This is a genomic window from Streptomyces sp. NPDC001348, assembly GCF_053597535.1.
On the sequence record NZ_JBSFIK010000017.1, the window covers coordinates 40,846 to 154,769 of the forward strand.

General features: G+C 71.9%; 96 protein-coding genes and 5 pseudogenes (1 of these 101 running past the window's edge). 69 read left to right on the forward strand and 32 right to left on the reverse strand.

The window, feature by feature from the left end:
* The 3 genes from ACWC21_RS19445 to ACWC21_RS19455 all read left to right on the forward strand — a co-directional run.
* The coding region (locus ACWC21_RS19445) for an IPT/TIG domain-containing protein (RefSeq protein WP_450883355.1) at nt 1-723 on the forward strand (723 nt) is incomplete at its 5' end.
* A gap of 449 nt (nt 724-1,172) precedes the next feature.
* Nucleotides 1,173-2,252: a right-handed parallel beta-helix repeat-containing protein gene (locus ACWC21_RS19450; protein WP_450883357.1), complete on the forward strand. Its 1,080-nt coding sequence runs from the start codon at nt 1,173-1,175 to the stop codon at nt 2,250-2,252.
* 86 nt (nt 2,253-2,338) lie between these two features.
* A complete protein-coding gene (locus ACWC21_RS19455) occupies nt 2,339-3,385 on the forward strand; it encodes a YihY/virulence factor BrkB family protein (protein ID WP_450883359.1) in 1,047 nt (348 codons plus the stop codon).
* Between the two features lie 19 nt (nt 3,386-3,404).
* On the opposite strand, the gene ACWC21_RS19460 is transcribed toward ACWC21_RS19455, so the two are convergent.
* On the reverse strand, nt 3,405-4,856 hold the full coding sequence (locus tag ACWC21_RS19460) for a purine-cytosine permease family protein (RefSeq protein ID WP_450883361.1): 1,452 nt from the start codon (nt 4,854-4,856) through the stop codon (nt 3,405-3,407).
* A gap of 207 nt (nt 4,857-5,063) precedes the next feature.
* On the opposite strand from ACWC21_RS19460, the gene ACWC21_RS19465 reads away from it, so the two are divergent.
* The 4 genes from ACWC21_RS19465 (at nt 5,064) to ACWC21_RS19480 (ending at nt 7,439) form a co-directional block, all read left to right on the forward strand.
* Complete coding sequence (locus ACWC21_RS19465) at nt 5,064-5,759, forward strand: hypothetical protein (protein ID WP_450883363.1); 696 nt, start codon at nt 5,064-5,066, stop codon at nt 5,757-5,759.
* Entirely contained in the window at nt 5,756-6,052 is a 297-nt protein-coding gene (locus tag ACWC21_RS19470) for a BON domain-containing protein (RefSeq protein WP_450883365.1), read from the forward strand. Before ACWC21_RS19465 ends, ACWC21_RS19470 begins: the two co-directional genes overlap by 4 nt.
* Nucleotides 6,049-6,798, forward strand: a complete 750-nt coding sequence (locus ACWC21_RS19475) for a metallophosphoesterase family protein (protein ID WP_450883367.1) — start codon at nt 6,049-6,051, stop codon at nt 6,796-6,798. Before ACWC21_RS19470 ends, ACWC21_RS19475 begins: the two co-directional genes overlap by 4 nt.
* A gap of 113 nt (nt 6,799-6,911) precedes the next feature.
* Nucleotides 6,912-7,439, forward strand: a complete 528-nt coding sequence (locus ACWC21_RS19480; RefSeq protein ID WP_450883369.1) for a hypothetical protein — start codon at nt 6,912-6,914, stop codon at nt 7,437-7,439.
* A gap of 77 nt (nt 7,440-7,516) precedes the next feature.
* Here the strand turns inward: ACWC21_RS19480 and ACWC21_RS19485 are convergent, their stop codons facing one another.
* On the reverse strand, nt 7,517-8,797 hold the full coding sequence (locus ACWC21_RS19485) for an MFS transporter (RefSeq protein WP_450883371.1): 1,281 nt from the start codon (nt 8,795-8,797) through the stop codon (nt 7,517-7,519).
* 441 nt (nt 8,798-9,238) lie between these two features.
* The gene (locus ACWC21_RS19490; RefSeq protein ID WP_450883373.1) at nt 9,239-9,802 is read right to left on the reverse strand and encodes a hemerythrin domain-containing protein; all 564 of its coding nucleotides are present in this window, start codon (nt 9,800-9,802) and stop codon (nt 9,239-9,241) included.
* A 302-nt stretch (nt 9,803-10,104) separates the two neighbouring features.
* Between ACWC21_RS19490 and ACWC21_RS19495 the strand changes: the two genes are divergently transcribed.
* The 12 genes and pseudogenes from ACWC21_RS19495 to ACWC21_RS19550 all read left to right on the forward strand — a co-directional run bounded on the left by ACWC21_RS19495 (nt 10,105) and on the right by ACWC21_RS19550 (nt 23,351).
* Complete coding sequence (locus ACWC21_RS19495) at nt 10,105-11,100, forward strand: NAD-dependent epimerase/dehydratase family protein (RefSeq protein WP_450883375.1); 996 nt, start codon at nt 10,105-10,107, stop codon at nt 11,098-11,100.
* Between the two features lie 53 nt (nt 11,101-11,153).
* Nucleotides 11,154-12,788, forward strand: coding sequence for a carbamoyltransferase family protein (locus tag ACWC21_RS19500; protein WP_450883377.1), 1,635 nt, complete (start codon nt 11,154-11,156; stop codon nt 12,786-12,788).
* Nucleotides 12,785-13,828 carry a glycosyltransferase family 2 protein gene (locus tag ACWC21_RS19505; protein WP_450883379.1) on the forward strand — a complete coding sequence of 348 codons (1,044 nt, stop codon included), beginning with the start codon at nt 12,785-12,787 and terminating at the stop codon, nt 13,826-13,828. Before ACWC21_RS19500 ends, ACWC21_RS19505 begins: the two co-directional genes overlap by 4 nt.
* Nucleotides 13,825-14,466, forward strand: a complete 642-nt coding sequence (locus ACWC21_RS19510) for a D-glycero-alpha-D-manno-heptose-1,7-bisphosphate 7-phosphatase (protein ID WP_450883381.1) — start codon at nt 13,825-13,827, stop codon at nt 14,464-14,466. The genes ACWC21_RS19505 and ACWC21_RS19510 overlap by 4 nt, the downstream gene beginning before the upstream one ends.
* Nucleotides 14,467-14,696: 230 nt before the next feature.
* Nucleotides 14,697-15,704 (forward strand): glycosyltransferase family 9 protein, encoded by a 1,008-nt coding sequence (locus ACWC21_RS19515; protein WP_450883383.1) that lies wholly within the window; start codon nt 14,697-14,699, stop codon nt 15,702-15,704.
* Between the two features lie 13 nt (nt 15,705-15,717).
* On the forward strand, nt 15,718-16,680 hold the full coding sequence (locus ACWC21_RS19520) for a glycosyltransferase (protein WP_450883385.1): 963 nt from the start codon (nt 15,718-15,720) through the stop codon (nt 16,678-16,680).
* Nucleotides 16,677-17,927 carry a glycosyltransferase gene (locus ACWC21_RS19525; RefSeq protein WP_450883387.1) on the forward strand — a complete coding sequence of 417 codons (1,251 nt, stop codon included), beginning with the start codon at nt 16,677-16,679 and terminating at the stop codon, nt 17,925-17,927. The genes ACWC21_RS19520 and ACWC21_RS19525 overlap by 4 nt, the downstream gene beginning before the upstream one ends.
* Nucleotides 17,924-18,595 (forward strand): D-sedoheptulose-7-phosphate isomerase, encoded by a 672-nt coding sequence (locus ACWC21_RS19530; RefSeq protein ID WP_450883389.1) that lies wholly within the window; start codon nt 17,924-17,926, stop codon nt 18,593-18,595. Before ACWC21_RS19525 ends, ACWC21_RS19530 begins: the two co-directional genes overlap by 4 nt.
* Nucleotides 18,592-20,088, forward strand: a complete 1,497-nt coding sequence (rfaE2, locus tag ACWC21_RS19535; RefSeq protein ID WP_450883391.1) for a D-glycero-beta-D-manno-heptose 1-phosphate adenylyltransferase — start codon at nt 18,592-18,594, stop codon at nt 20,086-20,088. The genes ACWC21_RS19530 and rfaE2 overlap by 4 nt, the downstream gene beginning before the upstream one ends.
* 2 nt (nt 20,089-20,090) lie before the next feature.
* Nucleotides 20,091-21,119: a glycosyltransferase family 9 protein gene (locus ACWC21_RS19540; protein WP_450883393.1), complete on the forward strand. Its 1,029-nt coding sequence runs from the start codon at nt 20,091-20,093 to the stop codon at nt 21,117-21,119.
* Nucleotides 21,120-21,167: 48 nt separating this feature from the next.
* A pseudogene (locus ACWC21_RS19545) lies at nt 21,168-22,013 on the forward strand (glycosyltransferase family 2 protein); the annotation flags it as partial.
* 422 nt (nt 22,014-22,435) lie between these two features.
* Nucleotides 22,436-23,351: pseudogene (locus tag ACWC21_RS19550) on the forward strand (glycosyltransferase family 2 protein).
* Between the two features lie 78 nt (nt 23,352-23,429).
* On the opposite strand, the gene ACWC21_RS19555 reads toward ACWC21_RS19550, so the two are convergent.
* Entirely contained in the window at nt 23,430-23,642 is a 213-nt protein-coding gene (locus ACWC21_RS19555) for a hypothetical protein (protein ID WP_450883395.1), read from the reverse strand.
* On the reverse strand, nt 23,639-24,130 hold the full coding sequence (locus ACWC21_RS19560; RefSeq protein ID WP_450883397.1) for a DUF1360 domain-containing protein: 492 nt from the start codon (nt 24,128-24,130) through the stop codon (nt 23,639-23,641). The genes ACWC21_RS19555 and ACWC21_RS19560 overlap by 4 nt, the downstream gene beginning before the upstream one ends.
* Before the next feature lie 219 nt (nt 24,131-24,349).
* On the opposite strand from ACWC21_RS19560, the gene ACWC21_RS19565 reads away from it, so the two are divergent.
* The 5 genes from ACWC21_RS19565 (at nt 24,350) to ACWC21_RS19585 (ending at nt 30,113) form a co-directional block, all read left to right on the forward strand.
* Entirely contained in the window at nt 24,350-25,576 is a 1,227-nt protein-coding gene (locus ACWC21_RS19565; RefSeq protein ID WP_450883399.1) for a polysaccharide pyruvyl transferase family protein, read from the forward strand.
* A gap of 10 nt (nt 25,577-25,586) precedes the next feature.
* Nucleotides 25,587-27,041, forward strand: coding sequence for an FAD-dependent oxidoreductase (locus ACWC21_RS19570; RefSeq protein WP_450883401.1), 1,455 nt, complete (start codon nt 25,587-25,589; stop codon nt 27,039-27,041).
* A gap of 376 nt (nt 27,042-27,417) precedes the next feature.
* Nucleotides 27,418-27,915, forward strand: a complete 498-nt coding sequence (locus tag ACWC21_RS19575; protein WP_450883543.1) for an N-acetyltransferase family protein — start codon at nt 27,418-27,420, stop codon at nt 27,913-27,915.
* A 70-nt stretch (nt 27,916-27,985) separates the two neighbouring features.
* Entirely contained in the window at nt 27,986-28,744 is a 759-nt protein-coding gene (locus ACWC21_RS19580; RefSeq protein ID WP_450883403.1) for an IclR family transcriptional regulator, read from the forward strand.
* Between the two features lie 103 nt (nt 28,745-28,847).
* Nucleotides 28,848-30,113: a PP2C family protein-serine/threonine phosphatase gene (locus tag ACWC21_RS19585; RefSeq protein ID WP_450883405.1), complete on the forward strand. Its 1,266-nt coding sequence runs from the start codon at nt 28,848-28,850 to the stop codon at nt 30,111-30,113.
* Between the two features lie 19 nt (nt 30,114-30,132).
* Here ACWC21_RS19585 and ACWC21_RS19590 read toward each other — a convergent pair whose 3' ends face one another.
* Nucleotides 30,133-30,564: an ATP-binding protein gene (locus ACWC21_RS19590; RefSeq protein WP_450883407.1), complete on the reverse strand. Its 432-nt coding sequence runs from the start codon at nt 30,562-30,564 to the stop codon at nt 30,133-30,135.
* A gap of 197 nt (nt 30,565-30,761) precedes the next feature.
* Between ACWC21_RS19590 and ACWC21_RS19595 the strand changes: the two genes are divergently transcribed.
* From ACWC21_RS19595 to ACWC21_RS19605, 3 genes are read left to right on the forward strand one after another with little or no spacing between them, the layout of a single operon-like run.
* The gene (locus tag ACWC21_RS19595; RefSeq protein ID WP_450883409.1) at nt 30,762-31,529 is read left to right on the forward strand and encodes an IclR family transcriptional regulator; all 768 of its coding nucleotides are present in this window, start codon (nt 30,762-30,764) and stop codon (nt 31,527-31,529) included.
* Between the two features lie 50 nt (nt 31,530-31,579).
* Nucleotides 31,580-33,103, forward strand: a complete 1,524-nt coding sequence (gene glpK / locus ACWC21_RS19600; RefSeq protein ID WP_450883411.1) for a glycerol kinase GlpK — start codon at nt 31,580-31,582, stop codon at nt 33,101-33,103.
* A gap of 7 nt (nt 33,104-33,110) precedes the next feature.
* The gene (locus ACWC21_RS19605; RefSeq protein ID WP_450883413.1) at nt 33,111-33,503 is read left to right on the forward strand and encodes a DUF2267 domain-containing protein; all 393 of its coding nucleotides are present in this window, start codon (nt 33,111-33,113) and stop codon (nt 33,501-33,503) included.
* 37 nt (nt 33,504-33,540) lie between these two features.
* Here ACWC21_RS19605 and ACWC21_RS19610 read toward each other — a convergent pair whose 3' ends face one another.
* From ACWC21_RS19610 to ACWC21_RS19625, 4 genes are read right to left on the reverse strand one after another with little or no spacing between them, the layout of a single operon-like run.
* On the reverse strand, nt 33,541-34,281 hold the full coding sequence (locus tag ACWC21_RS19610) for a YoaK family protein (RefSeq protein WP_450883415.1): 741 nt from the start codon (nt 34,279-34,281) through the stop codon (nt 33,541-33,543).
* Nucleotides 34,262-34,786: a DoxX family protein gene (locus tag ACWC21_RS19615; protein ID WP_450883417.1), complete on the reverse strand. Its 525-nt coding sequence runs from the start codon at nt 34,784-34,786 to the stop codon at nt 34,262-34,264. Before ACWC21_RS19615 ends, ACWC21_RS19610 begins: the two co-directional genes overlap by 20 nt.
* 19 nt (nt 34,787-34,805) lie before the next feature.
* Nucleotides 34,806-35,468 carry a hydrolase gene (locus tag ACWC21_RS19620; protein WP_450883419.1) on the reverse strand — a complete coding sequence of 221 codons (663 nt, stop codon included), beginning with the start codon at nt 35,466-35,468 and terminating at the stop codon, nt 34,806-34,808.
* A gap of 54 nt (nt 35,469-35,522) precedes the next feature.
* Nucleotides 35,523-37,403, reverse strand: coding sequence for an amidohydrolase (locus ACWC21_RS19625; protein ID WP_450883421.1), 1,881 nt, complete (start codon nt 37,401-37,403; stop codon nt 35,523-35,525).
* A gap of 246 nt (nt 37,404-37,649) precedes the next feature.
* Between ACWC21_RS19625 and ACWC21_RS19630 the strand changes: the two genes are divergently transcribed.
* Both ACWC21_RS19630 and ACWC21_RS19635 read left to right on the forward strand, forming a co-directional pair.
* The gene (locus ACWC21_RS19630) at nt 37,650-38,621 is read left to right on the forward strand and encodes an alpha/beta hydrolase (protein ID WP_450883422.1); all 972 of its coding nucleotides are present in this window, start codon (nt 37,650-37,652) and stop codon (nt 38,619-38,621) included.
* A 20-nt stretch (nt 38,622-38,641) separates the two neighbouring features.
* On the forward strand, nt 38,642-39,361 hold the full coding sequence (locus ACWC21_RS19635; RefSeq protein ID WP_450883424.1) for an alpha/beta fold hydrolase: 720 nt from the start codon (nt 38,642-38,644) through the stop codon (nt 39,359-39,361).
* 102 nt (nt 39,362-39,463) lie between these two features.
* On the opposite strand, the gene ACWC21_RS19640 is transcribed toward ACWC21_RS19635, so the two are convergent.
* The 3 genes and pseudogenes from ACWC21_RS19640 to ACWC21_RS19650 all read right to left on the reverse strand — a co-directional run bounded on the left by ACWC21_RS19640 (nt 39,464) and on the right by ACWC21_RS19650 (nt 43,810).
* The gene (locus ACWC21_RS19640; RefSeq protein ID WP_450883426.1) at nt 39,464-42,433 is read right to left on the reverse strand and encodes a GH59 galactosidase; all 2,970 of its coding nucleotides are present in this window, start codon (nt 42,431-42,433) and stop codon (nt 39,464-39,466) included.
* Between the two features lie 229 nt (nt 42,434-42,662).
* Nucleotides 42,663-42,815, reverse strand: a pseudogene (locus ACWC21_RS19645) (GNAT family N-acetyltransferase); the annotation flags it as partial.
* Nucleotides 42,812-43,810, reverse strand: a complete 999-nt coding sequence (locus ACWC21_RS19650; protein WP_450883545.1) for an NADP-dependent oxidoreductase — start codon at nt 43,808-43,810, stop codon at nt 42,812-42,814. The gene ACWC21_RS19650 and the pseudogene ACWC21_RS19645, both read right to left, overlap by 4 nt.
* Nucleotides 43,811-43,932: 122 nt before the next feature.
* Here ACWC21_RS19650 and ACWC21_RS19655 point away from each other — a divergent pair, with 122 nt between their 5' ends.
* Complete coding sequence (locus ACWC21_RS19655) at nt 43,933-44,847, forward strand: LysR family transcriptional regulator (protein ID WP_450883428.1); 915 nt, start codon at nt 43,933-43,935, stop codon at nt 44,845-44,847.
* Nucleotides 44,848-45,133: 286 nt separating this feature from the next.
* Nucleotides 45,134-46,012: an LLM class F420-dependent oxidoreductase gene (locus ACWC21_RS19660; RefSeq protein ID WP_450883429.1), complete on the forward strand. Its 879-nt coding sequence runs from the start codon at nt 45,134-45,136 to the stop codon at nt 46,010-46,012.
* Nucleotides 46,013-46,071: 59 nt separating this feature from the next.
* On the opposite strand, the gene ACWC21_RS19665 is transcribed toward ACWC21_RS19660, so the two are convergent.
* The gene (locus ACWC21_RS19665) at nt 46,072-46,629 is read right to left on the reverse strand and encodes an NAD(P)H-dependent oxidoreductase (RefSeq protein WP_450883431.1); all 558 of its coding nucleotides are present in this window, start codon (nt 46,627-46,629) and stop codon (nt 46,072-46,074) included.
* A gap of 101 nt (nt 46,630-46,730) precedes the next feature.
* Here ACWC21_RS19665 and ACWC21_RS19670 point away from each other — a divergent pair, with 101 nt between their 5' ends.
* From ACWC21_RS19670 to ACWC21_RS19680, 3 genes are all read left to right on the forward strand, one after another.
* Nucleotides 46,731-47,411, forward strand: coding sequence for a TetR/AcrR family transcriptional regulator (locus ACWC21_RS19670; protein WP_450883433.1), 681 nt, complete (start codon nt 46,731-46,733; stop codon nt 47,409-47,411).
* Between the two features lie 69 nt (nt 47,412-47,480).
* The gene (locus ACWC21_RS19675; RefSeq protein ID WP_450883547.1) at nt 47,481-48,527 is read left to right on the forward strand and encodes a LacI family DNA-binding transcriptional regulator; all 1,047 of its coding nucleotides are present in this window, start codon (nt 47,481-47,483) and stop codon (nt 48,525-48,527) included.
* Between the two features lie 90 nt (nt 48,528-48,617).
* Complete coding sequence (locus tag ACWC21_RS19680) at nt 48,618-50,063, forward strand: benzaldehyde dehydrogenase (RefSeq protein ID WP_450883435.1); 1,446 nt, start codon at nt 48,618-48,620, stop codon at nt 50,061-50,063.
* A 23-nt stretch (nt 50,064-50,086) separates the two neighbouring features.
* Here the strand turns inward: ACWC21_RS19680 and trxA are convergent, their stop codons facing one another.
* On the reverse strand, nt 50,087-50,467 hold the full coding sequence (gene trxA, locus ACWC21_RS19685) for a thioredoxin (RefSeq protein ID WP_450883437.1): 381 nt from the start codon (nt 50,465-50,467) through the stop codon (nt 50,087-50,089).
* 118 nt (nt 50,468-50,585) lie between these two features.
* Between trxA and ACWC21_RS19690 the strand changes: the two genes are divergently transcribed.
* On the forward strand, nt 50,586-52,016 hold the full coding sequence (locus ACWC21_RS19690; protein WP_450883439.1) for a dihydrolipoyl dehydrogenase family protein: 1,431 nt from the start codon (nt 50,586-50,588) through the stop codon (nt 52,014-52,016).
* 524 nt (nt 52,017-52,540) lie between these two features.
* Here the strand turns inward: ACWC21_RS19690 and ACWC21_RS19695 are convergent.
* On the reverse strand, nt 52,541-53,185 hold the full coding sequence (locus ACWC21_RS19695) for a peptide deformylase (RefSeq protein ID WP_450883441.1): 645 nt from the start codon (nt 53,183-53,185) through the stop codon (nt 52,541-52,543).
* Nucleotides 53,186-53,317: 132 nt separating this feature from the next.
* Here ACWC21_RS19695 and ACWC21_RS19700 point away from each other — a divergent pair, with 132 nt between their 5' ends.
* Nucleotides 53,318-54,721 carry a PepSY-associated TM helix domain-containing protein gene (locus ACWC21_RS19700; protein WP_450883443.1) on the forward strand — a complete coding sequence of 468 codons (1,404 nt, stop codon included), beginning with the start codon at nt 53,318-53,320 and terminating at the stop codon, nt 54,719-54,721.
* A gap of 28 nt (nt 54,722-54,749) precedes the next feature.
* Entirely contained in the window at nt 54,750-55,358 is a 609-nt protein-coding gene (locus ACWC21_RS19705; protein WP_450883445.1) for a GNAT family N-acetyltransferase, read from the forward strand.
* Nucleotides 55,359-55,362: 4 nt separating this feature from the next.
* Here the strand turns inward: ACWC21_RS19705 and ACWC21_RS19710 are convergent, their stop codons facing one another.
* Nucleotides 55,363-55,809, reverse strand: a complete 447-nt coding sequence (locus tag ACWC21_RS19710) for a MarR family winged helix-turn-helix transcriptional regulator (protein WP_450883447.1) — start codon at nt 55,807-55,809, stop codon at nt 55,363-55,365.
* The gene (locus ACWC21_RS19715; protein ID WP_450883449.1) at nt 55,806-56,294 is read right to left on the reverse strand and encodes a MarR family winged helix-turn-helix transcriptional regulator; all 489 of its coding nucleotides are present in this window, start codon (nt 56,292-56,294) and stop codon (nt 55,806-55,808) included. Before ACWC21_RS19715 ends, ACWC21_RS19710 begins: the two co-directional genes overlap by 4 nt.
* A 123-nt stretch (nt 56,295-56,417) precedes the next feature.
* On the opposite strand from ACWC21_RS19715, the gene ACWC21_RS19720 reads away from it, so the two are divergent.
* Nucleotides 56,418-56,738: an ArsR/SmtB family transcription factor gene (locus ACWC21_RS19720; protein WP_450883451.1), complete on the forward strand. Its 321-nt coding sequence runs from the start codon at nt 56,418-56,420 to the stop codon at nt 56,736-56,738.
* A 68-nt stretch (nt 56,739-56,806) separates the two neighbouring features.
* Here ACWC21_RS19720 and ACWC21_RS19725 read toward each other — a convergent pair whose 3' ends face one another.
* The gene (locus ACWC21_RS19725; RefSeq protein ID WP_450883453.1) at nt 56,807-57,295 is read right to left on the reverse strand and encodes a hypothetical protein; all 489 of its coding nucleotides are present in this window, start codon (nt 57,293-57,295) and stop codon (nt 56,807-56,809) included.
* 285 nt (nt 57,296-57,580) lie between these two features.
* On the opposite strand from ACWC21_RS19725, the gene ACWC21_RS19730 reads away from it, so the two are divergent.
* From ACWC21_RS19730 to ACWC21_RS19745, 4 genes are all read left to right on the forward strand, one after another.
* Nucleotides 57,581-59,296 (forward strand): LCP family protein, encoded by a 1,716-nt coding sequence (locus ACWC21_RS19730; RefSeq protein ID WP_450883455.1) that lies wholly within the window; start codon nt 57,581-57,583, stop codon nt 59,294-59,296.
* 125 nt (nt 59,297-59,421) lie between these two features.
* Nucleotides 59,422-59,637, forward strand: coding sequence for a Sec-independent protein translocase subunit TatA (tatA, locus tag ACWC21_RS19735; protein ID WP_450883457.1), 216 nt, complete (start codon nt 59,422-59,424; stop codon nt 59,635-59,637).
* Between the two features lie 280 nt (nt 59,638-59,917).
* Nucleotides 59,918-61,291, forward strand: a complete 1,374-nt coding sequence (locus tag ACWC21_RS19740; protein WP_450883459.1) for a phosphatase PAP2 family protein — start codon at nt 59,918-59,920, stop codon at nt 61,289-61,291.
* Between the two features lie 193 nt (nt 61,292-61,484).
* On the forward strand, nt 61,485-62,909 hold the full coding sequence (locus ACWC21_RS19745; RefSeq protein ID WP_450883461.1) for a glycosyltransferase family 39 protein: 1,425 nt from the start codon (nt 61,485-61,487) through the stop codon (nt 62,907-62,909).
* On the opposite strand, the gene ACWC21_RS19750 is transcribed toward ACWC21_RS19745, so the two are convergent.
* Both ACWC21_RS19750 and ACWC21_RS19755 read right to left on the reverse strand, forming a co-directional pair.
* Entirely contained in the window at nt 62,888-64,600 is a 1,713-nt protein-coding gene (locus ACWC21_RS19750) for a DEAD/DEAH box helicase (protein ID WP_450883463.1), read from the reverse strand. The two genes, ACWC21_RS19745 and ACWC21_RS19750, sit on opposite strands and share 22 nt — an antisense overlap.
* Nucleotides 64,601-64,686: 86 nt before the next feature.
* Entirely contained in the window at nt 64,687-64,890 is a 204-nt protein-coding gene (locus ACWC21_RS19755; RefSeq protein ID WP_450883465.1) for a cold-shock protein, read from the reverse strand.
* A 232-nt stretch (nt 64,891-65,122) separates the two neighbouring features.
* Here ACWC21_RS19755 and ACWC21_RS19760 point away from each other — a divergent pair, with 232 nt between their 5' ends.
* On the forward strand, nt 65,123-65,896 hold the full coding sequence (locus tag ACWC21_RS19760; protein WP_450883467.1) for a phosphotransferase: 774 nt from the start codon (nt 65,123-65,125) through the stop codon (nt 65,894-65,896).
* 176 nt (nt 65,897-66,072) lie between these two features.
* On the opposite strand, the gene ACWC21_RS19765 is transcribed toward ACWC21_RS19760, so the two are convergent.
* On the reverse strand, nt 66,073-66,348 hold the full coding sequence (locus tag ACWC21_RS19765) for a DUF5808 domain-containing protein (RefSeq protein ID WP_450883469.1): 276 nt from the start codon (nt 66,346-66,348) through the stop codon (nt 66,073-66,075).
* A 157-nt stretch (nt 66,349-66,505) separates the two neighbouring features.
* On the opposite strand from ACWC21_RS19765, the gene ACWC21_RS19770 reads away from it, so the two are divergent.
* From ACWC21_RS19770 to ACWC21_RS19785, 4 genes are all read left to right on the forward strand, one after another.
* Nucleotides 66,506-69,199: a bifunctional acetate--CoA ligase family protein/GNAT family N-acetyltransferase gene (locus ACWC21_RS19770; RefSeq protein ID WP_450883471.1), complete on the forward strand. Its 2,694-nt coding sequence runs from the start codon at nt 66,506-66,508 to the stop codon at nt 69,197-69,199.
* Between the two features lie 14 nt (nt 69,200-69,213).
* Complete coding sequence (locus ACWC21_RS19775) at nt 69,214-69,945, forward strand: CBS domain-containing protein (RefSeq protein WP_450883473.1); 732 nt, start codon at nt 69,214-69,216, stop codon at nt 69,943-69,945.
* A gap of 222 nt (nt 69,946-70,167) precedes the next feature.
* On the forward strand, nt 70,168-71,070 hold the full coding sequence (locus tag ACWC21_RS19780; RefSeq protein WP_450883475.1) for a universal stress protein: 903 nt from the start codon (nt 70,168-70,170) through the stop codon (nt 71,068-71,070).
* 65 nt (nt 71,071-71,135) lie between these two features.
* On the forward strand, nt 71,136-71,654 hold the full coding sequence (locus tag ACWC21_RS19785; RefSeq protein WP_450883477.1) for a DUF1203 domain-containing protein: 519 nt from the start codon (nt 71,136-71,138) through the stop codon (nt 71,652-71,654).
* 56 nt (nt 71,655-71,710) lie between these two features.
* Here ACWC21_RS19785 and ACWC21_RS19790 read toward each other — a convergent pair.
* Nucleotides 71,711-72,238: pseudogene (locus tag ACWC21_RS19790) on the reverse strand (MmyB family transcriptional regulator); the annotation flags it as partial.
* Between the two features lie 466 nt (nt 72,239-72,704).
* Between ACWC21_RS19790 and ACWC21_RS19795 the strand changes: the two are divergent.
* Complete coding sequence (locus ACWC21_RS19795; RefSeq protein WP_450883479.1) at nt 72,705-73,379, forward strand: hemerythrin domain-containing protein; 675 nt, start codon at nt 72,705-72,707, stop codon at nt 73,377-73,379.
* A 116-nt stretch (nt 73,380-73,495) separates the two neighbouring features.
* On the opposite strand, the gene ACWC21_RS19800 is transcribed toward ACWC21_RS19795, so the two are convergent.
* Entirely contained in the window at nt 73,496-74,806 is a 1,311-nt protein-coding gene (locus tag ACWC21_RS19800; protein WP_450883481.1) for an SUKH-4 family immunity protein, read from the reverse strand.
* Nucleotides 74,807-74,852: 46 nt separating this feature from the next.
* Between ACWC21_RS19800 and ACWC21_RS19805 the strand changes: the two genes are divergently transcribed.
* From ACWC21_RS19805 to ACWC21_RS19850, 10 genes are all read left to right on the forward strand, one after another.
* Nucleotides 74,853-75,185 (forward strand): hypothetical protein, encoded by a 333-nt coding sequence (locus ACWC21_RS19805; protein ID WP_450883483.1) that lies wholly within the window; start codon nt 74,853-74,855, stop codon nt 75,183-75,185.
* Between the two features lie 247 nt (nt 75,186-75,432).
* Nucleotides 75,433-75,693: an acyl carrier protein gene (locus tag ACWC21_RS19810; protein WP_450883485.1), complete on the forward strand. Its 261-nt coding sequence runs from the start codon at nt 75,433-75,435 to the stop codon at nt 75,691-75,693.
* Nucleotides 75,694-75,712: 19 nt separating this feature from the next.
* On the forward strand, nt 75,713-76,849 hold the full coding sequence (locus tag ACWC21_RS19815) for a 3-oxoacyl-[acyl-carrier-protein] synthase III C-terminal domain-containing protein (protein ID WP_450883487.1): 1,137 nt from the start codon (nt 75,713-75,715) through the stop codon (nt 76,847-76,849).
* Between the two features lie 4 nt (nt 76,850-76,853).
* Entirely contained in the window at nt 76,854-77,864 is a 1,011-nt protein-coding gene (locus tag ACWC21_RS19820) for a hypothetical protein (protein WP_450883489.1), read from the forward strand.
* Nucleotides 77,861-79,552 carry an FAD-dependent oxidoreductase gene (locus ACWC21_RS19825; protein ID WP_450883491.1) on the forward strand — a complete coding sequence of 564 codons (1,692 nt, stop codon included), beginning with the start codon at nt 77,861-77,863 and terminating at the stop codon, nt 79,550-79,552. The genes ACWC21_RS19820 and ACWC21_RS19825 overlap by 4 nt, the downstream gene beginning before the upstream one ends.
* Nucleotides 79,549-80,028: an SCP2 sterol-binding domain-containing protein gene (locus ACWC21_RS19830; protein WP_450883493.1), complete on the forward strand. Its 480-nt coding sequence runs from the start codon at nt 79,549-79,551 to the stop codon at nt 80,026-80,028. The genes ACWC21_RS19825 and ACWC21_RS19830 overlap by 4 nt, the downstream gene beginning before the upstream one ends.
* The gene (gene fabF / locus ACWC21_RS19835; RefSeq protein ID WP_450883495.1) at nt 80,025-81,275 is read left to right on the forward strand and encodes a beta-ketoacyl-ACP synthase II; all 1,251 of its coding nucleotides are present in this window, start codon (nt 80,025-80,027) and stop codon (nt 81,273-81,275) included. The genes ACWC21_RS19830 and fabF overlap by 4 nt, the downstream gene beginning before the upstream one ends.
* Before the next feature lie 94 nt (nt 81,276-81,369).
* Entirely contained in the window at nt 81,370-82,785 is a 1,416-nt protein-coding gene (locus tag ACWC21_RS19840) for a cytochrome P450 (protein WP_450883497.1), read from the forward strand.
* A 306-nt stretch (nt 82,786-83,091) separates the two neighbouring features.
* Complete coding sequence (locus ACWC21_RS19845) at nt 83,092-83,925, forward strand: PIG-L family deacetylase (RefSeq protein ID WP_450883499.1); 834 nt, start codon at nt 83,092-83,094, stop codon at nt 83,923-83,925.
* Between the two features lie 307 nt (nt 83,926-84,232).
* Nucleotides 84,233-85,453, forward strand: a complete 1,221-nt coding sequence (locus tag ACWC21_RS19850) for an acyl-CoA dehydrogenase family protein (RefSeq protein ID WP_450883501.1) — start codon at nt 84,233-84,235, stop codon at nt 85,451-85,453.
* 28 nt (nt 85,454-85,481) lie between these two features.
* Here the strand turns inward: ACWC21_RS19850 and ACWC21_RS19855 are convergent, their stop codons facing one another.
* Nucleotides 85,482-86,714, reverse strand: coding sequence for an Ig-like domain-containing protein (locus ACWC21_RS19855; RefSeq protein ID WP_450883503.1), 1,233 nt, complete (start codon nt 86,712-86,714; stop codon nt 85,482-85,484).
* Nucleotides 86,715-87,030: 316 nt separating this feature from the next.
* Between ACWC21_RS19855 and ACWC21_RS19860 the strand changes: the two genes are divergently transcribed.
* Nucleotides 87,031-87,777, forward strand: coding sequence for a polysaccharide deacetylase family protein (locus tag ACWC21_RS19860; RefSeq protein ID WP_450883505.1), 747 nt, complete (start codon nt 87,031-87,033; stop codon nt 87,775-87,777).
* Nucleotides 87,778-87,798: 21 nt separating this feature from the next.
* Here the strand turns inward: ACWC21_RS19860 and ACWC21_RS19865 are convergent, their stop codons facing one another.
* The 3 genes from ACWC21_RS19865 to ACWC21_RS19875 form a co-directional block, all read right to left on the reverse strand.
* Complete coding sequence (locus ACWC21_RS19865; protein ID WP_450883507.1) at nt 87,799-88,791, reverse strand: HpcH/HpaI aldolase/citrate lyase family protein; 993 nt, start codon at nt 88,789-88,791, stop codon at nt 87,799-87,801.
* Nucleotides 88,781-89,998 (reverse strand): CaiB/BaiF CoA transferase family protein, encoded by a 1,218-nt coding sequence (locus ACWC21_RS19870; protein WP_450883509.1) that lies wholly within the window; start codon nt 89,996-89,998, stop codon nt 88,781-88,783. The genes ACWC21_RS19865 and ACWC21_RS19870 overlap by 11 nt, the downstream gene beginning before the upstream one ends.
* Before the next feature lie 229 nt (nt 89,999-90,227).
* Nucleotides 90,228-91,154, reverse strand: coding sequence for a LysR family transcriptional regulator (locus ACWC21_RS19875; RefSeq protein ID WP_450883511.1), 927 nt, complete (start codon nt 91,152-91,154; stop codon nt 90,228-90,230).
* A gap of 180 nt (nt 91,155-91,334) precedes the next feature.
* Between ACWC21_RS19875 and ACWC21_RS19880 the strand changes: the two genes are divergently transcribed.
* The 4 genes and pseudogenes from ACWC21_RS19880 (at nt 91,335) to ACWC21_RS19895 (ending at nt 97,518) form a co-directional block, all read left to right on the forward strand.
* A complete protein-coding gene (locus ACWC21_RS19880) occupies nt 91,335-92,786 on the forward strand; it encodes a CitMHS family transporter (protein ID WP_450883513.1) in 1,452 nt (483 codons plus the stop codon).
* Nucleotides 92,787-92,849: 63 nt separating this feature from the next.
* Nucleotides 92,850-93,167: pseudogene (locus ACWC21_RS19885) on the forward strand (phospholipase); the annotation flags it as partial.
* A gap of 199 nt (nt 93,168-93,366) precedes the next feature.
* Nucleotides 93,367-95,775, forward strand: a complete 2,409-nt coding sequence (locus ACWC21_RS19890; RefSeq protein ID WP_450883515.1) for a glycoside hydrolase family 3 C-terminal domain-containing protein — start codon at nt 93,367-93,369, stop codon at nt 95,773-95,775.
* A 138-nt stretch (nt 95,776-95,913) separates the two neighbouring features.
* Nucleotides 95,914-97,518: a carboxylesterase/lipase family protein gene (locus ACWC21_RS19895; protein WP_450883517.1), complete on the forward strand. Its 1,605-nt coding sequence runs from the start codon at nt 95,914-95,916 to the stop codon at nt 97,516-97,518.
* A gap of 105 nt (nt 97,519-97,623) precedes the next feature.
* Here ACWC21_RS19895 and ACWC21_RS19900 read toward each other — a convergent pair whose 3' ends face one another.
* Complete coding sequence (locus tag ACWC21_RS19900) at nt 97,624-99,141, reverse strand: APC family permease (RefSeq protein ID WP_450883519.1); 1,518 nt, start codon at nt 99,139-99,141, stop codon at nt 97,624-97,626.
* 252 nt (nt 99,142-99,393) lie between these two features.
* Here ACWC21_RS19900 and ACWC21_RS19905 point away from each other — a divergent pair, with 252 nt between their 5' ends.
* From ACWC21_RS19905 to lysA, 4 genes are all read left to right on the forward strand, one after another.
* Nucleotides 99,394-100,971, forward strand: a complete 1,578-nt coding sequence (locus tag ACWC21_RS19905) for a B12-binding domain-containing radical SAM protein (RefSeq protein WP_450883521.1) — start codon at nt 99,394-99,396, stop codon at nt 100,969-100,971.
* A 5-nt stretch (nt 100,972-100,976) separates the two neighbouring features.
* Complete coding sequence (locus ACWC21_RS19910; protein ID WP_450883523.1) at nt 100,977-102,542, forward strand: B12-binding domain-containing radical SAM protein; 1,566 nt, start codon at nt 100,977-100,979, stop codon at nt 102,540-102,542.
* Between the two features lie 17 nt (nt 102,543-102,559).
* Entirely contained in the window at nt 102,560-103,828 is a 1,269-nt protein-coding gene (locus tag ACWC21_RS19915; RefSeq protein WP_450883525.1) for an MFS transporter, read from the forward strand.
* A gap of 75 nt (nt 103,829-103,903) precedes the next feature.
* Nucleotides 103,904-105,214, forward strand: a complete 1,311-nt coding sequence (lysA, locus tag ACWC21_RS19920) for a diaminopimelate decarboxylase (protein ID WP_450883527.1) — start codon at nt 103,904-103,906, stop codon at nt 105,212-105,214.
* Nucleotides 105,215-105,311: 97 nt separating this feature from the next.
* Here the strand turns inward: lysA and ACWC21_RS19925 are convergent, their stop codons facing one another.
* From ACWC21_RS19925 to ACWC21_RS19935, 3 genes are read right to left on the reverse strand one after another with little or no spacing between them, the layout of a single operon-like run.
* Entirely contained in the window at nt 105,312-106,439 is a 1,128-nt protein-coding gene (locus tag ACWC21_RS19925) for a GNAT family N-acetyltransferase (protein WP_450883529.1), read from the reverse strand.
* Complete coding sequence (locus tag ACWC21_RS19930; RefSeq protein ID WP_450883531.1) at nt 106,436-107,692, reverse strand: ATP-grasp domain-containing protein; 1,257 nt, start codon at nt 107,690-107,692, stop codon at nt 106,436-106,438. The genes ACWC21_RS19925 and ACWC21_RS19930 overlap by 4 nt, the downstream gene beginning before the upstream one ends.
* Complete coding sequence (locus ACWC21_RS19935; RefSeq protein ID WP_450883533.1) at nt 107,689-108,672, reverse strand: aldo/keto reductase; 984 nt, start codon at nt 108,670-108,672, stop codon at nt 107,689-107,691. Before ACWC21_RS19935 ends, ACWC21_RS19930 begins: the two co-directional genes overlap by 4 nt.
* Before the next feature lie 81 nt (nt 108,673-108,753).
* Here ACWC21_RS19935 and ACWC21_RS19940 point away from each other — a divergent pair, with 81 nt between their 5' ends.
* Together ACWC21_RS19940 and ACWC21_RS19945 are read left to right on the forward strand one after the other, a co-directional pair.
* Nucleotides 108,754-111,720 (forward strand): non-ribosomal peptide synthetase, encoded by a 2,967-nt coding sequence (locus tag ACWC21_RS19940; protein WP_450883535.1) that lies wholly within the window; start codon nt 108,754-108,756, stop codon nt 111,718-111,720.
* A 239-nt stretch (nt 111,721-111,959) separates the two neighbouring features.
* Nucleotides 111,960-113,924: the 5' portion of a LamG-like jellyroll fold domain-containing protein gene (locus tag ACWC21_RS19945; RefSeq protein WP_450883537.1), read on the forward strand. 654 nt of this gene lie beyond the right edge of the window; only the first 1,965 of its 2,619 coding nucleotides appear in the window; it begins with the start codon at nt 111,960-111,962; the stop codon falls past the right edge of the window.

The window sequence follows — 113,924 nt, forward strand, 5'->3', positions numbered from 1 at the left end:
GGTACGTCGGTGACCCTGACGGGGACGAACCTGACCGGGGCCACGGCGGTGCGTTTCGACGGGGTGGCCGCGTCGTCGTTCACCGTGGACTCGGCGACGCAGATCACCGCGGTCGCCCCCGCCCATGCGGCCGGCGCCGCGGCGGTGACCGTCACGACGCCGGGCGGCACCAGCAATCCCGACAACCCCCAGGCCTACTTCTTCTACGCCGCCGTGCCCTCGCTGACCGCCGTCACGCCGCCCTCCGGGACCACGGCGGGCGGCACCACGGTGACCCTGACCGGCACCGGTCTGCTCGGCGCGACGGCGGTGCGCTTCGACACCGTGGCGGCGACGTCGTTCACCGTGAACTCGGCCACCCAGATCACCGCGGTCGCACCCGTTCATGCGGCGGGCACCGCGGCGGTGACCGTCACGACCCCGGGCGGCACCAGCAACCCCGTCGCCTACGTGTATCTCGCGTCCGCCGTACTGGCCTCCCTCGTCCCCGACAAGGGGCCCACCCAGCCCGGCACCGTCGTGACCGTGACCGGCACCAATCTCACCGACACCACCGGCGTCCAGTTCGGGTCCACCCCGGTGCCGTTCACGGTGGTCTCACCCACCCAGCTCACCGCCGCGGCCCCCGCGGGAACGGCAGGGCCGGTCACCGTCACCGTCACCACTCCGGCCGGCAGCAGCAACAGCCTCACCTACACCCGGATCGCGTCCCCGGGCATCTGAGGGAAGTGGTGGAACCGCGACAGCCGGTGCCGCGAACGGCACCGGCTGCACGGATCCAACTTCCCACCAGGGGTGCCCATCGCGGTATGCCGGCACGATCACACGTGCTCTTCCGGAAAAGCAGCGAGTGGTCCGACTGCCGCATCCCCCGGCGAGAATGGGCGGCCCACCGGTTGGATCCATTCCAGTAATCCATTCCGGCGAAGACCGCGGCAAGTGCCTCGTGACTATGTCACACGAACGGACCAGCGCGCTGATCGTGTCCGCCTTTCTTCGAAAGAACCATTTCCAAAAGAAAACAGCCCGTGGTGGGGCCCTCTCACCCATCCGGGTCCCACTGGATGCAGAGCACCCACCGTCACGATCAAGTTGGACTGTCGAGGCGGCAGTTCCCCCGACTCAGCCGGTTCAGGAGACCGCCGTCCAGCAGACGAACAGAGGGAGTACCGGTGCTGACCGTGAAGAAGACCCGCGCCCTGGCCCTGGCCGCACTGCTGAGCGCGTCCGGGGTGGGCGTCGCCGCGTCGGCCGCCGCGGAGAACCTGTCGGCACGAGCGGTGGTGCCGTGCGGCGACGTCGACGAACTGATCAGACAGATCAACAACGCCAACACCCTCGGCGTCGGGTCCATCACGCTCTCGGCGGGCTGCGCATACAAGATCACCGCACCGGCGGTGGCCGGCGGGCCCTACGGGGCCGACGGGCTTCCCGTGATCACCGCGAACGTGACCATCAGCGCCGACTCCGCCACCATCTCCCGTACGGCGACCACGGCCTTCCGCATCGCCGAGGTGGCTCCCCAGGGCTCCCTCACCCTCAACGGGATCACCGTGTCGGGCGGCAGTGCCGCATCGGACACCGGCACCGTCGGCGGCGGCATCCTGACCCGGGGACGTCTCACGTTGAGCAACAGCCGGGTCACCGGCAACACCGCCGCGGGCACGGGCGGCGGCATCGAGGTGGCCCCCGGCGGCAGCGCGGACCTGTCCGGCGGCGTCGTCACGCTCAACACCGCCTCCGACGGCGGGGGCATCCACGTCGACAACTCCGGCCGGCTGACCGTCAGCAGCGCGTCCGTCAACGGCAACACCGCGACCTTCACCGGCGGAGGGCTGGCCACCAACGGGACCACGGTCCTCAACAGCGTGACCGTCCACGGCAACCGGACCGACACCTTCGAGGGCGGTGGCATCTACACCGCCACCGGCCCCCTGACCGTCAACGGCGGGACCGTCGCCGGGAACACGGCCGCCTCCTACGGGGGAGGCATCGCCAACTTCGGCAGCACCGTGCTCCTCCAGCGCGCGTCGCTGGACCGCAACACCGCCGCACTCGACGGTGGCGGCCTGTACAACCAGACCGGCAGCGCCCAGCTGATCGCCGGCGAGGTCACCGGGAACGGGGCCGGCGGCCACGGCGGCGGAATCTTCCGGTCCGGCGGCTCGGTAGCCGTCACGGGCACCACGGTCACCGGCAACACGCCCGACAACTGCGCCCCGACGGGCAGCATCCCCGGCTGCCCCCAGTGACGCGCGACCGGCCTTGCCACCCAAGGCAGTTGACTGTTCGCGAACGCGAAAAGATTTGACGGTGCAGGACGGGTTACCCCGGAGACATGGCACCGACAACGGAATCCGAGCAGCCGGACGAACCCGCGCAGCTGTCGAAGCGGTCGTGGTGGGCGGCGTTGAAAGGCACGGTGAAGGAGTTCCAGGACGACGAACTCACCGACCGCGCCGCGGCACTCACCTACTACGGCGTGCTGTCGATGTTCCCGGCCCTGCTGGTACTGGTCTCCCTGCTGGGCGTCGCCGGTGAGTCGGCGACCCAGGAGGTACTGGACAACATCCAGCGACTGGCCCCCGGGTCGGCCCGGGACATCATCGGCAACGCCGTGCAGGAGCTGCGCGGCCGGGGCGGTATCGGCTCGGTCATGGCCGTCGTGGGCATCCTGCTGGCGGTGTGGGCCGCCTCCGGCTACATCGCGGCGTTCATCCGCTCGGCCAACGCGGTGTACGACGTCCCCGAGGGGCGGCCGGTATGGAAGATCCTCCCGGTCCGGGTGGGCGTGACGGTGCTGCTGCTGGTGCTGGCGGTGATCAGCGCGCTGATCGTGGTCTTCACCGGCGGGGTGGCCCGCCAGGCCGGTGCGGCCCTCGGGTTCGGCGACGCGGCCCTGACGGTGTGGTCGGTCGTGAAGTGGCCCGTGCTGGTCGTCCTGGTCACGATCATGATCGCGCTGCTGTACTGGGCGACACCCAACGTCAAGGGCCGCGGTTTCCGGTGGGTCACGCCGGGCAGCGTGCTGGCACTGGTGATCTGGCTGGCCTCCTCGGCGGGTTTCGCCTTCTACGTGTCGAACTTCGCCTCGTACAACAAGACCTACGGCACCCTCGCCGGTGTGATCGTCTTCCTGGTGTGGTTGTGGATCAGCAACATCGCCATCCTGCTGGGCTTGGAGTTCGACGCGGAACTGGCCCGTCGCCGCGCTGTCGCCGGTGGCCTTCCGGAGGACGCGGAACCCTATCTGCCGCCCCGTGACACCCAGGCCTGGAGCGAGGAGGACCAGCGCCGCGTGGAGCGGGAGACGGAGCGGGCGACCACGCCGGAGACCGGACGGGAAGAGGAAGCGGCAGAGGAGGAACGGCACCGCTCCTCGTGACGGGCCGGGAAGCGGCCGTTCACGGTTCGCGGTGTTCGTGCGCCGCGCGCTCCAGCGTCTCGGCCTCGGCCTCGGCGAGCCGGGTCTCCGCCGCCACGTCGATCGACCGGGTCAGCAGCCAGTAGAGCACCGCCGACACCGGCAGGCCGACGAAGAGGGAGATGTCGCCACCGTCGAGCGCCTTGGCGACCGGGCCGACGTACAGGGTGCCCACGGAGAAGAACGGCACCATCGCGGCGAACCCCACCAGGTAGGCGATGATGCCGTGCCAGCCCCAGCGCCCGTAGATGCCGTGCGGGTTGAAGATCTCGGCGACGGCGTAGTGCCCGCGGCGCACGACGTAGTAGTCCATCAGGTTCACCGCGGTCCACGGGATGAACAGGTAGAGGACCAGCAGCAGGAAGTTCTCGAAGTTGTTCAGGAAGTTCGAGGTGGCGGCCAGCGCACCGATCACGGAGAGGACCGCGGTGAACCCGATGGTCACCAGCCGGACGGCCAGGGTCGGTGCCACCCGCCGGAAGGAGTCGATGGCGCTGATGAGGGTCAGCGACCCGCCGTACATGTTCAGCGCGGTGACGGACACCAGGCCGAGCGTCGCGAAGAGCAGCACGATCGCGCCGAATCCGTCGAACACCTTGTCGCCGGCCGCGTTGATCGAGGCGATGGTGTCGAAGCCCTTGCCCGCCCAGGCGGCCAGCAGTGTCCCGAGGACCATCAGCCAGATGCCGCCGAGCGCCGAGCCGAAGTACGTCCAGTAGAAGGTCTTGCGGACGGTGACGTCCGGCGGGAGGTAGCGCGAGTAGTCGGAGACGTAGATGGCCCAGCTGATCTGGTAGCCGGCGACCACGCCGAACTGGGCGAGGAACGGCGTCCACGCGAAGTGGCCGAGGTCGAAGGAGCCCGCCGGGTAGTGCAGGGTGGCCAGCACGCCCACCGTGAAGACGCCGAAGACCACCAGGAAGGTGTACGTCAGTATGCGCTCGGCCTTGTGGATGATGTCGTAGCCCACCAGCGCGATGACGAAGGCGACGGCGGTCACCACGACCACCCACAGCTTCACGCCCCCGTGCAGCGTGCTGTGCAGGGACTCTCCGGCGAGGATGGTGTTGAAGACGTTGAACCCCGCGTACTGCACATAGGCGAAGATCCAGACCAGCAGGGCACCGACGTAGCCGAACTGGGGCCGCGACTGGATCATCTGGGGAAGCCCGAGCTGCGGCCCCTGGGCCGAGTGGAAGGCCATGAAGAAGGTGCCGATGACGGTGCCGGCCACGATCGCGATCAGCGACCAGATGAGGTTGCCGCCCGCCGTGATGCTGACCAGTCCCACCGCCAGCGTCGCGATCTGCGCGTTGGACATGAACCACAGGGGGCCCAGGTGCCACAGCTTGCCGTGCCGCTCGTCCAGTGGGACGTAGTCGATCGACCGAATCTCCAGGCCCGTCACCCCGGGAGCCGATGCGGTGGTCATGGTGCCTCCCGAGTGCTGTTCCGCCACTGTGGCCATGTTCTTCCCCCGTCCGTGGAAGTGCCAGCCAGCGAACGGTCAAGTCGTCGCCCCGGAGCCGGTTTGTTCCGCGTGTCGACCCCGAGGGGTCGGGTACTAGGAGAACCCGGCCGACGCCCGGGGCCGAACGGGGACGTCCGGGGCAGGGCCGGCGCGGAGATGGGAGTGGTCATGACGCAGAACGGGGAGGACGTGACGCTCGCCCGGCGACGGGCGGAACTCCACTTGGCGGCGGACGACCCCGGGGGGACACCGGTGACCGGCGAACCGGTACCGCACCCGCAGGCACGGGAACTCCCCCAGGACCGCAGCCAGGCGATCCTCGAGGCGGCCAAGCGGGTGGGTGCCGTCCTCAAGCGGAAGGGACACGCCTTCGCACTGGCCGGGAGCGTGGCGGTGTACGCGCACGGCGGCAGCCGGCATCTGCAGCACGACGCCGACTTCTGCATCCAGCCCGAGGACGCCGAGGCGGTCGCGCAGACACTGCGCGAGGCCGGGCTGGGCGTCCGGATGCCGCCCGAGGACTGGCTGCTGAAGACGACCTGCTTCGAGCAGGACGTCGACATCATCTTCGAGCTGGCGCGCCGGCCCGTCACGCCGGACCTGCTGGAACGGGCGCAGTATCTGCCGGTCGACTCGGTGCACATGCCCGTCCTGGCACCGACCGACCTCATGCGCAGCCTCGTCACCGCCTTCTCCGAGCACCACTGCGACTTCGGGTCCGTGCTGCCCGTCGCCCGGGCGTTGCGGGAGAAGGTCGACTGGGAGGAGGTACGGAAGTCCTGCGGGGACGAGCCGATGCCCGCGGCCTTCCTCTTCCTCCTCGAACGCCTGCATGTCATCGAACCGCAAGAGGAGCAGCCATGACCGACCAGGGCGCCGTCCACGCGCCTGGTGCTCCGGTGGCCGAACACGCCGAACATCTGGACTACCGCGTCGCCCACCTCGCCGAACGCCTGGCCGCGGGGCCACTCGGCGAGCTGGGGGTGCGCGCCGAGGTCCGGGGCGAGGCCGTCCTGCTGACCGGCACGGTGCCGTCCGCGCAGTGCCGCGACGACATCCTCCGCCAGGCCCGCGAGGCACTTCAGGGGCATCCGGTCCACTCGGACATCCGTGTCGCGGGGACCTCCTCGCCCGGCGAGGCGGAGGAACTGGCATGATCCGGGTCGCGGCCGTGGGGGACATCCACATGGGGCCCGAGAGCCAGGGGGTGCTCCGGCCCTCGTTCGAGACACTGCCCGAGTGCGCCGACGTACTGCTGCTGGCCGGGGACCTCACCCGGCACGGCACGCCCGAGGAGGCCCAGGTCGTCGCTCGGGAGATCAAGGACCTCGGGGTCCCGGTGGTCGCCGTGCTGGGCAACCACGACCACCACGACGACCGGCCCGAGGAGGTCACCGCCATCCTCCGGGACGCCGGCGCGCATGTGCTCGAAGGACAGGCCGTGGTCGTGACCGGCGACGACGGGCCCCGGATCGGCGTGGCCGGCACCAAGGGGTTCGGCGGGGGCTTCGTCGGACGCTGCGCCGGGGAGTTCGGCGAGCCGATCATGAAGGAGTTCGTCCGGTACTCCCGGCGGTGCGCCGACTCGCTGTGCGACTCGTTGCGGGAGCTGGACGAGTGGGGGTGCGACGTACGGATCGCCCTGACGCACTTCTCACCCGTGCCGGAAACCCTCGCCGGGGAGCCGCTGGAGATCTATCCCTTCCTCGGCAGTTATCTGCTGGCCGAGGCCATCGACACGGCGGGCGCCGACCTCGCGGTGCACGGGCACGCGCACGCCGGCACGGAGCACGGGATGACCGGGGCGGGCGTCAAGGTGCGCAACGTGGCCCAGCCGGTCATCGGGCGGGCCTTCCACGTCTACCACCTGCCGGAACGCGGGGCGTCGGCGGACAGTCCCTGAGTCGTACCGGAGTGTGGCCGACGACACGTCATCGGCCGGGGTCCGGCCGGGCTACCGTTTTACCGAGTCCCCCTTCTCGGAAGTTTCCCGGTACCAGCTCGGACGGCCCCGTAGTGCTCACAGACCTCTCCCCGCTGATAGCGGCGACCGCTCAATGGCTGACGTGCGCCTACCCGCCCGGTGGCGGGGCACTGGACCGCGCCCTGTGCGAGGTGCAGGCGCGGCAGGCCGTCACCGTCGCCGCCTGGCTTCGGTACCCCACCGCCATGGACGCCGCCCTGGTCGGCATGGCGGGCCCGGGCGGCTCCGCCGCGCTGGACTGGATCAGCGGCGCCGCCGTCTGCGAGGACGACGAGCCGGAGACGTGGGCCTGGCGCACCTGGGTGGACGAGGTCGTCGCCAGCTGGGCGGCCGGCCTGCTCACCGACCCCGAGCTGGCCGCCCTGGCGGTGGCCGCGCTCGCCGGCGGCGAGCACACCACCGGGGCGCCGGTCGAGTTCCGGCGCCTGACCGACCCCGACGAGGCGGACCGCCGGGCCGCCGCGCTGCTGCGCCACCCCGACCTTCTCGCGCCCATCGCCGGACTCCACCACGCCCAGCTCCTGGACCGTCTCGACCCGGGCCGGGCCCTGGCGGCCTGAGAGCCCCGGGAAGCCCCCCGGTCCCGCGGGCCCGGCCCCTCGCCCGGGCGTGCCCTCGTCCGCCCGGGGCGGCTTTCTCAGGCCGCCGTGTCCAGCGCCGCCCGGCCCGTGACGTCGCCTTCCCGGGCGGCCAGGGTGACCGGGACCGGGGTGCGGCGGACGCGCAGGAGGAGGGCGGTGGCGACGGGGGCCGCGATGAGGAGGCCGCCCGTGACCAGGGCGCCCCGGGCACCGGCGTACTCCATGAGGAGGCCCAGCGCCGGCGGACCGCCGAGGCTCCACACCGTGCCGATGCCGCTCCACACGCCGAGGACGCGGCCGCGCAGGTGGGCGGGCGGGTCGGTCTGCAGGACGGCCGTGCCCGCGGTGTCGGAGACGGACTCGACCACGGCCATGGGAAGGACCAGCACCAGCAGCACCGCCAGTGACGGGGAGAGCCCGGCCGCCACCTGCAGCAGGGCACCCGAGGCGGCCAGCGTGCCCACCAGCCGGACGGAGGGCCGACGCATCCGCGCGCCGAGCACCGCGCCGAGGATGCCGCCGACCGCGAGGACGGTCGACACCGTGCCGAACGCGCCCGCGCCGCCCGCGAGCGGACCGGTGACGAGCACGGCCAGTGTCAGTCCGTAGTTGCGGCCGAAGACCGAGCTGAGCCCGGTGACGGCGGCGAGCGCCACCAGGCGGGGCCGGCGCACGAAGAACAGCAGGCCCTCCCGCACGGTCATGTCGCCGGCGGACACGGTGGGACGGGTGGTGGTGACCGCGCCGGGCGCGGGAACGGCCGCCGTGGCCGCTCCCGCGCCCGCCGCGGCCCGCGCAGGCCGCAGGAACGGCACGACCGAGGCCACGAACAGGAACGACAGCCCGTTGGCCGCGTACGCGGCGGCCGTGCCGAGGAAGGCGACCGTCAGCCCCGCCAGGCCGGTGCCGACCAGCCGGCCCGCGCTGTGCACCAGCGCGCCCACCCCGATCGCGGAGGGCAGGTCCTCGGCCGGCACCAGGTCGTTGCCCAGCAGGGCGCACGCCGGCGCGTCGACGGTGGCGATGACGCCGGTCAGGGCGGCCAGTACCAGCAGGGCGGTCATGTCGAGCCGGTGCAGTGCCACCAGGAGGGCCGTCGCGAAGGCCACCGCACCGAGCAGTGCCTGGCTCACGGCGACCGTCGTCTTCCGCGGCCAGCGGTCGACGGCGGCCCCGCCCAGCAGGCTCATGAACAGCGCGGGAGCGGCCTGCACGGACATCGACAGACCGGTCGCCGCCGCGGAGCCGGTGATCTGCAGCACGAGCAGGTTCTGCACCGTCAGCTGCATCCACGTACCGGCGTTGGACACGAGGTTGGCGGCCGACCACCAGCGCATGCCCCGGTGCCGCAGAGACCGCCACGGGGAGCGCGAGGGCTTCCGGGGCGGCCCGGGCACGGGTTTCGGCGCAGGGGAGGGCAGGGCGGGGGCGGTAGACACAGTGCGGTTCTCGGCAGACGTCAGTCAGGGGAGACCGGCGGAAACCAAGGACGCCGGCTGCGCTGCACGGCCGCTCCACCGAGTCGGTCACGGCGCCGACCATGTTGACAGAGGCGACGGCCGAGTCGATGACACCGCCCGCGGGGCGGGGCACACGCAAGGGCCAACTGCGAACGGGCTTCGAGTATGTGGCCTGCCGAGTGGGTTTGCTCACAGGGATCGCAGCTGGGTTCAAGGGCTGAAGCCGACTGCGCCCCGCACCACAGCGCGCGACGAAAAGCCCGCCGCCGCGGCGACGGGCTTCTCCCGGCATCTGCCGGCAGTCCGGCCGAAAGGACCTCAGTCCATCTTGCCGCGCCCCGACAGCGCATCCCGCAGCCGGTCCACCAGTCCGGCGCCCGGCGCCAGCATCTTGTTGGCCGGGGGCTTGTCCGGGGCGGTCGGGTGGGGTCGCGTCGGTGCCGTCTTCTTCGCCTGGCGGACCTTGTCCCCCAGCTCGTTCAACGCGTCCGCGGGGCACGCCGCCCGCAGCCTGGGGAAGAGGTTCTCCTCCTCGTCCGTCACGTGCTCGCGGATCTCGCTCATCAGCGAGGTGATCAGCCGGTCGAAGTCCGGGGCGCCGGCCTCGCAGCTCTCGAGGTCCTTCATGATCTGCTCGGCCTTGGCGTGGTCCTCGAGCTCCTTGTCCGCCAGAGCTGCGCCACCGTCCAGGTGCTCACGCACGGCCGGGTACAGATAGGCCTCCTCGGCCACCGAGTGCCGCACCAGCTCCATCGTGGCCTGGTCGGCGTACACCTTGCGCTTCTTGTCACCGGAGGGCAGCGCCTCGATCTTGCCGAAGAGCTCCTCGACCTCGCGGTGATCGGTCACCAGCTCGTCGATGACGTTTCCGCCGTGTCCCATGTCCTTCACCTCCAGCCCCCGAGTGCCCGACCCCGGCCGACTCACACGAATCGCGCGTACAGCCCGGGTTTCGCACCATAGGCATCAACGTGTGAAAACTACTGAGACGGGAACCCCGTGTCAGTGCCGTCGAGACCACGGCGGCCACCGGAGTCGCACAGCGCTCCCCATGCCCCCACGACCGGTTCTTTCACTCCCTCCACACTCTTCTCTTCCCGCGCCGGGCGGGTTCGCGCCCGGCTGCCGGGCTCTCCTGCGCCCGATCGCGCCCAGGGGACCGTGACGTGGACGAAGGACCTTCCATGACTGATGCGACTACGCGCGTCCCCTGGGGACGGGCCGTGGTCACCGGCGGTGCCGGTTTCCTCGGCAGCCACCTGTGCGAGCACCTGCTGAATGCGGGTGTCGAAGTCGACTGCGTCGACAACCTGCTGTCCGGATCACCCCGCAACGTCGCCCACCTCGACGGCCGCCCCGGCTTCCGGTACGTCCAGGGCGACGTCTGCGCCCGCGACGTGCTGCGGCGACTGACGGGACCGTACGACCTGGTCCTGCACTTCGCCTGCTGCGCCTCGCCCGCCGACTACCTCCGGCTGCCCCTGGAGACGCTGGACGCCGGCAGCCTGGGCACCCGCAACATGCTGGCCCTCGCCGAGCGCGACGGGGCACGTCTCCTGCTCGCCTCGACCTCCGAGGTGTACGGCGATCCGCTCGTGCACCCGCAGCGCGAGGACTACTGGGGCAACGTCAACCCGGTCGGCCCGCGCAGCGTCTACGACGAGTCCAAGCGGTTCGCGGAGGCGCTGGTCACCGCCCATGTGCGCACCAAGGACGCCGACGCCGGGATCGTCCGTCTGTTCAACACCTACGGGCCCCGGATGCGCGCCCACGACGGCCGCGCCGTGCCCACCTTCGTCTGCCAGGCCCTGGCCGGCGAGTCGCTGACGGTGGCGGGCGACGGCAGCCAGACCCGCTCCCTGTGCTACGTCGACGACACCGTCGAGGGCATCCTGCTGGTCGCGGCGAGCCGCTCGGTGAGGCCCGTCAACATCGGCGGCAGCGACGAGGTCCCCGTCCGGGACATCGCCCGCCGCATCGTGGAGCTGACCGGCTCCTCCTCCCGCATCGAATACGTCGAGCGCCCCGTCGACGACCCGCAGCGCCGGCGCCCGGACACCACGCTCGCCCGCGAACTGCTCGGCTGGGCGCCCCGCGTGCCCTGGGAGGAGGGCATCAAGCAGACCATCGCCCACTTCGCCGCGGCGCCGCCGGTACCCGAACCGGCCCGGCAGCCGTAGAGAAGCCACCCGCACCCGCAGGGAGCCGACCACCACCCCGCCACGGAGGCAGCATGCGCGTCCTGGGAATCAACGCACTCTTCCACGACCCCGCCGCGGCCCTGGTCGTGGACGGCCGGATCGTGGCAGCCGCGGAGGAGGAGCGCTTCAGCCGGCGCAAGCACGGCAAGCGGCCCGTTCCCTTCTCTGCCTGGGAGCTGCCCGAACTGTCCGCCCGATGGTGCCTGGACCGGGCCGGGCTGACCCCGTCCGACCTCGACGCCGTCGCCTACTCCTACGACCCCGAACTGGCGCGCCCCGCCGAGCAGCTGGGCCTGCACGACCCCTGGGACCACCTGCGCCAGGAATACGCCCGCCGGGCACCGGAGTTCCTCGCCGAAGCACTGCCCGGTCTGGACCCGCAGAAGGTGCGGCTCGTCGCCCACCACGTCGCCCACGCCGCGTCGGCCGGCCAGGCCTCCCCGTACCCGGACTGCGCCGTGCTGGTGCTGGACGGCCGCGGCGAATGCGGCTCGCACCTCGCCGGACGCTACGTCAACCGCGAACTGATTGTGCTGGGTTCGCAGTCGCTGCCCGACTCCATGGGCCTGTTCTACGAGGACCTCACCCAGCACCTGGGATTCCTGCGCAGCAGCGACGAGTTCAAGGTGATGGCACTCGCCTCCTACGGCAAGCCGCGCTTCCTCGACCGGTTGCGCGCCCACGTGAGCCTCGACGACGGGGGCGGCTTCCGGGCACGGCCGGTGCCCTGGGCGTCGCTGGTCCCGCCACGCCCGGCGGGCGCACCCTGGACGCAGGACCACGCCGACCTGGCGGCCAGCGCCCAGGCCTGTCTGGAGGAGGTCCTGCTCGGCCTGGTGCGGTGGCTGCACGACCGTACCGGCGAGAACGTGCTGACGCTGGCCGGCGGTGTGGCGCTCAACTGCGTGGCGAACACCCGCATGCACCGCGAAGGACCCTTCGAACAGATCTGGGTGCAGCCCGCCGCCGGGGACGCGGGCACCGCGCTGGGCGCCGCCCTGCACATCGCCCACCAGAAGGAGACGGTGGAGGCGATGCCGACCGCCGCCCTCGGCCGCGGCTGGAGCGACGACGAACTGCGCGCCTGGCTGGAGCGGGCGGCCGTCACCTACGAGCAGCCCGACGACATCGCCGAGACGGTCGCCGAGGAACTCGCCCGGGACGGCGTCGTCGCCTGGTTCCAGGGCCGCAGCGAGTACGGCCCCCGCGCCCTCGGCCACCGCTCGCTGCTCGCCCACCCCGGGCGCGCCGAGAACCTGGAACGCCTGAACGCCGTGAAGGGACGCGAGGAGTTCCGGCCCGTCGCCCCGATGGTGCTGACCGAACGGGCGGGTGAGCTGTTCGACGGGCCGCTGCCCAGCCCGTACATGCTGTTCGTGCACGACGTCGCCGAGGCGTGGCGGGAACGGATCCCGGCCGTCGTCCACGTGGACGGCACGGCCCGCATCCAGACCGTGGACCGCGCGGACGAACCGCTGGTGGCCCGGATGATCGACGGGTTCGAACGCCGGACCGGGCTGCCCCTGGTGGTCAACACCAGCCTCAACACGGCGGGCCGGCCCATGGTCGACGACCCGCGCGACGCTCTGGAGTGCTTCGGCTCCGCGCCCGTGGACCTGCTCGCCCTCGGCCCGTTCGCGATCCGGCGGAAGAAGGTGTCCGCATGACGAAGACTCGTACGGCGGGCGCGCCCGCCTACAGCGTCGTCATCCCGACGATCGGGCGCGACTGCCTCGCAGACTGCCTGCGCGCGCTGGCCGCCGCCACGACCCGCCATCCGCCCGAGGAGGTCGTGGTCGTGGACGACCGCCCCGAGCCGGACGGGCCGCTGCCCGTGCAGGCGGCCGGGATGCTGCTCGACCGGGTACGCACGCCGCGCAGCGGCGGACGCGGCCCGGCCGCCGCCCGCAACACCGGCTGGCGCACGCTCACCGCTCCCTGGACCGTCTTCCTCGACGACGACGTGCAGGTGCTGCCCGACTGGTCCGACCGCCTCGCGGAGGACCTCGCCCAGGCGTCCGCCGACACGGGCGGCATCCAGGGCCGCCTGACCGTGCCGCTGCCCGGGGACCGCCGCCCGACCGACTGGGAACGCGGCACCGCCGGGCTGGCGGAGGCGGCCTGGGCCACCGCCGACATGGCCTACCGGACGTCGGCGCTGATCCACGTGCACGGATTCGACGAACGCTTCCCCCGCGCCTTCCGGGAGGACGCCGACCTGGCCCTGCGGGTACTGGACGCGGGATGGTCGCTGCACCGCGGGCGGCGCCTGACCCGCCACCCGGTGCGCACGGCCGACCGGTGGGTGTCGGTACGGGCCCAGCGCGGGAACGCCGACGACGCGCTGATGCGGTACCTCCACGGCCCCGACTGGTGGGACCGGGCCCGCGCCCCCCGCGGCAGGCTGCCCCGGCACGCCGTCGTCACCTCCCTCGCCTTCGCGGCACCCCTGCTCGCCCTGACCGGACGCCGCCGCGCCGCCTCGGCCGCCGGCCTGCTGTGGGCGCTGGGCACCGCCGAGTTCGCCCTGGCCCGTATCCTGCCCGGCCCCCGGACCGCGTCGGAGGTCGTCACCATGGCCGCGACCAGCGTGGCCATCCCCCCGCTGGCGGTCCGGCACTGGCTCACCGGACTGGTACGCCACCGCGGGGCCGCACCGCTCGGTGCCACACCGCCGGGTGTCGCACCGCTGAGGAGCGCGACATGAGCGCCACGACGGCGCGCGGCGCCGCGCCCGCCCGGCCCGTGGACCCCGCCGTCAGGGACGACCCCGCCGCAGTGGAGGACCCCGTGCACCCGCCCGCGGCACCCGCCCGCGTGACCGCCGTCCTCTTCGACCGCGACGGCACGCTCGTGGAGGACGTGCCCTACAACGGCGACCCGGACCGGGTGCGACTGCTGCCCGGCGCCGAGGAGTCCGTGGCACTGCTGCGGGCGGCCGGCATCCCCACCGCGGTGGTCAGCAACCAGTCCGGCGTAGGGCGCGGGCTGCTCACCCACGCCGACGTGCGCCGGGTCAACGACCGGGTGGACGCCCTGCTCGGCGGGATCGGCACCTGGGTGTACTGCCCGCACCTGCCCGAGGCCGGCTGCGCCTGCCGCAAACCCCGCCCGGGCCTGGTCCTGGAGGCCGCCCGCCGCCTGGGCGTGGACCCGCGGACCTGCGTGGTGATCGGCGACATCGGGGCCGACGTGCTGGCCGCTCGGGCCGCGGGCGCCCGGGCGGTGCTGGTGCCCAACGCGGTGACCCGGCCCGAAGAGGTCGCGTCGGCGCCGGAGACCGCCGACGACCTGCTCACGGCCGTACGGCGGATCCTCACCGAGGAGCGAGGGGAGCGCCCGTGAGGGCCCTGGCCCTACGTCCCGACAGCCTCGGCCACGTGCCGTCCGCCGGGCCGGCCGTGCAGCCGGGCCGGCCGTGCAGCCGGGCCGGCCGTGCAGCCGGGCCGGCCGTGCAGAGGGGCGGGGCTCGCTGCTCACCCGGCGGGTCCTGGTGCGGGCCGAGCGCCGTGTTCGCGGCCCGTTCCGCCGTCGGCGCTCCGCCGTGGCCTCGACCCGCCGGGAGGTGACCGCTCGTGAAAGCCCTGGTGGTACGCCTCGACAGCTTCGGTGACGTGCTGCTCGCCGGCCCCGCCGTACGCGCGGTCGCCGCGCACGCCTCGCACCTCACGATGCTGTGCGGGCCACGTGGCGAGCCCGCCGCCCGGCTGCTCCCCGGCGTGGACGACGTGATCGTGTGGGAGGCGCCCTGGGAGGGTTTCGATGCGCCCGCCGTGCACGAGGCGGACGTCGACGGCCTCGTCGGGCGGCTGAGGGAGGCCGCCTGCGAGACCGCCCTCGTGCTGACCTCCTTCCACCAGAGTCCGCTGCCCACGGCCCTGCTGCTCAGGCTGGCCGGAGTCACCCGGATCGGTGCCGACAGCGTCGACCACCCCGGCCGCCTCCTCGACGTACGCCACCGGCGGCTGCCCGGCCGGCACGAGGCGGAGGCCGCGCTCGACACCGCCGTCGCGATGGGCTTCCCGCCCCGCCCGGGGGACGACGGCCGGCTGCACGTCGTGCCCCCGCCCGACACCTTCGCCCTCACCGGTGACGGCCCGTACGTCGTCCTGCACCCCGGCGCGAGCGCGCCCGCCCGCGCCTGGAGCCCCGGGCGCTGCGCCGAGGCCGTCGCCCTGCTCACCGACGCCGGTCACCGGGTCGTGGTCACCGGAGGGCCCGGGGAGCGGGACCTCACCCGACGGGTCAGCGGCGACACCGGGGTGGACCTCGGCGGCCGCACCGACCCGCGCACCCTGGCCGGTGTGCTGCGCACGGCCGACGCCGTGGTGTGCGGCAACACCGGCCCCGCCCATCTGGCGGCGGCCGTCGGGACGCCGGTGGTGTCCCTGTTCGCGCCGGTGGTCCCGGCCGGGCGGTGGGCACCGTACGGGGTGCCGTGCGTGCTCCTCGGCGACCAGCGGGCGCCGTGCGCCGACAGCAGGTCCCGGCACTGTCCCGTACCCGGCCATCCGTGCCTGGAGGAGGTCACGGCGCAGGACGTGGTGAGCGCGGTGCAGAAGCTGATCAAGGAGCACCCATGACCGAGGAGAGCCCATGAACGTCCTTGTCTGGCATGTGCACGGCTCGTGGCTGACCTCGTTCGTGCAGGGGCCGTACACCTTCCTCGTGCCGGTGCTGCCCGACCGGGGGCCGGACGGGCTCGGCCGGGCGCGCACCTGGCAGTGGCCCGCGTCCGTACGGGAGCTGAGCCCCGCCGGGCTGCGGGACGCCGACATCGACCTGATGGTGCTCCAGCGGCCGCACGAGCTCGGACTGGCCCACGAGTGGACGGGCCGCCGCCCCGGCGTCGACGTGCCCGCCGTGTACGTCGAGCACAACGCCCCGCACGGGACGGGCGACGGCACCCGGCACCCGCTCGCCGGCCGCACCGACATCCCCGTCGTGCACGTCACCCACTTCAACCGCCTGATGTGGGACAACGGCCGGGCCCCGACCGAGGTGATCGAGCACGGCGTCATCGACCCGGGCCACCTGTGGACCGGCGCGGAACCCAGCGCGGCGGTCGTCGTCAACGAGCCGGTGCGCCGGGGCCGCACCACCGGTACCGACCTGCTGCCGCGGTTCGCGCGCTGGGCGCCGCTGGACGTCTTCGGCATGCGAACGGAGGGCCTCGCGGACCACCTGGGGCTCCCGCCCGGCCGCTGCCGCAGCCGGGACCTGCCCCAGGGCGAACTGCACCCGGCGATGGCCCGGTGCCGTCTCTACCTCCACCCGATCCGCTGGACCTCGCTCGGACTGTCCCTGCTGGAGGCGATGTTCCTCGGCATGCCGGTGGTGGCCCTGGACACCACGGAGGTGCGTGAGGCGGTCCCCGAGGGAGCGGGGGTGGTCTCCAACCGGTTCGACGTGCTCGAGGACGCGGTCCGGGGATTCCTCGCCGATCCCGCGCACGCACGGCTGACAGGGGAGGCCGCCAGGGCCGCGGCACAGGCCCGCTACGGGGAGCGGCGCTTCCGGGACGACTGGGAGCGCCTGATCAAGGAGGTCACCCGATGAGCCACAGACACCCCTCGGCCGGCCGCGTCGCCATGGTGTCCGAGCACGCCAGCCCGCTGGCCGAGCTCGGCGGACCGGACGCGGGCGGCCAGAACGTGTACGTGGCCCAGGTCGCCCGGCAGCTGGCCCGCCGCGGCCACGAGGTCGTGGTCTACACGCGGCGGGACGACCCCCGGCTGCCGGACCGGGTCACCACGCCGGACGGCGTGAAGGTGGCACACGTGCCCGCCGGCCCGGCGGCCCCGATACCCAAGGACGAACTCCTGCCCTGCATGGCGGAGTTCGGCGCCTGGCTGGCCCGGGAGTGGGCCTCGGAGCCGCCCGACGTGGTGCACGCCCACTTCTGGATGTCCGGCACGGCCGCCCTGGCCGGCGCACGCGACCTGGGCGTTCCCGTGGTGCAGACGTACCACGCCCTGGGCACCGTGAAGAAGCGCTACCAGGGTCCCGCCGACACCAGCCCGGCCGACCGGATCGCGATCGAGACCGCCGTGGGCCGCGAGGCCGGTGCGATCATCGCCACCTGCCGGGACGAGGTGACCGAACTGGAGGCCATGGGGCTGGCCCGCCGGAACATCTCGGTCGTGCCCTGCGGGGTCGACCCCGAGGAGTTCTCCCCGGTCGCGGGATCCGAACGCGAACGACGCCCGCCCCGGCGTCTGCTGACGGTCGGCCGGCTCGTTCCCCGCAAGGGCTTCGACCGCGCCATCCGTGCCCTCGCCGACGTCCCCGACGCGGAACTCCTCGTCGCCGGCGGTCCCGAACAGGCGCTGCTCGCCGCCGAACCGGAGGCCGAGCGGCTCTGGGCGATCGCCGAGGAGTACGGCGTCGCCGACCGGGTGACACTGCTGGGCGGGGTGAGCCGCGAGGCGATGCCCCGGCTGATGTCCAGCGCGGACCTCGTGCTCTCGCTGCCCCGCTACGAGCCGTTCGGCATCGTCCCGGTCGAGGCGATGGCCTGCCGGGCCCCCGTGGTCGCCACCGCCGTCGGCGGCCAGCTCGACACCGTCGTGGACGGCCGCACCGGCGTCCTGGTCCCCGCCGACGGCGCCTCGCCGGACGCGGACCACGCCGTCGGCGCCGTCGTCCGCCGCCTGCTCGACGACCCGGGCCTGCTCGCCCGCTACGGGGACCGGGGGCGGCAGCGGGTCCTCGACCGCTACACCTGGGACCGCGTGGCCGACGGCGTGGCCCGGGTCTACAGCGCCGTCTCCTCCGTCCCCTCGCTCTCGGGAGTCGTCCGATGAAGCTCGTCACCGACGTCACGCACTGCGACGACCTGATGAAGGCCCTCGAAGTATTCCGCGAGGACGCCCCGCTCATCCGGCGCTGGGGCACCGCGCTCGCCGGCCGGCTCGGCGGCGGCGCCCGGCTGCTGGTCGCGGGCAACGGCGGCAGCGCGGCCCAGGCCCAGCACCTGACCGCCGAACTGGTCGGCCGCTACCGCGACGACCGGCCCGCGTTCTCCGCGCTCGCCCTGCACGCCGACACCTCCTCCACCACCGCCATCGCCAACGACTACGGGGTCGGTGAGATCTTCGCGCGGCAGGTCGCCGCCCACGGCCGCGACGGCGACCTGCTGATGCTGCTGTCCACCAGCGGCGCCAGCGCCAACCTGCTGGTCGCGGCGGAGGAGGCACACCGGCTCGGCCTGTCCGTCTGGGCCCTGACCGGCCCCGCGCCCAACCCGCTGCAGGCCGCCGCCGACGAGGCCCTGTGCGTGGACGCGGCGACCGGCGCCACCGTCCAGGAGCTGCACCTGGTGGCCGTGCACATGGTGTGCGAGGCCTTCGACCAGGCCGTCGCCCAGCGGGACGGGGACCAACGGGACAGAGGACAGCGGGACAGGGGACAGCGGGCCGCAGGCCAGGAACGGCGACGGCACTGGGCGGCGGCGGGGGAGGACGCCGTATGACCGCCCCCGCACCGCTGCTCGTCGTCGGGGACGCGCTGCTCGACCACGACCTGACCGGCCGCGCCGAGCGCCTCGCCCCCGACGCGCCCGTGCCGGTCGTCGTCGGGGTCCGGCGAGCCACCCGCCCGGGCGGCGCCGCCCTCGCCGCGCGGCTGGCCGCCGCCGACGGCCGGGAGGTCACCCTGGTCACCGCGCTGGGCGACGACCCGGCCAGCGACCACCTGCGCGAGCTGCTGGCCGGCCGGGTCCGCCTGGTCGAACTCCCCCTGACCGACGCCCTGTCCAGCAAGACCCGCGTCCTGGCCGAGGGCAGGCCCCTGCTGCGCCTGGACGACGGCGACGGGCGGGCCCGGGACGCCACCGACGAGGCCCGTGCGGCGGTCGCCGAAGCCGCGGCCGTCCTCGTCGCCGACTACGGCCGCGGCACCGCTGCCGTGCTGCGCGAGGCACTGACCCGCGCGGCTGCGCAGGCACCCGTCGTCTGGGACCCGCACCCGCGCGGTGAACCGCCGGTGCCCGGCGTCCGCGTGGCGACCCCGTCGGCGAGCGAGGCCCGCGCCTTCGCGAGCCGCCTCGGCGGCGCGGACGAGCAGGAGCACGGCAGTGCGCTGCAGACCGCCGCCCGGGACGCCGACACCCTGGTCCGCGCCTGGCGGGCGGCCTCCGTCACCGTCACGCTCGGCGGCCGGGGCGCGCTGCTGTCGCACGGCGGAACCCCGCTGATGGTGCCCTCGCCGGTCACCGCCGAGGGCGACGCCTGCGGGGCCGGGGACCGGTTCGCCGCGACGGCCGCCGGACTCCTGGGGGACGGCGAACTCACCGAGAACGCCGTCCGCGGAGCAGTGCACGCCGCCACCCGCTACGTCGCCGAAGGCGGTGTCCGCTCCCTCGACACCCTCGACGCCCTCGACGATCGCGGCACCGGCACCGGCACCGGCACCGGCACCGGCACCGGCACCGACGACGAGCCCCGCCCGTCCGCGGTGGCCGACCCCACCGAGGACGCCCTGCGCACGGCCGCCCGGGTCCGCACCGCCGGCGGCACCGTCGTCGCCGCCGGCGGCTGCTTCGACCTGCTGCACGCCGGACACGTCGCCCTGCTCCAGGCCGCCCGCCGCACCGGAGACTGTCTGGTCGTCTGCGTCAACTCGGACGCGTCCGTGCGCCGACGCAAGGGCGACGGCCGCCCGCTCGTGCCCCAGGCCGACCGGATCCGGGTGCTGCGCGCCCTGGAGTGCGTCGACGCGGTCGCCGTGTTCGACGAGGACACCCCCGAGCGGCTGCTCGGCGAGCTGCGCCCGCACATCTGGGCCAAGGGCGGCGACTACGCCCTGGCCGAGTTGCCGGAGGCGTCCCTCGTGGCGAGCTGGGGCGGCCAGGTCGTCCTCCTCCCCTACCTGGACGGCCGGTCCACCACCGGCATCGCCGAGCGTGCGGCGCTCGGCCCGCGACCGGTGCACCTCACCCGGACCGGCCCCGGCGGACGGAGGTGACGGTGACCGCCGCACCGGCGAAGCCCCGCCTGCTGGTGCTGCGCGCGCTCGGCCTCGGCGACCTTCTCGCCGGGGTGCCGGCGCTGCGCGGCGTCCGCCGGGCCCACCCCGGGCACCACATCGTCCTCGCGGTGCCCCCCGCGCTCACCGAGGCCGCCCTGGCCACCGGGACCGTCGACGAGGTGCTGCCCGCCGAGGCGCCGGACCGCGGCGTGCCCTCGCTGGAACACTGGCCGGGACCGCCCCCCGACCTCGCGATCGACCTGCACGGCAACGGCCCCGAGAGCCGCGACGCCCTCGCCGCGCTCCACCCCGGACGCCTGCTCGCCTTCGCCCACCCGGAGCAGGCCCCACGCCGCCCCGCCGACTGGCGGCCGGACGAGCACGAGCGCGAGCGGTGGTGCCGCTTCCTGCGGGCGTACGGCATCCCCGCCGACCCCAGCGAGGTGCGCCTGCCCGCGCCGGACGCACCCTCCCCGGCACCCGGCGCGGTCGTCGTGCACCCCGGCGCGGAGGCCGCCGCCCGCCGCTGGCCCGCCGAACGCTACGCCGAGACCGTGCGGCGGCTGCGCTGCGCCGGCCGGCGGGTCGTCCTCACCGGCGGCCCGAACGAGGACGGCCTGGTACTGGACGTCGCCGCCCGTGCCGCCCTGTCCGCTCGCGACGTACTGCGCGGCGGACTGCCCTTCGCAGCCCTGTCGGCGCTCGTCGCCCACGCCGCTCTGGTCGTCAGCGGGGACACCGGCCCCGCGCACCTGGCGGTGGCGCACGGCACGCCGTCCGTCACCCTCTTCGGTCCGGTACCGCCCCACCTGTGGGGTCCACCACCCTCCCCGCGGCACCGCGCCCTGTGGCACCCGGGCCCGCCCGGGGACCCGCACGGCACCGCCCCCGACCCCCAGCTGCTGCGGATCACGGCCGACGAGGTGACCGGCGCCGCGCTGGCCCTGCTGCGGGCCGGCCCGACGAGTGCCCCGACCGGAAAGGGAGACGACGGCCGTGTGCCCCCAGTCTCCTCGGCCCGTCCCTGACACGGCCCCGCCCGCACCGCCGTCCCGGACGGCCGGGTCACCGTCGCCATGATCACCCGGAACCGCCGCACCAGCGTGCTGCGCACCCTCGACGCCCTGGCCGCGCTGCCCGAGCGCCCGCCCGTCATCGTCGTGGACAACGGCAGCGACGACCGCACCCTGCGGGCGGTACGCCGCCACCCGGTGGCCGCCCGGGTCCTCAGGCCCGGCCGGAACACCGGCGCCCTCGGCCGCAGCCTCGCCGTACGGCACGCCCGCACGTCGTACGTCGCCTTCAGCGACGACGACTCCTGGTGGGAGCCGGGAAGCCTCGGCCGGGCCGCCGACGTGCTCGAGGCCCAGCCCCGGCTCGGCCTGGTGGCCGCCCGCACCCTCGTCGGCCCCGACGGCACCGACGACCCGCTCAACGACGTGCTCGCCGCCTCCCCTCTGCCACCGGAGCCCGACCCGCCGGGCCGTCCGGTCCTCGGCTTCCTCGGCTGCGCCTGCGTGGTGCGCCGGGACGCCTTCCTCGCCGCGGGCGGATACCACCCGGTGCTCTTCTTCGGCGGCGAGGAGACCCTGCTCGCCTACGACCTCGCGGCCTGCGGCTGGGGTGTCGCCTACGAGCCCTCCCTGACCGCCCGCCACCACCCCGAGCCCTCCCACCGCGCCGACCGCGGCCACGTTCAGCTCCGCAACGAGATCCTCACCCTGTGGCTGCGCCGCCCGGTACCGGTCGCCCTCAGGGCCAGCGTCCGGCTGACCGCGGCCGCCCTCACCGGCCGGTCCGCCGCCCGCCCGGCCCTGCGCGGGGTGCTCACCCGCCTTCCGGCCGCCCTCGCCCGGCGCCGCAGGCTGCCCCCGCACGTCGAGCGGGTGGCCCGGCTGCTCGATGGACCCGCGCCCGCCACGACCCGGGGAGGCCGCCCGGTACCGGTCGCCCTCAGGGCCAGCGTCCGCCTGACCGCGGCCGCCCTCACCGGCCGGTCCGCCGCCCGCCCGGCCCTGCGCGGGGTGCTCACCCGCCTTCCGGCCGCCCTCGCCCGGCGCCGCAGGCTGCCCCCGCACGTCGAGCGGGTGGCCCGGCTGCTCGATGGACCCGCGCCCGCCACGACCCGGGGAGGCCGCCCGGTACCGGTCGCCCTCAGGGCCAGCGTCCGCCTGACCGCGGCCGCCCTCACCGGCCGGTCCGCCGCCCGCCCGGCCCTGCGCGGGGTGCTCACCCGCCTTCCGGCCGCCCTCGCCCGGCCCCGCAGGCTGCCCCCGCACGTCGAGCGGGTGTCCCGGCTGCTCGATGGACCCGCGCCCGCCACGACCCGGGGAACCGCATCGGCATGAACGCACGCACCACCGAACGCGACGACCGCACGACCGTCGTGGTGATCACCCACAACCGGCGCGTCGAACTGCTGCGCGCCCTCCGGCTGCTGCGCGAGCTGCCCGAGCGGCCCCCGGTGGCCGTCACCGACAACGGCTCCACCGACGGCACGGCCGAAGCGGTCCGGCGCGGCTTCCCCGAGGTGCGGCTGCTGACTGCCGGCCACAACCTGGGCGCCGTCGGCCGCGACCTGGCGGTCCGCGGGGCGCGCACGCCCTACGTGGCCTTCTGCGACGACGACTCCTGGTGGGAGCCGGGCAGTCTGCGGCGTGCCGCGGACATCCTCGACGCACGACCGCGGCTCGCGGGTGTCACGGCACTGCATCCTCGTCGAGCCCGCCGGCACGGAGGACCCGGTCGTACGGGAGCTGCGGGAATCCCCGCTGACCGGACCCGACTGGCTGCCGGGGCCGCCGCTGGGCTCCCTCCTCGCGGCGGCCACCGTGCTGCGCACCGACGCCTTCCGCGACGCGGGCGGCTTCCACCCCGGCCGCTGGCTGGGCGGCGAGGAGGAGCTGCCGGCCACCGACCTGCAGCGGCAGGGCTGGTGGCTGAGCTACGCCGAGGAACTGGCGGTGCACCACGAGGCGTCCGTACTGCGGGACAGCACGGCCCGCCGGGTCCTCGGACTGCGCAACACGCTGTGGTTCACCTGGCTGCGCCGCCCGCTCGGGCCGGCGCTGCGCCGCACCGCCCAACTGATGGCCACCGTCCCCCGGGACGCCGCCTCGGCCCGCGCCTTCGCCCACGCGGCGGCCGGGCTGCCCTGGGTGCTGCGGCAGCGCGATCCCGTACCGCCGGAGCTCGAGCGGCGGCTGACCGAGCTGCAACGCGCCCGCCGCGACTCACCCGCCCGGCGGTACGTGGGCTGAGCGCCCGGGACATGCGAGGGCCCCGGGCGAACTGCCCGGGCCCGGACGCGGTGGGCCGGTACGGGTGCGGTCGGGGTGTCAGGAACCGGTGCCCTCGGGGTCCTCGGGCACGTCCGTGTCGTCCCGGTCGCCCTCCGCCTGCGACGGCGTCGGGTGCTCCGGGGAGTCCGCGGCGGTCGTGGTGGTGTCCGGCTCTTCCGGCTCGCCCTCGGCCTGGGCAGGGGTGTGGTCGCTCGTGCTCTCTCCTGTGCTCGGGCCGGCGGCCGGCCGGTCCGGGGAACGGCCGGTCATTCCTCGGTCGCCTGCTGTGTCCAGGTCCAGGCGTACTGCAGCCAGTCCGCCACGGTGAGCGCGCCCAGCCCGCCGCAGACCAGGCGGGTGGCCCGGGGTGCCGACGCGTAGGCGCACACCAGAACGCCGGCCAGCCACGCCGAGGTGCAGAACGGGCAGGACACGAGCTCGCCCACGGCGCGCCGCACCCCATGGCCGCGGGGCGTGTCCGTGACCTCGCCCGCCTCGTCCTCGGACTCGCGGCGGGTGAACGGGGCCCGGACGAAACTGGTCACCTTGTCCCTGGTCAGCAGCCTGGACCCCTTGTACGCGGCGGCGCCCATGAGGGCGACGTCCCAGGGTGGCACCGTCCGCGGCAGCCGTACACCGCGGCGGCGGGCGACCGCCGCGAACACGGCGGCACCCGCCGTGAACGTGCCGGCGAGCAGGGCGTAACCCCCGATGGGCTCCTCGCCCTCGCCCTGGTACCGCTCGGTGTCCGTCGTCATGGCACCTCCCTGCCGTCCACATGCCCGCCCTCGCCGCCGGACCCGGCACCGAGTTCCCCGGGGCGGCACCACCACACGTCGGCGGGCGGCCGTGGTCCTGAGGCGGGGCGGGACCCGACCGCCCATACTGTTGCTACGTACGGATGTGCGTACGGAGCCCTTCCCGGAGACGGACCCGCCGCCGAGCGGCGCGTCACCTCCCACGACAAGGAGTTCCGGATGACCCAGACCCAGCGTCCGTCTCCGTCGGATCTGCGGATCGGCCTGCTCGGTTCGTACGGCGGGTGCAACATGGGCGACGAGGCGATCCTGCAGTGCGTGCTCGGCTGCCTGCGCGCCCACCGGCCCCACGCCCGCCTCGTCGTCCTCAGCCGGCACGCCGACCACACCCGGCTCCACCAGCCGCAGGCCGACGAGGCGGTGCCCTGGGAGGGCGTCCCGCAAAAACCCGTGCTCGACGCACTGACGAGCCTGGACCTGCTGGTGCTGGGCGGCGGCGGAATCCTCTACGACGGGGAGGCCCGGCGCTATCTGCGGCTGGTCCGGGCCGCCCAGGACCGCGGAGTGCGCACCTTCGCCTACGCCGTCGGCGCGGGCCCCCTGCGGGAGCCGGAGGACCGGGAGGCGGTGCGCACCGTGCTGCCCGCGATGGACGACGTGGTGGTCCGCGACGAGGAGTCCCGTCTGGTCCTCGAGGAGGTCGGCGTGGAGCGGGAGCTCACCGTCACCGCCGACCCGGCGCTGCTGCTCCCGGCGCAGCCCTTCACCGAGCGGATGACGCGCCAGGAGGGCCTCCCGGCCGGCGGCCGTCTGGTCGGCGTGTCCGTGCGGGAGCCGGGCCGGGCCGCGGAGAACCTCGACGAGGCGAGCTACCACGCCCTCCTCGCCGACGTGGCCGACTTCCTGACCCGGCGCCTGGACGCGCACGTCGTCTTCGTACCGATGGAACGCCAGGACGTCCACCACGCGCACGGCGTCCTGTCCCGGATGAGCGCCCCGGACCTGGGCCGGGTCCTGCACAACTCCTACAGCCCGGGCCAGTTGCTGGGCTTCATGCGCCACCTCGACCTGGTCGTCGGCATGCGCCTGCACTTCGTGATCTTCGCAGCGCTCACCGGCCTGCCCTTCCTGCCGCTGCCCTACGCCGGCAAGGTCTTCGACTTCGCCCGCCGCACCGGCGCGCCGGCGCTGGTCGGCGTCGCCCGGGAACAGGCGGGACTGCTGCTCGCCGAGGTGGACCGGCTGTGGGACGAGTTCCCCGAGCGGCGCGCCGACCTGGGCGCCCGGGTGGCCGGGCTGCGGGCCCTGGCCGGCCGGACCTGCGTCCGCTGCGGCGACCTCCTCGACTCCGTCGACGGCGGCCCGCGGGGCGCCGTACGAAACCGCGAGTCCGATCTGTGCCTGTTCGCTCCGGGTGCGGCGCCGGTGCGGGCCGACGGCGGGTAGCGAGGCGGAGATGCCAGTTCTGGAAGAACCGCCCCGGCTCCGGACCGTCACCCTCCCGCCGCGGCCGGCCCGGCACGGCGGGCGGACGGACGTCCTGGTGGTCGGCGGCGGGCCGGCCGGCACCGCGGCGGCGTACGCGGCCGCCGACGCCGGCGCCGGCGTGGTCCTGGTGGAGCGCTACGGCTTCCTCGGCGGCAACGCCACGGTGGCCCTCGTGATGCCGTTGATGTCCTTCCACAACGAGCACAAGCAGGCCGTGTTCGACGACCCGGGGGAGCAGGGCGACCGGTTGCTGCCCAAAGACCACGGCGAGGGGGAGGCGGTGGTCGCCGGCTTCCTGCGGCGGCTGCTGGACCGGCTCACCCAACGCGGCGGCTGCATCCCGCCCTCCCTGGAGACCGGCTACACCGTGCCGTTCGACCCGGAGGTGTACAAGTCCGTCCTGCTGGACCTGCTCGACGGGGCGGGCGTCCGTCTGCTGCTGCACGCCTTCGCCTCCACCGCGCTTCCCCTGGACGACGGCTGGCGGGTGGTGTTCGAGACGAAGTCCGGGCCGGTGGTGATCGACGCCGGGGTCGTGGTCGACGCGACCGGCGACGGGGACGTGGCCGCCGCGGGCGGGGCGCCCTACGAGGTGGGACGCCCCGAGGACGGGCTCGTACAGCCGATGACGCTGATGTTCCGCGTCGTGGACTTCGCCCGGCCCCGGTTCGCCGAGTACGTGCGTTCCCATCCCGACCAGTGGCGCGGAGTGCACGGGCTGTGGGACCTGGTCGAGGAGGCCACGGCGGCCGGCGAACTGCGGCTGCCCCGCGAGGACGTCCTGCTCTTCGGCACGCCGCACCCCCACGAGGTCGCCGTGAACAGCACCCGGGTCACCGGGGCGCTCGGCATCGACGTGTGGGACCTGACCCGGGCCGAGTACACCGCCCGCCGCCAGATGGCCGAGATCGACCGCTTCCTGCGCACCCGGGTCCCGGGCTTCGAGGACGCCTACGCGGTGCAGAGCGGCACCCAGATCGGTGTCCGGGAGACCCGCCGCGTCCTCGGCGACCACCGGCTGACCGGAGACGACATCCTGCAGGCCCGCGCCTTCCCGGACGTCGTCGCGCACGGCGCCTACCCGATCGACATCCACAACCCGGAGGGCACCGGAACCGTCCTCAAGCGCGTGCCACGGGGGCGTTTCTACGACATCCCGCTGCGCGCCCTGCTGCCCCGGGGCGTCGAACGGCTGCTGGTCGCCGGCCGCTGCATCTCCGGCACCCATGTGGCGCACTCCTCGTACCGGGTGATGCCCATCGCGATGGCGACCGGCCAGGCCGCCGGCGTCTGCGCGGCGCTCGCCGTCCGCCTCGGCCGGCGCCCCCGCGAGGTGCCCCACCGGATCGTCCAGCAGGAGCTCCTGCGCCAGGGCGCCCGCCTGCGCTGCGAGGCCGCCGATCTCGCGGCGACCCCTCAGTGACCGGGCACGGCCCCCGCCGGGGCCGGTTCCGGTACGGGTCCGGGCTCGGGCGGCGCCGGGTCGGGGTGAGGAACGGGCGACGGGCCGGGCGGCGGCTCGGGCACCGGCTTCGGCAGGGGTGGACCCGGCGCCGGGTCGGGACGGCCCGGAACCGGCGGGGCCGGGGCCGGCTCCGGCGGGACGGGGATGGGGGGCTGGACCATGTTCTCCTCCTTCGTCCTCATGCGTACGGGGTGCTGCGTGTTCCCCGTATGCCACGCGTCACGCCCCGCGACGGTCCGTTCGCCCCGCCTCCCGCTCGTCACGCTCCGACGGGCCTCGGGTACGGCGGATCCCGTGGCGGCGCTGGTCCCGTACCTGGGAGACTGCCGCCGTGATGGACTCCCTTCCGGAGGGCCTGACGGCCCGGCATCCCGTCGCCGACGACCACCCGAGGGTGCTCGCCGTGCTCGAGTCCTGGTGGGGTGGTCTCAAGGGCCGGTCCGGAGCCCGGGAGCGGGCCCTGCTGCTGCCCCGCCTTTACTTCCAGCACTTCACGACCACCAGCCGTCTGGTCGAGCGCGGAAACGGGGAGCTCGCCGCCTTCCTCGTCGGGTTCCTGTCGCAGACCGACCCCGAGACCGCCTATGTGCACTTCGTCGGAGTCGACCCGGCACTCCACGGCCAGGGTGTCGGCCGGGCCCTCTACCAGTCCTTCTTCGAACTCGCCAGGACACACGGCCGCCGCTTCGTGCGCTGCGTCACCAGCCCGGAGAACACCGCCTCCCAGGCCTTCCACACCCGCCTCGGCTTCACCGTCTCCCCGGTGCGGCAGGACTACGACGGCCCCGGCCTCGACCGCGTGACCTTCACCCGGGACCTGACCGGCGGCTGATCCGGGCGGTGCGCGCCGATCCGGGCACACAGCCCTTGCCCGGGGCGGGTGCCCGGCGCAGGCTGTTCGTATGGCTGCGCAAGACGGCCCCACCCTGATCGGCTCCGTGCAACGCGCCTTCCGCCTGCTGGAAGCGGTGAGCGCGCACGCGAACGGCGCGCCGGCCAAGCAACTGGCCCGTGAGACGGGGCTCCCGCTGGCCACCGCCTATCACCTGCTGCGCACACTCGTGTACGACGGGTACGTGCGAAAGCTCGACGACGGTGGGTTCGTCCTCGGCGACAAGCTGCAGACGCTGCACGTCAGGGGCGGCGGGCAGGCACTGCTCAGCCGCGTCCGGCCCACGCTGGCGGCGCTGCGGGACGAACTCGCGACCGCGGCCTACCTGACGTTCTACGAGGAGGGCGAGATCCGGGTCGCGGAGATAGTCGACGGCCCCCGCACGCCCCGGGTCGACCTCTGGGTGGGGTTCGAGGACGCGGGACACGCCACCGCACTGGGCAAGACCGTGCTGCGGGAGCTCGACGACGACGCTCGCCGGGACTACCTCTCCCGCCACCACCTCGCCGACCTGACACCGCGCACCATCACCAGCGCTCCCGAACTGCTGCGGCGGCTCGACGCCTCGCCGGTGGCCCCGGCCGTCACCGACCTCGAGGAGTACTGCCTCGGCACGGTCTGCATCGCCGTGCCCGTCTACAGCGGGGACACGCTCGGCTCGCTCGGCGTCTCCCTGCCGGCGGACCGGATCTCCCGGCTGGAGGAGATCCGCGACCGGCTGCTCCAGACGGCGAGCCGCGTCACCAGGGGTCTGTCGCTCACTATCTGAAATTCCGGTCCTTGTCACGCCGGGGGCCGTACCCGTTTCCTGGATTAAAAGGACTTATGGGAAGTATCTCCCCGGCTTAGAGACTGAGGACTGCGCACCGGACATGAGTCAGGCCCGAGACCACCGCGGCGACCACCGGCCGACACGACCGTTCAGGAGGCGAGTGGCCGCTCCCGAGGCCTCCGCCCGCAGACGCGCCGCCGCGCGGCTGGCCGTCGGTACCCCCGTACTGCCCGTACTCGTCGTCTGCCTGGTCGTCCTCGCGGACCTCGCCGGCGGAGCGGGGCGGATCTGGCTGCCGCTGCTCGCCGCCGGGCCCGCGCTGGCCGCCACCACCAACGGGCCGCGCGGAGTCCTGTGCGTCGGTCTTCTCGCCGCGGTGCCGAGTGCGACGCTGGGCGTCTGGAACGGTGTTCCCGGCCACGAACTGGCGGCGGTGCTCGCCGCCCTGATGGCCGTCACCCTGGCGAGCGGACTCACCAGCGCGATGCGCGGGCGCCGCGAACGGGTGCTCGCGGCCGTCCGTTCCGTCGCGGAGGCCGCTCAGCACGCCCTGCTCAGGCCGGTGCCCGCGATGGTCGGCCCCTTCCAGGTGGCCGTCCGCTACAGCGCCGCGGCGGCGGAGGCCCGTATCGGCGGGGACCTCTACGCCCTGCTGCCCACCCCCTACGGGGTCCGGCTGATCGTCGGCGACGTGCGCGGCAAGGGGCTGCCCGCCGTGGGAACCGCCGCCCTGGTGCTCGGTGTCTTCCGGGAGGCCGCCTACGACGAACCCGACCTCCTCGCGGTGGTCGACCGGATCGAGCGGAGCCTGGCCCGCAACCTCGGGGACGACGACTTCGTCACCGCCGTCGTCGCCGGATACCCCTCGGCCGGGCGGCTCGAGGTGGTCAACTGCGGCCACGCGCCGCCCCTGCTGGTGCGGGCGTCCGGGCACGTGGAGGCGGTGGAGCCGGACCGTCCGGCGCCGCCCCTCGGGCTGCGCGCCCTCTCGGGCGAGGCACCCGGCCTCCGGTCACTGCCCTTCGCCGACGGAGACCAGCTGCTGCTCTACACCGACGGGGTCACGGAGGCCCGCGACCACGGCCGCACCTTCTACCCGCTCGCCGAAGGACTGGCGCGCCATGTGTCCGACGAACCGGCCCGCACCCTGGCCGCCCTCCATGACGAACTGCTGGCCCATGTCGGCGGCCGACTGCACGACGACGCGGCGCTGCTCCTGCTGCGCATACCGGCCGCCTCCGAGGCTTCGGGCACCGCCGCGGCCGTCGCCGGGCTCGACGCCGTCCCCCGCGCCACGGTCCCCGGGGAGCGAGGCTCCCAGCGGCTGCGGTACCCCGTCCGGCACCCCCTGCCGGAGCAGACCTGACCTGCCCGCAAGCGTGTTCTCACGCCGCGACGAGGTCCGCCCACCGGGTCACCCCGCCGGAGTGGACGCGCATGCCGTGCCGGGTCGCCAGCGCGTGGACGATCTGCTCGCCCCGGCCGTGCTCGTCCGGGTCGACACCCGCGGGCGGCTGTCCCGCCTCCCGCGCCGGTCCCGCGTCCGTGACCTCGACCCGCAGCGTGCCCGCCCCCTCGTCCCGGGCCCAGGACAGCCGCAGCTCGGCGGGGGGCAGGGCGTGCACGAGCGCGTTGGTGAGCAGCTCCGACACCACCAGGAGCGAGTCCTCGACGATCTCCCGGGATACCTTCCAGCCGGCGAGCACGGCCGCGACGCGCCGGCGCACGGCGGGAACGGCCCCGGTGACGGGCTCAAGCGGACACACGTGTTCCACCGCGCCCCGAAACATCGGGTCGAGCTCGAGCTGTACCGACATCGTGTTCTCCTCCGGTGGGCGATCGGCCGGGCGCTGGGCCGCAGCGCACTGTGCCGGGCCTCATAGCAACCTAGGTACCGGGACGAGGCGGGTCAATGAACGGCGGTCGGCATTGCCGAACACGGGCGTGTCCGGTGCTCACGGACCGTCCACCTGCTCGAAAAGCGGACCGTCCCCGGCGGTAATAGGCTCACCTCATGACCGGCCCGGTCCAGTCCATCGAACGGGCGGCGGCGATCCTGCGTCTGCTCGCCGGCGGACCTCGCCGACTCGGGCTCGGCGAGGTGGCGGCGTCGCTCGGGCTGGCCAAGGGCACCACCCACGGCATCCTGCGCACCCTTCAGCACGTGGACTTCGTGGAGCAGGACGCGGCGACCGGAAAATACCAGCTCGGGGCCGCCCTGCTGCACCTGGGCACCAGCTACCTCGACGTCAACGAGCTGCGGTCGCGCTCCATCAACTGGGCCGACGCCCTGGCCGCCCGCAGCGGGGAAGCGGTCCGCCTGGGCACCCCGCTGGAGAGCAACGTCCTCGTCGTCCACCATGTGTTCCGGCCCGACGACACGCTCCAGACCCTGGACGTGGGCTCGCTGCTGCCGCTGCACGCCTCCTCCCTCGGCAAGGTCCTGCTGGCCTTCGGGACCGCACCCCTCGAACTCGCCGTGGAGTCCGGCCTCGAGGCGTACACCCGGCACACCCTCGTGGCTCCGGAGCAGCTGACCCGGGCCCTCGCCGAGGTCAGGGAGGTGGGGTGGGCCGCCGAGGTCGAGGAGATGAGCGTGGGCGAAGCCGGCATCGCCGCGCCGATCCGGGGGCACGGCGGACTCGTGGTGGGCGCCGTCGGACTGTCCGGCCCGGTCGAGCGGATCTGTGACGGCCGGGGCCGGCCCCGGCCGAACCTGATCACCCTGCTGCGCGAGGCCGCACGGGCGATCTCCAGAGACCTGGGAGCGGCTCGCTGGTAGCGGCGCCGGCGGCCCCGCACCCGCGACACACCGGAAGGGCAGAGCCGATCATGGTTGAACGGTATGTGATGTCCGTCGATCAGGGCACCAACTCCACCCGATGCATCCTGTTCGACCATCACGGGCGGCTGGTGTCCGTCGCCCAGCGAGAGCACCGGCAGCACTTCCCCAGGCCCGGGTGGGTCGAGCACGACGCCGTGGAGATCTGGCGCAATCTGGAACGCATCATGCCCGAGGCCCTGTCCGGTGCTCACATCGGCGTCCCGGAGGTCGCCGCCGTAGGTGTCACCAACCAGCGGGAGACGACGGTGCTCTGGGACCGGCGGACGGGTGACCCACTGGGCAGGGCGATCGTCTGGCAGGACACCCGCACGGCGCCGCTCGTCGACGAACTCAGGCGCGACCCCGGTGAGGAGTTCTTCCTGCAGCGCTGCGGTCTGCCCCCCTCGACCTACTTCTCCGCGCTGCGCGTCCGCTGGCTGCTCGACCGGGACGACGGCCTTCGCCGGCGCGCCAGGGACGGTGAGGTGCTGTTCGGCACGATGGAGAGCTGGCTGATCTGGAACCTCACCGGCGGCACTGACGGCGGTCTGCACATCACCGACCCCACCAACGCCAGCCGCACCATGCTGATGAACATCCGCTCGCTGACCTGGGACGACGAACTGCTGGCGTTCTTCGGCGTGCCCCGCCCCATGCTGCCCGAGATCCGGTCCTCCGCCGAGGTCTACGGGGAGGCCAGCACGGTCCTGCCCGGCGTCCGCATCACCGCCGCCCTCGGTGACCAGCAGGCCGCCCTGTTCGGCCAGACGTGCTTCTCCCCGGGCGAGGCGAAGTGCACCTACGGAACGGGCAGCTTCCTGCTGCTCAACACCGGCGCCGATCCCGTACGGTCCCGGCACGGACTTCTGACGACCGTCGCCTACAAGATCGGTGACCAGCGGCCGGCCTACGCCCTGGAGGGTTCGATTGCCGTCACCGGTTCACTGGTCCAGTGGTTCCGGGACCGTCTGGGGCTGATCAGCAGCGCGCCGGAGATCGAGACCCTCGCGCGGACGGTGGAGGACAACGGCGGCTGCTACATCGTCCCCGCCTTCTCCGGTCTCTTCGCCCCCCGCTGGCGCAGCGACGCACGCGGTGTCATCGTCGGCCTCACGTCGTACATCACCAAGGGACACCTGGCCCGTGCGGTCCTGGAGGCCACCGGCTGGCAGACCCGCGAGGTCGTCGACGCCATGAACGCCGACTCCTCGCTGGCGCTGAAGGAGCTGAAGGTGGACGGCGGCATGACGGCGGACAACCTGCTCATGCAGTTCGTGGCCGACGTGCTCGACGTACCCGTGGTCCGGCCCATGGTCGCCGAAACCGTCTCCCTCGGCGCCGCCTACGCCGCGGGGCTCGCCGCGGGTTACTGGCCGGACCTGGAAGTCCTGCGCCGCAACTGGCACCGGGCCTCCCAGTGGCTGCCGGACATGGACCCCGAGCGGCGGGAGCTGGAGTACGACAACTGGCAGCGCGCCGTGGAGCGCTCGCTGGGCTGGATCAGACCCCCGAAACACCCCCGACCGAAGTGAGGTGGCCATGGACTGCGACGAGTTCATCGCCCGTGTCCGCGAGCACGGCGAATACCGGAGCACGGACGAGGCCCGGAAGATCACCGAGGACGTCCTCGAGGTCCTGGCACAGCGGCTCGACGCCGCGCAGGCCGAGGACCTGGCGTCCCGGATGCCCGACCCGGTCGGGCGGGCGCTGACCGGCCCCGGACGGCGGCAGCGGGAGGAGTTCGGGATCGAGGAGTTCTACCGGCGGGTGGCGGACCGCACCGGCGCCCGGCCCCGCACCGCGCAGTGGGACGCCGGCGCGGTACTGAGCGCCGTCGCCGACGCCGTCACCGGCGGGGAGCTCGACCAGCTCGTCAGCCGGCTCCCCGCCGACTACGCCGCCCTGTTCGGCCGGGCGGCCCCGGCCGGCTGACGGCCGGGACCTCGCCCCCCGTCGGGGCGGCTCCGCCTCACCCCGCCCGGTTCCCGGCCCAGACGGCGCCGTCGGTGGAGAGGCGGTGCGTGGTCAGCGACGTGACCGCGAGCAGCGCGAGCGCCAGGCCCAGCGTCACCACCAGGTGGGCGTGCCGGAGGAGGACGGCACCCGTGAGCGCCCCGGCGAACATGGCCAGCACGGACAGCACCCGGCGGCCGGGCCGGGGTGCCGCACCGCCCGCCGGGGCGGAGTCGGCGGCCAGCCCCGTCAGGGTCAGCGTCAGAACGGTGGTGGTGAGGTCCGGCACCCCCAGGCGGCGGGCGGCCGCGTTCTGCACACCCATGGCGAGGCCCAGCGACACGATCAGGGCGTAACGGACGCCGGTGGTGACATGGCCGCCGGCCGCCGCGGCGACCGCCGCCGCGACGGCGACCAGCACCGTCTGCGCCGCGGTGGCCGTCCGCAGCAGATGCCCGCGGTGGGCGGCGAACCGCGTCCCCAGACGGCCGCCGGCGAGCGCCCCCAGCAGGAACGCCGCCAGCGACACGACCGACGCGAGCGCCGACAGGCCGGCCGCGCCCGCCAGGGCGAAGCCGAGGAAGACCACGTTCCCCGTCATGTTGGCGACGAAGACGTGCCCCAGTGCCAGATAGCTCACCGCGTCGACGAGTCCCGTGACCACGGTCAGGGTCAGCAACAGCGGCGGCAGCGGACCGTGCCGGTCACCGCGGGGCGGTACCAGGGTCCGGGCCGCGTCAGTCAGCAGCCGGCGCATGGGCCGCTCCTCCCGGCGACGGGGCCGGACGGCGCAGCGCCACGCGGGTGAGCAGCCCGGCGGCCGGGCCGGTCACGATCGCCGCCGCACCGGTCCACCACGGCCAGTCGGCCGACTCCAGCACCTGGTCGGCCGACCAGCGGCCGGGGCCGGTGAGCGCGAGTACCGCCGAGACGACGACGAGGACCAGCGGGTACTCGTAGCCGTCGTTCTGCACCCACAGGCCGTTACGCCACTTGACGGTGGACGCGACCGTCATGACTCCCATGGCGGCCATCGCCGCCGCGGGGGTGAGCAGCCCGGCCGCCAGGAACACGCCGGCGCCGACCTGGCTGCCGCCCGCGGCGAGCGCGGTGAGCCGGCCGCCGCGGAAGCCGTCGTGCCGGAACTCCTCGGTCCCGCCCGCCAGACCGTTGCCGCCCAGCCGGAAACTGACCTTCTGCACTCCGTGACCGGCGATGAGGAGACCCGCCACCAGCCTCAGGACCAACAGTCCGGTGTCCATCGTGTCGCCCGCGCCCCGGTCAGCCGGCCGCGTGGGCGCCGATGACGGCCTGCGCGTAGACGATGCCCATGCCGTAGGCGCCGCCGTGCTCCTTGACGACCTCCGTGACCGGGACGTACGTGTCGGTCCGCGCCCAGTCCCGCTGGAGCTCCAGCAGCACCTGCACCCAGGTCACGGGCACCGCGCCGGCCTGGACCATGCGCTGCACGGCGTGCTCGTGGGCCTGCGGGCTGACACCGCCGGACGCGTCGGTGACGACGTACACCTCGTAGCCCTGGGCCAGCGCGGACAGCGTCGGCAGGACGATGCACACCTCGGTCCACAGACCGGCGATGACCAGCTTCCTGCGGCCGGTCGCCTTGACCGCCTCGACGAAGGCCAGGTCCTCCCAGGCGTTCATCGTGCTGCGGTCGACGACCTTGTGCTCCGGGAACACCGCCGCGAGCTGCGGCAGGAGCGGGCCGGAGAAGGATTCGGCGGCCACGGTGCTCAGCACCACCGGCACGTCGAACACCTTGGCGGCCTTGGCCAGGCCGACGGTGGAGTTGATGATGGCGGTGCGGTCGCCGCTGCCGGTGCCGAAGAACATCTGCGGCTGGTGGTCCACGAACAGCACCGCGCAGTTGTCGGGGGTCAGCAGGTCCGGGCCGGGAGCCGCGGTGACCTCGGCGATGTCGAGCATGTGTGTGCCTTTCCTCGTGTGGTGAATCGGTGACCGGAATCGGCCGGAGAGTGGTCAGAGGGAGAAACAGGGGTCGAAGGAGGCTCCCGCCGTCGGCGCGAGGGTGCCGCGGCGGACCCGCCACTGCCGGTGCAGTTCCGCCTCGGCGACGGCCTCCGCCAGCGACTCGGCCTGCCGGACGCCCGGCAGTCCGGCGCCGGGCGCGGCCTGGTAGCCGCCGAAGTGCGCCACCGGGCTCCAGGCCGGACTGACCGGGGGCAGCTCCTCGTCGAGGCCCTCGTACTCGGCGGCCGCGTACACGATCCGGCCGCCGGTGACCGTCAGCAGCGACTCGATGTGCGGGATCACCGGTTCGGCCACGGTGAGGAAGTCCTCGGAGAGGATCGCGAGGTCCGCGTAACAGCCCGGACGCAGCACGCCCTTGACGTCCTCCTCGCCGGTCAGTGCGGCCCCGGACCGGGTGAACAGGGCCAACGCGGTCTCCCGGTCGAGGCGGTGCCGTGGCGCGCGGAGCGCCAGGTCGCCCACGGTGCGGCCGCTGACCAGCCAGTGCAGGGCGACCCACGGGTTGTAGCTGGAGACCCGGGTGGCGTCCGTGCCGGCGCCGACCGTCAGCCCGCGCTCCAGCATGTCCGCGATCGGCGGGGCGTCCGCGGCGGCTCCGGGGCCGTACCGGCGGACGAAGGCCTCGCCCTGGAAGGACAGCCGGTTCTGCACGGACATCGCCCCGCCGAGCGCGGCGACACGGTCCAGGCTGTCCGGGGAGACGGTCTCTGCGTGGTCGAACAGCCAGCGGTTCCCGGCCGGGAAGAGCCCGTCCGCGGCGAGTCTCTCGAACACCGCTAGGTCGCGGCGGATGGTCTCGTCGTAGGTGGCGTGCAGCCGGAAGCCCCAGCCGTTCGCCATGAGCAGCCGGACCGCCTTCTCGAACTCCGCCTCGTAGTCGGGCGCGAGTTCCGGACGCGGCTGGCTGAAATTCTCGAAATCCGCCGCCGCCCAGGTCAGATTCTCGCCCGCGCCGTTCAGCCGCAGCCAGGCGTCCCCGTCCTCGGGGCGGGCCATTTCGATCCAGCGGGTCAGGTCGGCGATCTCCTGGCCCGGAGTCTGCGGAAAGAGATGATAGGCGATCCGCAGCGAAAGGCGGCCTTCCCCGGCCAGTTCCACGACCGTCTGATAATTGTCGGGGAAATTCTGGAATCCGCCGGCCGCGTCGATCGCCGACGTCAGCCCGAACCGGTTGAGTTCCCGCAGGAAATGCCGGGTGGAGGTCTTCCTGTCCTCGCCCTGGAGCACCGGCGCCTTGGCCAGCGTCGCATAGAGGACGAGGGCGCCGGGGGCCGCCAGCAGCATGCCCGTCGGCTCCCCGTCCCGGCCGCGCACGATCTGCCCGCCCTTCGGGTCGGGCGTGTCCCTGCCGTACCCGGCCGCCTTGAGCGCCGCCCGGTTGAGCACGGCCGCCTGGTACAGGTGCAACACGAACACCGGGGTGTCCGGCGCGGCGGCGTTCAGCTCCGCGACCGTCGGCAGCCGCCGCTCGGCGAACTGCTCCGCCGACCAGCCGCCCACCACCCGCACCCATTGCCCCTTCGGGGTGCGCGCGGCCTGCTCGCGCAGCATCGCCAGCCCCTGACGCAGCGTCGGCACACCGTCCCAGCGCAGCTCCAGCACGTAGTTGAGGCCGCCCCGGATCACGTGCAGATGGGCGTCGTTGAGGCCCGGCACCACCCGCCGCCCGAGTGCGTCCACCACCCGTGTGGCCGGGCCCGTGCGGCCGGCCACGTCCGCGTCGTCGCCGACGGCCGTGACGATCCCGTCGGTCACGGCGAGCGCGGTCGCATACGGGCGGCGCGGGTCCTGCGTATGGATCCGCGCATTGCGGACCACCAGTTCCGCGGCATTGTCGGTGGCTCGCGGGACCAACCCGCCGACCGGCATGGATGACACCGTGGGAAACCCCTCCCTGATTCGAATCGTGCGGTGTCACGCTAAGCCCGGCCGCCCGCCCCGTCCTTGGCGTGCGTGCACCGAATGCGTACTCAAAGTGCACTGACCGGTCCGAGGTATTTGGTGCGCTGTCGGAACAGCTTCAGTGCACTCCCGGGCAATGACCGGTCGTCCGCGGGTTCTAGCGTTGCGTTCGTATCGACATCACCGCACCACTTGAAACACCAGGAGAAACCCATGTCCGACTCCGTCGAGCCGGTCACACCGGTACTGGAGCCCGCGGCGGCCGCCTTCACCCAGGCGACCGCCAACCCGCCCTACCTCTTCGACCTGCCCCCCGCGGAAGGGCGCAAGGCGGTCGACGAGGTGCAGTCCGGCGAGATCGACAAGCCCGCCGTCGACGAGGAGTGGATCACTGTCTCCGGCGGTCCCACCGGCAGCGTCCGGACCCGCATCGTCAGGCCGGCCGGCGTCGAGGGCCCCCTGCCGGTGATCCTCTACATCCACGGCGCGGGCTGGGTCTTCGGCAACGCCCACACCCACGACCGGCTGGTGCGCGAACTCGCCGTGGGCGCGGACGCGGCCGTGGTCTTCCCCGAGTACGACCTCTCGCCCGAGGCCCGCTACCCGGTCGCCGTCGAGCAGAACTACGCGGTCGCCCGGTGGGTCGTCCAGGAGGGCGCGTCCAGGGCCCTGGACGCCACCCGCATCGCGGTCGCCGGCGACTCCGTCGGCGGCAACATGACCGCCGCCCTGACCCTGATGGCCAAGGAGCGCGGCGACGTCCCGCTGGTCCAGCAGGTCCTGTTCTACCCGGTCACGGACGCGAGCTTCGACACCGGTTCCTACCACCAGTTCGCGGAGGGCTACTTCCTGCGCCGCGACGGCATGCAGTGGTTCTGGGACCAGTACACGACCGACGAGGCCGAACGCGCCGAGATCACCGCCTCCCCGCTGCGCGCCACCACCGAACAGCTGGCGGGCCTGCCCCCGGCCCTGGTCATCACGGCCGAGGCCGACGTGCTGCGGGACGAGGGCGAGGCCTACGCGAACAACCTCCGCGCGGCCGGCGTCCCGGTCACCGCCGTCCGGGTCCAGGGCATCATCCACGACTTCGTGATGCTCAACGCCCTGCGCGAGACGCACGCCGCCGAGTTCGCCATCACGCTGGCCCAGGGCACCCTGCGCGCCGCCCTGCACACCGTCTGAATCCCGGGAGACACTCCGCCATGACCACCTCCACGCCCACCGTCGTCCTCGTCCACGGCGCCTTCGCCGACGCCGGCAGCTGGTCCGGCGTCATCGCCGAACTGCAGGGCCACGGCATCCCCGTGATCGCCCCGCCCAACCCGCTGCGCGGTCTCGCCTCCGACGCCGCGTACATCGCCTCCGTCGCCGCCCAGATCGACGGCCCCGTCGTCCTGGTCGGCCACTCCTACGGCGGCGCCCTGATCACCGTGGCCGGCACCACGGAGAACGTCGTCGGGCTGGTCTACGTCGCCGCCTACGTCCCGGAGGAGGGCGAGAGCCTCGGCGCGCTGCAGGGCCGGTTCCCGCTCTCCCCGCTGGTCGGCAACCTCAGGGAGTGGACGTACCCGGTGGCGGGCGGTGACCCGGCCGTCGAGGTCACCATCGCCGAGGACGCCTTCCCGTCGGTCTTCGCGGCCGACGTGCCCGCCGGTGTCACCAAGATCCTCGCCGCGGCGCAGCGTCCGCTCGCCGCCGCCGTGTTCGAGGAGACCGCCGCCGCGGCCGCCTGGAAGACCAAGCCCTCCTGGGCGCTGATCGCCGGCGCCGACGAGGCGATCAACCCGGACGTCGAGCGCTTCGGCGCCAAGCGCGCGGGCGCGACCGTCGTCGAGCTCGAGGGCGCCTCGCACGCGGTCGCCGTCTCGCAGCCGAAGGAGGTCGCCGACCTGATCCGCGAGGCGGTCCGCGCGACGGGCTGACCGGCCCGCACGTGGGACACCGGCCGCGCGGTTCGCGCGGCCGGCGCTCCCGGATCCGATGACGTCGGCTGAACCGGACGGGCCACGCCGCCGCTGCCCCTGCTACTGCCCGGCAGCCTCCTCGCGCACCAGCCCGGCGTACGCCTCGCCGAGCCTCCGCGCGATCTGCTCGACGCCGATGACGTCCAGGCCCTGCTGCCCGTCCACAGCGGCCTTCGCGGCCGAGGCGGCGTTGGCGAACAAGGCCCAGGAGCCGGCCGTGTAGTCGTCCCGCACCGGGCTTCCGATCTCGTCCAGACGGTCGCGGATCGGTGTCGTGTCCACGGGGCCGTCCACGTCACCCGAGAGGGCGTTGAAGGCGTCGAGGACGATCTTCCCGGACTTGAGCACGAACGTGACCCTGTGCTTGCCGTCCGGCAGCCCGCGCAGGACGTACGTCGCGAGGCGCTTGTCGGTGGCGGTGGTCTTCGCGTCCCGCGCGATCAACGTGCCGTCGACGTAGACGTCGAGCACCGCGCTGCCGTCGTTGCCGCCGATGACATCGACTCCCGTGCCCTTGAACGGCACCGTCACCGAGGCCCCGGCCGCCGTGCTCGTCGACGTCGACCGGTACCAGTCCATCGCGTCACCGAGCGCCGCCTTCCTGCTCCAGACGCCGTCGTAGGCGACCGAGCCGTCCATGTTGTCCAGCTGCGCGCTCGCGTAGGGCGTGTACCCGTCGATCTTCTCGACCTTCAGGTTGTCGAACGCGACCCGGTGGAAGTCGGTGCCGAGCTTGACACGTCCCTCGGTCTCGGGGGTCGGGTCCCGGTACGTCGCGACGGCCTTCCCGTCGATGTACGTCGTGACCGTCGCGCCCTTCGCCTCGATGGCGAGCCGGTGGCTGCCGGCCGGCGCGACCGTTCCCGAACTCACGGGCGTGCCGTACTCGTAGAACGTCCACCCGCCGTCCGGGCCGATGCGCACGTTGTAGGCGGCGTCACTGATCGCCATGCCCTTCTGCTGGCGGACGCCCAGGGCGGCGAGTCCGCCGTCCGGGTCCGGGAAGGAGATGTCGACCGTGGCCCGGTAGTTCTCCCAGCGGAAGTCGCCGACCGTCGTGTTCGGGGTGTTCCTGTTCCAGGCGCCGGTGTCCTTCATGGACTGGTCCAGGTACTGGTACAGGACGTTGTTCCCGCTCGGGTCCTTGCCGACCTCCCAGGCGCCGGTGTTGTCGACCAGGTAACGCGGCTGGTTCCCGCGCGACTGGAGGTACGACTGCGGCACCTTGCGGTCGCCGTTGTCCGTGCCGACCTGGACCCGGCCCTCCTCCTCGTACCCGAAGTCGTCGGCGTACAGGACCCTGTCGTGGGTGTCGCGCCGCTTGCCGCTGGCGTCGGTGTCGAGCACGGTGCGGGCCGTGGACTCGGGCAGACGCCGGCTCGTGGCCTTGTCGTGGCTGCGGTCGAGCGTGGTGAACGTGACGACCGAGCGCGGCTCGACCGTGTAGGTGTAGGAGCCGTGGCCGTCGGGCCGGATCTCGGCGGCGAGGTGCTTGAAGTTCGCGTCGTAGGCCAGGCCGGGGTCCGCCGCGCGGGTCTCCCAGACCTCCATGGTGGGATCGCCGCCCAGGCGCAGGTGTTCGGCCTTGATGCGATACGTCTTCGCCCGGTCGCTGTCGTTGACGGCGATCGTCGAGAAGTCCCTCTTCCGCGGGTCGGCGAGCGTCATGTAGCTGGGTGCGCCGTTCGAGCCGTCGACGTTCTCGGTGCCGCTCACGCCGCTGTGGCTCGCCTCGGGCACGGTGCGCCAGATGCCGGCCGTGTTGGTGCCGTTCTCCCAGCCTGTCTTCGCGAACTGGGTGAAGTGCTGCATCACGTACAGGGCGGCGTCGTAGCGCATGTACCCCGACCACGGGTCGCGGGCGCTGACCAGCTCCTTGTGGCTGTACTGGGCGCCCTCGTAGAAGGCGCCGATCGCCGGCTGGAAGATGTAGTGCGTCCGCTTGGAGTTGGCGTAGCTCTTCACCAAGCGGTTGGCGAGGTCGAGGGCGCTCTGCACCCCGCCGATCCCGGTGCTCGCGCCGTTCGGGCCCTCGGTGTTGTTGACCCGGTACTCGGTGGCGCCGAAGGAGGCGGTGCCCTCGCTGTACCAGACCTCCTTGTCCCGGCCGTAGGCGTTGTCGCCGGTCGCCAGCTTCGTGTACGGCCGGTACGTGGGGCTGTCGGCCGCGCCGTCGAGCCGGTCGTCGGTGTTGTAGTGGTAGCCCACCGCGTCGACCGTGCCGAAGAGTTCGGCGTCCGTGAGCAGTTCCGGACCGATGATCTTCGTGGTGTTCTCGTCCGAGGCGACGATCTTGATGTCGTGGTACGCCTTGGCGGCCGCCTTCTGCTGCCGGGCCGTCAGGCCGTAGCGCGGATCGGCGAAGTCCGTGTCGTTCACCAGCGCGTTCTTGTACCACTTGATGAAGGAGACGTCGGGGGTACCGGTCTCGTTGGTGTCCGGATCGACGTAGTCGACCATGTACCCGTACTTCTCGTACGCATCGAGGATCGTCTCCTTGTACCACTTGTACATCTCGTCGTTGCCGGTGCCCTTGTTCCACTCGGCCTGGACCCATTGGGGCATGACCCAGCGCAGGATCGAGACCTTGAGCTTCGGATTGGCCGTCTTGGCGTCGGCGGCCAGCTGGAAGCCGGGGGAGCGGGAGACGTCGGCGAGCTCGTCCGGCGTGCGCATGGTCGCCGGGTCGGAGCCGGTCGACGTGTTGGTGTCCGAACCCATCTCGATCTTGACGTGGTTGATCAGCGGGTTGTTTCCGCCGAACAGAACCCGGATGAGCTGCCAGTACCGGCCGGGGTGTTCCGCCTTGTAGTCCATCAGCAGATTGCTCGTGCTGTTGCAGCTGAGCAGGCCGAGGCCCTTGTAGGTCAGGCCGTTGACGTTGTCGGCGCGTATGTCGTTGCCGTCGACCACGACCTCTACGGCGTCGTCCGCGGGGTGCGCGGCGGGTGCCGTGACCACTCCCGCCGCCAGTGCCATGGTGGTCGCCGTGGCGAGCGATGCCCAGCTGAGTCTTCGCTGCATACCCATTCGGCGGACCGTAGGCGGCAAGCGCTTTCTACGTCAATCCCCTTGCGGCCAGGAGCAGTTGGCCCGACCCTGGACGTCCTCGCGGGCCGGGGAACGCTTGGACCCGCGACGCCCTGCGGCTGCTGCTTGCCCGTCATGGGATCACCTTCCGGCCCAAGACCCGGAAGGAGTCCACAGACCCCGACCGCGACGCGAAGCTGGACCGCGCCGAACATGTGCAGCGCAGGCGTCAGATCCTCGTACTACGGGCGATTCGGTACAGCACGTTCAGTCGCAGTGGCCCTTCGGGCGCGGTGGGGTCGTCGAAGTCGTCGACCGGGTCCCGAGTCATGCCGATCCGTCGCATCACCGCCTGCGAACGGAGGTTGGTGGCCGTTGTCACGAGGCCACCCTCAGCACGATCTTGCCTTGGATGTGGCCCTGCGCGGCGCGCGTGTGTGCGCTGCCCGCCTCGGGCAGCGAGTAGATGCTGTCCACCCCGACCTGGAGCTTGCCCTCGTCGAACAGGAGCCCGATCTCGGCGAGCTGGGGGCCGTTGGACCGTACCTGAATGTTCGAGACGGTGATGCCCAGACGCGCCGTCTCTTCCGGGTCGTACTGGGCGAAGAACACCGGAAGCATGGTGCCGCCGCGCTTGAGCACGGTCAGGAATCGTGAGCTGTCCGGGCCACCGACGGTGTCGATCACCAGGTCGACGCCGCTGACCACGTCCGCGGCCTGCGTCGTGGTGTAGTCGATGCACTCATCGGCGCCGAGCTTGCGCAGGAACTGCTCGTGCCGGCCCGAGGCCACCGCGATGACGTGTGCCCCCTTCCATTTCGCCAGTTGCACCGCGAAGTGGCCCACTCCACCGGCGGCACCATTGACCAGCACGGTCATCCCTGGCGTGATCGGCACCGGCTGGTGCACCTGGCCGGTGAAAGGAGACGGCACGTCGTGGCCGAGATCGACCAGGTACTGCCAGGCCGTAAGCACAGCCATCGGCGCCCCAGCCGCCTGCAGATGGTCGATACCGGCCGGCTTGTGCGCCAAGTCCGAAGCCGGCGCGGCCACATACTCGGCGTACGTCCGGCCGTCGAATCCGGGGAACCGCAGCATGCCGAAGACCTCGTCACCGACAGCGAACCCCGGCACGTCCGGAGCGACCGCCTCGACCACGCCCGACATGTCCGTTCCAGGGATCAGGGGGAACTCCAGCGCCGGCCTCATCTCGGCCGGCATGACCTTCATCCCCTCACGCAGGTACCAGTCCGGCGGATTGATGCCCACCGCGTGCACCCGGACAAGCACCTCGCCCGGGCCGATCTCGGGAACCGGCACCTCGTCGTACTGCAGAACTTCCGGCCCGCCCGCCTCGCGGAACTGGATCGCCTTCATCACGCCTGTCGCTTTCTCGGGGAAACGTTGCTCCATCAGTCAAGGCCCAGGACGGCATGACCGTCCAAGGCCGGTTCGGCAACCCGGTCATTCCGAAACGGCATGACGCGTACGCTGCGAGGGTGAACGATCTCGGGCAGGACCTGGAACTGCGGCTGGTGCGCTACTTCACCGTGGTGGCGGCGCACCAGCACTTCGGCCGGGCCGCCGGCGAACTGCACGTGGCCCAGCCGGCGCTGAGCCGCCAGATCCAACGGCTCGAGAAATACCTCGGCACACGACTGCTGGACCGCACCCCCCAGGGCGCCCGGCTCACTCCGGCCGGCCAGACGTTCCTCCCCCGGGCCCAAGCCCTCCTGCAGGCCGCCCGCCAGGCCGAGCTGGCCGTGCGTGAACAAGCCCAGACCGAACGAATCGCCATCGGCTACGTCGAAGACCTGGTCATCACTGCCGCCGTACGGGAACTGCGCAGCCGCCACCCGGACGCCGAGATCACCACCCGTTACCTGAACTGCCGCGACGTCGGGGCACTGTCCGACAAGCGCGTCGACGCCCTGATCGCACGAGCCCCGCTGCCACTCGCCGCCGACGACCTGTTCACCACCCCGCTGTACCAGGAGCCCCGGATGCTCGTGGTCCCGACCGGCCACCCCCTGGCCGACCGCGCGTCGGTGACCGCGGAAGAACTGGCCGGCCAAGAGGTGGCACCGTGCGCGTTCGAGACCGCAGACTGGACTTCCTACCGAATCCTCGGGGCCGGTGTGCCGCCGATCGAGAGCTACGAGGACAAGCTCGAACTCGTCGCGAGTGGCGAGGCGATCGCCGTGCTACCGGTCGGCGACCGGCGCAGCTCACTGCGTCCCGACCTCGTCACCGTCCCGATCGAGGGCGCTCCCCCCAGCCAGGTCGTCCTGGTCAGCCGTAAGAGCGACCCGAATCCGATGATCAGGCATCTCCGGCGTGCTGCCAAGGCCGTCCTGACCGGGACCAGGCCGGCGATGACCACGGACGCCAGGTCTACCAGGACCTCCGAGTAGAGTTCCGCCGGCTCGCCGCAGGCTCAACAAGCCACCGATCAGCTCTCAGGTCCTCGAAGTGAGCGCGGCGATCGGGCGCAGGGTTGAAACCGGGCCAGATAGGCGAGGGTCGAGCCGCTCCTGGTGCTCAGATGCAGGCCGGACGCGTCGGCGAGACGGTGCAGAGGGCCGAAGGGGATCCAGTGCCGGTCTCCGCCGGCCTTGACTTCGAGAGCCCTCGATGTCCTAGCGTCTCACTGTCGGCGTCGGATCCGCCGGCGCCGGGTCCGGGCGAACGGAGAAGAACATGCGGTTAGGTGTGCACATCAGTCGGTTCGATCACTCCGGGGGAGGGCCGGCGCTCGGCGCCGAACTGGCCGCCGCGGGAGCCGCCGCCGAGGCGGCGGGTGTCAGTTGGCTCTCGGTGATGGACCACTACTTCCAGCTGGAGTTCAACGGCGGCGCCGAGGACCCCATGATGGAGGCGTACACGACCCTCGGTTACCTTGCCGGCCGGACCTCCGCGCTGCGGCTCGGCGCGCTGGTGACCGGAGTGACGTACCGCCACCCCGGCCTGCTCGCCAAGATCGCCACCACGCTGGACGTGCTCTCCGGGGGCCGGGCCACGCTGGGGATCGGGGCGGCCTGGTACGACCGCGAGCACCACGGGCTCGGCGTGCCCTACCCGCCGCTCGCCGAGCGGTTCGAGCGGCTGGAGGAGACCCTGAGGATCTGCCTGCAGATGTGGGATCCGGAGAACGACGGTCCCTTCGAGGGCCGTCACTACCGGCTCGCCGAGACCCTGTGCGTGCCGGCGCCGGTGAGCGCCCCGCACCCGGAGATCATGATCGGTGGCGGGGGAGAGAGGAAGACACTGCGTCTGGTCGCGCAGTACGCGGACGCCTGCAACCTGATCCCCGCCTCACCGGAGGAACTGAGGCACAAGCTGGACGTCCTGCGCGGGCACTGCGACACCGTCGGCCGCGACTACGACGCCATCCGCAAGACCATCCTCTACACCGGGGAACCGGCCACCGGGGACCTGGACGCCCTGACCCGGGACATCGAGGGCTACACGAAGCTGGGCGTGGACACCGTGATCATCGCCCCGCGCCTCGGGGGCACCGCCGAGTGGATGGAGCGGTTCGCCGCACCGGCCGTGCAGCGGCTGGCAGGGCTCGACTGACGTGGCGCGGGGGCCGGAGCCCGTACGGCTTCCGGCCCCCGCGGGGTGCCGCGACCGGATCAGGCGGCCACGCCCACGTTGCCGTGCAGCCGCGCGACGACCTCGGTGAGCTGGGCGGCGACCTCGGAGTCGTCGACCGGGTGGGTCTCGGCGAAGCGGTTCGCGGAACCGGGGATGGACAGCTTGATGTCCTCGACCACCTTGCCGCCGGCGATGCCCACGGCCTTGCGGGCCTCGTCCTGCGCCCACACGCCGCCGTACTGGCCGAGGGCGGTGCCGATCACGGCGACGGGCTTGCCGCCGAAGGCGCCGGCGCCGTACGGGCGGGACAGCCAGTCGATGGCGTTCTTCAGGACGGCCGTGATGGTGCCGTTGTACTCGGGGGAGAAGAGCAGGAACGCGTCGGCACCCCGGGCGGCCTCACGCAGCTTGGCGGCGGCGGCCGGGACGCTGCCCTCGACGTCGATGTCCTCGTTGTAGAAGGGGATGTCGGCCAGGCCCTCGAACAGGTCGACCTCGGCACCCTCCGGAGCCAGCTTGACGGCGGCCTCGGCGAGCTGGCGGTTGTGCGAACCGGCGCGGAGGCTGCCGACGAGCGCAAGGATGCGAACAGACATAGCGGTACTCCAAGGGGCTGAAACATCGTCGTTACGATACGGACCGGGGTCCGTTTAATTTTCTACCACCCTAAACGGACCGCGGTCCAGTTTTGTTCCGGATGCTTTACGCTGTCTTCATGTCCAGCCCCCTGCCGCCCTTCCCGAAGCTCCAGGAGTCCCTCGAGGAGCCCCGGTTGCTGGAGGTCGGCTCCGCCGCCGACGAGCCGTGCCTGCGCGCCGACGCCGCCCGCAACCGCGCCAAGCTGCTCCGGGCCGCGGCCCGGCTGATCGCGGAGCACGGCGTCGCCGGGGTCACCATGGAGGCGGTGGCCGCGGCAGCCCAGGTGGGCAAGGGCACGGTCTTCCGCCGCTTCGGCGACCGCGCCGGGCTGCTGATGGCGCTGCTGGACCACTCGGACAAGCAGCTGCAGGCCGACTTCCTCGGCGGCCCGCCGCCGCTGGGTCCCGGAGCGCCGCCGCTCGAGCGGCTGAGGGCCTTCGGTGTGGCGGTGCTGCGCCGCTCGGCCGGGCAACTGGACCTGCAGCTGGCCGCCCAGTCGGAACCGACCCGCCGGTTCTCCCATCCCGCGGTCCGGGCGCTGCGCGCGCACGTCATGGTGCTGCTGCGGCAGATCCTGCCGGACGCCGACTGCGAGCTCCTCTCGCTGACCCTGATGGCGTATCTGGACCCGGCGCTGATCAGTCATCTGGTCAGGCAGTGCGAGATGCCCATGGAGCGACTGGAGGCCGGCTGGACCGACCTGGTCGACCGGGTGACGGGTGCCGTGCCGCCCCGCTGAGGCGAGCAGATTCGTCCAACCATGAACCACATTCACCCGCCCGTCGCGCGCCCGCGGGCTTCTGCCAAGATGCGGTACGTCATGGTGCAGATACCGAACTCGCCCTCGCCCGGGTCGCCCGCACCGCGCTCCGTTCCCACGAGTGCCGATGTGGCCCGCCTGGCCGGCGTCTCGCGCGCGACCGTCTCCTACGTCCTGAACAACACCAGCGCCGTACGGATCAGCGAGCCGACGCGCCGCCGCGTCCACCAGGCCGCGAAGGAGCTGGGCTACGTGCCCCACGCGGCGGCCCGCAGTCTGCGCGCCGGACACAGCCGCATGGTCCTGATGCCGGCCCCGACCGTGCCCGTGGGCCCGCTCTACGGCCGGTTCATCAACGAACTCCAGTGGGCCCTCGGGCGTCTCGACTACACGGTCGTGCAGTACGGCAGTGTCGGCCTGCACGGTGACGAGGCCGCCCGGTCCTGGGCCGAACTGCGGCCCGTCGCCGTCCTGGTGCCCGGCGCCGGTCTCGGCCCCGAGGGGGTCGCCGTCCTCAAGCGGGCCGGTGCCCGCGCGGTGGTCACCTTAGGTCCCGAGCGCGTCGAGGGCGCCCACGCGCTGCTGATGGACCACGCGTGCGTCGGTCACTGCGCCGGCACCCACCTTCATGCCCGCGGCCGGCGCCGCATCGGCGTCGTGGTCCCCGAGGAACCCGGCCTCGAGGTCTTCTCCCGGCCCCGGATGGAGGGCGTGCGCGGGGCGCTGCGCGACACGGATGCCACGGTCACCGGGCTCCCGCTCGCCCATGACGAGGAGGCCGCCGCGGAACTCGCCAAGAAGTGGCGGGAGTTGGATCTCGACGCGGTGTTCGCGTACAACGACGAGTACGCGATGCTGCTGATGCGCGCCCTGCAGGACGAAGGCGTCCGGATCCCGGAGGACACGGCCGTGATCGGCGCCGACGACCTGATGCTCGGCCGGCTGCTGCGGCCCCGGCTCAGCACGGTCCACGTCGAGCTGCCCTCCGGCCGCGACCTCGCCGAACTGGTCGACCGTGCGGTGCGCGACCCCTCCGCCGCACCCGAGACCCACAAGGTGCTCGGAGCGTCCGTGGTGCAGCGCGACTCCAGCTGATCCACCGGCCCAGGATGCCCGTGCCGCCGTCCGGATGCCTAGGATGTTGCCCGCTCAACCAAATGCACTTCCGGCGAACGGAGAGCCGCCATGCCGTTGCTCGACCCGAAGACTTGGCAGTCCCGCACCTCCCGCCCCCTGACCGGACCCCAGTACGCCGTCACCGAGCCCGCCACCGGCGACTCGCTCGCCACCGTCACCCTCGCCGCTCCCGCCGACGTCGAGACGGCCGCACGGGCGGCCGGCGCCGCCCAGCGGGAATGGGCCCGCGCCCCCCACTTCGTCCGCGCGCAGGTGCTGCGCAAGGCCGGTGACCTGTTCGCCGCGCACGCCGACGAGCTGCGCGAGTGGATCGTCCGCGAGTCCGGCTCCATACCCGGCAAGGCGGACTTCGAGCTGCACGTCGCCGCCCAGGAGTGCTACGAGGCCGCCGCCCTCGCCTCCCGTCCCGCCGGACACGTCCTGCCCAGCGAGGCGCCGCGGCTGTCGTACACCCGCCGGGTCCCGGCCGGGGTCGTCGGCGTCATCTCCCCCTTCAACGCCCCGCTGATCCTCTCCATACGTTCCGTCGCCCCGGCACTCGCCCTGGGCAACGCGGTCGTGCTCAAGCCGGACCCGCGCACCGCGGTCTGCGGAGGTCTCGCCCTCTCGGCCGTTCTCGCGGAGGCGGGTCTGCCCGAGGATCTGCTGCACGTGCTGCCGGGCGGGGCCGAGGTCGGCGCCGCCCTCGTCGAGGACCCGCGCGTACCGGTCATCTCCTTCACCGGGTCGACCGCGGCCGGCCGAGCGGTCGGCGAGGCGGCCGGCCGTCACCTCAAGCGCGCGCACCTCGAACTGGGCGGCAACTCCGCCCTGGTCGTGCTGGAGGACGCCGATCTCGACGCGGTGATCTCCACGGCGGCCTGGGGCTCGTTCTTCCACCAGGGGCAGATCTGCATGACGACCGGCCGCCACCTGGTGCACGCCTCCCTCTACGAGGAGTACGTCGAACGGCTCGCCGCCAAGGCCGACTCCCTCGCGGTCGGCGACCCGCACCGCGACCAGGTGCATCTCGGCCCGGTCATCGACGAGAGCCAGCTCGCCAAGATCCACGGCCTGGTGGGGACGAGCACCGCCCGCGGCGCGAAACTCGCCGCCGGCGGTGTCCACGACCGGCTCTTCTACCGGCCGACGGTCCTGTCCGGCGTCGACGACGACACCCCCGCGTACGCCGAGGAGGTGTTCGGTCCCGTCGCGCCCGTGCGCTCCTTCCGGACCGCCGACGAGGCGGCCGCCCTGGCGGCGGACGGCCCCTACGGGCTCTCCCTGGGCATCGTCACCAGGGACACCGCCCGGGGCCTGGACCTGGCCGAGCGGATCCCGACCGGCATCGTCCACATCAACGACCAGACGGTGAACGACGAAGCCGTGGCCCCCTTCGGCGGAATCGCCGCCTCCGGCACCGGCGCCCGCTTCGGCGGCGAGGCCAACCTGGAGGCCTTCACCGAGGTGCGCTGGACGACGGTGCGCGGGGACGTGGCGGCGTACCCCTTCTAGGGATGGTCCGAAACCGCCCGGGGCTACTCGCCCTGGGCTTCGCCCTGCTGGGCGGCGATGCTCTTGCGGACCTCGTCCATGTCCAGCTTGCGGGCCTGCCCGATGACGTCCGTCAGGGCGGACTCGGGCAGCGCGCCGGGCTGGGCGAACACGGCGACCTGGTCGCGGACGATCATCAGGGTGGGAATCGACTGGATACCGAAGGCCTGGGCCAGCTCCGGCTGGGCCTCGGTGTCCACCTTGCCGAAGACCAGGTCGGGGTTCTCCTCGGCCGCCTTCTCGTACACGGGCGCGAACTGACGGCACGGCCCGCACCAGGACGCCCAGAAGTCGATCAGGACGAACTCGTTGTCCGTGACCGTCTGGTCGAAGTTCTCCTTGGTGAGCTCCACGGTGCTGCTCATGCGTCTACCTCTTCCTCGACATGGGGGCGAAGCCGTGGGCAAAACACGGCCCTCTGAGTACATATTCCGGCCGCCTACCCATGTGGCCCCCCGGCACACCACCGACCAGACTGTGCCCATGACGGAAACGGAATCCATCGCTTACGACGTCGTGGTGCTCGGTGCCGGCCCGGTGGGGGAGAACGTCGCCGACCGGACCCGGGCGGCGGGGCTGACCACCGCGGTCGTGGAGAGCGAGCTGGTCGGCGGCGAGTGCTCCTACTGGGCGTGCATGCCCAGCAAGGCGCTGCTGCGCCCGGTGATCGCCCACGCCGACGCCCGCCGCCTGCCCGGTCTGAGCCAGGCCGTCCAGGGGCCGCTCGACGCCGCCGCGGTGCTCGCCCGGCGGGACGAGTACACCTCGCACTGGAAGGACGACGGCCAGGTCGGCTGGCTGGACGGCATCGGCGCCGACCTCTACCGGGGCCACGGCAGGCTCGCCGGGCCCCGCACGGTCACCGTGACCGGTCCCGGCGGCGGGCTCACGACCCTCACCGCCCGGCACGCCGTCGCCGTCTGCACCGGCACCCGCGCCGGACTGCCGGACCTGCCCGGGCTCGCCGAGGTGAAGCCGTGGACCAGCCGCGAGGCCACCAGCGGGAAGTCCGCGCCGGGCCGGCTGATCGTGGTCGGCGGCGGTGTCGTCGCCACCGAGATGGCCACCGCCTGGCAGGCCCTCGGTTCCCGGGTCACCGTCCTGGTCCGCGGCAAGGGCCTGCTGTCCCGCATGGAGCCGTTCGCCGGTGAACTGGTCGCCGAGTCGCTCACCGAGGCGGGCGTCGACGTCCGCACCGGCACGTCCGTGGAGTCGGTGACCCGGGAGAACGGCACCGTCGTGGTCGTCACCGGTTCCGGCGACCGCATCGAGGCCGACGAGATCCTCTTCGCCACCGGCCGCGCTCCGCGCACCGACGACATCGGTCTCGACACCGTCGGCCTGGAACCGGGCTCCTGGCTGGACGTCGACGACAGCCTGCGGGTGAGCGGAAGCGACTGGCTGTACGCCGTGGGCGACGTCAACCACCGCGCCCTCCTCACCCACCAGGGCAAGTACCAGGCCCGCATCGCCGGCGCCGCCATCGCCGCCCGTGCCTCCGGCGGGACCGTCCCGGACTCCGAACCCTGGGGCGCCCACGCCGCCACCGCCGACCACCACGCCGTACCGCAGGTCGTCTTCACCGACCCCGAGGCCGCCGCGGTCGGTCTCTCCCTCGCCGAGGCGGAGCAGGCCGGGCACCGGGTCCGGGCCGTCGACGTCGAGTTCTCCTCGGTCGCCGGGGCGGGCCTGTACGGCGACGGCTACCGGGGGCGTGCCCGCATGGTCGTCGACCTCGAGGACGAGATCCTGCGCGGCGTCACCTTCGTAGGGCCGGGCGTCGGGGAACTCATCCACTCGGCGACCATCGCGGTCGCCGGCCAGGTCCCCGTCAGCCGCCTGTGGCACGCCGTGCCGTCGTATCCGACCCTGAGCGAGGTGTGGCTGCGCCTGCTGGAGGCGTACCGGGGCTGAGCTCACCACGCGGGGCGGCGCGGGGGCGGGCCCTTGGGTGTCTCGCCCCCGCCGCCCCTGCCCTTCCCGTCCTCCAGGGGCTCCGCCCCTTCGACCCCGCCAGGGGGCTCCGCCCCCTGCCCCCCGCGGGGCTTCGCCCCCTGCCCCCCACCAGGGGCTCCGCCCTCTGGCCTTCTCGCGGGGCTTCGCCCCTGCACCCCCCCGCGGTTCGCCCCTGCACCCCCCCGCGGTTCGCCCCTGGCCCCCCCGCGGGGCTTCGCCCCCTGGCCCCCCCCGCGGGGCTTCGCCCCTGCACCCCACCGGGGGCTCCGCCCTCTGGGCCCCCGGTCGGCCTCAACGGCCTCCTCCTCAAACTCCCCCAGAGGGGGCACCCCCCAACGAGCTGCCCATTGCCTGTCGGTGCTTCGACGTGCCGGGCGGGCTGAGAGGAGAGCCGCGCCTCCCGGTCGGTCCGCACGGGTGGTGGGTGGGCCTGGGCCGGGGGTCTGGGGGCGGAGCCCCCAGCGGCTTGAGGTGGGTGGGGCTCACGGCAGGTCGAACCCCAGCTCCCGCGCGGCACGCTCAGGCGTCGGCTGAGGCCAGCGCAGCGCCATCGCCTCGTTCGACGACAGAGACCGCAGCTCGGCCCGGTCGAGGTACAGCGTGCCGTCGAGATGGTCCGTCTCGTGCTGGACGATCCGCGCGGGCCAGCCGGTGAAGACCTCGTCGAGCACCCGCCCGTGCTCGTCCTCCCCACGCAGCCGCACCGCGGCGTGCCGGGCCACCACCGCCTGCCAGCCCGGCACGCTCAGGCAGCCCTCGAAGAACACGGCCCGGCCGCTGCCGACGGGCTCGTACCGGGGATTGACCAGCACCCGGAACGGCTGCGGCACCCGGCCACGGGCCAGCCGGATCTCCTCCGGCACCGGCGCCGGGTCCTCGATGACCGCGATCCGCAGCCCCACCCCGACCTGCGGCGCGGCGAGCCCCACCCCCGGGGCCGCCTGCATGGTCAGGCGCAGCGCCCGGACGAAGCGTTCCAGCAGCGCCGGCCCCAACTGGCCCCGGAACGGCTCGGCGCGGTGCCGCAGCACCGGGTCACCGGCCGCCACGATCGGCAACGGGCCGTCGGTGGCCAGGAGTTCCTCGACCCGCTCGGCAAGGGACGTACGACCGGAGGGAGATGCCATCACGTCAGGATCGCACGCCCACCGCCCGGCCCGCGTGACGCACGCCACTGCGGACGCGGGGAACCGGCCCGTCCACCGCCCCGACTACCGGACCACCAACAGTGAGAGAACGAACCCCGGAGAGCCCCGCCGATGTCCACCGCTCCCTCGCCCGCCAAGGACGAGGCCCCCCGACACCCCGCCCCGGCCAGGTCCCCAGGCCGTCGGGCCGCGCTCCGTCCCCTGGTCCTGCGCCTGCACTTCTACGCGGGCGTGCTGGTCGCGCCGTTCCTGCTCGTCGCGGCCGTGACCGGCCTGCTGTACGCCGGCTCGTTCCAGGCCGAGAGGATTCTCTACGCACATGAGACGACCGTCCCGGTCGGCAGGAGCAAGCTGCCGGTCTCCCAGCAGGTGACCGCCGCCCGCGAGGCCCACCCGGAGGGCACGGTCTCCGCCGTGCGCCCCTCGCCCGAGGCGGACGCGACCACCAGGGTGCTGCTGTCCGGCGTCGAGGGCGTCGGCGCCGACCACACCCTCGCCGTCTTCGTCGACCCCTACACCGGCAAGGTGCGCGGCGCGCTCGAACAGTGCGGCTCGACCGGCGCACTCCCGCTGCGCACCTGGATCGACGAACTCCACCGCGATCTGCACCTCGGCGACACCGGCCGCCTCTACAGCGAGTTCGCGGCGAGCTGGCTGTGGGTGATCTCCGGCGGCGGCCTCGTGCTGTGGTTCTCCCGGCGCCGCGCCCTGCGCAGGGTGCGCGGCACCGGCGGCCGGCGCCGCACCCTCGGTCTGCACGGCACCGTCGGCGTCTGGGCGGCGGCCGGGTGCTTCTTCCTGTCGGCGACCGGGCTGACCTGGTCGGCGTACGCCGGTGCCAACATCGACGAGCTGCGCACCTCCCTCGGCCAGGCCACCCCCTCGGTGTCGGCCACGGCGAGCGGCGAACACGCCGGCCACGGCACGGCCGCCGCCTCCGGCGGGGGCGCCGGGCACGGCGTCGGCCTCGACAAGGTGCTCGCGGCGGCGCGGGGCAAGGGACTCACCGACCCGGTCGAGATCGTCCCGCCCGCGGACGCGGACTCGGCCTACGTCGTCAGGCAGATCCAGCGCAGCTGGCCCGAGAAGCAGGACGCCGTCGCCGTCGACCCGGCCACCGGCCGGGTCACCGACATGGTGCGGTTCGACGACTACCCCGTGCTCGCCAAGCTGACCCGCTGGGGTATCGACCTGCACACCGGCATCCTGTTCGGGATCGTCAACCAGATCGTCCTCGCACTGCTCGCGCTCGCCCTGGTCCTGCTGATCCTGTGGGGCTACCGCATGTGGTGGCAGCGCGGCCGGGGCTCCGCCTTCGGCCGCCCGGTACCGCGCGGCGCCTGGGCGCAGGTGCCCCCGTACCTCCTGGTCCCGGCGCTGGCGGCGATCACCGTGCTCGGCTGGTTCGTCCCGCTGCTCGGCGTACCACTGGCCGCCTTCCTGGCCGTGGACATCGTCCTCGGCGAGATCGCCCACCGTCGGGGGCGCAGGTCGTACGGCAGCGCTCCGATGTGAAGTAGCCTGGCCCGCCAGGGGGTTGGACATGTTCTCGGTGAGACCGCTCGATGTGACGACCTGGCCGGACTTCGCGCGCCTGGTCGAGGACCAGGGCGGCGTGTGGGGCGGCTGCTGGTGCATGGCCTTCCACACCGAGGGGGTCGGCCGGGACAGGTCACCGGAACGGAACCGGTCCGACAAGGAGCGCCGGGTGCACGAGGGCCGAGCCCACGCCGCCCTGGTGTACGACGGCGAGACCTGTGTCGGCTGGTGCCAGTTCGGGCCCACCGGGGAACTGCCCCGCATCAAGCACCGGCGGGCCTACCTGCAGGGCGACCCGGCCCTGCCGGACTGGCGGATCACCTGCTTCTTCGTCCACCGCGGGCACCGGCGCAAAGGTGTCGCGGCGGCCGCCCTCGAAGGTGCCCTCGGTGAGATCGCCCGGCTCGGCGGGGGCTCCGTGGAGAGCTACCCGGAGGACGCGGACGGCCGCTCGGTGTCCGCGTCCTTCCTGCACAACGGGACGGTGGCGCTCTTCGAGAGCCAGGGCTTCACCCGCACCCGCCGCCTGGGCAAGCACCACTGGGTGGTGAGCCGGACCGTGCGGCCGGTCGCAGGGGACGGCTCCGTGCCGGAGCCGGGCCCCGGACGGTGACGCGTCATCCGGCGAGGGCGGCCAGTTCCGCGTTCGCCCGTTCGGTGACCAGGGTGAGCAGGCGTCCCGCGGCGGCCCGGTCCTCCTCGGGGATGCCGGCGTAGAGCCTGGCGGCGACGGCCGCGGTCTCGGCGGAGCCCTTGGCGTACAGCTCCCGTCCGGCGTCGGTGAGCCGTATGCGCAACGGCTCCTCGGGGGCCAGCAGCCCGGCGGTGACCAGTTCCTCCACCGTGCCGCGCACGTCGGCCGCGGCTGCCTTCACGGTGGTGACGACGCCGTCGACGAGGTCGTCGGCCCGGACCGGTCCGTCCGCGACGGCGGCGAGCCGCAGGGCGACGAACTGCTGGAACGTGACTCCGTACGGGGCCAGGACCCGCTCGAGGACGGCGCGCGAGGCGTAGTGGGCGAGGCCGATGACGCGGCCGTCGACAAGGGGTGCGCTGGTGGTCATGACTGCTCCGTCTCATTGCCGTTCGTGGTGAATGGATCAAGCGGTGCGTCCAGCAGGGTCGCCAGGTCGCGGGTGAACTCGCGGGCCCGTGCGCTGTCGGGCCCGCCGAGCGGCTCCAGCAGCTGCCGCAACAGCCCCTGGACGACCGTGACGGCCCGCCCGGTGACCTCGCGTCCCCGCCCGGTGAGGGCGAGCCGCACCGCGCGCGGATCCCGGGGGTCCCTGGCGCGCTCGAGCAGCCCCGCCGACTCCAGGGAGCGCGCCAGCTTGGACACGTACAGCGGTTCCAGACCGGTGTGATCGGCCAGCTCGCGCTGGCTGGGCCGCTGTCCCGGGTGCTGCATGCCGTACAGCGACGCGACCAGCGAGTACTGGGCGTGGGTGAGACCCAGCGGGGCCACCGCCCGGTCGACCGCGACCCGCCACTTCATGGACAGACGCCACACCAGGAAGCCGGGCGTGGCTCCTTCGGAACCCTTGCTCATGACTCATACAGTACATGGCTATTATGTACATGGCTACTATCCGCTCGGGAAGCCGGAACCCCGCCCCTACTATGGGTGGGCGCGCGTGCGTCGACAGTGAACAGGGCGGAACGGGAGAGGGCTGTGACGGAGAACGCCAGGGGCTCGGAGGACCCGCCCGCCGAGGTGCTGGCGGCCGCCGCTGCCGCGTTCGGGCTGCTCGCCTCGTCCGCCCGGCTGCACCTGATGTGGGCCCTGTCCCAGGGCGAGAGCGATGTCACGCACCTCGCCGACCGGGTGGGCGGCGCACTGCCCGCGGTCAGTCAGCACCTCGCCAAGCTGAAGCTCGCCGGACTCGTGCGCTCGCGGCGCGAGGGCCGGCGCCAGGTCTACTACGTCGACGATCCCGACGTACTGGCGCTGGTACGGGTGATGGTCGGTCAGCTGACCGCGCGCTCCCGGTAGGCGCCGCTCCGGTCCACCGGACATGTCCGAATTCCGGGGCGCGCGAACGCCGTCGCCGGCTCTCCCTTCTAGTCCTCGCGTCGGCGCTGCACCTCATCGTGCGTGTCGCCGGCACCCCGCAGGGCGGCACCCCGCAGGGCGGCACGCCGCCGGCGCAGGCGCCCGTCTCCTCGCACACTCCGCCGGCCGGTTCCTGATCCGCCGGCTGTCAGGGCTCTGTGCAGCGGAAGGGCCGTGAGCAGGACGAAGATCCCGAAAAGTGTGATCGGCAGCAGCCCCACCGGACGGAGAAAGGCAAGGGGATGAGCCCGGACGGCGCTCACCGCGGTGGCCCAATTCGCCGACAGGTCCGCGGTCATGACGACGGCCGCGAGCAACGGCCCGTACGGGCGCCCCAGCACGATCAGCAGTGCGACCAGCGGGTCCAGCAGCAGAAGCCCGTGAAAGAGGTACTGCACCGGCGTTGCCGCGTAGCCGTACGTGTGCAGCCCGCCCGTCGCCAGGAAGTACGCATGGGCTCCGGCCCCCTCGACGAACCCGATCACGTACGCTGCCATCACACACCGGGCCCACACCGGGCGCTCCCCCCACCGCATGTGATCACCGTAACCCCTCGTGCCGGAACGCCGGCCCAAGCGGTCGCGTCTTGTCCCACGGGCCGGGCATGCGATGCTTCAGCTGTGAATCTGGTGAGGAACGTGCTGCTCGGGACCCCTGTTTGTTAGATTGCGCAATCACGCAACTGAGCGGAGCAGCGCCTCGCTCGTCCGTACACCGCCGCGCATGCCCGGCCGCACCCGACGGCCCGGCCTGTCGGGCCCGACCGTTCATGGGAGTGGTAGATGAGCGACCCGTGGGACGGTCCGGTCGGCCAGGCCACGCGCGGCCGCGGTGCCCGGCTGCCCGGAGAACCCGGGAACCGGTCCGACGGCATGCGCCCACCGGGGGGCAGGGCCGCGGCCAGGGCGGCCTCCCGCTCGCACGGCGGGTCGAGGTCGCGGCGCCGGACGCCCACCGCGGGACGCGGCAGGCGGTTCCTGAAGATCGCCGCGATCACCCTGTCCGTCCTCGTCATGGTCACCGCCGGTGCCGGCTGGTGGTTCTACGAGCATCTCAACGGCAACATCAACAGTGTGTCGCTGGACGGCAAGGGCGGGACCGAGAAGGCGGACGCGTTCGGCCGCACCCCGATCAACATCCTGGTCATGGGCTCGGACGGCCGGACCAGCGCGGCAGACTGCAAGCTGGGCGGCGGCTGTTCGAAGACCGGCGTCCAGACCGGCAGCAACGCGGATGTGGAGATGGTGGTGCACATATCCGCCGACCGCTCCAACGCCACGGTGATGAGCATCCCCCGGGACACCATGACCAAGGTCCCCGCCTGCAAGGACGGTGCGACCGGCCAGTCCACGCCCGGCTACTACGGGCAGATCAACAGCGCGCTGGAGTACGGGCCGGCCTGCCAGGTGGCCACCGTGCACCAGCTCACCGGAATACCCATCGACCACTTCGTCAAGCTGGACTTCTCCGGTGTGGTGAAGATGTCCGACGCGGTCGGCGGTGTCTCCGTGTGTGTCAGTGACGACGTCTACGACACCTACTCCCACCTCAAGCTCTCCAAGGGCACCCACACCCTCAAGGGCGTCGCGGCACTGGAGTTCGTACGCTCCCGGCACGGTTTCGGCGACGGCAGCGACCTGGGCCGCACGGTCTCCCAGCACATCTTCCTGAGCGCGATGATCCGCAAGTTCAAGAGCGCGGGCACGCTCACCGACCCCAGCGCCGTCTACCATCTCGCCGATGCCGCGACCAAGGCGCTGACCGTGGACGACGGTCTCGGCAGCGTCAAGAAGCTGATCTCGCTCGCCGCCGACGTGAACAAGGTCCCCACGAAGCGTATGACCTTCACGACGATGCAGACGGCCCCCGACCCGACCAACAAGGAACGTGTGGTGGTGGGTCCGGGAGCCAGGACCCTCTTCTCCACCATGGCCAACGACCAGGCGCTGACCACCGGTTCCGGCAAGAAGTCCGCGGCCGCCGCCGCGACCGCCGAAGCGACGGCCACCGCCTCGGCCGTACCCGCCTCGCAGCTCGCCGTGACGGTGGAGAACGGCACCGCCATCACCGGCCGCGCCTCCGTCGTCGCCACCGCACTCACCGACCAGGGCTTCAGCTCCGGTACCACCACGGCCAACGCCCCCAGCCCCGCCGCGACCACGACCCTGACCTACGGCACCGGTCAGAAGGCACAGGCGCAGACCGTCGCCAAGGCACTCGGCCTTTCCGCCTCGCACCTCAAGCAGGGCACCGGTACGGGTCTGACCCTGGTGGTCGGCAGTGACTGGCCCAGTGGCACGAGGTTCCCCGGCGGCGCGTCCTCGTCCGCCCCGGCGGACGCGAAGGCCGCGGTGGGAGGCGCCCACGCCCAGACCGCCGACCAGGCCAAGACCTGCGCCAAGGTCAGCCCGTACAAGACCGTCTCGCTCAACGGCGTCCCCATGACTCCGTCCCAGGCGTACGCGGCCGCCAGGAACAAGCCGGACTCGGACAGCTGACAGGCCGGGGGCGACCGGTCCCGAACAGGGTTGTACAGTTGCGCGATGTCGCAATCATGGCGGTAGGTGTGGCACGTCTGGCCCACACCGCCGTCGGCTTGAAGCATGAAGAAGGGGTGGGCGGGATGCTCCGCAACGGGCTGGAACCCTGGCACCTGCTGATCGTGGCCGTCGTCATGATCCTGCTGTTCGGCTCCAAGAAGCTTCCCGAGGCCGCCCGTGGTCTGGGCAAGTCGATGCGCATCCTCAAGAGCGAGGCCAAGGCGATGAAGGACGACGGCACCGCTCAGCCCTCCGCCACCCCCACCGGTAGCGCCGTCGGCGCCGAGACGGCTCGCTGAGGCCCCTCCGCCCCGCCGGTCAGGGGTCGGCGATGCCGGAGCCGTGCCGCAGCCGTTCGTCGGCAACGGGACGGTACCGGCGGTAGGCGTACATCGCTTCCGCGCACACCGGGCGGCGCGGGCTTCACCTGGTTTCCCAGTCCACGACGTCGGTCGTCTTCAGGCGGACATTTCAGGGGTTTCTCAAGCAGGGATCGGGACGGGCGATGGGTCATCGCCCGTCCCGCGCGTTCCGCCATGCCGTGCGCACCACCCTGATGGCGGAGTCGGAGAACGATCGATGTCTGGAGTATCACGGGTGTTTTCACGAACAGACGGCACGAACGAGCGGGCCGTATGGCGTCAGCCGCGAGCGGTGCTGTGGGGCACAGCGGGTGTGGCGGCCCTCGGAGTCCTCATCGCGCTGGAGATAGCCGCACGTCGCTACTGCGGCCAGCCGGGGCCGCTGACCAATCAGGCGAGAGAGGCGATATTAGTCCCCAAGCCGGGGCCGCTGTACGGCGGTATGGCCTTGATGATGGTGGTGCTCACCTGGCGGCAACGGTTCATCGCGGCTGCTGCCGCGATCGGCATCGACGCCGTCTTCGTACTGGTGCGGTGGGCGGTCGGCGCCAGGACGAGCGGCGGCCCTTTCTTCGGCAACGGGGCGTTGTGGGTGATGCTGGGCTGTGCGGTCATCGCCGTCACACGCCGCACCGGTCAGGAACGCGTCCTGCTGCTGAAGGGCGTCGGGCTGGGCCTGCTGCTGGTGACCGGCCGCAAGACCGGTGACACCTGGCTGCTCATCACGTCCAGGACCCGCCCGATGGTGCTCGACGAGTACGTGGCGACCGCCGATCACGCGCTGGGCAACCCGTCGTGGCTGGCGGGCCGGATCCTCAGGGCCAGCGGCCCGATCATCCCCCACCTGCTGCACCTGGTCTACGCCCAACTCGCCGTGGCCGCAGTCGCCGTGGCACTGTACCAACTGCGCAACGTGGCGGCCGAGCGCCGCTTCCCCCGCCACCACCTGGTGCGGACCTTCCTGGTGATCGGCCTCCTCGGGCCGGGCATCTACATGCTCTTCCCGATGGTCGGCCCCGTCTTCGCCTACGGCCCGGGCGCCTCCGGCACCGGCGGCGTGCAGTGGGCGGTGGCCAACCTGTGGCCGCACACGCCTCCACCGGTCGGCACCCCGCACCCGGTGCCCTACGACGAGATCACCCCGCGCAACTGCATGCCCAGCCTGCACACCGCGTGGGCCACCGCGATCTTCCTCCACACCCGCAAGGGCCCGAAGGTCCTGCGGTTCGCCGGCACGTTCTGGCTGATCGCGACTCTCTCCGCGACGCTGGCATTCGGCTACCACTACGGTGCGGACCTCGTCGCCGGCGTGGTGTTCGCCCTCACCATCGAGGCAGCGCTGCGCTCGATGGACCGCGGCTGGGACCGGGCAGGGATCCGGCTGGTCGTGTACGGCACGACGGTCTTCGCCGCGCTCCTGCTGGCGTACCGCTACCTGCCCGTCGAGATGGCCGGACACCCGTGGCTGTTCGGGCCCCTCCTCGTTCTCGCGATGACCTCAGTGATCTACGGCTACATGCGGACCACCAGGTCGTGGGAGCCGCGGCTCGCACCGGTGCGACAGCCGGAGGTCCAACCCGAACCGGTCTGAGAAGGGCACTCGAGGCGTAGGTCCAACTGCCCATGACCGCAGGGCAGTAGTACTCGTGACGGACCTCCGACCTCGTACTGACAGGTGACGAACAAGATCGTTCCAGCGCATAGCGTGGCACATGACCGGAGACGGCCTGCGGGCTGTCCTCTCCTCCCGGTCGCCCCCTTCCACGCCGGCCCGGAGCTTCGTCATGCCCAGAGCACCATTGAGCGCGGTTCCACCAGCCCTCACGCTCGTCCTCGGCACGTGGGGGCTCACACGTGAGGACAGCATGTGGCGTGACGAGGCGGCGACGTGGGAGGCGACCCACAGGACCGTCCCCGAGATCTGGCATCTGCTGGGCCGGATCGACGTGGTCCACGGCCTCTACTACCTCTTCATGCACGTCGTTTTCACCGTCTTCGGAGACAGCCTCTCCGCCCTGCGACTGCCTTCCGTCCTGGCCATGGCATGCGCCGCCGGCGTGATCACCCTCCTGGGCTCCCGACTGGCCGGCCGGTCCACCGGGCTGGCCGCGGGCCTGGCGTTCGCTCTTCTCCCCGGGGTGCAGCAGTACGCGCAGGAGGGGCGCCCGTACGCTCTGGTGACCGTCTGCGCGGCACTGTCCTGCCGGCTGCTCGTGGCGGCGGTCGACAGCCCGGGCGCAGGCCGCTGGGCGGCGTACGGAACGGCCGTGCTGGCGGCCGCGCTCCTCAACTGGTTCTCCCTCATGGTGCTGTTCGCACACGCGGTGACCATCGTCCTCACCGGCCCGCCTCGCCCGACCGTCCTGCGATGGGCACTCGCGGCATGCGCCGCCGTGGCGGGCACGATGCCCCTCGTCGTGGCGAGCCGGTCACAGGCGGAGCAGATCGCCTGGATCCACCCGACCGGACCGGGCACGCTGCTCGGTCTCCTGCTGACGCTGCTCGCGGGTGCGCTGTGCGCATGGCTCGCGCGACCCGGAACGACCGGTGACGGGCCGCGCGGCGCCGGGGTCACGCTCACCGCGCTCGCCCTGCCGCTCCTCGTCGTCCCGCCGCTCCTGCTGGCCACCGTCTCCGTGGCCCGCCCCGTCTACCAGGCCCGCTACGTCCTGTTCAGCCAGATCGGACTCGCCCTGCTCATCGGCGCAGCGTGCCACGCGCTCGCCTCTCGCGTCCGGACACCACCCCGTCGCACCATCGCCGCGGTCACGGCCCTCGCCTTCCTCGGGCTGCTGCCCGTCGAGGTGTCACTGCGCAGCGCGAGCGGCCGGATCGACGACGTGCTGTCCACGGCGCGGAACGTCGCCGCGGTCCGTGAACCGGGTGACGCGGTGTTGTTCATCCCCGCGGCACGCCGTGACACCGCCCTGGTCTCGCCTGCCGCGTTCACCGGGGCCGACGACGTGGCACTCGCCCAGGACCCGCTGCCGTCCGGCACCCTGAACGGCGTGGAGGGCACCCCGCGGCAGATAGCGGACGCCCTCCTGACCGCCCGCCGTGTCGTGGTCGTCACCGACGACGGTGCGGTGCCCCTCACCACGGCTCGCGACCGGATCAAACAGCGGCTCCTGCACGCGTACTTCGTCCGCTGCCGCGAAAAGAGCGAAGCGGGCCGCAAGGTCGTGGTCTACGAACGCCGCCCCGGCTGAGCGGTCCCACGATCGGACACGCCCCGTACGGAGGTTCCGCCCGGCGCGGCCCGCCGGCCGGACCCGCGGACCGTCTTGCCGGAGGCGGCGCCGGTCGCCGCACCGCCCCCGGACGGGCGGCCGGAACCGCGGCCGCCCGTTCCGGCGGCACCGCCGGTGGAACCGCCGGCTCCCGCCCGGCGGGCAGTACCGCGACCTCCGGTCGCCGAGGTGCCGGCCGACGCTGTAGTCCCGGCCGCGGTCCGGCGCTCGGAGCCCCGGCTCCCCGTCCTGGCGGCAGTACCGGTCGCCGCCTTGCCGCCGCCACCGTTGCGGCTTCGGCGGCCGGCCCGCCTGCCGGGCTTGGCGTCGGCCTTCGGCTCCGGGCGGGAGGCCGCCTGTGTCGCAGGCTGGGGGACCTCGATGGTGACGGGCACGCCGGACGGCTCCCGGGCGCCGGTGATGGCGGCCAGTTCCGTGCCGCTCGAACTGACGCGGGCCGCCCGAGGGTGGATGCCCGCGTCCGACATGAGCCGGGTGACGTCCCGTTTCTGCTCCGGCAGGACCAGCGTGACCACACTGCCGGAACCGCCGGCCCGGGCCGTGCGGCCGCCCCGGTGGAGGTAGTCCTTGTGGTCCGCCGGCGGATCGACGTTCACGACGAGGTCGAGGTCGTCGACGTGTATGCCCCGGGCCGCGACGTTCGTCGCCACCAGCGCGGTGACCTGACCGTTCTTGAACTGTTCCAGCGTGCGATTGCGCTGCGGCTGGGAACGGCCTCCGTGCAGTGCCGCCGCGCGGACACCGACGGCCAGGAGCCGCTTGGCGAGCCGGTCGGCTGACCTCTTGGTGTCGAGGAAGAGGATGACCCGGCCGTCACGGGCCGCGATGCGTGCGGTGACGGCCTTCTTGTCGGTCTCGTCCTGCACGTGGAGCACATGGTGCTCCATGGTGGTCACCGCTCCCGCGGACGGGTCCACGGAGTGCACCACGGGGTCCGTCAGGAACCGCTGCACCAGCCGGTCGATGTTGCGGTCCAGGGTGGCCGAGAAGAGCATGCGCTGCCCGTCGGGCCGTACTCGCTCGATCAGCCTGGTGATCTGCGGCAGAAAGCCCATGTCGGTCATCTGGTCGGCTTCGTCCAGCACCGTGATGCGTACGTCGTCGAGCACGCAGTCACCGCGTTCCACGAGGTCGTTGAGCCGGCCGGGACTCGCCACGACCACCTCCGCGCCACGCCGGAGCGCACCGGCCTGCTTGGTGATGGACAGTCCGCCGACCACGGTGGCCATCCGGAGGTTCACCGCCGTCGCATAGGGGGTGAGCGCGTCCGTCACCTGCTGGGCCAGTTCACGGGTGGGCACCAGCACCAGGGCTAGAGGGGCCTTGGGCTCCGCCCGCAGTCCGGCGGTGCGGGCCAGGAGCGCCAGCCCGAACGCGAGGGTCTTGCCGGACCCGGTGCGTCCCCGGCCCAGCAGGTCACGGCCGGCGAGCGAGTTGGGCAGGGTGGCGGCCTGGATGGGGAAAGGGGTGGTCACGCCCTGCGCGGCGAGGGTCTTCAGCAGCCCCGCGGGCATGCCGAGGGCGGCGAACTCCTCGACGGCGGGGAGTGCGGGTGTCGTGCTTTCCGGCAGCCTGAATTCCCGCGACGACGACGCGGACGGTGGGGGTGACGAGGCGCGCCGGTTCGGTTTCTGGGGCCTGCGGGACATGCGGTTTCTGCCTTCCTGGAAACAGCACGAACCGGGGTCCGCACCATGGCGGTGCGGACCCCGGTGCGTCGATACGCGTCCGGCGATCAGGCGGGGACGATGTTCTCCGCCTGCGGGCCCTTCTGGCCCTGCGTGACGTCGAACGAGACCCGCTGGCCCTCCAGGAGCTCACGGAAGCCCTGGGACTGGATGTTCGAGTAGTGGGCGAAGACGTCGGGGCCGCCGCCGTCCTGCTGAATGAAGCCGAAACCCTTTTCGGCGTTGAACCACTTGACGGTTCCCTGTGCCATGACCTTCTCCTTCTGTAGGCAGAGGGCCCATCCGGAGATGCCGGAAAACAAATAATGCGCCTGAGGAGAAGCAATCCCGTCAGGCGCACATAAGTATATGGGTACCACAACTGCAACACCGAGACCGTAGCACAGCTCGGCGGTGCGTGACGGATCATCGAGGCGTGTCGACCCGATCGGCGAGGGGAAAAACAGGCTGCGGCTGTCCGGGTGAGCCGCCTATGGTGCCGCGGTGGAAGATCACGAAGTGTTCGTCGGCGGAGTGAACCAGGTCGTCCGGGAAGGAGACCGCGTCAGGCGTCCCGTGGGGCCGTGGAGCCCCACCGTGCAGCGGTTCCTGGCCCACGTGGCCGGGACGGGGTTCACCGGGGCGCCGCGGACGTTCGGGTTGAGCGAGAGCGGCGCAGAGGAGATCGTCGAGTTCCTGCCCGGCGATGTCGGGCACGATTTCGCCGCGGCGCAGGTGCGCAGCGAGGCTTCGCTGACCGCTGCGGCGCGACTGCTGCGCGGTCTCCACGACGCCTCGGCGGGTTTCGTACGAGAGCCGGACGACGTGTGGCAGTTCCCGCCGCGGGAGCCCGCGGAAGTGATCTGCCATGGAGACGCGGCCACCTACAACACCGTGTTCCGCGGCGGCCTCCCGGTCGCCTTCATCGACTTCGACACGGCCCACCCCGGACCACGTCTGTGGGACGTGGCCTACACCGCGTACCGCTTCGTGCCGCTGTACGCGCCGGACGAAGTCCAGCTCACCCTGCCGGTACCCGAGGCCCGTCGCCGGCTGACGCTCTTCGCCGACGCCTACGGCTTGTCCGACGCGGAGCGGGCCGGACTCCCCGCCGTCGCGGCGGCCCGCCTGCGGGCGCTGGTCGAGTGGATGTACGCGCAGGCGGCAGCGGGCCACCCGGCCTTCAGCCGGCACGTCGAGGAGGGCCACGACCGCCGGTACCTGACCGACGCCCACTGGATCGAAGACACCTTCGGGCGACGCGCCGACAGCGAGTGAACACGGTCGTCAGCGGATAGCGCCCACGAGGGGCGCCACGCTCGCCGCGATCGACGTCACCGACGACAGACCGGAACCGGCCGGGCAGCTCGACGCCGACCCGCGCGTCTGGACGGCGCCCCTCGCCCCCGCGACCTCGTCCGGTCGCCGACGACCGACCGTCACGGACACCACGATCAGCGAGCAGGACGCAGCTCCCGGACCACCCGGGCCAGGTTCACCCCGTATCCGACACCGAAGGCATGGGGGGTGAAGAGGGCGTCGTTGCCGGGATCCCAGAACTCGCGGGCGATCTTCTCCGGGGTGGGCCACCGGAAGTCGTACGGCAGCCCCAGCACGACACCGGTCCAGGTGCGTTCCCCGGACGGCTTGCGCAGCTCTTTCGCCAGGGCGCCGGCCACGACCGTGCCGACGGCAACGAGCGCCAGGTTCTTCCGCAGTCGCCTGTCCATGGTGCGACGCTACGCGGCGCCCCGGCGCGGGGCCAGAGGGCCCGGTGACCGTACCGCTCAGGGCCGACCGGCCCAGGAACGGACCCCGGTCAGCCCATGGGCCCGCCGCCCGGCCCGCTGGATGCTCGAACCATCCAGAGGCCCGAAGGAGCTTGTGATGTCGCAAGACACGCTCGACCGCCCCCCGGTCCATGCCCTGCTCGCGGACGGCACCACCGTGTGCATCCGTCCCGTGACCCCGGCCGACCACGACCAGCTGCAGCGCCTCTACGAGGAGATGTCCCCGGAGAACGTCCGTCTCCGCTTCTTCTCGTCGAGCCCGCGGTCCGCCGGACGGGCAGCCGACCGGGCGTGCGCCCCGGCGCACCCGGGCTACCGTGCCCTGCTGGCCGAGCGGCAGGGACAGGTCCTCGGGCTCGCCGAGTACGACACCGGGGGCTGCGGCGACGAGGCCGAGATGTCCATCGCCGTGCGTGACGGCCTGCACCACCGAGGTGTGGGCACCCTGCTCGTCGAGCACCTGGTGTCCGCGGCGCGGGCCGAGGGCGTCACCGCGTTCACCGCCGACGCCCTCAGTGAGAACCGGGAGGTGCTCCGGCTCTTCGCCGACCTCGGCCTGCGCATGGCCCGCCGCTTCGAGGGCCCTGAGGTGCGCTGCACGATACGCCTGGACGAGGACGACACCTACCTGTCGGCCGTCGAAGCCCGCGGTCGCGGTGCGGATGTCGCCAGCCTCGAGCCGCTGCTGCGGCCGCGGGTGGTGGCCGTCGTGGGCGCCGGACGCAAGCCCGGTTCCGTGGGCAGGGCGATCCTGCACCACCTGAAGACGGGTGGCTACAGCCACCGCATGTTCGCCGTGAACCCGGGTGCCGAGCACATCCTCGGCGTGGCGTCCTACCCGTCCGTCGCCGCGCTGCCGATGACTCCCGACCTGGTGGTCGTGGCCGTCCCCGCGCCGGCGGTGCCCGGCACCGCCGAGGAGTGCGGGAAGGCCGGGGTCCGGGCGCTGCTCGTGGTCACCGCGGGTCTCGACGCCGGCCAGGCGCAGGCGCTGCTGGCCACGTGCCGCGCCTACGGCATGCGCCTGGTCGGACCCGACTGCCTCGGCGTCTCCAACACGGAACCCGATGTGTGCCTGGACGCCACGTTCGCCGCCGACCACCCGCGACCCGGTACCGCGGGCGTCGCCGTGCAGTCCGGCGGGGTGGGGATCGCCCTGCTCGACGGTCTGTCCCGGTTGGGCATCGGTGTCTCGTCGTTCGCGTCGCTCGGAGACAAGTACGACGTCAGCGGGAACGACATGCTCCAGTGGTGGGAGAGCGACGGCCGTACCGGCCTCGCGCTGCTGCACCTGGAGTCCTTCGGCAGCCCGCGCGCGTTCTCCCGCACGGCCCGCCGCGTCACCCGCCGGATGCCGGTCCTGACCGTCGACGCGGGCCGCACCGACGCCGGCCGTCGCGCCGCAGCCTCCCACACCGCGGCCGCCGCCACCCGCACCATGACCCGGCAGGCCCTGTTCACCCAGGCGGGCATCACCGCCACCCACTCGATCGGCGAACTCCTCGCGACCGCCGCCCTGATGCACTCCCAGCCGCTTCCGGCGGGCAACCGCGTCGCGATCGTCACCAACGCGGGCGGCGCCGGAGTCATGGCGGCCGACGCGTGCGCGGAAGCCGGACTCACCCTGCCGCCGCTCACCCCGGAAGTGATCGACGACCTGCTCGCCGTACTGCCCGAGGGCGCCGCGGCAGGCAATCCCGTCGACGCCACCGCCGCCGTCACCGAGGGTCGGCTCGCGGACGCCGTGGACCGCCTGCTGCACCACCCCGGCGTCGATGCCGTCCTGGTCGTCCTCGTCCCCACGGCGGTCGCCACCGCGACCGGTGACGACCTCGTCCGCGCGCTCACCCGGGCCCCCGCGCACCGGGTCAAGCCCGTCATCGCCATACGTCTCGACCAGGACCTGCCGGTCAAGCTGCTGGCGGCCGCCGAGGGCGGCGCCATCCCGTCGTACGCGGAACCGCAGGCGGCGGCACGGGCGCTGGCCCACGCCGCCCGCCGCGCGACCTGGCTCGCCCGCCCCGCCGGCACCCTCCCGGACGTCGACGGCACCGACACGACCCGCGCCCGGCAGATCACCGAGATGTTCCTGCGGACCCACGAGGACGGCGGCTGGCTCGACCCGCGCACCTGCGCCGACCTGCTGGCCTGCTACGGCATTCCGCAGCTGCCGTGGGCCTGGGCGGAGACCGAGGACGACGCCGTCATCGCCGCCCGGCGGCTGCGGGGCCCGGACGACCGGGTGGTGATGAAGGCGTACTGGCCGGGACTGCTGCACAAGAGCCGGCAGCACGCCGTCCACCTCGATCTGCAGGGTGATGCCCAGGTGCGCGCCGCCTTCCGCGACTTCGAGACCCGCTTCGCCGGACTGCTGACCGGCGTGGTGATCCAGCCGCTCGCCGCGCGGGGCACCGAACTGTTCGCCGGGGTCGTCCAGGACGAGGTCTTCGGACCCCTGGTGCTGTTCGGGCTCGGCGGCACCGCGACCGAGGTGCTCGCCGACCACGCGGCCCGTCTGGCACCGCTCACCGACCACGACGTCCACGACCTGATCACGGCCCCGCGCTGCGCGCCGCTGCTGTTCGGCGCCGACGGCGCCGGGCCGGTCGACCTCGCCGGCCTGGAACAGCTGCTGCTGCGGCTGTCCCGCATGGCGAGCGATCTGCCCCAGCTCGCGGAGGTCGACTTCAACCCCGTTCTGGCGGCGCCTGGCGGCATCACCGTGCTGGACGCGCGGGTACGCCTGCTGCCGCGTCGGCCCCAGGACCCGTATCTGCGCCGACTGCGCTGAGGGAGGGAACCACCGTGAAGCACTACAAGGTCGGCTCCGTGATGACCGCGGACGTCGTCCGTGCCGGTTACGGCACCCCGTTCAAGGAAGTGGCACGGCTGCTGGCCGAGCACCGGATCAGCGGACTGCCGGTCGTCGACGAGGACGAGAAGGTCATCGGTGTCATCTCCGAGACCGATCTGATGGCCCGGCAGGCCCAAACCCCGGACCCGTACCGGTCGCACCACCACACGCACCTCGCGGACCTGACGCGGCGCGGAAAGCAGCAGGCCGCCAAGGCCGCGGCCCGCACCGCCGGACAGCTGATGACCTCACCGCCCGTCATTGCACGCGCCGAGGACACCATCGCCCAGGCAGCCCGCACCATGGCCGGGCACGGGGTGGAACGGCTGCCCGTGGTGGACGAGGAGGACCGGCTCGTCGGCATCGTCACACGACGGGACCTGCTGCAGGTGTTCCTGCGGCCCGACGCGGCGATCCGCGCGGAGGTGGTCGACGAGGTGCTCGTGCACGCGCTGTGGCTGTCACCTCGAGCGGTCGACGTCTCCGTCGTGGAAGGCGTGGTCACGCTCGACGGCCGGCTGGAACGCAAGAGCGACACGCGGCTCGCCGTCTCCATGACCCGGCAGATCGACGGCGTCGTCGCCGTGATCGACAAACTCACCCACCGCCTGGACGACAGTCACCTCCGGCCCGCCGAGCAGACCCTGCACGGCGTGCCCGAGGACTGGCTGCGCCGGCTGTGACAGGAGGCGGATCACCAATCCCGGCAAGGTCCCGCTCGCCTACGCCCTGGGCGGCCGAGCGGGGCGCCTTCCGCGACGTCGCCGCGATCGAGGAACGGGCGGCACGCATCGTCGTGCGGCCGGCCGCCCGCTGAGCGGCACCCCCGGCGCGACGGGGTCCCGTACGGCCGACCGCCGCACAACCCAGGCACCAACGACAAGAGCACACAGGAGGTGGGCACAGTGCCCGCACCCGTCATCGCCGGAGTCGACGGATCGCCCGAGAGTCTCGCCGCCGCCGCATGGGCGGCCCGCGAGGCGGAGCGCCGCGACCTGCCACTACGACTGATCCACGCCTGGGACTGGCATCCGCGCCCGCACGGCGGCGAGCCCGCGAACGCCGCACAGAGGCATCTCGCCCTGCGGGCGCTGCGCCAGGCGGAGGAGCGGATCCGCGGCGCCGTCCCCGATGTGCGCATGGCCGACGAACAGGTCGAGGGTCCCGCGACACCGGCCCTGCTGAAGGCCTGCGAGCAGGCGGAGTTGCTGGTCCTGGGCTCGCGCGGCCTGACCGGCCCCGCCGGTTTCCTGGTGGGGTCCGTGGCCCTGGGCGTGATCGCGCGGGCCACCGGCCCCGTCGTCCTGGTCAGGGCGGGGGAGGAGGCCGAGGACGAGCACCTTCCGGCCGAGGACGGCGGCGCCTCCACGCGCACCGGCTACCGGGACGTGGTGCTCGGGCTCGACGTCAACGACCCGTGCGACGAGGTGATCGAGTTCGCCTTCGCGGCGGCCATGCTCCGGCGGGCCCGGCTGCGCGTCGTGCACGCCTGGCACCCGCCGTCCGCGTTCGGCCTGGGCCCCGGAGACATCGCCCTCGTGAACGACCCCTACCGCGGCGATGAATGGCAGGGCTTCCTGTCCGCCGTGCTCCAGGTCTGGAGGGACAAGCACCCCGGAGTCGAGGTCCTGGAAACGGTCGTGCGGGAGAGGGCCACGACCGCACTCGTGCGGGCCGCCTCCGGCGCGAGCCTGCTCGTCGTGGGCCGTCACCTCACCGGCCGGCCGGCCGTCGTGCGCACCGGCCCCGTCACCCACGCGGTGCTCCGTCACGTCGGCTGCCCCGTGGCCGTCGTGCCCCACCACTGAGGCTGGACCACGCGACGTCCGTTTCCCGCCGGTGGACCCACGGGGCGCCGGACCAGCATGGGCGCATGACCGGATACACCGTGCTTCCCATCGGCCCAGCCACCCTGAAGGAACTGCGGGTGGCCGACGACGCGGGCCGTCCCTGCGCCCCGTACGTCGCAACCCGCGACGACGCGGGTTCCCCGCTGCGCTGCTGCCTGCGCCCCATCACGCTCGGCGAGCGGATCGCCCTTGTCTCGTACGCCCCGTTGCGACGCTGGGCCGCCGAGAGGGGTGTACTGCCGGGCGCGTACGACGAACAGGGGCCCGTCTTCATCCACGCCGATGACTGCGGTGGTTTCCTCCCCGGCGGGAACTACCCCTTCGACCGGCCGGGCGCCCTGCGTACCGTGCGCCGCTACGACGCCCGGGGCCACATCGCCGGTGGACGCCTGCTGGAGATTCCGCCCGACGCCACGGCCGGCTTCGACGCAGCTCTCGATGATGCGTTCAGCGACCCCGACGTGGTGCTCGTGCACGTCAGGGCGCTGGAGTACGGGTGCTTCCACTTCGAGGTGCGACGGCCCGCCGCCGAGGAGCAGTAGCCCCCCGGCACGCTGCATGCCCGGGCGGGCCGGCGGGCCGAACGCTTCCGGGGCGGTCAGCCGACGAGGGGCTGCGTCCCCATGACATTCAGGAGCGCCAGGCGGTCGGCGTCCTCGGTGCCGGGCTGGGCGGTGTGGACCATGATGCGGAGCTCGCTGCCGACGACGCCGAGCACGTCGCAGTCCAGGGTCAGCGCGCCCACCCGGGGATGGTCGACGGTCTTGCGGGCGGACCGGTGCTCGCCGACGGCCCCTGACTCCCAGAGAGCGTCGAACTCGGCGCTGCGGCGCCGCAGTTCGGCGATGAGGGACCCGAGGTCCGGGTCGTCGGGGTACCGGCCGGCGGTGCGGCGCAGGTCGGCGACGTGCGCCGCCCGCAGGGCGCCCCTGGATTCGGGGGTGTGGCGCACGCGGCTTCGGGGGTTGACGAAGTTGCGCCGGACCGCGTTGAGGTCGTCGCCGTGCCATTCGCCCATGAGCGCCGTGTAGAGGGGGTTGGCGAGCAGCTGGGTCCAGGCGGCGTCGAAGACGGCGACGGGTGTACCGGTCAGACGGTCCAGCATGCGGTGGACGCCAGGGGTGATGCAGGGTGCGCTCGACAAGCTGCGACTCGCCGATGCCTGGCTCCATCGAGGAGAACCAGTCGGGAGGATTCGAGCGCTGACCCGCTCGCAACCGCCACAACGGCTCGCACAGGGAGGCCAATGCCTCGGATCGAGCCATGTCGACGTGCTCAGCCTTGCTCGGCCGCCGCTTCGCTTCCCGGCGTACCTGCCGCTTCCTGGTCACAGGTCCGGACTCGGACTCCGGCCGTCCGCGACCCACAGGATGTGACGATTGCTGGGGCCCGGCCAGGGCCGGGTGTCCCTCAGGAGCAGCACGTACCGCCGTAGAACCAAGGGCAGGACGCCCGCTGTGACGGGGCGGCGGATACACGGTCCGACCTGATCGCTGGGGGTGGGGCCCTCGCCATTAGGCTGCGGGGTGCTCGGAGCGATCGCAGCTCCCTCATCGAACTGGACGCAGATGCCCACCGCAGGCCCACCCCCTGTGACCGACCGCCTGGATCCGCAGGAGATGGTCGTACTCCACCGTGTCTTCCGCCGCGAGGTACCGCTCCTGGCCGGGCTGGTCGAAGCCGCCGCTCCCGGCGACAGGCAGCGCGCCTCCGCACTTGCCGACCACCTCGACCTGGTCCTCGGCGCCCTGGCTGAACACCACGAGGGCGAGGACGACCTGCTGTGGCCCAAGCTGCGCGAGCGTGCCGTCCTGGGGGGTGACGTCATCGCACGCATGGCTGAGCAGCACGAAGCCATCGCCGACGCGCTCAACGCGGCGACGGACCTGTCGGACCAATGGCGCATCGGGGCCGACCGCGACACCGCCCTCCGCCTCGCCGAGGCCCTGCGCGCGCTGGACCGGCACACCACAGCCCATATGGACGACGAAGAGGAACACCTCCTGCCCCTGATGGCCGACCACATCACGCCCCGTGAATGGTCACAGGTCGGCGAGCGCGGGCGCCGCAGCGTTCCCAGGACCAAGCTCCTGATCTTCCTCGGCGCGATCCTCGAAGACGCGACCGTACAGGAACGCCACCTGTTCCTGGGGCAGATGCCCGCCCCCGCCCGCCTGCTCTGGCGCACCATCGGTACCCGCCTCTACGACCGCACCACCACCCGCGTCCGCCGAAGCAGCGACCACGCCCCGGTGAAGCAGACCTGACAGGTCGCCCCGCGGCCTGGGATCGGGGCGCGCTCGTACGGGCTCTCGGCCGTTTCCGTGGTGATCACGAGCGGGGGAGGGCGGACGGCGTGACCCGGTCAGCCCTCCTCACCGGCTCAGTAGCCGTCCACCCCCAGCTCCGTGATGCCGGCGTAGAGCCAGCTCCACACTCTGCCCGTCGTAGTGTCCTGATCGGCCAGGTCCGGAGCCAGTTCCGCCAGCTCCGCCAGGAACAACTCCGTCACGTCTTCCTGGCCGCCCTCCACCGGGTACGGGTGCCAGCAGGCGTTGCGGTAGCGGTCGACGGTTTCCAAGGCGCGGGTGAAGACGTCGAGGTCCGGGGCGAGCGGCACCAGTACCTCGTCGGAACGGCGGGTCGGGCGGCTCCAGGTGTGCACCGTGCCGTGGTGGCGGTGGAGGTACAACTCGCCGTACTCGGTGGCACCGAAGGCGATCAGGTCGGCGGCGGCCACCCCCTCGGGCAGGCTCTCGTCCGGCAGGGCACCCTCCGCCGGCGGGCGCATGGCGTCAAGCGGGTGGGTCTCGTACTGAGCGCTGTGACACACCCACCAGGCGGGCAGACCGACGTCCTGCAAATACCGCCTGCTGCCCGCGTGGATGAGCCTCTCGGGCAGATCGCTCTCGGGGATACGCACCACGTGCCGCGCGCCGCCGAAGGCGTCGTCGACCCGGGCCGCGGTGAGCGGGCCCGTCGGCTGCCGCATGGCGGGGGCCGGTCCCGGCGGTGGTTCCTCCGCCGACGTGGGGTCGAGGCCCGCGCCGCGCGGCCAGTCCCGCAGCGCGTCGGTGTCCGTCTCCACGACCGCTATGCCGTGCACGCTCTCGACGAGATGCCGGGTCCGGCCGCCGTCCCTCGCGAAGGCCACGGCGCCCTGCCACTCCTCCGGGAGGAACAGGTCCAGGTCGTACAGCGCGAGTGCCTCGCCGGCCCCGGTCGCGGCCGGCGCGCCGGTCAGCGCCGCCTCGTCCACGCCCGTCACCCGGTGGCCGGTCGCCGCGTCGAGCCAGAGGGGGCCCCGCTGGTCGGTCACCTCGACGAGCTCCCTGTCCCCGTCCGCACACCGGCGCACCCGGAAGTAGTCGCCGTTCAGACTCGGGTGGACCGGGAACCAGTGCGCCGGCCGCCACCACGCCCACACCGTCCGCCACGGCATGCCGGGACCAGCCGCCGCGATCCGGTCGGCGTACACGTGGTGACCGGTGGCCTTCGCCGCGAAGTGCAGCCAGGACGCGAACTCCGCGGGCGTCACCTCCGCGCCCCCAAAGATCGCCTCGGCCTGCAGGAAGACCTCACCCCCGACGCCACGGGCCCGGTCGTCGTGGCAGAGGTGGTCGCGCAGCGCCGCACGGTCGGCGGTCAGCAGCCGTGCGGGATCTGCCAGTACGCCGTCAAGATCGTCAGTCATGCGGCCATGTTGCCAGTCGGCACTGACAGCCGGGCGGCCCCCTACGGTGGAGCCTCCGACGGCCAAGGCGCCCACCGAGGTCGAGGTCATCGCCAACCTGACGAAGTGCAGACCCAGGATCCGCGTCGAGGCGGAGGAACCGCGCGAGGGCGTGTGCCACACCAGGGACGGCGACTACCTCATCAGCACCTTCCCGGAGGAGAAGTACCAGCAGACCGGGCTGGACACGATCAGCATGTACCAGGGCACCTACCTGGCCGGTACGCGCCGGGTGGTCAGCGCCCAGCCCAAGATGGTCAAGGTGTTCCAGCCGAAGCTCGGCGGGAACATCGTCCACATGTCCGGCACGGGCCCCGACGTCAGCCCGAGCCGTTCCTGACTCCGGCGGGGTGAGACCGCAGCGCCGCGACGCCCGGTACGGCCGAATCCCATGTGCCGGGCGCCGGTGACGGCACGGGTCGGCTCGACGACCTGCCTCCGGCGCCCCGCCCTGACCCGGCCGGCGCACCCCGCGGAGGGACGGGAAATATTCAGGACGGCCGAGTGAACCTCTCCGATGTCCCCTCCCGCGGCTTGGGCCAGAGTGAACCCCGTGCCGCACAGGGGGTGGGGCACGGGAGGTGAACATGTCTCTGAGGACCGAACTCTACGCAGATATCACGGGATTCCTCCTGGCCAAGTGCGATGCCGACCCGGATGACCTGTCCGTGGAATCCGATCTGTACGACGACATCGGCATCGACTCACTCGACCTCGTCGCCATGGCGCAGACCCTTCAGGGTGCGTACGGCATCTCGATGGACGACGAGCGCATCGGTTCGCTCCGCACCGTCGGCGACGTCCTGGACTTCGCCATCTCCAAGATCGAAATCAAAGCGATCGCCTAGATCACGGGGAGACTCAGCAATGCCTGCCTACATCACCGCCATGGGACGCTTCCTGCCCGGCGAACCGGTGCCCAACGAGGAGATCGAGGACTACATCGGCAGCGTGGGCCAAGCGAGTTCGGGGCTGCGCGAGCAGACCCTCGCCAACTGCGGGATCAAGTCACGGCACTACGCCATCGACAAGCAGCACAAGACCCTGTTCTCCAACACCGACATGGCCGTCGCAGCGATCCGCCAGGCGGTGGACCGCTCGGACGTCACCCTCGACGACATCGACCTCATAGCCGCGGCCACCACCGTCCCGGATCTCATCGCGCCCGGCATCGCCAGCGGCATCCACGGCGAACTGGGCAGCCCGCCCTGCGAGATCGTCACCACCCACGGCATCTGCAGCTCAGGAATGATGGCGCTCAAGAACGCCTACCTCCAGGTGACGGCGGGGGAGAAGAAGAACGCGGTCGCCTCCGCGTCCGAACTGCCCTCGCGTTTCCTCAAGAGCGATCGGTTCGCCGACGTCCGGCCGGTCTCGGAGGACGGTGCCATCGCCATGGAGATGGCGTTCCTGCGCTACATGCTCTCGGACGGCGCCGGCGCCGCGCTGGTACAGGACCACCCGGCCGCCGACGGGGTGAGCCTGCGGATCGACTGGATCTCGCTGACCTCCTACGCCAACACCCAGAAGACCTGCATGTACCTGGGTTCGTCCGACAACTCGGCGGAGCAGACCTGGTGGGACTACCCCTCCGCGGCCGAGGCCTCCGCCGACGGCGCGTTGGCGCTGCGCCAGAACCTGGGCCTGCTGCCGCATCTCGTGCGGATCGGCGTCAAGGAGTACCAGCGGCTGCTCGACGAGGGCCGCTTCGACCCGGACGAGCTCGCCTGGTTCCCCGCGCACTACTCCAGCGAGCGCATGAAGACCATGGTGCTCAAGGAGATCCAGCGGAGGAAGGTCAAGGGCCCCTCCCTCGAGAAGTGGTACAGCAATCTGACCCGGGTCGGGAACATGGGGTCCGCCAGCATCTACGTCATCCTGGAGGAGATGCTCAGCGAGGGTCTGGTGTCCCCCGGCGACAAGCTCCTGCTGATGGTCCCCGAATCCGGCCGGTTCGCGGTGTCCTTCGCGCATCTGACGGCCGTCTCCGCCGGGGAGGTCTGAGGCCGTGGGTGCGCAGCCCCGAGTGACGGTCTACTGGTACTCACAGACCGGTCAGCTTCTGGAATCCGTCTCCGCGGTCACCGACCCGCTGGAGAAGGCGGGTTGGGACGTACGCAAGGTCGAGATCAGGCCGCGGGAACCCTTTCCCTTCCCCTGGCCCGTGCGCCGCTTCTTCGGTGTCTTCCCCTCCTCGGTGGACCACGACGCGGCGCCCCGGATCACCGCCCGGCCGCCGGTGGCCGAGGACGACGATGCCGACCTGGTCGTGTTCGCCTTCCCCGTCTGGTACCTGGCTCCGGCGCTGCCCATGCGGGCGTTCGTCGGCGCCGAGCCGAAGGTGTTCGACGGGCGTGCCGTCATCGGCCTGGTGGCCTGCCGGAACATGTGGTACTCGGCCGCCGTCGAGGTGCAGCGGCTGCTTCAGGACGCGGGCGGCCGCTACCTGGGTACGATCGCCGCGGTGGACACCGCCTCGGCCGGGGTCACCTTCGTCACCACGCTGCGCTGGCTGCTCGCCGGCAAGCGGGAGGCGTCCTGGGGGTTCCCGCGCGCCGGTGTCGGCACGGACGAACTGGACCGGCTCGCGCTCCTCGGCGAGCGCCTCGCCGAACTCGCCCCAGCCCAACCCGAACTAGCCCCAGCCCAACCCGAACTCGCCCCGGACCAGGCCGAACCCGTGTCCCGCACCGCTTCCGAGGAGGCCTTGGCCGACCGGGTCCGTGACGTTCTCGCCGCCCATGACGCGGCCCCCGTGCACCCTCCGCTGGCCGCGGCCGACCTCCTGGCCGGGAAGGCCTTCCGCGTCTGGGGCCGGGTCATCCGCGCCGCCGGCCGGCGTGGTGAGGTCCAACAGACCGCGCTCACCGGCGTGTTCGTGCTCTGGCTGTTCGGCGCCATCCTGACCGGACTGCCCGCGGTCGCCGTCGCCCGCGCCTTGTTCAGGGCCGGCTTCGACGCCGCGCTGGCCCGGCGCCTGGCTCCGGTCGTCGCCGGTCTTGCGGAGGTGCGCCGATGACCGCGACCGTACCGCATCCTCAGGAGGCCGCCGTGCAGCTGGAAGCCGACGTCGTCGTGGTCGGTGCCGGGCCCACCGGCCTCGCCGCGGCCCACTTCCTCGCCGGACACGGCGTCCGCACGGTCGTCCTGGAACAGCGCCCCGCACCCTCCGGCCATCCACGCGCCACGGTGCTCAACTCGCGCACCATGGAGCTGCTCAGGCACCTGGGTGTCGACGCCGAGGTGCGCCGGGCCGGCGTACCCCTGGAGAACACGGCACGCATCACCTGGTGCACCGAGCTCTCCGGCACCGAACTCGCCGCCCTCGACATCATCGATTCGGCGCACGCCCTGATGCAGCGAGCGGTCAACAGCCCCGCCCTTCCCGTCATCTGCTCGCAGAACCGGGTGGAAGCGCTGCTCGTCGACCGGCTCCCCGAGCACGCACGAGTGATCCGCGGCGTCAGGGCCGAGGAGCTGACCCGGACTCCGACCGGTGTCAGGGTGACGGCCTCGGGGGAGCGCCCCACCGTCGTCGAGGCCCGCTACGCCGTCCTGGCCGAGGGGCTGCACGGCCCGCTGCGCGAGACAGTGGGGCTGCGGCGGACCGCGGCCACACCGCTCGGCAGGCTTCTCGACATCCACTTCAGCGCCGACCTCTCGCCCTGGACGGCCGGCCGGGAGAGCGCCCTGTACTGGGTGCTCAACGACACCGTGCGGGGTGTCCTCATCACCGTCGACCCCAAGCGCGGCGAATGGCTCCTGGAGATCCCCGCCCTCACCCCCGACGAGGAACACACCTACTTCGAGCAGCAGGTCGACCACCACAAGCTGATCGAGGCCGCCATCGGTGAGCCGGGTGAAGCGATCGAGGGGCTGCGCATCCACGGCGTACGGAACTGGGTGATGGGCTCCACCGGGCTCGCCTCCTGGCGCAGCGCCGACGGCCGGGTGCTGGCCGCGGGGGACGCCGCCCACACCTTCCCGCCCACCGGTGGCTTCGGCATGAACACCGGCATCCAGGACGCCCACAACCTCGCCTGGAAGCTGGCCGCGGTACTGCGCGGCGGTGCCCCCGACACGCTGCTCGACTCGTACGAGCGTGAGCGACGCCCGGTCGCGGAGTTCAACGCCCGGCACAGCGAGAGCAACGCCCTCCAGAAGCGGGCGCTGCTCCAGTCCGAAGCCGACCCGGCCAAGTTCGCCAGGAACATCGAACAGCATCGGCCGCACTTCGACTTCGAGGGGCAGGCGCTGGGTTTCACCTACGCACCAGGTCCCGGCGAACCGGTGGTCCAGAACATTGTGACCTATCGTCCGACCGCCCGGCCCGGCCACCGGGCCCCGCACGCCTGGATCGACCGGGCCGGCGACCGGATCTCCACGATCGACCTGGCCCGCACCGGCTTCGCCCTGCTCACCGGGGCGGAGGGAGCCGTCTGGCAGCAAGTGGCGCAGGAGACCCCGACCGTCGTGGGCCTGCCCCTCACCGCGGCCGTGATCACCGCGGACGGGCCCCTGCGCGATGCCACCGGGGCGTTCGCCGACATCTACGACCTGCACGGGCCGGAAGCGGTTCTCGTACGGCCCGACGGCCATGTCCTCGCGCGGCTGCCCGGCGTCGCACCGCGGCAGGAACTCCGGGAGGCCGTCGACCGAACAGTCAGCAGCGGGCCGGTGCCCGCACGAGCGGAAGGGCCCTCATGACCGCCGGACCCACCTTCTCCCCGGAGCGACTCGCGGGACTGCGCTCCGGCACACTCTCCGAAGTCCGCGCCGCCCTCGCCGGACTGCCGCGCGACGACCTGGCGGCCTGGCTGGCCACACCCGACGGCGAGGACCTGCTCCGCACGGCATTCGCACGGATGCCCGAGCGCTACACCGGAGGCCCCATGGCCGGTCCGCAGACCGCCCGTTGGGAGGTCGAGAGGCCGCCGGCCGACACCGTCGCATACGACCTCGTACTGACCGAGGACACCTGCGACGTGCGCGAGACAGGGCTCTCGGGCGCCCCCGCGGTCACCCTCACCCTCGACGCGGTGGGCTTCGTGGAGATGGCCTCCGCCGCGGCCCAGGGCATGGATCTGCTGCTCAACGGCCGACTCCACATCCAGGGTGATGTGCACCTCGCGATCCGGATGGAGTCCCTCTTCGGGCTCGCCGAACCGGGTGAGCCCATATGAGCACCGTTCCCGGGCGCCACCGGGTGGTGGTGACGGGCATCGGCATGGTCAACCCGCTCGGCATCGGCACCGAGACGGTCTGGACGCGGCTGCTCGCCGGAACCTCCGGCGTGGGACCGATCCAGTGCTTCGACGCCGACCGGCTGCCGGTGCGCATCGCCGCCGAGGTGACGGACTTCGACCCGACCGACTGGCTGACCCGCAAGGAGGCCAGACGCCTCGACCGGTTCTGCCACTTCGCGATCGCCGCGGCCGCACTGGCCGTGGAACGCGCGGGCCTCGACGGCATCGACCGGGACGGCGCCGCCACCGTGATCGGCAGCGCCATCGGCGGCGCCGGCACCATGATGGCCGGGGTGCTGAAGGACGCGACGGCACCCCGGATGGTCTCCCCGTTCTTCGTGCCCAGCTCCATCGTCAACATGGGCGCGGGCATCGTCGCCCAGCGCTTCGGCTTCCGCGGCCCCGGCGGCGCACCGGTCACCGCCTGCGCCTCCTCGGCCGACGCGATCGGGCAGGCCTACCGCATGGTCCGCGACGGCTATGCCGGGGCCGCACTGGCGGGCGGCTCCGAGGCATGCATCGCCTCGCCGCTGATCGCGGGCTTCGCCAACCTGCGCGCGCTGTCGCGCCGCAACGACGAACCCCGCCGGGCCTCGCGCCCGTTCACCGCGGACCGGGACGGTTTCGTCATGGGGGAGGGCGCCACCATGCTGCTCCTGGAGACCGCGGAGTCGGCCGAGGCGCGGGGCGCGTACGTCTACGCCGAGATCTGCGGCTACGGCCAGACCAGCGATGCCTACCACGTCACCGCCCCCGATCCGACCGGGCAGAGTGCCGCCCGCGCCATGCTCGCCGCGCTGCGCGAGGCCGGCCTCAAGCCCAGCGAGATCGACCACGTCAACGCCCATGGCACCTCGACACCGTTCTCCGACGCCGCCGAGACGAAGGCGATCAAGGCCGCCTTCGGCACGCACAGCGAGAACCTGGCCGTCAGCTCCACCAAGTCGATGACCGGCCATCTGCTGGGCGCGGCCGGCGCGACCGAGACGGCGTTCTGCGCCCTGTCCATCGACCGCGGGGTCATCCCGCCCACCATCAACCAGGACGCGGCCGACCCCGAGTGCGACCTCGACTACGTGCCGAACACCGCCCGTCCGTACGAGCTCCAGGCGGCCCTCTCCAACTCGTTCGCCTTCGGCGGGCAGAACGTCGCGCTCGCCCTCCAACGCTTCGTCAGGGAGTGACCCTCCGGGGCCCGGAACCACCGAGGCACCAACGTCCCGTCGGCCGGCCGGGCCCGCGGCGCCACCCGTGACCACACCTCAGGAAGGCACCTCGATGACCCTTGTCTCCACCGCCCCCGGGACCACCGAAACCCCCGGTCCCACCGGCCGGCTGCGCGCCCTGCTCGCGATGTCCGGCAATCCGATGGACTACTTCACCGGGCTGCGCGACCAGTACGGCCCCGTCGTGCGCGCCCCCCTCGGCTTCCGCGATTTCTACCTGGTCAGCGACCCGGAGGCGATCCACGAGGTCCTGGTCACGGCGCACCGCAGCTTCTCGAAGGCCACCATGAGCGCCGGACGCGGCAAGTGGGCCGCCCCGCTCTCGGTGGTCTTCGGCAACGGCCTGACCACCAGCGACGGCGACTTCCACCGCAAGCAGCGCCGGCTGATACAGCCGATGTTCCATCGCGAACGCATCGCCGGCTACGGCCGCGCCTTCGCCCAGATCTCGGACGACATCCAGTCCGGCTGGAAGAACGGGGACCGGCTCGACATGTCGGTCGAGATGACAGAGCTGACCCTCGCCGTCGTGGCCCGCACGATCTTCGACGTCTCGCTCGACAGCGATGTGGCCCGCACCATCCGCACCTCCATCCCGCGCCACGAGGGTCCGCTGCGCTGGGATTCGCTGCCTTTCGCCCGCTATCTGTCGATGCTGCCGCTGCCCAGCAACAAGCGCTTCTTCGAGGGCCGGGCCAGGCTCGACGCCATCGTCTACCAGCTCATGGCGGAGCGCAGGCGGGGCGACGGCCAGGGGGCCGACCTGCTCTCCATGCTGCTCGCGGCGCGCGACGCCGACACCGGGGAGCCGATGGAGGACCGCCAGGTGCACGACGAGGCGATCACCCTCCTCATGGCCGGTCACGAGACCACGGCCAACGCTCTCGCCTGGTCCTACCATCTGCTCGGCAACCACCCCGAGGCACGGGACCGGATGCACGAGGAGATCGACGAGGTGCTCGGCGACCGGCTGCCCACCATCGAGGACCTGCCCCGCCTCCCCTGGACCGACGCGGTTCTCACCGAGGCCATGCGCCTCTACCCGCCGATCATGGGTATGGCGCGCCGTCCCCTGGACGACTACGAGCTCGACGGCCACCGGATCCCCAAGGACAGCTTCGTGGCGATCCTCCCGTGGATCGTCCACCGCGACCCCGAGTGGTGGCCGCAGCCGGAGCGCTTCGCCCCGCAGCGCTGGCTCAAGGACCCGCGGCCCTCCGACCCGGCGGACGAGCTCACCGGTCACGCCGTACGACCCGGACGCCCGCGCCTCGCCTATCTTCCCTTCGGCGCCGGTCCGCGGCAGTGCATCGGCAATGTCTTCTCGCAGACGGAGGGCGTCATGGCGCTGGCCACCCTCGGGCGGCACTGGGACTTCGAGCCCGTTCCGGGGTTCACGGTCGACCCACTGGCAAGGATCACCATCCGGCCGCGGTACGGCGTACCGATGACCGCCAGGCGCCGCTGAGCGAATCGTGCCCGTCGGTCCCGGACCGCCATCCGCAGGGGTGGGACGGCGGTACGGGATGCCACCGCAGCCGGTCATGGGCGGGGGAGTCCTCCGGCGGGGCGGGAACAGCCGGTCCGGCCAGTACTGTTGCACCGGTCGGGGACCGGCGCCGCGGGGGCGGGAGCGGAGAGACCCAGGAACAGCCTGCCCCGACGCGACGGCCCTGGGGTCCGTGGTACGTCCGGCCACCCGATGCCGGGCGACCGCTTGTACGCCTGCCGCGGACTCGGACCGAGTCCATCTCGCACAGGAGGACTGCTTTTCATGAACGACCGGCCCTTGACGCTCATGGCGGTGCACGCCCACCCCGACGATGAGGCCACCGGAACGGGGGGTGTCCTCGCGCGGTACGCGGCGGAGGGCATCCGCACGGTCCTCGTGACGTGTACCGACGGCGGTTGCGGTGACGGACCGGGGGGCGTCAAGCCGGGCGATCCCGGGCATGATCCGGCGGCCGTCGCCCTGATGCGGCGTCGGGAACTCGAGGCGAGCTGCGAGATCCTGAAGATCAGCCATCTGGAGATGCTGGACTATGCCGACTCCGGGATGATGGGCTGGCCGACCAACGATGCCCCCGGATCGTTCTGGCGGACACCGGTGGAGGAGGGCGCCGCCCGGCTCGCGGAACTCCTGCGGCGCTACCAGCCCGATGTGGTCGTCACCTACGACGAGAACGGCTTCTACGGTCACCCCGATCACATCCAGGCCAACCGCATCACGACGGCGGCGCTGGCGATGACCGAGGCGACACCCAAGGTGTACTGGACGACGGCACCCCGCTCGATGTTCCAGCGGTTCGGGGAGGTCATGCGCGAGCTGGGTGCGGACTGGCAGGAGCCGGATCCCGCCGAGGCCGCCGCGATGGCCGAGATCGGACTCCCCGAGGAGGAGATCACCACCTGGGTGGACACCTCCGCGTTCGGCGCTCAGAAGTTCGACGCCCTGGCCGCTCACGCCAGCCAGGGCGAGAACATCTTCTTCCTCAAGATGGGCCAGAAGAGGTTCACCGAGTTGATGGGCGTCGAGACGTTCCTCCGCGTCCATGACACCACTGGGGCGGCCGTCCCCGAGAACGACCTCTTCGCCGGACTGCGCTGATCCGCCGGCCCTCCGGGGGCCGCGTGCTGCCCGCCGTCCCCGCCCCGGTGGTGTGGACGGCGGGCAGGGTCCGCCGGTCAGCCGGAACCAGCCAGCTTCCCTAGTTTTCCTATCGAATTACTAGGGAAACCGTTGACGGTGGTCGAAGCGGAGGGTGAGGATGATGAAGCCGACGCGTCACTGCGCACGCCGCGCTCCCACGCCGCATTCGCCGGTCACCGCGTCGCCCTCGGCCCCCTGGAGGAAGACGCCATGACCACAGCGTTCGCCGCAGCGACAGCCGCAGTCGTATGAAGTGGGTGAGGGTGTGGCGGTGACGGCGGGCGGGGCGACCGACGCGGGAGCCGGGCAGGTCGACTGGCTGCACATAGCCCGTGAGCTGGCGGACGACCTGGCCACGGACGCGGTCGAGCGTGAACAGGCCGGCAAGGCGCCGTTCGACGAGGTGGCGCGGTTGCGCGAGTCGGGACTGCTGACATTCCCGGCACCGGCCGAACTCGGGGGAGGCGGCGGGGACTGGCGCACGGCCTGTGCGGTCATCCGGACCGTCGCCGCGGCCGACGGGGCGATCGGCCGTCTGCTGGGCAACCACTACTTCCTGTCCTGCATCCCCCGGTTCTTCGCCGACCGCACCCGTGCCGACCGTATCGAGCGGGAGTCGACGGCGGGGCAGTGGTGCTGGGGAGGCGGTATCGGCTCACATGAACCACCACTGATCCTGACCCCCGCATCGGGCGGCCATCTGCTCACCGGCTACCAGAGGTATGCCACCGGAGTCGGGGTCGCCGACCGGCTGGTGGTCCGAGCCGCGAAGTACGGCACCGGTGAGCCGTTGGCCGTCCTGGTCGACCCCGCCCGCCCGGGCGTCGTGAGCGGCGGCGGGGACGCCTTCGGCCAGCGGCTGGCGGCCGGCGGCGGCGTGGAGTTCGATTCCGTGCCGGTCGCGGCCGACGACGTGCTCGGCACCGTCTCGGCGGACGAGGGCGTCCTGTCACCCTTCGCCGCTCTGGCCGCGCCGACCGCGCGTCTGGTCGCCGTCCAGTTCTGCCTCGGCGTGGCAGAGGGTCTGCTGGCCGAGGTCCGCGAGTACGGAAGGGGGATGAGGTTCCCCTGGCAGCCCTTCTCGTCCCAGCCCTGGCCGGACAGCCCGCCGCAGGATCCGTACGCGCTGACCGTGTACGGCGAGCTCGCCGTCGGCGCACGTGCCGCGTCCGCCCTCGCCGAGCAGGCGGTGGACGCCCTGGTGCGAGGCCTCGCCCGGGGTGCGGACCTCGACGACGAGGAGTGCGCGGAGATCACCGTCCTCGCGAGCGTGGCCGAGTCCGCCGCCTCCCGGGCCGCGCAGGAGATCACCACCCGTGCCCTGGACGTCATCGGTGCCGACGCCGCCTCCACACGGCACGGCTTCGACCGCTTCTGGCGCAACGCCCGGACACACACCCTGTACGAGCCGGTCGCCCACAGACTGCGCGAGGTGGGCGACTACTTCCTCAACGGCACGCACCCACCCTTCGCCCTTCCCGCCTGACCGGGATGGCGTGCGCGGCGATGCGGCGTCAGTGGGTCGCGCTGCCCGCGACCCACTCGCTCCACGCCATGTTCCAGTCGCTGAGGCCGTTGTCCGGGGCCAGCGCGGTCTTGTCCTCGGAGTTCTTGACGATCACGACGTCACCGACCAGCGAGTGGTCGAAGAACCACGCGGCGGGCTGCCTGCCGTCGCCGCCGCCCCTGACGTCCTTCAGACCCACGCAGCCGTGACTGGTGTTGACGTTGCCGAAGACCGAGTCGGCACCCCAGTAGTTGCCGTGGATGAACGTGCCAGAGGAGGTCAGGCGCATGGCGTGCGGTACGTCCTGGATGTCGTACGCGGGCTTGCTGTCCTTCATGAGGCCGACGGTCGCACCGTTCATATGGATGTGCCTGAACTTCTCCGAGATGACCATCTGACCGTTGTACGTCGGGTGCTCGGGGCTGCCGGACGAGATCGGGATGGTCCTGATCGCCCTGCCGTCCCGGACGACGGTCATCGTCTTCGTACTGGCGTCGACCGTGCTGATCTGGCTCCGGCCGATCTTGAACGTGACCGTCTTCCGGACGCCGTGGAGGTTGAGCCTGACGGTGACGGTGGAGCCGGGCTTCCAGTAGTCCTTGGGGCGGAAGTCCAGGCGCTCGTCGCCGAACCAGTGACCGATGCCCCACTGGCCGCTGCTGGAGCTGACCTGGATGCTCGACTCCACGGCGGCCTTGTCGCCGATCGCCCTGTCGAAGGTGAACGTCACCGGCATGCCCACGCCGACGGTCGAGCCGTCCTCGGGGGAGAGGTGCCCGATGAAGTCGCCGGCCGGGGAGGCCGTGGTGATCGTGGCGTCCCCCGTGGCGGAGCGGCCCCCGGCGTCCACGGCCTCCGCGGCGATCTGGTACTCGGTGGCCCGCGCCAGACGGCCGTTCGGCTTCCAGGACGTGCCGTCCGCGGACAGGGTGCCCGGAATCTCGGCACCGGTGGCGACCGCTGTCATGGTCACCCGGGTGAGCCTTCCGTTGCTGACGGTGACCTGGACCGGGGCGTTGATCCCGACGTCGAAGGCACCCGGCCGGGGACTGATGGCTATGCGGGCGTCGGAAGCGTTCTGGGTCGCCGTCCCACCCACCGGGGCCTGTGCTGTCGGGTGATCGCCGACGTTGCTGCCGCCGTCGGCGGCGTGACTGGTGCCGCCGGCCATGACGGCGATCACGCCGCCGATGGCACCGGCCGCCGCCAGCCCGATGCGTCGGTTACGTACCGTGATCAAACGCTTCTCCCATGTCACTGGTCTGCGGGTTCCTGGAGCCGGTTGCCGGGGTAGCGCAACGAGCCCACCAACCCATATATCCATGCATCCGGCGAGAAAGGGACAAAGTATGATGAAGGTCACCCGCTGTTCTCGGCGGTCAGCCACCGCGTCCGTTGACGGGCCGACGCGTTCCGAGCGGGCCGGCGGAACCCATGGAACATGCCGGCGCGGATGAACCCGGGCACCGGGAAAGCCGTCACTAACGACGTCGGCAATCACCTGATCCAGAAAAGGGTCTCCCATGCCCCGGTTGGCGCGAATAAGACGGTCGCGCATGCTCATCGCCCTCGCGACCGCGGTGGCCGCCGTCGTGGCCGTCACGCTGACGGTCGCCCTGACGGTCACGACCTACGACCACACGTCGCCGCGCGCGGCCCGGAACAAGGCATCCGGGTCGGTGGCCGGACCCGTCGACTGCCGCCGGGCGAAGTGCGTGGCGCTCACCTTCGACGGCGGCCCCAGCCCCACGACTCCCAGGCTGCTGGACATCCTGAAGCGGGAGCATCTGCACGCGACGTTCTTCGTACAGGGCAAGGGTCACATCGCGAAGTACCCCGGCATCCTGCGTCGCATCTCGGCCGAGGGGCACGAGATCGGCAACCACACCTGGAACCACGAGGTTCTGACGCGGATCGACGCGGACGAGGCCCGTCATGAGCTGACCAGCACGCAGGACGCCATCGAGAGGATCACCGGCAGCCGGCCCGTCCTGATGCGTCCTCCGCAGGGCCGTACGAACCGCAAGGTGGCCAAGATCTGCAAGCAGCTGGGGCTGGCGCAGGTGCTGTGGAGCGTCACGGCGAAGGACTACGAGACGACCGACTCGGCCCTGATCACCAAGCGGGTGCTCGACCAGACCGGCCGCGACGGCATCATCCTGCTGCACGACCTGCACAAGGGAACCGTGCCGGCCGTCCCCGGGATCCTCAAGGCGCTCAGGCAGCGCGGCTACACCATCGTCACGGTGTCCCAACTGCTGGCTCCGGCCGAACCCGAGCCGGGGATGGTCTACCGCCCCTGACCGGCTGACAGCAGCGGTCGGTCAGGTGGCCGTCGGCTTGCCCGCGGACGGACCGGCCCCCCGGATCCGCGCCCCGTACCGTCCGAGAACAAGGCGTGCCGTGGCGGCCATGGCCTCGTCGACCATCTCGCCCTGGAAGGTCACGGCACCCCTCCCGTCCTCCTGTGCCGCCTCGACCGCCGCTATCAGCTCGGCGCAGCGGTCGAGTTCGTCGGGAGCGGGGGAGAACACCTCATTGATCACGGGAACATGGGAAGGGTGGATCGCCATCATCCCCTGGTAACCGAGGGAGCGGTTCTGCTCGGCGAAGGCGCGCAGCCCCGGCAGGTCGGTGATGCGCGTCCACAGTCCGCTGACCGGCCAGGGCACTTCGGCCGCCCTGGCGTCCAGCAGAACGCGGGAGCGCAGTGCCACCGTCTCGGATCCCTGTGGGCTCCAGCGGTAACCGACGGCGCGTTCCACGTCGCCGCCCGGTGCGGTGAGTGCGCCCAGGTAGGCGATACGCGGTGCGGCTCGGGCGATGTCGTAGGACTCGCGCAGGCCACGGGCCGTCTCCAGCAGGGGTGTCAGGGCGACCTGTCCCGGGGACAGGCCCTGTTCCCGTTCGCACCAGCCCAGCAGCCGGTCGGCAAGCTGCACGTCCTGGGCGGAGGAGACTTTGGGGAGCACGATCCCGGCGAGCCCGGGCCGTACGACCGCACGCAGTTCCTCGGCCCCCGCCCAACCGTCCAGCGGGTTGACCCGCACGAACAGCGCCATCCGCCCCGCCCGGTCGGCCGGCGCGGCGGCGGCCCGCGCGAGGGCGTCGGCCACCTGCGCACGTGCTGCGAGCTTGTCCTGGGCGGGCACCGCGTCCTCCAGGTCGAGGATGGCCGCGTCGGCGCCCGCCGCCCGGGCCTTGGGCAGCCAGTCGGTCCTGGTGCCGGGGACGAAGAGCAGGGAACGCAGCGGGGGCCGGTCGACCGTTCCGGCGTCCACCTCGGCAAGGCCCTTCGAAGACGCTTCAGATGACATCGCTCTTCTCCAGGTCGGCCAGCTCGATCTCGCTGATCCCGAGCCACTGCCCGTAGACGAGGTGGTTGTCCTGCCCGAGGGCGGGACCCGTCCGCCAGACCCGGCCGGGCCGCTGCCTGAAGTGCGGGATCACCGCCTGCATACGCACCGGACCGAGGTCGGGGTCATCGACGGTGACGATGTCCTCGCGTTCGGCGTACACAGGGTCGGCGGCGATGTCCGCGGCGTCGAACACCCGTGAGGCCACGACTTCGGCGCGGGCGAACTCGTCGAGGCACTCGCCGGTGCCGCGCTCCGCCACCCAGTTCCGCAGGCCCTCGTCCAGTTGTCCGCGCCGGTCGTGCTGTTGCCGCGCCGTGGCGAACTCCTCCTCGGGCAGTCCCAGCAGGCGGGCGATGTTGCGGACCGAGCGCAGCGTCGCGGAGGTCACCGTGATCCACTCGCCGTCGCGGGAGCGGTAGGTGTTGATCACGGCCGCGGGGGCGACCGCCAGCTGGTTGCCGGAGCGTTCGGGCACTCGTCCCAACTGGTCGTGGACGATGACCTGCCACTCGACGAGACGGAACAGGGACTCGAAGAGGGCGAGGTCGATCCACTCGCCGTCGAACCCGGGGTCGTGGTCACGGCGGTGCAGGGCGGCGAGGACCGCGTAGGCGCCCATCAGGCCGGTCACGGCGTCGCCGTGCGAGAAGCCGGTGTGGACGGGTGGCCCGTCGGGAAAGCCGGTCAGGTGGACGACTCCGCTGCGCGCCTCACCCATCTTGCCGAAGCCCGGGGCGTCCGCCTGTGAGGAGGTGGCGCCGAAGCCGGAGATCTGCAGCAGTACGGCGCGGGGGTTGATCCGGTGCACGGATTCCCAGTCGAGCCCCCAGTCGCGCAGGCGTCCGGCGCGCAGGGTGACGATGACGACGTCGGCCCAGGCGACGAGCCGGTGGGCGACCCTCCGGCCGGCCTCGTGGTGCAGATCGAGGGTGACCGAGCGTTTGTTGCGGCCGGCGACCTTGAACCACAGCGGGACACCGTCGCGTTGCGGCCCCATGGCGCGGGCCGTGTCCCCGGTGCCGGGGGGTTCCACGTGTACGACGTCGGCCCCTTGGTCGGCGAGCATGGAACCCGCCAGCGGCCCGGCCACCACATGGGCGAACTCGACCACCCTCAGCCCGTGCAACTGCCCGCGTCCGGTGGTGTTGCGCTCGTCGTCCGACACCGATGTGCTCCCTCGCCCCTGCGCTTCGCCCTGGTTCCCGGCCACGCCGTCCGCGTTGCGCGACACGGTCGTCGCGGTTCGGGTCTTCAGACTGCAGGAGCGGAGAAATGCCTGTCGAGCAACAGAAGACCATCAATCAATGCGAAGAACGCATGAATCGGGGAAGGGCGGGTGCGCCGGCCGGCCCGGGTGGTGCGGGGCCCAGGCCCCGCGGCGACCCCGGGCGGCCTCATGCCCAGGACACCCCGGGTGGAAGAGCGCGGCCCCGGAGGCGGAACTCTTCGAGGGTCTCCAGGAACCGCTCCGTCACGGTGGGGAGCGTGCGCCGAACGCGCAGCGCGACATCCAGGCGCCGGTACACCACCGGGTCCACCAGAGGACGGCAGACGACGGGCCCGGCACCCATCAGCGGGAGCACGAGGGCGGGCATCGCCGACACCCCGAGGCCGGCGGCCACCAGTCCGCCCACGGTCGCGACACTGCCCGCCTCTGCCGCCGGTACCGCATGCGCGTCGATCTGGGCGAACGCCGCATCGGTGAGCCGGCGCACGCTCGAGTCGCGCCCGACGGCCAGGAACGGCTGACGAGCCAGATCGTCCCAGGCGATCTCGTCCCGGTCGGCCAGCGGGTGGCCTTCCGGCAGCACCGCGACGAAGCGGTCCCTGGCCAGGGGGCGGTGCTCCAGCTGCTCGGGCGGGTCCCCGACGGTGGTGATCGCGAAGTCGGCGTCACCGGACAGGACCCGCTCCAGTACCGGCCGCTCCAGACCGTCCTGGAGGCGTACCGCCACCTGCGGCCGCCGCTCGCGGAAGTCGGAGATCACCTGCGGCAGGAGTACCGCGGCAACCGAGGGAAGGGTGGCCACGTCGACCGTTCCCGACTCGCCGAGCAGGAACCGCCTCAGCTCCTTCATGCCCGCCCGGTGAGCGGTGACGATCTGCTCGGCGATACGCAGGGCCTCGGCGCCCGCCGCGGTCAACTGCACGTTGCGGGTGTCCCGTTCGAGGAGCTGGACGCCCAGTACTCGTTCCAGGTCCGCGACCGCGCGGCTGAGCGAGGACTGGGACACGTGCATCTCCGCGGCGGCCGCCGTGAAGCTCGCGGCCCGGGCGACGGCCGCGTACGCGGCCAGTTGGCGCAAGGTGGTGGCCTCCATGGCCCACGAGCATAGGGCGCACTTGCTCAAATTAATGCGCTTATCGCATGAACAGATCTCGGTTTGATGCTGGACACCGATCCGTCGGTGCTTCGAAACTCTCGCGTAACACCTCGGTCCGTCCCCGCCCAGCCACGCCCACCGCCGCCGAGGGCCGTCCCCGAGAAAGCGAGCGCCGCCATGCTGGCAGCCCTGGGCTTCGCCACGATCGCCGCCATACTGCTGATCACCATGACCGAGCGCGCCTCGGTGCTGGTCGCGCTCATCCTGCTTCCGGTGCTGGCGGCGCTCATCGGCGGCTTCGCGGGTGATCTGGGCGAGCTGGTTCTCGGCGGACTGTCCAAGGTGGCCCCCACCGGCATCATGATCGCCTTCGCCGTCCTGTACTTCAGCCTGATGGTGGACGCCGGGCTCTTCGATCCCCTGATCCGCGGGCTGTTGCGCGTGGCCCGTGGCGACCCGCTGCGGATCACCGTCGTCACAGCCGTCCTCACACTGTGCGTGGCTCTGGACGGCGACGGCGCCTCCACCTTCCTCATCACCGTCTCCGCGCTGCTGCCGGTCTACAAGAGACTGGGTATGAACCCCCTGGTGCTGTCCGGGGTGGTCTGCCTGGGCGCGGGCGTGATGAACATGATCCCCTGGGGCGGCCCGACCGTACGCGCCATGGCGGCGCTGAAACTGGACAGTTCCGAGGTCTTCAACCCCGTACTGCCCGCGATGGGCTTCGGCATCGCCTGGGTGCTGGTGGCCTCGTACCTGCTCGGCCGCAGGGAGCGCGATCGTCTCGGCGCGCTGTCCCCGGCGGGTCCGGCCACGGACGTGCCCGAGCACGAGGAGAAGCGGGACGACCGTGAACCCGCCCCTCCGGCGACTGCCACGACCACCCCGAGTCCCGCGGCTGCCGAGCCGAGCGGGCAGGCCACTGCCACGACGGTCGGCGGGCAGGAGCGGCAGAGCCTCCGCTCCCCCGGGGAGGGACCCGGCGCCGTCCGGGTCCCGCCGCTGCCGCGTACCTGGCTGAACGTCTTCAACCTCCTGCTCACCGTCGCACTCGTGGTCTGCCTGATCCAGGAAGTGCTGCCGCTTCCCGTGCTGTTCGTCCTCGGGTTCGCGATCGCGGTGCTGGTCAACCACCCCACCTGGGAACAGCAGCAGGCGCTGCTCGACAAGCACGCCAAGAGCGTCGTCCTGGTCACCACGATGATCTTCGCGGCCGGTGTCCTCACCGGGGTTCTCAGCGGCACCAGGATGCTCGACGAGATGGCCGAGGCGCTCGTCTCCGTCGTCCCCGGCTCCTTCGGGTCGCACCTGCCCGTCGCGGTGGCCGTCACCAGCATGCCGCTGAGCCTGCTCTTCACTCCGGACGCCTACTACTTCGGGGTGCTGCCGGTACTCGCCGAGACCGCGCACGGGTTCGGCACGGACCCGGCCGAGGTGGCCCGGGCTGCCGTCCTCGGCCAGATGACCACCGGGTTCCCGCTCAGCCCGCTCACCGCGTCCACCTTCATCCTGGTCGGCATGAGCGGTGTGTCCCTCGGCGAACACCAGCGCTTCATCTTCCGCTGGGCCTTCGCCACCACCCTCGTCATGACTGCCGGCGCCCTGGTGACGGGCGCCTTCTCCCTGTGACCGGCGACCCGACCCACACAGGGGCACCTGGTGCGGCTGCCCCACCGACCGAGACGAGGACCCATGAGAGGGATCACCAGACGCACGGTGCTCACCGTCACGGCAGGCGCGGTCACGGCGCCGGCCGTGAGCACGGCGACCGCCGCGGCCGCCGACACCACGACAGCCACATCCCCAGGGCGACCGGCGGCCCGGAGATCCGATCCGATCCTGCGAACCGACCTTCTGACGCGGGTGACACCGAGGAACAACTGGCTGGTGACAGCCATCGCCATCCAGTACTCGCACCGCATCGACTTACGCGGCGGGGCGGTCCCGCCCTCCGCCTTCCAGGTGACGGCCACGGTGGGAGGGCGGACAGCGGCTCGCACCGTGACCCGCATCTACTCGAATGGCTTTTCGCACAGTCCCGGTAGCCCGCCCCCCTACGGCGGTCACCCGGTCCACCACCGTGGCGCACACACATGCCGTCCAGCAAGGGACATGCACCGTTCAGACAGGAATCGTCGAGTCATTTCCTCGGTGAGGAGTCCGCATGCAGCTCAGTCGGACAACAGCACGACGGCGCAGGAGAGGCCGGTTGCGCCGCACGGCCCTGACAGCGGGAGTGAGCGCGATGCTCCTCGCCGCGGGCACGGTCGTCGCTCCCGGCGCCTCGGGCGCGGGCGACCCCCGGTTCACCGCCGGCGTGTCTCCCCGCGTCGCCGCTCTGATCGCCCGGATGTCGCTGGACGAGAAGTTGTCCTTCGTCCACGGAGGCACCGATCCCCGTGCGCTGGGCCAGGCCGGGTACATCCCCGGGGTTTCCCGCCTCCACATCCCCGAACTGCGGCTCACCGACGGTCCTGCGGGCGTCCGGGTCAACGCGCACGCCACCGCGATGCCCGCGCCGGTCGCGCTCGCCTCGTCCTTCGACGACCGGCTGGCCCGTGAGTTCGGCCGGGTCGTCGGACGCGACGGCCGCGCCCTCGGCCAGGACGTCCTGCTCTCACCGATGACGAACATCATCCGGGTGCCGTACGCGGGGCGGAACTTCGAGACCTTCAGCGAGGACCCGCTGCTCAGCTCCCGCATGGTGTCCGGCGAGATCGGGGGCATTCAGAGCCAGGGCCTGATCGCCACCGTCAAGCACTACGCGGAGAACAACCAGGAAGACAACCGCATGGGGGTGAACGTCAACGTCGACGAGCAGACCCTGCGCCAGATCGAGCTGCCCGCCTTCCAGGCCGCCGTCAAGGCCGGCGCCGGTGCGGTGATGTGCTCGTACAACTCGGTGAACGGCCGTCACGGCTGCGGCAGCGCCGAACTGCTCCAATCGATCCTCAAGGAGCAGTGGGGCTTCCAGGGCTGGGTCATGTCGGACTGGGGTGCGGCCCACGCGACGACCGACATCGTGAACGGCCTCGACCAGGAGATGCCGAGCGGCGTCTTCCTGGGTGACGAACTGAAGACCGCGATAACGAACGGCACGGTTCCGGTCTCGAAGCTCAACGACTCGGTGGCCCGCATCCTGGGCCAGATGCAGAGATTCGGTCTCCTCGACGGCACCGCGGGCCGACGGCCCGCACGCGATCCCAAGGGCGGCGCCAAGATCGCGCAGAAGGTGGCCGAGTCCGGCTCGGTCCTGCTGAAGAACGCCGGCGAGGCGCTTCCGCTGACCGGGAAGAACACCAGCATCGGACTCATCGGCCCGACCGCCAGGACCCCGAAGGTCACCGGCGGCGGCAGCTCCCACGTCGTACCGGACTCCGCGGCCTCGCCGCTGGAGACCATCACGCGGCGGGCCGGCCGCCACGCCACGGTGCGCCATGCGGCCGGCGTCGACAACACCGGCGCGCCCGTTCCCGCGACGGCCCTCAGCCCCGCCCTGCCGGTCGGCTCGGACGGCACGATCACGGTCGCGTCGGACGCCCCCTTCGACTACAGCGGCACCCTCACCGTGCCGGCCGAGGGCGACTACTCCTTCGTCTACGACCTTCCCGCCGCGTACGGCACGCTGCAGATCGACGGCAGCAGCGTCATCACCGGCTTCCTGGGTTCCAGCAGCGCCACGGTGCACCTCACGGCGGGAAGCCACAGCTTCGCGGCCGCCGCCCTCGCGATCCAGGGCGCACCGGCCAAGATCCGGCTGAACTGGGTCACCCCGCAGGCCGCGCGGGCCGCGCGGGCGCAGGCAGTGGCCCTGGCCCGCCGGGTGAAGACCCCCATCGTCTTCGCCTACGACGACGGAACCGAGGGCTTCGACCGGAAGAACCTCTCCCTGCCGGCCGACCAGAACGGGCTCATCTCCGCCGTCGCCGACGCCAACCCGAACACCATCGTCGTCCTCAACACGGGATCGTCGGTCGCCATGCCGTGGCTGTCCAGGGTCAAGGCGGTGCTCGACACGTACTACCCCGGGGAAAACGGGGCCCAGGCCACCGCCCGGCTGCTCTACGGCGACGTGAACCCGTCGGGCAGGACCACCCAGACGTTCCCCGCGAGCGAGTCCGCCACACCGGTCGCCGGCGACCCGCGCAGGTACCCGGGGGTGGACGACCAGGAGAACTACTCCGAAGGCGTCTACGTGGGCTACCGCTGGTACGACAAGGAGAAGGCCGCCCCGCTGTTCCCCTTCGGCTACGGCCTGTCGTACACCTCCTTCGGATACCGCGACCTCAGGGTCCGGCAGCGCCACGGCGAGCTGACCGTCTCGTTCACCCTGAGGAACACCGGTACCCGCGACGGTGACGAGGTGGCCCAGGTCTACGTAGGTGCGAGCCCGAGGACCACCGCGCCCCAGGCGGTGCGCTCGCTCGGCGGTTACCGGAAGGTGCGGCTGCGCGCCGGTCAGTCGAAGACCGTACGCATCCGGGTCGACGCACAGCAGTTGAAGTACTGGAACACGTCCTCCCACTCCTGGGTGTTCGGCACCGGGCACCGGGAGGTGTGGGTCGGTTCCTCGTCGCGGACCCTCCCCCTGCACGGCGGCGTCGACGTCACCCGCTGACCGCCGGGTGCGCACCAGCGGCCGGGTGACGAACGGCGTTCGATGCCGGGCCGCCCCCGGTCCGGCCCCCTCCCCCCTACCGGCAAGGGTGCCGGCCGCACCGTCGCGGCCGGCACCCGGCCAGAGAGGTCCCCATCCATGACTGTCAGCAGAATCCGTGCTGCCCTGGGCGGCGCGTTGGCCATGTCCCTCGCCGTCGTCGGGCTGCTGCCCGCGACGGCGTCCGCGAGTGCGCCGGCCGTGGTGCCCACCGACAAGGGCGCCGTGCGCGGCGCCACCTCGGACGGCGTCGAGAGGTTCCTCGGCATCCCCTACGCGGCGGCGCCCACCGGCGCCCTGCGCTGGAAGCCGCCGCGGCCCGCGGCGCGGTGGACCGGTGTCCGGGATGCGGCCGCCTTCGGCAGTCCCTGCCCCGTACTGCCCAGCGGCAACGGGCCACGCAGCGAGACCGAGAACTGCCTCGACGTCAACGTGTGGCGGCCGTCGGCCGTGCGGGCCGGCGCCCGCCTTCCCGTGCACGTCTTCATCCACGGGGGTGGCCTGACCAACGGGAGCGGCTCGCAGAACGACGAGTCGAAGCTCGTCAAGGAGACGGGAGTCGTCGGCGTCTCGCTCAACTACCGACTCGGTGTGTTCGGCTTCCTCGGCCTGCCCGCCCTCACCCAGGAGGGCGGCGAGTCCGGCAACTACGGGTTCATGGACCAGCAGGCCGCGCTGCGCTGGGTGCAGCGCAACATCGCCGCCTTCGGCGGGAACCCCCGCGAGGTCACCATCGACGGCGAGTCCGCGGGCGGCTGGTCGGTCTGCGGTCATCTGGTGTCGCCCGGCTCGCGCGGGCTGTTCGCCCGCGCCATGATCCAGAGCGGCTCGTGTCCCAGCGGGCCGCAGGGCCGGGCCGAGGCCGCGGGGACGGCGTTCGCCCGGCAGACGGGATGCGACGGCACGGACCAGGCGGCCGTCCTGGACTGTCTGCGGTCGGCTGCGGTGGGTACGCTCCTCGACGCGAGCCGGACCTTCTCGGCCGGCTTCGTGGACGGGACGCCGACGTTCCCGACGCCGGTGCACCAGGCGCTTGACCGCGGGGAGTTCACCCGCGTGCCCGTGGTCGTCGGCGCCAACCGCGACGAGGGCCGCACCTTCGCCGCGGGCTACATGGGCGCGGGCAAGGAGGCCTACCTCGCCTTCGTCCGGGGGGTCGCCGGCACCCGCGCCGACGAGGTCCTCGCCCGTTACCCCTGGCCCGGCACGTCCGACCGGTACACCGCGGCGTACCTCGTCGGCGCGATCATGACCGACGCGGGGATGATCTCGGGGATCGGTGGGTGCGGGCTGCGCTCGCTCGCCCGGACCCTGGAGCGGTACACCCCCACGCATGCGTACGAGTTCGACCACCGGACCGGTCCCGGCCTGACGCAGATTCCCGGCTACGTCTGGGGCGCCGGCCACGCCGCGGAACTCGCCTACATCTGGCCCAGTTTCGACAACGGCACACCCATCGCCCCGCTGTTCAACGCCGACGAGCGCCGGCTCGCCCATGAGATGACGCGGTACTGGGGCGCGTTCACGAGGACCGGCCGGCCGTCCGTCGCCCGGCAGGCGGCCTGGCCCGCCTATCACAGGGGCAAGGGCCTGACGCTGTCGCTGCGGGCGGGGGGCAGGAGTGCCCTGATCGACGACGACCGGTACTCGACGGAACACCAGTGCGCGTTCTGGGACACGATGCCGGGCACACGGCACTCCTGAACGGCAGGGGACTGCCGACCGCCGTGCTCCGGCCCGCTCTTCCGTCACCGGCTCGGGCTCGCTCCGGATCCTGTCCAGGGCTCGGCAGCGCCAGGGCCGGAAGTCTCAGGAGCGCCTGCGGGTCGGAGCACCGGCGAACCAGAAGGCGACCCCGATGAGAACGAAGACCACCAGGGGGATGGCCTCCGTGGCGAGATACGTCCAGCGTTCGGAGGCGTCCCAGCCCGAGGGGGCGTATCCCGGGCCGAACCAGTGCGCGCCGATGCCGGGCAGGAGCAGCTGGACGGCGGCGAAGGCGATCAGGGCGGTCAGCAGCCAGCCGACGGTGCGCGGGTACCGGACCCGGTAGGGCCTGGGGACGTCGGGGTACTTGCGCCTGAGGACGTGCAGCGCGGGGAAGATCCCGAGGTAGCTGAGCAGGGTGGTGGAGAGCGCCAGCGAGAGCACCGCGCCGAACAGCTTGGCGGCATCGCCCCCGGTGAGCTGGTGTGCGAGCACGAGGACCCCGGTGGAGACGAGGCCGCTGAGCAGGTTGACACGGACGGGGGTGCCGAGCCGTTCCGAGATGACTCCGAGGGCGCGGGGTCCGGCGCCGTCGTAGCCGCTGACCGCCAGCGCCCGATCGGTGCCCATGAGCCATGCGACACCGGAGGAGAGCAGGGTGAGGATGAACAGCACCGCGCAGATGCCGCCGAGCACCAGTCCGGCGCCGGTCAGGGTGACTGTGCCGTCGGGTCCGGTGGAGCCTCCGTACACGCTGAAGACCTGTCGCATCGCGTCGAGGAAGCCGCTGAGCCCTGTGACGGCCTTGGCCGGGAGGACGAGCAGGACGCCCAGGACCGGCAGGGCGTAGAGGAGTACGGCCAGCACGCCGCTGCGGAAGATGGCCGCGGGTACGTCCCGCCGGGGGTCGACCATCTCGTCACCGGCGCTGTTGGGGAGTTCGAAACCGACGTAATTGAATATCAACACCGGCACGAGGGTGACGAATCCGGACCAGCCCGGCTTGAAGTCGGCGAGGCCGAAACCGTGCACGCCGTGCCGGGCGGCGTGGATGAGCACAGTGCCGGTGAAAAGGATCAGCAGCGCCAGCCGGGTCCAGCCTCCCAATACGGGGATCCACTTGCCGACACGGAAGGAGACCACGGCCGTCAAGATGCCGAACCAGACAAATCCCAGCGTGAAGAGATAGAAGCCGAGGGTGCCGAACGGCCGGCCGTCGCGGAAGAAAGCAGTGAAGGCCGTCACGGCGGAGACCGTGAGCGTGCCGCCGAACCACACCGGGTTGGTGACCCAGTACATGAAGGTATTGACCGCCCCGACGAGGTGGCCGAAGGCGAGCCGGACCCAGAGATAGGGGCCGCCCTCCTGAGGGAAAGCAGTGCCCAGTTCGGCGCAGAGCAGGGCGGACGGCACGAAGAAGACGATCGCCAGCACGATCATCCAGGTGAAGGCCTGCGGTCCACGGGCGGCGACGGTACCGATGGTGTCGAGGCCGACCAGAGTGCAGAGAAGGAAGAAGAGGATGTCGAAGTGACCGAAGTGGCGTCTCAGCTTCCGGATTTCGAGATCGGAGTCGGCAGTACGAAGGACCGGCGTCGTGCGGGGCGATTGAGTGTCCACGAGGCAGAATGCTGCATAACCGCCTGATGTTGCGCAAGAATGCGTTCAGGATTTTCGCAGAAATCCCTTCACGGCCGGAGGATTTATGACCTTCCCTCTCATTCGCGCCCGCTTCGACTGACCGGTTGATCCCACTCCGTTTTAAGGGCTCTCTTGCAATTATTACTCCTTGACCCGCCATCAGGGATGCGGTGACACTGGTCACTTCGACTGACCCTGCGCTTCGGCCGCTCACTCCTGGGAGCCTCACGCATGAAAGTCAACCTCTACTATGCGCCATTTCCCTCGCAGATGTTTCGCGGCTTCGACGAGCCGATCAACACCGAACGGCCGCTGAATCCGAAGAGTGCGCTGCCGACGCTGGCGAGTGGGCTGCGGATGTTCGCGGAGACGATGGGATTCGACTGCGAAATCGAAATCGTCGACATGCAGCTGGGTGGCCAGCGCATCGCGTACAAGACCATCCCGTACGGTCCGCACCAGATGGACTGCTATCGCTTCGGTTCTCCTTTCGAGGACTACGTCGAAAAAATCAAGGAAGCCGAGATCCACGGGCTGACCTGCAACTTCACCAACAGCGCACAGATCACCGCCGATCTGGCGCAGTTCATCAAGAGCGTCAATCCGAAGGCGTTCGTGGTGGCGGGCGGTGTGGACCCGACGGCCCGGCCGCAGTACTACCTGGAGCGCGGGGTGGACCTGGTGGTCCAGGGCGAGGGGGAGTGGGTGTTCTCGCGTGTCGTCCAGGCCTGGGCCGAGGGCGGCGACTTCAGCACCGTGCCGAACATCGCGACCCGCGAGCGCACGGCGCGGAAGGTCGACATGTCCCACCTGGTCGACATGAACACCCTGCCGCCCATGGCGCTCGACCTGGTCGGTGACCTGTCCTTATACACCGACACCGCCGAGGGGCCGCCCCCCGAAGGCGTCGGCACCAACTTCATCTGCTGGGAGACCTCCAGGGGCTGCGCCTGGCGCTGCTCCTTCTGCACGGCCCCCTCCCGCGGCAAGTACCGCTACATGTCGCCCGCGGCCGTCGAGGAGCACCTCAAGTACTTCCGCTCACGGGGCATCCGCACGATCGTCTGGCAGGAGGACAACCCGCTCTCGCGCATCCAGCAGAACGGGACGGGCCGGTTCCTGTACGACAGCGGCCGGGAGGAACTCCTGGAGATCTTCCGGATGATCCGCGAGTACGGCTTCGCCTGGGAGTTCGCCAACGGCATCGAGTTCGGCAAGTTCCGCCAGAACGGGCGCTTCGACCACGAGCTGGCCCAGGCCCTGCTGGGCAACGACAAGTCGGCCGACGGTTGGACCGGCTGCTACCGGGTGCAGATCCCGCTCGACAACATGAACATCGGCAAGAGCCGTTTCCCCAAACTGCTCGGCTTCGACGAACAGGTCGACATCCTGGCGACCATGCTCACCGACTACGGTGTCGGCCACCAGACCTACGACCTCTTCATCGGCTATCCGGAGCAGGACGCCGAGGCCATCGACCAGTTCAACGACTACTGCCTGCGCATCAAGGACGAGCTGGGCGCCCTCGGCGGCTCCTCGTACCAGCCCTACTTCAACGTCTTCAACCTGTCGCTGCTGCCCGGCGCCCGTGACTGGACGACACTGCACGACCTCCTGGCCTTCGACGTGGAGGCGAACCCGGAGGTGATCGGGATCTTCCTCTCCGCGATCGACAACCCCCACTTCACCTACTGGGACATCTACCAGAAGCGGCTGGAGATGACCAACTCCCTCAACGACCGTGAGCTGCACCGTCTTTACGACGGCATCTATGCGGGCAGCGGTACGCACGACGGCGCGGGAGCGTGAGCGGCATGCTCGTCGATCTCTACTACGCGCCCTACCCCGGGCAGCGGTTCGCCGGGGAAGCCGAGACGATCAGCCCCGTACGTGTCCTCAACCCGAAGAGCGCGCTGGCCACACTGGCGGCCGGCACCCGCAGCTTCCTCGCACAGTGGGGGGTCGAGGCCCAACTGCGGATCATCGACACCCAGGTGGACGAGGACGAGCCGGTGCTCTACAAGTCCTTCGACTACGGGCCGCGGGTCATCGAGTGCCTGCGCTTCGGTGGGGCGTTCGAGCGCTACGACACCACGCTGCGCGAGGCCGACATCATCGGCATCTCCAACAACTTCACCAACTCGGCGGGCTCCGTCACCGACTTCGCCAAGCACGCCAAGGCGGTCAACCCGCGGGCCCTGGTGGTCGGCGGCGGCATGGACGCCACCGCCCGTCCCGAGTGGTACCTGGACAACGGCTTCGACGTGATCGTCCAGCTGGACGGCGAGTATCTCTTCGCCAAGGTGGTCGAGGCCGTCGCCAAGGGGCAGCCGCTCAACCAGGCGGCGTTCTGCCGTGAGTACAACGGCGGTCACATCGTCTTCGGCGGCCCGTCCCTCAAGATGGACGAGCTGGAGCCGATGGCTCTCGACCTCGTCACCAACTACCAGGACTACAACGACACCGGCGAGGGCACCCCGCCGCAGAACGTCGCCACGCCCTTCATCTGCTTCGAGTCGTCCCGCGGCTGCTACCGCACCTGCTCGTTCTGTGCGACCCCGATGCGGGGCAAGTACCGCCACATGTCGCCGGAGGCGGTCGAGAAGCACTTCGCCTACTTCCGGAAGATGGGCATCCGCAACATCCTCTTCCAGGAGGACAACATCCTCTCCCGCCTCCAGCGCAGTGGCCGCGGCACCATGCTGCACCGCAGCGGTCGCGAGGAGGTCTTCGAGATCTTCCGGATGGCGCGGGAGTACGGCTTCTCCTGGGAGTTCGCCAACGGGCTCGAGTTCGGCAAGTTCCTGGACCTGGGGAAGCCGGACCTGGAACTGATGGAGCACCTGTTCTGGAGCGACCGCTCCGGTGACATCTGGCGCGGCTGCTACCGCGTGCAGATTCCGCTCGAGTTCCTCGGTGAGGATCCGACCTCGAAGTTCAACAAGCTGCGTGGCTTCGAGGAGGAACTGGAGATCCTCGACGCGATGCTCGGCTTCGGCGTCACGTATCAGACCTTCAACGTGCTGATCGGTCACGACGGCGACGACCGGCCGGCGATCGACCAGTATCTGCGCCGAAGTCTGCAGCTGCGCGAGGCACTGCTGGACCGTGACTCCCGTGTGGTGCCGTACTTCAACGTCTACAACCGGACACTGCTGCCGGGTACGGCCGACTTCCGCAACAAGCACGAGCGGCTCGAATTCGACATCGAAGAGAACCCCGAGGTGATCAGCGTCTACCTCGCTCCGATGAACAGCGATCACCTCTCCTACTATGATCTCCTCGACGAACGCCTGCGCATGATGCGGGAGTTGAACGGAGATCTGATCGACCAGTACGACGGCATCCACCGCAAGCCACTGAGCGAGACCAGCGGCTGAAGGAAGAGGAGCAGCGTGTGACCGCACCACCGCGACGGCGGTACGGTTTCGGCGCCCTCTGGCTCGGTCAGAGTCTGTCCCTGGTCGGTACCCAGGTGGGCACGCTGGCCCTCCCGTTGCTCGCGGTGGTGTCGCTCGACGCGAATGCCGGGCAGCTCGGGGTGATCGCCACCCTGCGCTATCTTCCGTTCCTGCTCTTCGCGCTGCCGCTGGGCCCTCTCGTCGACCGGGGGGACCGCCGCCGGCTGATGATCGTCGCGGACGTCGCCCGTGCGGCACTGGTACTGGTCCTGCCGGTGCTGCACGCGATGGGCTGGCTGCGGCTGTGGTGGCTGTACGCGGTGCCGTTCCTGGTCGGCGTCTTCCAGGTGCTCTTCGACTCGGCGTATCTCGCCTACGTCCCCCAGCTCGTCGGCCGCGACAGGCTCACCCGCGCCAACCGCAATCTCCAGGCCAGCCAGTCCGCCGCCGATCTCGGCGGGCCGGGTCTGAGCGGGCTGGTCTGCGCCGCGGTCGGCGCCGCCGGCGCCCTGGTCATCGACGCATTCTCCTTCGCCTTCTCGGCACTCACCCTGGCCCTGATCAGGCCGACGCCCCAGCAGGCCGTCGAGAAGGCGGTGCCCGGCGGCGTACGGCAGGCGGTAGCCGTCTGGTGGCAGGACGTCAGGGCCGGGCTGGTCTTCGTCTTCGGCCGGCCCGAACTGCGGGCGCTGGCCATCGAGACGGCCGTGTTCAACGCCTGTGAGCAAGGCGCCCTGGTCCTCTACCTGGTCTACGCGGTACGGGAGTTGGAATTCTCGCCGCTGCTGCTCGGACTGTCGCTCGCCGCGGCCGGCATCGGCTCTACGCTCGGCACCTTCCTGTCCGAGGGCTCGGCCCGCCGGATCGGCCTGGGGCCCACCATCGCGGCCGGCTCCCTGCTGGGCTGCAGCGCGTTCCTGCTGGTGCCCGCGGCCTCGGGCGGCCGGCTCGCCGTCTTCGCCGTGGTCTGCTCGGGGTTCGCCGTCTCCGGCCTGGCGACCGGTGTCTCCAACGTCCTGCAGGTATCGCTGCGCCAGACCCTCACGCCGGACACCATGACCGGCCGAATGACAGCTTCGTTCCGGTTCGTCGCGTACGGCATGGTGCCCCTGGGCACCATAACCGGTGGCGTGCTCGGCACCGCCCTGGGACTGCGCGAGGCGCTGTGGGTGATGTCCGGCGCACTGTTGTTCGGGCCGCTCGCGATCATCTGTTCGCCTCTGCCCCGCAGGCGGGCCCTGCCTGCTGACAGGTCGTCAATCTGAAGTGGCGACAGGGCTTTCCGGATTCGGACGTCGATAGGATCGTCGCCGACCGCTCAGCTCATGGAAGGACGCACGGTGGACAGGTTTCGCTATCACGACGGAGTGCTGCGCTGCGAGGGAGTGGACCTGGAGGAGCTGGCCGCCGAGCACGGCACTCCGACGTACGTCTACTCGCGCGACACCTTCCGTACCCACCTCGCGGATCTCACCGCGGCCTTCTCCGAGTTGCACCCGCTGGTCTGCTACGCGGTGAAGACCTGCAGCAACCTCCATCTGCTGCACGAGCTGGGCGCGGGCGGCGCCGGGGCGGACGTGGTCAGCGGAGGCGAACTGCACCGGGCCCTCACAGCGGGCATCCCTGCCGAGCGGATCGTGTTCGCCGGGGTGGGCAAGTCGGAGTCCGAACTGCGAGAGGCTCTCTCCGCCGGAATCGGCTGCGTCAATGTCGAGTCCGAGTCCGAGCTCGAACTGCTGGGCCGGGTGGCCCGGTCGATGGGCCGTACCGCGCGGGCCGCGATCCGGGTCAACCCCGACGTGCAGAGCGAGGGGACCCCGGAGAAGACCACCACCGGTGTCCGGGGCAGCAAGTTCGGCATCGATCTGGAGCGGGTGCCCCGGCTGTTCGCCCGCGCCTCGCTGCTGGACCACGTCCGGCTGACCGGTGTGCATGTCCACCTCGGCTCACCGATCCACTCCCCGGAGCCCTACATCGTCGCGCTCACCAGGGTGCTGGACCTGGTCGACAAGCTGAGGGCCGACGGCCACGAGATCGAACTCATCAACATGGGCGGTGGTTTCGCCGCCGAGTACGAGACAGGGGCCGCACCGGGCTGGGGCGTGTACGCCGACGCGATCACGCCCGTCCTCAAGCCGTTCGTGGCGGCCGGCGGCAAGGTCGTCATGGAGCCCGGACGCTCGATCGCCGCGAACGCCGGTGTCCTGCTGACCCGGGTGCGCTACCTGAAGGACGCCGGGCGGCACCGGGTGGCGATCGTCGACGCCGGGATGAACAACCTCATCCGCGCCGCGCTGTACGACTCCTTCCACTTCATGTGGCCCGTCCGTCCCGTCGACGGTCTGGTGCCCCCCACCCGCTCCGGGCGGATCGACCAGCCCGGTCTCACCGGCTACGACATCGCCGGGCCGATCTGCGAGTCGACCGACTACCTCGCCCGGGAGCGCCGGCTGCCGACGCTCGCCGAGGGCGACCTCATCTGCATCTTCGGTGCCGGGGCCTACGGCATGGCGATGGCCAGCCAGTACAACTCCTCGCTCCGCCCGGCCGAGGTGCTCGTCGACGGCTCCACCAGCCGTCTGATCCGCCGCCGTGACACCTATGCGGACCTGGTCGAGGCGGAACTGGGCCTTCCTGGCAGCGAGTTGTGAGACAGGGCTCCCGCACCGAGGCCGCGGGACACCCGGCGGCGGAGCCAAGTCCCCGGTGGGGAGCGGCGCCGCAGGCCGGGCCTGGCCGCCGAAGGGGTCAGCCGGTCGCGTCCAGATAGTCCTCGCCGGGGAGCAGGAGCGCGGAGCGTACCGACTCCCGGCTTCCCCGCGGGGGCCAGACCAGGGCGTAGGTGCTGCGCAGCCGGGCGCCGCGCAGGATCTTGCCACGGTAGGCGCCGGTGCCGAGGTCGAGCCAGGCAAGGCCGCGTGACGTCGCGAGGGCGAGCGGCTCGTAGACGGCGAGGTTGAAGTAGGCGTACGGGCCGGCGTCCGGCGCGAAGCCGGCGGCGCGGACGTGCAGGGTGTCGCCCCAGAGATAACAGAGGGCGAAGCCGGTGACGCGGCCGTCGCGGCGTTCGAGGAAGACCTCGCTCCACGGATCGAGACAGGCCGCCTGCTGCCCCAGGTACGCCGTCATCGACTCGTCGGTGTCGTCCGCGCCGTACTTGCGCTGGAGCAGGCCGAGCAGCGGTCCCGCCTCCCGGTAGCACTCGGAGAGCCGGACGCGGTGGACCGTGCCGCCCGAGTCGGCGAACGCGCGGGCCTCGCGCTGCCATTCGCGGCGGCGCCGGGCGGAGCGTTCGGTGCCCACCGTCGCGACCGGGATGACCGCCTCCGCGGACAGCGGGGCGTACGAGGGCGCCGGGACGTCGGGCGCGTGCGCGGTGAGTGCGGCGAGGCACTCCTCGGCGTGGGCCTGCGGGGCGTACAGCAGGGCCGTCGCCGCGGCACCGAGGGCCTCGGCCAACTCGGCCGCCGCCTGGATCAGCCGGGCGATCACCCGCGCGCGGCTCGACGCGGGCAGCGCCGGGTCGACGAGCACTCCGCCGTGGTAGCCGGCCCGTGAGCCGAGCAGGAGAAGCGGCATCCAGAGGAGACGGTCCGCCTCCGCCTCGGCTCCCAGACGGGGGACGGCGAGCAGGTCGAGCGGGTGGTAGGCCTGGTTCATCGAGACACCGGAGCCGCCGCGCCAGAAGTAGGTGGGCAGCGCGCCGACCACAAAACCGTCCGGTTCCTCCGCGAGCAGGTACCGGCTCTCGTAGTCGTCGGATCCTTCGGCCCATTCCAGCCAGGGGCGGCCGAGGTAGACGGTGCGGCCGGCCGACAGTCGCGCCCAGTCCACGGGATCGAGTTCGTGGACGCTGCGGATGTGCCGCACTCTCATCCGGCGGGCTCCCCCTGGTACAGGCCCGTCTGCTCGATCTCGCGGACGCGCCGGTAGTCGTGCTCGATCTGCTCACGGTCGCCGAGCAGATACAGGTGCCCGGGCGAGCTGAACAGGTCGACGGTGCGGCGGACCTCGTTTCCGCCGGCCAGAAGGTCGATCGAGCCGCAGAGGTAGCTGGGCAGCGCGCGCACCTCCGCGAGCGGTCCGGCAGCCAGGTGCCCGTCCCGCGGGGCGATCAGGCACACCACCCGCAGGCTCCGCAGGAGCCGGTAGCCGGTGCCGGGCAGGCGGGCGAACCCGGCGGGATCGGTGTACGCGTCGACGGTGAGCGACACCTGGCTGTGACCGGTGGCGGCCCGAGGGCCGCGGGAGGTGACGGCGCCCTCCAGCCTCGCGCCGATCTCGATCAGTACGGGTCCGCGCGAGGTGAGCATCACCTCGGCGTGTGCGGGGCCGTGGGCGATGCCGAGAGCGTCGAGGACCCGTACCACGTAGGCGGCCAGGTCGCGCTGCGGATCGCCGTCGGGTGCCAGCAGGTCCTGGTAGTCGTAGACGACGGCGCCGTCGACGCTCGCCCGCTGCTCGCGCCAGATCTCGTGGACGAAGTGGAGCCCGTCCCGGCTCACCGTGTTGACGAAGTACTGGTCGCCTGCGAGGAATTCCTGGGCGAGGACCAGCTCGTTGAAGTTGCCCATCTGGTCGGTCCGCCGGTGGATACGGGCGAAGGCGTCGCGGGCCTGGGCCTCGTCGGCGCAGATCGCCACCGAGTCGGAGCCCGCGCTCGCGAGTGGCTTGACCACCAGAGGCCAGTGTCCGCCGGCGTCGGCCCAGTCGATCATCTTCTCCACGTCGTCGCAGACGGTGCTCTCCGCCGCGTCCACCCCGGCCAGGCGCAGCTGTTCGGCCATCGCGTACTTGTCGCGGCGGCAGAGACTGAGCCGGGTGCCGTTGCCCAACAGGCCCAGGCTTTCGGCGAGTTCGTCGGCGGCCCGCACTCCCCATTCGGAGCCGGCGATGACCAACGACGGCTGATGGAGCGAGACCTCGGCGGCCGGGTCGGCCACCGATCCGAGATCGATGACGGCCCGGTAGAGCTCGGGACGAAAGGCCAGGCGGTACGCCGCAGGCATCTGTCCCGGGGTGAAGGCGGCCACGGTGTCCCAGCCGCGCCGGGCGAACTCCTCGGCGAGTTGGGAGCCCGTCGAGACGGGGTCGACCACGGCCACGACGGGCCGTTTCGGCGGCGTCACTGCGACCACTCCGTCGGCACCCGGTCCCAGCGATGGCGGCGCAGCTCGCCCATCAGTTCGGCCGGCAGGGCGACTCCGTCGCTGACGGAGAGATTGGCCCGGACGTGCGCGGGGGTGCGCATGCCGGGAATCACCGTACTGAGCGCCGGGTTCTGGAGGATGAAGCGCAGGGCGAGCTCGGCCATGGTCATCCCTTCGGGGACGACGGGGCGCAGGCGATCCGCGCGTTCCACACTGGCCGCGAGATTGTCCGGGACGAAGTAGCTGTTGCGCCAGTCCCCTTCGGGCCAGCGGGTGTTCGTGGTCAGGGTGCCGGTGAGAGTGCCCTCGTCGAACGGTACCCGGGCGATCACGGCGACGTCGTGCCGGGCGCAGGCGGCGAAGAGCTCGTCCTCCGGGGCCTGGTCGAAGATGTTGTAGATCACCTGAACGGAGTCGACCAGGCCGGTCTCCAGCGCGGCCAGCACGTTGGTGGGCTCCCACCGGTTGACGCTGATGCCGACCGCCTCGACCAGACCGAGGTCCTTCATCCGGGCTGCCTGGGCCAGCCACTCGTCGTCGGCCGCCCAGCTGTCGTCCCACACGTGGTACTGCATCAGATCGATGCGCCCCACCCCGAGGTTCTTCCGGCTGAGCGCCAGATACTCCGCCACGTGGGCGTCGGGGAAGACATCGTGGAACCGCGCGCCCGGGCGTGGGGGCCAGTTCCGGTCCAGCGGCGGAATCTTGGTGGCGATCCGGATCGCCCCGTCGGGGTACTCGGCGCGTAACTCGCCCAGCAGCAGCTCGCTGTGGCCTCGGCCGTAGATCCAGGCGGTGTCGAAGAAGGTACAGCCCTGATCCACGGCGAGGCGCAGCGCCTCGCGTCCGCTGCCGTCGTCACCGCCTGTCCAGCCACCGGGGCCGCCACCGATGCCCCACATGCCGTAGCCGATCTCGCCGACTTGCCACCCAGTCCGGCCGAAGCGACGAAGACGCACCGACAGCTCCCCTCTCGGACTTACTGTCAATTGGCAAGCAATGGTACAGGGTTGGCCTTCCACGACCGTGAGGGGAGAACCGTGCACTCCGCGCTCAGACACCAGCTCCTGACCGACTTCCAGGGGCACCGGGTGGACTATCCCGCCGACCGGACGACTATTCACCTGATCGAGGAACAGGCGCGGCAGGCCCCCCAGCGGCCCGCACTGCTGTGGGACGACACCTGCCTCACCTACGGCGAGACCATCGAGCTGGCAGCGGCCTGGGCCGGTGAATTACGCAGGCGCGGCGTACGCCGCGGCGATTTGTTACCCGTGATCACGGCCGGCGGCCACGAGCTGGCCGTGGTGATGCTGGCCGCGATGAAGCTGGGCGCGCCGTTCGTGCCCATCGACGACGCGTGGCCCGAGCACCGTCTGCACGAGAGCGTCACGGCGCTGCGGCCGCCGCTGGCGGTGCGGACCGGCCCCGGCCCGGTTCCCGCGCTCGGTGTGCCGGTACTGCGCGTGACCGGGACCGGCGCGCCCGACGGTGTGCGGCCCGTGCGCGACGCGGTGCCCGGCGCCGACGAGTTGATCTACGGCTTCTTCACCTCCGGCTCGACGGGGACTCCCAAGTGCGCGCTCAACGGCCATCTCGGACTGCTCAACCGTTTCCTGACCATGACACGGCGCTTCGGCGCGGGCCCGGACGTGGTGCTGCAGAACAGCCGCCATGTCTTCGACTCCTCCATGTGGCAGCTGCTCTGGCCGCTCACCAAGGGCAGCCGGGTGGTGCTGCCTCGCCGGGAAGGCGTCCTCGACCTCACCCGGACCATCGACGAGATCGCCCGGCACCGTGTCACGATGACCGACTTCGTGCCCTCGGTCTTCAACACCCTGGTCGATCTGCTCGACTCCGACCCGGGAATGCCGGCGCGGCTCTCCTCCCTGCGGCACCTGCTGATCGGCGGCGAGGCGATCGACCCGAGCGCCGTCCGCTCGTTCCGCGAGCTGCTGCCGGAGGTCAGACTCACCAACACGTATGGGCCGACGGAGTGTTCGATAGGTTCCGTCTTCCACGAGATCTCGGATGCCGACACCGGACCGATACCGATCGGCCGCCCGATCGACAACACCTGCGCCGTGCTGCTCGACGGAGACGGGGCACTGGTCGCACCCGGGCAGGTCGGTGAGATCCACCTCGGCGGCGACTGCCTGGGCGCCGGTTATCTGCACGATCCGGCCCGCACGGCGGACGCCTTCGTGGAGAACCCCTTTCCCGAGCTGCCCGGGCGCCGGCTCTACCGCTCGGGAGACCTGGCCTGGCAACGGCCCGACGGGCTGCTGATGTTCGTCGGTCGGCAGGACCAACAGGTCAAGCTGGGAGGGGTGTTGATCGATCTGCTGGAAGTGGAGGCCGCGGTCGCCGCGCACCCGCAGGTGGTGCAGGCCCGGGCGGTGATCCACGGCGAGGGCGATCTGCGCAGTCTGGTGTGCTGCGTCACCACCGACGCGACGCTCACTCCCACCGAACTCGACGCGCACAGTCGTGCCCTGCTGCCCGCCCACGCGGTGCCGCGTACCTTCCTGCTGCTCGACCGGATGCCGCTCACGCCCAACGGCAAGACCGACCGCCGGGCGCTCACCGAACTCGCCTCCCTACGGCTCGCCGGTCGGGCAGGGGGCGGGCGGCTCACCGCCCAGGAGGAGACCGTCGCCGCGCTGTGGCGGGAGCTGCTGGCCGATCTGCACGGTGCCGCCCCGGGCCCGGACGCCGACTTCTACGCTCTCGGCGGTACCTCGCTCACCCTTCAGCGGCTCTCGGCCGCCATGCACCGCGCCTTGGGCGTGCGTGTCCCGCCGCGTCATCTCGCCGCCGCCGCGACGCTGCGGGAGCAGGCGGCGCTGCTGCACCAGGACGGTGCGAGTCCCGACGACCGCGCACTGCTGCTCGCCGACGTCGCGCACGCGTCGGTCCTGCGCCCCGGGTCCGGTCCGGCACCCACCGGCGAACCGCTCGAAGTGCTGCTCACCGGCGTGACGGGCTTCATCGGCGCCCATGTGCTGGCAGAACTCCTCGACCGCACCGACGCGGTGGTGCACTGTCTGCTGCGCACCGGTGGCCGGGCCGACCGCGTCGCCGAGGTGATGGCCCGGTTGGGGCGGCCCTACGACGCGCGGCGGATCGTTCCCGTACCGGGTGATCTGGCACAGCCCCGACTGGGCCTGAGCAGGAAGGCCTGGAACCGGCTGGCCGGACGCGTCGACTCACTGCTGCACTGCGGCGCGCTGGTCAATCTGGCCCTGGGCTATCCCGGACTGCGCGCGCCGAACGTGGTGGGTACCGGAGAGCTGCTGCGGCTCGCCACCACCGGCCGGCCCAAGCGTCTGCATCACCTCTCCACCCTCGGTGTCTTCCCGGACGAGGACGGCAGAGAGCGCGTGCTGGAGGAGGACCCGCTCCCGGAGGAACTGCCCGAGGACGGCTACAGCCGCTCCAAGTGGGCCGCCGAGCAGCTTCTGACGGCGGCCAGGGCACAGGGCGTACCGGTCACCGTCCATCGGCTCGGCGAGGTCATGCCGCACTCACTCACCGGCGCGGGCAATCGGCAGGCCCAGCTGGATCTGCTGCTGCGCGCCTGCGCCCGCCTCGGCCTCGGCCCGCGTACGACGGCCGTCACCGACTGGACACCGGTCGACGAGGTCGCCACGGCGGTGGTGGGTGCCCTGGGCACCGGCCGGGACAACGAGACCTTCCACCTGCTACGGCCGGGGGCCGTCCCGCTGGAGCGGGTCCTGGCGGCGCTGGCCGAACAGGTGCCGCTCCGCCCGGTGGACTATCCGGACTTCCACCGCGCGGTGGCGGCCGGCGGCGACGAGTCACCCCTGCTCACCTTCCTGCCGGAACCCGATTCCGACGGCCTCGACGCTCTGTTCCGCAACGGCCACTTGCGCTTCTCCGCCAAGCGAGGCACCGAGCTCGCCGATTCCTGCGGCCTGGCCTGGCACCCCACCACCGACACCGAACTCCTCAACTGCACGCGGTGGGTCGTGCGGAACCCGTAACCGGTATTTCGGTCGCCGCGTGGGCCTGCGCTGCCCCTCCAGGTCCACGGGGTGGATGGATCCCGGCAAAGATTGCCAGATGAAGGGTGTTGACGGGCCTCGCCGACGCCTTAAGATCCGTGCTGCTCGAACTGCCGATCACCGTACGGGATATCGAACGGATCAGCTGACGGTTTCGGCAGGCTGCCCTGCTCCGGCCGGTATACAACGCAACGGTCTGTGACAAAGGAATGAGCCGCATGCCCTCAGAAGCCGGAGTGCCCCGCAGAACCGTCCTCACCGCCCTCAGCGCCGTCTCCCTCGCCGGGACCTTCGCCGCCACCGCCCCCGCCGGGGCCGCCGAACTCACCGGCGCGACCGCGAGCGCCGCTGCCGCGGACCTCCCCGCCGCAGCCGCCCACTGGACCTTCGACGAGGGCTCCGGCACCGTGGCGGCCGACTCCTCCGGCAACGGTGGCACCGCGACGCTCCAGGGCGCGGCCGGGTGGGGAACCGGCAAGATCGGCGCCCACAGCCTCGACCTCAAGGCGGGCGGCAACGCCACGGCGTCCGGGCCGGCCCTCGACACCTCCAAGGGGTTCTCGGTGGGCGCCTGGGTCAACCTCGCTCAGCTGGGCGGCTACCAGACCGCGGTCAGCATCGACGGCAAGGTCGTCAGCTCCTTCTACCTGGGGTTGCGGGACGACACCGGCACCTTCGCCTTCGCTCGGCTCGACTCGGACGCCACCCAGGGTGCCGCGGTGGCGGCTGCCGCTTCAGCGCCCGGCACCGACACCTGGACCCACCTGGTCGGCGTCAGCGACCCGACCGCCGGCGTCATCCGCCTCTACGTCAACGGGGTGCTGGAGGGGGAGACCGCCTACACCGCGGGCTGGGCCAGCAGCGGCGACACCGCCATCGGCCGCGCCCTCTACGGCGGTGGGCACGTCGACCAGTGGCACGGCCTGATCGACGACGTGTGGATGTTCCCCTCCGTCCTCACCTCCGACCAGGTCGCGACGCTGGCCGGGGTTCCGGTGGAGTCCACGACGCCGCTGCTGAGTGTGGACGTCGGCAACCCCGCGCACGCGGTGTCCCCCGTTCTCCCCGGTTTGATGTTCGAGGACATCAACCACTCCGGCGAGGGCGGCATCTATGCCGAACTGGTGCAGAACCGCTCGATGATGGCCAGCGACAGCACGCCCGTCCACTGGTCCGCCGTCGGCGGAACGACGCTCGCCCTCGACACCACCGCACCGCTCAACGCAGCGCTGAATCGTTCCCTCAAGGTCGTACTGCCGAGCGGCACAGGGGCGGGGAACCGGGCCGGCGTAGCCAACGACGGCTTCTGGGGCATTCCGGTGCGGCCCGGAACCACCTACACCGCCCGGTTGTTCGCCAAGGCGTCGCGGCGCATCGGCCCGCTCACGGTGGCCATCGAGTCCGCGGACGGCGCGACGGTGTACGCGTCCGCACATGTGCCCCACATCGGCACCGCCTTCCGCGGCCGCCCGTTCGAGCTGACCCTGCGCACCGGTTCACGCACCCCCGTGGTCGGTGACGCGAGGCTGACCGTCACCACCGCCGACCCCGCCGCCGCGGGCGAGACGCTGTGGCTCCAGCACGTGTCACTCTTCCCGCCCACCTACCACCACCGGCCCAACGGACTGCGCATCGACCTGATGGAGAAACTGGTCGCTCTCAAGCCGAAGTTCCTGCGGTTCCCCGGCGGAAACTTCCTCGAGGGCAACACCATCGCGACACGGTTCAACTGGAAGAAGACCATCGGCCCCGTCTGGGAGCGCCCCGGACACATGGACGACGCCTGGGGCTACTGGTCCACGGACGGCCTCGGACTCCTCGAATACCTGCAGTGGGTCGAGGACATGCACGCCCAGCCCGTCCTGGCCGTCTACGCCGGCTACTCGCTCCGGGGCGAACACGTCACCGGTGACGCGCTCGCGCCGTTCGTCCAGGACGCACTCGACGAGATCGAGTACGTCACCGGCCCCGCCACCAGCACCTGGGGGGCACGACGTGCCGCCGACGGACACCCGGAACCGTTCCCGCTGGAGTACGTGGAGATCGGCAACGAGGACTGGTTCGACTCCTCGGGGTCCTACGACGAGCGGTTCGCGGCCTTCCACGACGCGATCAAGGCGAAGTACCCGCATCTGAAGCTGATCGCCACGACGTCCGTGACGAGCCGCACGCCGGACCTGATC

What these genes read in the sequence shown, in the direction of transcription:
- ACWC21_RS19455 (WP_450883359.1), top strand. Translation starts at nt 2,339, where the DNA reads ATGGCACCGACAACGGAATCCGAGCAGCCGGACGAACCCGCGCAGCTG.
- ACWC21_RS19460 (WP_450883361.1), bottom strand. Translation starts at nt 4,856, where the DNA reads ATGACCACCGCATCGGCTCCCGGGGTGACGGGCCTGGAGATTCGGTCG.
- ACWC21_RS19465 (WP_450883363.1), top strand. Translation starts at nt 5,064, where the DNA reads ATGACGCAGAACGGGGAGGACGTGACGCTCGCCCGGCGACGGGCGGAA.
- ACWC21_RS19470 (WP_450883365.1), top strand. Translation starts at nt 5,756, where the DNA reads ATGACCGACCAGGGCGCCGTCCACGCGCCTGGTGCTCCGGTGGCCGAA.
- ACWC21_RS19475 (WP_450883367.1), top strand. Translation starts at nt 6,049, where the DNA reads ATGATCCGGGTCGCGGCCGTGGGGGACATCCACATGGGGCCCGAGAGC.
- ACWC21_RS19485 (WP_450883371.1), bottom strand. Translation starts at nt 8,797, where the DNA reads ATGCGCTGGTGGTCGGCCGCCAACCTCGTGTCCAACGCCGGTACGTGG.
- ACWC21_RS19490 (WP_450883373.1), bottom strand. Translation starts at nt 9,802, where the DNA reads ATGGGACACGGCGGAAACGTCATCGACGAGCTGGTGACCGATCACCGC.
- ACWC21_RS19495 (WP_450883375.1), top strand. Translation starts at nt 10,105, where the DNA reads ATGACTGATGCGACTACGCGCGTCCCCTGGGGACGGGCCGTGGTCACC.
- ACWC21_RS19500 (WP_450883377.1), top strand. Translation starts at nt 11,154, where the DNA reads ATGCGCGTCCTGGGAATCAACGCACTCTTCCACGACCCCGCCGCGGCC.
- ACWC21_RS19505 (WP_450883379.1), top strand. Translation starts at nt 12,785, where the DNA reads ATGACGAAGACTCGTACGGCGGGCGCGCCCGCCTACAGCGTCGTCATC.
- ACWC21_RS19510 (WP_450883381.1), top strand. Translation starts at nt 13,825, where the DNA reads ATGAGCGCCACGACGGCGCGCGGCGCCGCGCCCGCCCGGCCCGTGGAC.
- ACWC21_RS19520 (WP_450883385.1), top strand. Translation starts at nt 15,718, where the DNA reads ATGAACGTCCTTGTCTGGCATGTGCACGGCTCGTGGCTGACCTCGTTC.
- ACWC21_RS19525 (WP_450883387.1), top strand. Translation starts at nt 16,677, where the DNA reads ATGAGCCACAGACACCCCTCGGCCGGCCGCGTCGCCATGGTGTCCGAG.
- ACWC21_RS19530 (WP_450883389.1), top strand. Translation starts at nt 17,924, where the DNA reads ATGAAGCTCGTCACCGACGTCACGCACTGCGACGACCTGATGAAGGCC.
- rfaE2 (WP_450883391.1), top strand. Translation starts at nt 18,592, where the DNA reads ATGACCGCCCCCGCACCGCTGCTCGTCGTCGGGGACGCGCTGCTCGAC.
- ACWC21_RS19555 (WP_450883395.1), bottom strand. Translation starts at nt 23,642, where the DNA reads ATGACCGGCCGTTCCCCGGACCGGCCGGCCGCCGGCCCGAGCACAGGA.
- ACWC21_RS19560 (WP_450883397.1), bottom strand. Translation starts at nt 24,130, where the DNA reads ATGACGACGGACACCGAGCGGTACCAGGGCGAGGGCGAGGAGCCCATC.
- ACWC21_RS19565 (WP_450883399.1), top strand. Translation starts at nt 24,350, where the DNA reads ATGACCCAGACCCAGCGTCCGTCTCCGTCGGATCTGCGGATCGGCCTG.
- ACWC21_RS19570 (WP_450883401.1), top strand. Translation starts at nt 25,587, where the DNA reads ATGCCAGTTCTGGAAGAACCGCCCCGGCTCCGGACCGTCACCCTCCCG.
- ACWC21_RS19575 (WP_450883543.1), top strand. Translation starts at nt 27,418, where the DNA reads ATGGACTCCCTTCCGGAGGGCCTGACGGCCCGGCATCCCGTCGCCGAC.
- ACWC21_RS19580 (WP_450883403.1), top strand. Translation starts at nt 27,986, where the DNA reads ATGGCTGCGCAAGACGGCCCCACCCTGATCGGCTCCGTGCAACGCGCC.
- ACWC21_RS19585 (WP_450883405.1), top strand. Translation starts at nt 28,848, where the DNA reads ATGAGTCAGGCCCGAGACCACCGCGGCGACCACCGGCCGACACGACCG.
- ACWC21_RS19590 (WP_450883407.1), bottom strand. Translation starts at nt 30,564, where the DNA reads ATGTCGGTACAGCTCGAGCTCGACCCGATGTTTCGGGGCGCGGTGGAA.
- ACWC21_RS19595 (WP_450883409.1), top strand. Translation starts at nt 30,762, where the DNA reads ATGACCGGCCCGGTCCAGTCCATCGAACGGGCGGCGGCGATCCTGCGT.
- glpK (WP_450883411.1), top strand. Translation starts at nt 31,580, where the DNA reads ATGGTTGAACGGTATGTGATGTCCGTCGATCAGGGCACCAACTCCACC.
- ACWC21_RS19605 (WP_450883413.1), top strand. Translation starts at nt 33,111, where the DNA reads ATGGACTGCGACGAGTTCATCGCCCGTGTCCGCGAGCACGGCGAATAC.
- ACWC21_RS19610 (WP_450883415.1), bottom strand. Translation starts at nt 34,281, where the DNA reads ATGCGCCGGCTGCTGACTGACGCGGCCCGGACCCTGGTACCGCCCCGC.
- ACWC21_RS19615 (WP_450883417.1), bottom strand. Translation starts at nt 34,786, where the DNA reads ATGGACACCGGACTGTTGGTCCTGAGGCTGGTGGCGGGTCTCCTCATC.
- ACWC21_RS19620 (WP_450883419.1), bottom strand. Translation starts at nt 35,468, where the DNA reads ATGCTCGACATCGCCGAGGTCACCGCGGCTCCCGGCCCGGACCTGCTG.
- ACWC21_RS19625 (WP_450883421.1), bottom strand. Translation starts at nt 37,403, where the DNA reads ATGCCGGTCGGCGGGTTGGTCCCGCGAGCCACCGACAATGCCGCGGAA.
- ACWC21_RS19630 (WP_450883422.1), top strand. Translation starts at nt 37,650, where the DNA reads ATGTCCGACTCCGTCGAGCCGGTCACACCGGTACTGGAGCCCGCGGCG.
- ACWC21_RS19635 (WP_450883424.1), top strand. Translation starts at nt 38,642, where the DNA reads ATGACCACCTCCACGCCCACCGTCGTCCTCGTCCACGGCGCCTTCGCC.
- ACWC21_RS19640 (WP_450883426.1), bottom strand. Translation starts at nt 42,433, where the DNA reads ATGGGTATGCAGCGAAGACTCAGCTGGGCATCGCTCGCCACGGCGACC.
- ACWC21_RS19650 (WP_450883545.1), bottom strand. Translation starts at nt 43,810, where the DNA reads ATGAAGGCGATCCAGTTCCGCGAGGCGGGCGGGCCGGAAGTTCTGCAG.
- ACWC21_RS19660 (WP_450883429.1), top strand. Translation starts at nt 45,134, where the DNA reads ATGCGGTTAGGTGTGCACATCAGTCGGTTCGATCACTCCGGGGGAGGG.
- ACWC21_RS19665 (WP_450883431.1), bottom strand. Translation starts at nt 46,629, where the DNA reads ATGTCTGTTCGCATCCTTGCGCTCGTCGGCAGCCTCCGCGCCGGTTCG.
- ACWC21_RS19670 (WP_450883433.1), top strand. Translation starts at nt 46,731, where the DNA reads ATGCTTTACGCTGTCTTCATGTCCAGCCCCCTGCCGCCCTTCCCGAAG.
- ACWC21_RS19675 (WP_450883547.1), top strand. Translation starts at nt 47,481, where the DNA reads ATGCGGTACGTCATGGTGCAGATACCGAACTCGCCCTCGCCCGGGTCG.
- ACWC21_RS19680 (WP_450883435.1), top strand. Translation starts at nt 48,618, where the DNA reads ATGCCGTTGCTCGACCCGAAGACTTGGCAGTCCCGCACCTCCCGCCCC.
- trxA (WP_450883437.1), bottom strand. Translation starts at nt 50,467, where the DNA reads ATGAGCAGCACCGTGGAGCTCACCAAGGAGAACTTCGACCAGACGGTC.
- ACWC21_RS19690 (WP_450883439.1), top strand. Translation starts at nt 50,586, where the DNA reads ATGACGGAAACGGAATCCATCGCTTACGACGTCGTGGTGCTCGGTGCC.
- ACWC21_RS19695 (WP_450883441.1), bottom strand. Translation starts at nt 53,185, where the DNA reads ATGGCATCTCCCTCCGGTCGTACGTCCCTTGCCGAGCGGGTCGAGGAA.
- ACWC21_RS19700 (WP_450883443.1), top strand. Translation starts at nt 53,318, where the DNA reads ATGTCCACCGCTCCCTCGCCCGCCAAGGACGAGGCCCCCCGACACCCC.
- ACWC21_RS19705 (WP_450883445.1), top strand. Translation starts at nt 54,750, where the DNA reads ATGTTCTCGGTGAGACCGCTCGATGTGACGACCTGGCCGGACTTCGCG.
- ACWC21_RS19710 (WP_450883447.1), bottom strand. Translation starts at nt 55,809, where the DNA reads ATGACCACCAGCGCACCCCTTGTCGACGGCCGCGTCATCGGCCTCGCC.
- ACWC21_RS19715 (WP_450883449.1), bottom strand. Translation starts at nt 56,294, where the DNA reads ATGAGCAAGGGTTCCGAAGGAGCCACGCCCGGCTTCCTGGTGTGGCGT.
- ACWC21_RS19725 (WP_450883453.1), bottom strand. Translation starts at nt 57,295, where the DNA reads ATGGCAGCGTACGTGATCGGGTTCGTCGAGGGGGCCGGAGCCCATGCG.
- ACWC21_RS19730 (WP_450883455.1), top strand. Translation starts at nt 57,581, where the DNA reads ATGAGCGACCCGTGGGACGGTCCGGTCGGCCAGGCCACGCGCGGCCGC.
- tatA (WP_450883457.1), top strand. Translation starts at nt 59,422, where the DNA reads ATGCTCCGCAACGGGCTGGAACCCTGGCACCTGCTGATCGTGGCCGTC.
- ACWC21_RS19740 (WP_450883459.1), top strand. Translation starts at nt 59,918, where the DNA reads ATGTCTGGAGTATCACGGGTGTTTTCACGAACAGACGGCACGAACGAG.
- ACWC21_RS19745 (WP_450883461.1), top strand. Translation starts at nt 61,485, where the DNA reads ATGCCCAGAGCACCATTGAGCGCGGTTCCACCAGCCCTCACGCTCGTC.
- ACWC21_RS19750 (WP_450883463.1), bottom strand. Translation starts at nt 64,600, where the DNA reads ATGTCCCGCAGGCCCCAGAAACCGAACCGGCGCGCCTCGTCACCCCCA.
- ACWC21_RS19755 (WP_450883465.1), bottom strand. Translation starts at nt 64,890, where the DNA reads ATGGCACAGGGAACCGTCAAGTGGTTCAACGCCGAAAAGGGTTTCGGC.
- ACWC21_RS19765 (WP_450883469.1), bottom strand. Translation starts at nt 66,348, where the DNA reads ATGGACAGGCGACTGCGGAAGAACCTGGCGCTCGTTGCCGTCGGCACG.
- ACWC21_RS19770 (WP_450883471.1), top strand. Translation starts at nt 66,506, where the DNA reads ATGTCGCAAGACACGCTCGACCGCCCCCCGGTCCATGCCCTGCTCGCG.
- ACWC21_RS19785 (WP_450883477.1), top strand. Translation starts at nt 71,136, where the DNA reads ATGACCGGATACACCGTGCTTCCCATCGGCCCAGCCACCCTGAAGGAA.
- ACWC21_RS19800 (WP_450883481.1), bottom strand. Translation starts at nt 74,806, where the DNA reads ATGACTGACGATCTTGACGGCGTACTGGCAGATCCCGCACGGCTGCTG.
- ACWC21_RS19810 (WP_450883485.1), top strand. Translation starts at nt 75,433, where the DNA reads ATGTCTCTGAGGACCGAACTCTACGCAGATATCACGGGATTCCTCCTG.
- ACWC21_RS19815 (WP_450883487.1), top strand. Translation starts at nt 75,713, where the DNA reads ATGCCTGCCTACATCACCGCCATGGGACGCTTCCTGCCCGGCGAACCG.
- ACWC21_RS19825 (WP_450883491.1), top strand. Translation starts at nt 77,861, where the DNA reads ATGACCGCGACCGTACCGCATCCTCAGGAGGCCGCCGTGCAGCTGGAA.
- ACWC21_RS19830 (WP_450883493.1), top strand. Translation starts at nt 79,549, where the DNA reads ATGACCGCCGGACCCACCTTCTCCCCGGAGCGACTCGCGGGACTGCGC.
- fabF (WP_450883495.1), top strand. Translation starts at nt 80,025, where the DNA reads ATGAGCACCGTTCCCGGGCGCCACCGGGTGGTGGTGACGGGCATCGGC.
- ACWC21_RS19840 (WP_450883497.1), top strand. Translation starts at nt 81,370, where the DNA reads ATGACCCTTGTCTCCACCGCCCCCGGGACCACCGAAACCCCCGGTCCC.
- ACWC21_RS19845 (WP_450883499.1), top strand. Translation starts at nt 83,092, where the DNA reads ATGAACGACCGGCCCTTGACGCTCATGGCGGTGCACGCCCACCCCGAC.
- ACWC21_RS19860 (WP_450883505.1), top strand. Translation starts at nt 87,031, where the DNA reads ATGCTCATCGCCCTCGCGACCGCGGTGGCCGCCGTCGTGGCCGTCACG.
- ACWC21_RS19865 (WP_450883507.1), bottom strand. Translation starts at nt 88,791, where the DNA reads ATGTCATCTGAAGCGTCTTCGAAGGGCCTTGCCGAGGTGGACGCCGGA.
- ACWC21_RS19875 (WP_450883511.1), bottom strand. Translation starts at nt 91,154, where the DNA reads ATGGAGGCCACCACCTTGCGCCAACTGGCCGCGTACGCGGCCGTCGCC.
- ACWC21_RS19880 (WP_450883513.1), top strand. Translation starts at nt 91,335, where the DNA reads ATGCTGGCAGCCCTGGGCTTCGCCACGATCGCCGCCATACTGCTGATC.
- ACWC21_RS19895 (WP_450883517.1), top strand. Translation starts at nt 95,914, where the DNA reads ATGACTGTCAGCAGAATCCGTGCTGCCCTGGGCGGCGCGTTGGCCATG.
- ACWC21_RS19905 (WP_450883521.1), top strand. Translation starts at nt 99,394, where the DNA reads ATGAAAGTCAACCTCTACTATGCGCCATTTCCCTCGCAGATGTTTCGC.
- ACWC21_RS19910 (WP_450883523.1), top strand. Translation starts at nt 100,977, where the DNA reads ATGCTCGTCGATCTCTACTACGCGCCCTACCCCGGGCAGCGGTTCGCC.
- ACWC21_RS19925 (WP_450883529.1), bottom strand. Translation starts at nt 106,439, where the DNA reads ATGAGAGTGCGGCACATCCGCAGCGTCCACGAACTCGATCCCGTGGAC.